The organism is Halobellus sp. MBLA0158 (assembly GCF_041477585.1).
In the GTDB taxonomy this organism is placed as follows: domain Archaea; phylum Halobacteriota; class Halobacteria; order Halobacteriales; family Haloferacaceae; genus Haloquadratum; species Haloquadratum rubicundus.
In genome coordinates, this window is sequence record NZ_JBGNYA010000001.1 from 946,639 (window position 1) to 1,054,567 (window position 107,929).

General features: G+C 70.2%; 123 protein-coding genes, 1 tRNA gene and 1 pseudogene (1 of these 125 cut by a window edge). 57 read left to right on the forward strand and 68 right to left on the reverse strand.

Features of this window, described 5'->3' with window-relative positions; translation table 11 throughout:
• A protein-coding gene (locus OS889_RS04845; RefSeq protein ID WP_372387793.1) for a DUF2070 family protein crosses the window boundary here: on the forward strand, positions 1 to 124 show its final stretch. 1,841 nt of this gene lie to the left of the window's left edge; the window shows 124 of its 1,965 coding nt (coding positions 1,842-1,965); its start codon lies beyond the left edge, outside the window; it ends in the stop codon at positions 122 to 124.
• A 46-nt stretch (positions 125 to 170) separates the two neighbouring features.
• On the opposite strand, the gene OS889_RS04850 is transcribed toward OS889_RS04845, so the two are convergent.
• From OS889_RS04850 to OS889_RS04910, 13 genes are all read right to left on the reverse strand, one after another.
• Positions 171 to 419, reverse strand: coding sequence for a DUF3194 domain-containing protein (locus OS889_RS04850; RefSeq protein ID WP_372387795.1), 249 nt, complete (start codon positions 417 to 419; stop codon positions 171 to 173).
• Positions 420 to 423: 4 nt separating this feature from the next.
• Positions 424 to 822: a prefoldin subunit beta gene (locus OS889_RS04855; RefSeq protein ID WP_372387798.1), complete on the reverse strand. Its 399-nt coding sequence runs from the start codon at positions 820 to 822 to the stop codon at positions 424 to 426.
• Positions 823 to 886: 64 nt separating this feature from the next.
• Complete coding sequence (locus tag OS889_RS04860; RefSeq protein WP_372387800.1) at positions 887 to 1,204, reverse strand: KEOPS complex subunit Pcc1; 318 nt, start codon at positions 1,202 to 1,204, stop codon at positions 887 to 889.
• A gap of 16 nt (positions 1,205 to 1,220) precedes the next feature.
• A complete protein-coding gene (locus tag OS889_RS04865) occupies positions 1,221 to 1,355 on the reverse strand; it encodes a DNA-directed RNA polymerase subunit P (protein WP_089764242.1) in 135 nt (44 codons plus the stop codon).
• Positions 1,356 to 1,407: 52 nt separating this feature from the next.
• A complete protein-coding gene (locus OS889_RS04870) occupies positions 1,408 to 1,680 on the reverse strand; it encodes an eL43 family ribosomal protein (RefSeq protein ID WP_372387802.1) in 273 nt (90 codons plus the stop codon).
• 129 nt (positions 1,681 to 1,809) lie between these two features.
• A complete protein-coding gene (locus OS889_RS04875; RefSeq protein ID WP_372391545.1) occupies positions 1,810 to 3,111 on the reverse strand; it encodes a cobyrinic acid a,c-diamide synthase CobB in 1,302 nt (433 codons plus the stop codon).
• 57 nt (positions 3,112 to 3,168) lie between these two features.
• Positions 3,169 to 3,951 carry an adenosylcobinamide amidohydrolase gene (locus tag OS889_RS04880; protein ID WP_372391547.1) on the reverse strand — a complete coding sequence of 261 codons (783 nt, stop codon included), beginning with the start codon at positions 3,949 to 3,951 and terminating at the stop codon, positions 3,169 to 3,171.
• Between the two features lie 41 nt (positions 3,952 to 3,992).
• Positions 3,993 to 5,003 (reverse strand): threonine-phosphate decarboxylase, encoded by a 1,011-nt coding sequence (locus tag OS889_RS04885; RefSeq protein WP_372387804.1) that lies wholly within the window; start codon positions 5,001 to 5,003, stop codon positions 3,993 to 3,995.
• Between the two features lie 5 nt (positions 5,004 to 5,008).
• Complete coding sequence (locus OS889_RS04890) at positions 5,009 to 6,037, reverse strand: nicotinate-nucleotide--dimethylbenzimidazole phosphoribosyltransferase (RefSeq protein ID WP_372387805.1); 1,029 nt, start codon at positions 6,035 to 6,037, stop codon at positions 5,009 to 5,011.
• On the reverse strand, positions 6,034 to 6,645 hold the full coding sequence (locus tag OS889_RS04895) for an NTP transferase domain-containing protein (protein WP_372387806.1): 612 nt from the start codon (positions 6,643 to 6,645) through the stop codon (positions 6,034 to 6,036). Before OS889_RS04895 ends, OS889_RS04890 begins: the two co-directional genes overlap by 4 nt.
• Positions 6,645 to 7,409 carry an adenosylcobinamide-GDP ribazoletransferase gene (gene cobS, locus OS889_RS04900; RefSeq protein ID WP_372387808.1) on the reverse strand — a complete coding sequence of 255 codons (765 nt, stop codon included), beginning with the start codon at positions 7,407 to 7,409 and terminating at the stop codon, positions 6,645 to 6,647. Before cobS ends, OS889_RS04895 begins: the two co-directional genes overlap by 1 nt.
• Positions 7,400 to 8,455 (reverse strand): adenosylcobinamide-phosphate synthase CbiB, encoded by a 1,056-nt coding sequence (gene cbiB, locus OS889_RS04905; protein ID WP_372387810.1) that lies wholly within the window; start codon positions 8,453 to 8,455, stop codon positions 7,400 to 7,402. The genes cobS and cbiB overlap by 10 nt, the downstream gene beginning before the upstream one ends.
• On the reverse strand, positions 8,446 to 9,138 hold the full coding sequence (locus tag OS889_RS04910; protein ID WP_372387812.1) for an HAD family hydrolase: 693 nt from the start codon (positions 9,136 to 9,138) through the stop codon (positions 8,446 to 8,448). Before OS889_RS04910 ends, cbiB begins: the two co-directional genes overlap by 10 nt.
• A 118-nt stretch (positions 9,139 to 9,256) precedes the next feature.
• On the opposite strand from OS889_RS04910, the gene OS889_RS04915 reads away from it, so the two are divergent.
• From OS889_RS04915 to ftsZ, 3 genes are all read left to right on the forward strand, one after another.
• Positions 9,257 to 9,814 carry a double zinc ribbon domain-containing protein gene (locus OS889_RS04915; RefSeq protein ID WP_372387813.1) on the forward strand — a complete coding sequence of 186 codons (558 nt, stop codon included), beginning with the start codon at positions 9,257 to 9,259 and terminating at the stop codon, positions 9,812 to 9,814.
• 210 nt (positions 9,815 to 10,024) lie between these two features.
• The gene (cdrS, locus tag OS889_RS04920) at positions 10,025 to 10,201 is read left to right on the forward strand and encodes a transcriptional regulator CdrS (RefSeq protein WP_372387814.1); all 177 of its coding nucleotides are present in this window, start codon (positions 10,025 to 10,027) and stop codon (positions 10,199 to 10,201) included.
• Between the two features lie 4 nt (positions 10,202 to 10,205).
• Positions 10,206 to 11,411 carry a cell division protein FtsZ gene (gene ftsZ / locus OS889_RS04925; protein WP_372387816.1) on the forward strand — a complete coding sequence of 402 codons (1,206 nt, stop codon included), beginning with the start codon at positions 10,206 to 10,208 and terminating at the stop codon, positions 11,409 to 11,411.
• 131 nt (positions 11,412 to 11,542) lie between these two features.
• Here ftsZ and ncsA read toward each other — a convergent pair whose 3' ends face one another.
• Positions 11,543 to 12,508 carry a tRNA 2-thiolation protein NcsA gene (ncsA, locus tag OS889_RS04930; protein WP_372387818.1) on the reverse strand — a complete coding sequence of 322 codons (966 nt, stop codon included), beginning with the start codon at positions 12,506 to 12,508 and terminating at the stop codon, positions 11,543 to 11,545.
• 385 nt (positions 12,509 to 12,893) lie between these two features.
• Here ncsA and OS889_RS04935 point away from each other — a divergent pair, with 385 nt between their 5' ends.
• Positions 12,894 to 13,538 carry a DUF7095 family protein gene (locus tag OS889_RS04935; protein WP_372387820.1) on the forward strand — a complete coding sequence of 215 codons (645 nt, stop codon included), beginning with the start codon at positions 12,894 to 12,896 and terminating at the stop codon, positions 13,536 to 13,538.
• Positions 13,539 to 13,542: 4 nt separating this feature from the next.
• Here OS889_RS04935 and OS889_RS04940 read toward each other — a convergent pair whose 3' ends face one another.
• Genes OS889_RS04940 through OS889_RS04955 form a run of 4 tightly spaced genes read right to left on the reverse strand, consistent with a single transcriptional unit; the run spans position 13,543 to position 17,610 of the window.
• Positions 13,543 to 14,355, reverse strand: a complete 813-nt coding sequence (locus tag OS889_RS04940; protein ID WP_372387822.1) for a class I SAM-dependent methyltransferase — start codon at positions 14,353 to 14,355, stop codon at positions 13,543 to 13,545.
• A gap of 51 nt (positions 14,356 to 14,406) precedes the next feature.
• Positions 14,407 to 15,861, reverse strand: a complete 1,455-nt coding sequence (locus OS889_RS04945; protein WP_372387824.1) for an endonuclease/exonuclease/phosphatase family protein — start codon at positions 15,859 to 15,861, stop codon at positions 14,407 to 14,409.
• 41 nt (positions 15,862 to 15,902) lie between these two features.
• Positions 15,903 to 16,733: a deoxyribonuclease IV gene (locus OS889_RS04950; RefSeq protein WP_372387826.1), complete on the reverse strand. Its 831-nt coding sequence runs from the start codon at positions 16,731 to 16,733 to the stop codon at positions 15,903 to 15,905.
• 55 nt (positions 16,734 to 16,788) lie between these two features.
• The gene (locus OS889_RS04955) at positions 16,789 to 17,610 is read right to left on the reverse strand and encodes a lipoate--protein ligase family protein (protein WP_372387828.1); all 822 of its coding nucleotides are present in this window, start codon (positions 17,608 to 17,610) and stop codon (positions 16,789 to 16,791) included.
• Between the two features lie 131 nt (positions 17,611 to 17,741).
• Here OS889_RS04955 and OS889_RS04960 point away from each other — a divergent pair, with 131 nt between their 5' ends.
• Positions 17,742 to 18,647, forward strand: coding sequence for a serine/threonine-protein kinase RIO2 (locus OS889_RS04960; RefSeq protein WP_372387830.1), 906 nt, complete (start codon positions 17,742 to 17,744; stop codon positions 18,645 to 18,647).
• 91 nt (positions 18,648 to 18,738) lie between these two features.
• Here the strand turns inward: OS889_RS04960 and OS889_RS04965 are convergent, their stop codons facing one another.
• The gene (locus tag OS889_RS04965) at positions 18,739 to 19,926 is read right to left on the reverse strand and encodes an NAD(P)/FAD-dependent oxidoreductase (protein ID WP_372387831.1); all 1,188 of its coding nucleotides are present in this window, start codon (positions 19,924 to 19,926) and stop codon (positions 18,739 to 18,741) included.
• 114 nt (positions 19,927 to 20,040) lie between these two features.
• Between OS889_RS04965 and OS889_RS04970 the strand changes: the two genes are divergently transcribed.
• Together OS889_RS04970 and OS889_RS04975 are read left to right on the forward strand one after the other, a co-directional pair.
• The gene (locus OS889_RS04970) at positions 20,041 to 20,517 is read left to right on the forward strand and encodes a DUF5793 family protein (RefSeq protein WP_372387833.1); all 477 of its coding nucleotides are present in this window, start codon (positions 20,041 to 20,043) and stop codon (positions 20,515 to 20,517) included.
• Between the two features lie 52 nt (positions 20,518 to 20,569).
• Positions 20,570 to 21,199, forward strand: a complete 630-nt coding sequence (locus OS889_RS04975) for a uracil-DNA glycosylase family protein (protein ID WP_372387835.1) — start codon at positions 20,570 to 20,572, stop codon at positions 21,197 to 21,199.
• Positions 21,200 to 21,529: 330 nt separating this feature from the next.
• Here the strand turns inward: OS889_RS04975 and OS889_RS04980 are convergent, their stop codons facing one another.
• A complete protein-coding gene (locus OS889_RS04980; protein WP_372387837.1) occupies positions 21,530 to 22,537 on the reverse strand; it encodes a J domain-containing protein in 1,008 nt (335 codons plus the stop codon).
• 102 nt (positions 22,538 to 22,639) lie between these two features.
• Between OS889_RS04980 and OS889_RS04985 the strand changes: the two genes are divergently transcribed.
• Positions 22,640 to 23,656, forward strand: coding sequence for an MBL fold metallo-hydrolase (locus tag OS889_RS04985; protein ID WP_372387839.1), 1,017 nt, complete (start codon positions 22,640 to 22,642; stop codon positions 23,654 to 23,656).
• 26 nt (positions 23,657 to 23,682) lie between these two features.
• Complete coding sequence (locus OS889_RS04990; RefSeq protein WP_372387841.1) at positions 23,683 to 23,967, forward strand: DNA-directed RNA polymerase subunit L; 285 nt, start codon at positions 23,683 to 23,685, stop codon at positions 23,965 to 23,967.
• A gap of 4 nt (positions 23,968 to 23,971) precedes the next feature.
• Here OS889_RS04990 and hisF read toward each other — a convergent pair whose 3' ends face one another.
• Positions 23,972 to 24,787 carry an imidazole glycerol phosphate synthase subunit HisF gene (gene hisF, locus OS889_RS04995; RefSeq protein ID WP_372387844.1) on the reverse strand — a complete coding sequence of 272 codons (816 nt, stop codon included), beginning with the start codon at positions 24,785 to 24,787 and terminating at the stop codon, positions 23,972 to 23,974.
• A gap of 96 nt (positions 24,788 to 24,883) precedes the next feature.
• Between hisF and OS889_RS05000 the strand changes: the two genes are divergently transcribed.
• On the forward strand, positions 24,884 to 25,252 hold the full coding sequence (locus tag OS889_RS05000; protein WP_372387847.1) for a hypothetical protein: 369 nt from the start codon (positions 24,884 to 24,886) through the stop codon (positions 25,250 to 25,252).
• A 179-nt stretch (positions 25,253 to 25,431) separates the two neighbouring features.
• Positions 25,432 to 25,581, forward strand: coding sequence for a DUF7550 family protein (locus tag OS889_RS05005; protein ID WP_372387849.1), 150 nt, complete (start codon positions 25,432 to 25,434; stop codon positions 25,579 to 25,581).
• Between the two features lie 62 nt (positions 25,582 to 25,643).
• On the opposite strand, the gene purL is transcribed toward OS889_RS05005, so the two are convergent.
• Complete coding sequence (gene purL, locus OS889_RS05010) at positions 25,644 to 27,773, reverse strand: phosphoribosylformylglycinamidine synthase subunit PurL (RefSeq protein WP_372387851.1); 2,130 nt, start codon at positions 27,771 to 27,773, stop codon at positions 25,644 to 25,646.
• A gap of 168 nt (positions 27,774 to 27,941) precedes the next feature.
• Here purL and OS889_RS05015 point away from each other — a divergent pair, with 168 nt between their 5' ends.
• Positions 27,942 to 28,625 carry a CehA/McbA family metallohydrolase gene (locus tag OS889_RS05015; RefSeq protein ID WP_372387852.1) on the forward strand — a complete coding sequence of 228 codons (684 nt, stop codon included), beginning with the start codon at positions 27,942 to 27,944 and terminating at the stop codon, positions 28,623 to 28,625.
• Positions 28,626 to 29,786 carry an asparagine synthase C-terminal domain-containing protein gene (locus OS889_RS05020; protein WP_372387855.1) on the forward strand — a complete coding sequence of 387 codons (1,161 nt, stop codon included), beginning with the start codon at positions 28,626 to 28,628 and terminating at the stop codon, positions 29,784 to 29,786. It begins immediately after the preceding gene.
• Positions 29,787 to 29,796: 10 nt separating this feature from the next.
• On the opposite strand, the gene OS889_RS05025 is transcribed toward OS889_RS05020, so the two are convergent.
• Positions 29,797 to 30,276, reverse strand: coding sequence for an NUDIX hydrolase (locus OS889_RS05025; protein ID WP_372387857.1), 480 nt, complete (start codon positions 30,274 to 30,276; stop codon positions 29,797 to 29,799).
• 101 nt (positions 30,277 to 30,377) lie between these two features.
• On the opposite strand from OS889_RS05025, the gene gatC reads away from it, so the two are divergent.
• The 4 genes from gatC to OS889_RS05045 all read left to right on the forward strand — a co-directional run bounded on the left by gatC (position 30,378) and on the right by OS889_RS05045 (position 34,427).
• Complete coding sequence (gatC, locus tag OS889_RS05030) at positions 30,378 to 30,656, forward strand: Asp-tRNA(Asn)/Glu-tRNA(Gln) amidotransferase subunit GatC (RefSeq protein ID WP_372387858.1); 279 nt, start codon at positions 30,378 to 30,380, stop codon at positions 30,654 to 30,656.
• Positions 30,657 to 31,979 (forward strand): Asp-tRNA(Asn)/Glu-tRNA(Gln) amidotransferase subunit GatA, encoded by a 1,323-nt coding sequence (gene gatA / locus OS889_RS05035; protein ID WP_372387860.1) that lies wholly within the window; start codon positions 30,657 to 30,659, stop codon positions 31,977 to 31,979.
• A 109-nt stretch (positions 31,980 to 32,088) separates the two neighbouring features.
• The gene (locus OS889_RS05040) at positions 32,089 to 32,769 is read left to right on the forward strand and encodes a potassium channel family protein (RefSeq protein ID WP_372387862.1); all 681 of its coding nucleotides are present in this window, start codon (positions 32,089 to 32,091) and stop codon (positions 32,767 to 32,769) included.
• Positions 32,769 to 34,427: a TrkH family potassium uptake protein gene (locus OS889_RS05045; protein WP_372387864.1), complete on the forward strand. Its 1,659-nt coding sequence runs from the start codon at positions 32,769 to 32,771 to the stop codon at positions 34,425 to 34,427. The genes OS889_RS05040 and OS889_RS05045 overlap by 1 nt, the downstream gene beginning before the upstream one ends.
• A 45-nt stretch (positions 34,428 to 34,472) precedes the next feature.
• On the opposite strand, the gene OS889_RS05050 is transcribed toward OS889_RS05045, so the two are convergent.
• The 3 genes from OS889_RS05050 to OS889_RS05060 are packed head-to-tail and all read right to left on the reverse strand — an operon-like array spanning position 34,473 to position 38,073.
• Complete coding sequence (locus tag OS889_RS05050) at positions 34,473 to 36,080, reverse strand: TrkH family potassium uptake protein (protein WP_372387866.1); 1,608 nt, start codon at positions 36,078 to 36,080, stop codon at positions 34,473 to 34,475.
• Positions 36,077 to 37,546, reverse strand: coding sequence for a Trk system potassium transporter TrkA (trkA, locus tag OS889_RS05055; RefSeq protein ID WP_372391548.1), 1,470 nt, complete (start codon positions 37,544 to 37,546; stop codon positions 36,077 to 36,079). Before trkA ends, OS889_RS05050 begins: the two co-directional genes overlap by 4 nt.
• Positions 37,540 to 38,073, reverse strand: a complete 534-nt coding sequence (locus OS889_RS05060; protein ID WP_372387868.1) for a type II toxin-antitoxin system RatA family toxin — start codon at positions 38,071 to 38,073, stop codon at positions 37,540 to 37,542. The genes trkA and OS889_RS05060 overlap by 7 nt, the downstream gene beginning before the upstream one ends.
• A 104-nt stretch (positions 38,074 to 38,177) precedes the next feature.
• On the opposite strand from OS889_RS05060, the gene OS889_RS05065 reads away from it, so the two are divergent.
• Both OS889_RS05065 and OS889_RS05070 read left to right on the forward strand, forming a co-directional pair.
• Positions 38,178 to 39,059: a DUF7551 domain-containing protein gene (locus OS889_RS05065; RefSeq protein WP_372387870.1), complete on the forward strand. Its 882-nt coding sequence runs from the start codon at positions 38,178 to 38,180 to the stop codon at positions 39,057 to 39,059.
• Positions 39,060 to 39,128: 69 nt separating this feature from the next.
• Entirely contained in the window at positions 39,129 to 39,971 is an 843-nt protein-coding gene (locus OS889_RS05070) for an FAD-binding protein (RefSeq protein WP_372387872.1), read from the forward strand.
• Between the two features lie 22 nt (positions 39,972 to 39,993).
• On the opposite strand, the gene OS889_RS05075 is transcribed toward OS889_RS05070, so the two are convergent.
• Together OS889_RS05075 and OS889_RS05080 are read right to left on the reverse strand one after the other, a co-directional pair.
• Positions 39,994 to 40,428: a hypothetical protein gene (locus tag OS889_RS05075; protein WP_372387873.1), complete on the reverse strand. Its 435-nt coding sequence runs from the start codon at positions 40,426 to 40,428 to the stop codon at positions 39,994 to 39,996.
• A 72-nt stretch (positions 40,429 to 40,500) separates the two neighbouring features.
• Complete coding sequence (locus tag OS889_RS05080) at positions 40,501 to 41,034, reverse strand: Rrf2 family transcriptional regulator (RefSeq protein ID WP_372387875.1); 534 nt, start codon at positions 41,032 to 41,034, stop codon at positions 40,501 to 40,503.
• Positions 41,035 to 41,430: 396 nt separating this feature from the next.
• Between OS889_RS05080 and OS889_RS05085 the strand changes: the two genes are divergently transcribed.
• Positions 41,431 to 42,285, forward strand: coding sequence for an NAD+ synthase (locus tag OS889_RS05085; RefSeq protein ID WP_372387877.1), 855 nt, complete (start codon positions 41,431 to 41,433; stop codon positions 42,283 to 42,285).
• A gap of 77 nt (positions 42,286 to 42,362) precedes the next feature.
• On the forward strand, positions 42,363 to 43,589 hold the full coding sequence (coaBC, locus tag OS889_RS05090) for a bifunctional phosphopantothenoylcysteine decarboxylase/phosphopantothenate--cysteine ligase CoaBC (protein WP_372387879.1): 1,227 nt from the start codon (positions 42,363 to 42,365) through the stop codon (positions 43,587 to 43,589).
• A gap of 1 nt (position 43,590) precedes the next feature.
• Here the strand turns inward: coaBC and OS889_RS05095 are convergent, their stop codons facing one another.
• From OS889_RS05095 to OS889_RS05140, 10 genes are all read right to left on the reverse strand, one after another.
• Positions 43,591 to 43,866: a hypothetical protein gene (locus OS889_RS05095; RefSeq protein ID WP_372387880.1), complete on the reverse strand. Its 276-nt coding sequence runs from the start codon at positions 43,864 to 43,866 to the stop codon at positions 43,591 to 43,593.
• Between the two features lie 39 nt (positions 43,867 to 43,905).
• A complete protein-coding gene (locus OS889_RS05100) occupies positions 43,906 to 45,588 on the reverse strand; it encodes a Na(+)/H(+) antiporter subunit D (RefSeq protein WP_372391550.1) in 1,683 nt (560 codons plus the stop codon).
• A 128-nt stretch (positions 45,589 to 45,716) separates the two neighbouring features.
• Positions 45,717 to 47,630: a cation:proton antiporter gene (locus OS889_RS05105; RefSeq protein ID WP_372387881.1), complete on the reverse strand. Its 1,914-nt coding sequence runs from the start codon at positions 47,628 to 47,630 to the stop codon at positions 45,717 to 45,719.
• Positions 47,630 to 49,198, reverse strand: coding sequence for a proton-conducting transporter transmembrane domain-containing protein (locus OS889_RS05110; RefSeq protein WP_372387883.1), 1,569 nt, complete (start codon positions 49,196 to 49,198; stop codon positions 47,630 to 47,632). Before OS889_RS05110 ends, OS889_RS05105 begins: the two co-directional genes overlap by 1 nt.
• Positions 49,191 to 49,553, reverse strand: coding sequence for a cation:proton antiporter subunit C (locus OS889_RS05115; RefSeq protein ID WP_372387884.1), 363 nt, complete (start codon positions 49,551 to 49,553; stop codon positions 49,191 to 49,193). Before OS889_RS05115 ends, OS889_RS05110 begins: the two co-directional genes overlap by 8 nt.
• Positions 49,550 to 50,044 carry an MnhB domain-containing protein gene (locus OS889_RS05120; protein WP_372387886.1) on the reverse strand — a complete coding sequence of 165 codons (495 nt, stop codon included), beginning with the start codon at positions 50,042 to 50,044 and terminating at the stop codon, positions 49,550 to 49,552. Before OS889_RS05120 ends, OS889_RS05115 begins: the two co-directional genes overlap by 4 nt.
• The gene (locus tag OS889_RS05125) at positions 50,041 to 50,583 is read right to left on the reverse strand and encodes a DUF4040 domain-containing protein (RefSeq protein WP_372387888.1); all 543 of its coding nucleotides are present in this window, start codon (positions 50,581 to 50,583) and stop codon (positions 50,041 to 50,043) included. The genes OS889_RS05120 and OS889_RS05125 overlap by 4 nt, the downstream gene beginning before the upstream one ends.
• Positions 50,580 to 50,897 (reverse strand): monovalent cation/H(+) antiporter subunit G, encoded by a 318-nt coding sequence (gene mnhG / locus OS889_RS05130; protein ID WP_372387890.1) that lies wholly within the window; start codon positions 50,895 to 50,897, stop codon positions 50,580 to 50,582. The genes OS889_RS05125 and mnhG overlap by 4 nt, the downstream gene beginning before the upstream one ends.
• Before the next feature lies 1 nt (position 50,898).
• Complete coding sequence (locus OS889_RS05135; RefSeq protein ID WP_372387892.1) at positions 50,899 to 51,183, reverse strand: cation:proton antiporter; 285 nt, start codon at positions 51,181 to 51,183, stop codon at positions 50,899 to 50,901.
• Entirely contained in the window at positions 51,183 to 52,343 is a 1,161-nt protein-coding gene (locus OS889_RS05140; RefSeq protein WP_372387894.1) for a monovalent cation/H+ antiporter subunit E, read from the reverse strand. Before OS889_RS05140 ends, OS889_RS05135 begins: the two co-directional genes overlap by 1 nt.
• 252 nt (positions 52,344 to 52,595) lie before the next feature.
• On the opposite strand from OS889_RS05140, the gene OS889_RS05145 reads away from it, so the two are divergent.
• From OS889_RS05145 to OS889_RS05175, 7 genes are all read left to right on the forward strand, one after another.
• Complete coding sequence (locus tag OS889_RS05145) at positions 52,596 to 53,024, forward strand: type IV pilin domain-containing protein (RefSeq protein WP_372387896.1); 429 nt, start codon at positions 52,596 to 52,598, stop codon at positions 53,022 to 53,024.
• Positions 53,025 to 53,156: 132 nt separating this feature from the next.
• A complete protein-coding gene (hpt, locus tag OS889_RS05150; protein ID WP_372387897.1) occupies positions 53,157 to 53,723 on the forward strand; it encodes a hypoxanthine/guanine phosphoribosyltransferase in 567 nt (188 codons plus the stop codon).
• Positions 53,724 to 53,827: 104 nt separating this feature from the next.
• Positions 53,828 to 55,654, forward strand: a complete 1,827-nt coding sequence (locus tag OS889_RS05155; RefSeq protein ID WP_372387899.1) for an ABC transporter substrate-binding protein — start codon at positions 53,828 to 53,830, stop codon at positions 55,652 to 55,654.
• Positions 55,655 to 55,753: 99 nt separating this feature from the next.
• Positions 55,754 to 56,737: an ABC transporter permease gene (locus tag OS889_RS05160; protein WP_372387901.1), complete on the forward strand. Its 984-nt coding sequence runs from the start codon at positions 55,754 to 55,756 to the stop codon at positions 56,735 to 56,737.
• Positions 56,737 to 57,960 (forward strand): ABC transporter permease, encoded by a 1,224-nt coding sequence (locus OS889_RS05165; RefSeq protein ID WP_372387903.1) that lies wholly within the window; start codon positions 56,737 to 56,739, stop codon positions 57,958 to 57,960. Before OS889_RS05160 ends, OS889_RS05165 begins: the two co-directional genes overlap by 1 nt.
• A gap of 86 nt (positions 57,961 to 58,046) precedes the next feature.
• Positions 58,047 to 59,156, forward strand: coding sequence for an ABC transporter ATP-binding protein (locus OS889_RS05170; RefSeq protein WP_372391552.1), 1,110 nt, complete (start codon positions 58,047 to 58,049; stop codon positions 59,154 to 59,156).
• A complete protein-coding gene (locus OS889_RS05175) occupies positions 59,153 to 60,523 on the forward strand; it encodes an ABC transporter ATP-binding protein (protein ID WP_372387905.1) in 1,371 nt (456 codons plus the stop codon). Before OS889_RS05170 ends, OS889_RS05175 begins: the two co-directional genes overlap by 4 nt.
• A 15-nt stretch (positions 60,524 to 60,538) precedes the next feature.
• Here the strand turns inward: OS889_RS05175 and OS889_RS05180 are convergent, their stop codons facing one another.
• On the reverse strand, positions 60,539 to 60,835 hold the full coding sequence (locus tag OS889_RS05180; protein ID WP_372387907.1) for a transcriptional regulator: 297 nt from the start codon (positions 60,833 to 60,835) through the stop codon (positions 60,539 to 60,541).
• A gap of 107 nt (positions 60,836 to 60,942) precedes the next feature.
• Between OS889_RS05180 and OS889_RS05185 the strand changes: the two genes are divergently transcribed.
• Positions 60,943 to 61,902 (forward strand): nucleotidyltransferase family protein, encoded by a 960-nt coding sequence (locus tag OS889_RS05185; protein WP_372387908.1) that lies wholly within the window; start codon positions 60,943 to 60,945, stop codon positions 61,900 to 61,902.
• Positions 61,903 to 61,961: 59 nt separating this feature from the next.
• Here OS889_RS05185 and OS889_RS05190 read toward each other — a convergent pair whose 3' ends face one another.
• The 9 genes from OS889_RS05190 to OS889_RS05230 all read right to left on the reverse strand — a co-directional run bounded on the left by OS889_RS05190 (position 61,962) and on the right by OS889_RS05230 (position 69,865).
• Positions 61,962 to 62,609, reverse strand: coding sequence for a metal-dependent hydrolase (locus tag OS889_RS05190; protein ID WP_372387910.1), 648 nt, complete (start codon positions 62,607 to 62,609; stop codon positions 61,962 to 61,964).
• Between the two features lie 44 nt (positions 62,610 to 62,653).
• Complete coding sequence (locus tag OS889_RS05195; protein WP_372387912.1) at positions 62,654 to 63,346, reverse strand: TVP38/TMEM64 family protein; 693 nt, start codon at positions 63,344 to 63,346, stop codon at positions 62,654 to 62,656.
• Positions 63,346 to 64,029 (reverse strand): CehA/McbA family metallohydrolase, encoded by a 684-nt coding sequence (locus tag OS889_RS05200; protein ID WP_372387914.1) that lies wholly within the window; start codon positions 64,027 to 64,029, stop codon positions 63,346 to 63,348. Before OS889_RS05200 ends, OS889_RS05195 begins: the two co-directional genes overlap by 1 nt.
• Positions 64,026 to 64,715 (reverse strand): CDP-alcohol phosphatidyltransferase family protein, encoded by a 690-nt coding sequence (locus OS889_RS05205; protein WP_372387916.1) that lies wholly within the window; start codon positions 64,713 to 64,715, stop codon positions 64,026 to 64,028. Before OS889_RS05205 ends, OS889_RS05200 begins: the two co-directional genes overlap by 4 nt.
• A 101-nt stretch (positions 64,716 to 64,816) precedes the next feature.
• Positions 64,817 to 65,377, reverse strand: coding sequence for a GNAT family N-acetyltransferase (locus tag OS889_RS05210; protein ID WP_372387918.1), 561 nt, complete (start codon positions 65,375 to 65,377; stop codon positions 64,817 to 64,819).
• Positions 65,378 to 65,467: 90 nt separating this feature from the next.
• The gene (locus OS889_RS05215; protein WP_372387920.1) at positions 65,468 to 66,193 is read right to left on the reverse strand and encodes a diphthine--ammonia ligase; all 726 of its coding nucleotides are present in this window, start codon (positions 66,191 to 66,193) and stop codon (positions 65,468 to 65,470) included.
• Between the two features lie 48 nt (positions 66,194 to 66,241).
• Positions 66,242 to 66,538 carry a DUF8066 domain-containing protein gene (locus OS889_RS05220; RefSeq protein ID WP_372387922.1) on the reverse strand — a complete coding sequence of 99 codons (297 nt, stop codon included), beginning with the start codon at positions 66,536 to 66,538 and terminating at the stop codon, positions 66,242 to 66,244.
• Positions 66,539 to 66,612: 74 nt separating this feature from the next.
• Positions 66,613 to 67,377 (reverse strand): HD domain-containing protein, encoded by a 765-nt coding sequence (locus tag OS889_RS05225; RefSeq protein WP_372387924.1) that lies wholly within the window; start codon positions 67,375 to 67,377, stop codon positions 66,613 to 66,615.
• A gap of 154 nt (positions 67,378 to 67,531) precedes the next feature.
• Positions 67,532 to 69,865, reverse strand: a complete 2,334-nt coding sequence (locus OS889_RS05230; RefSeq protein ID WP_372387926.1) for a BGTF surface domain-containing protein — start codon at positions 69,863 to 69,865, stop codon at positions 67,532 to 67,534.
• A gap of 535 nt (positions 69,866 to 70,400) precedes the next feature.
• Here OS889_RS05230 and OS889_RS05235 point away from each other — a divergent pair.
• Positions 70,401 to 70,805 (forward strand): hypothetical protein, encoded by a 405-nt coding sequence (locus OS889_RS05235; protein ID WP_372387927.1) that lies wholly within the window; start codon positions 70,401 to 70,403, stop codon positions 70,803 to 70,805.
• Between the two features lie 227 nt (positions 70,806 to 71,032).
• Here OS889_RS05235 and OS889_RS05240 read toward each other — a convergent pair.
• From OS889_RS05240 to OS889_RS05255, 4 genes are all read right to left on the reverse strand, one after another.
• Positions 71,033 to 71,105: transfer RNA gene (locus OS889_RS05240), tRNA-Gln, on the reverse strand.
• A 115-nt stretch (positions 71,106 to 71,220) separates the two neighbouring features.
• The gene (locus OS889_RS05245; RefSeq protein WP_372387929.1) at positions 71,221 to 71,409 is read right to left on the reverse strand and encodes a hypothetical protein; all 189 of its coding nucleotides are present in this window, start codon (positions 71,407 to 71,409) and stop codon (positions 71,221 to 71,223) included.
• A gap of 86 nt (positions 71,410 to 71,495) precedes the next feature.
• Entirely contained in the window at positions 71,496 to 71,948 is a 453-nt protein-coding gene (locus tag OS889_RS05250; RefSeq protein ID WP_372387931.1) for a metal-dependent transcriptional regulator, read from the reverse strand.
• Positions 71,949 to 71,979: 31 nt separating this feature from the next.
• The gene (locus OS889_RS05255; RefSeq protein ID WP_372387933.1) at positions 71,980 to 72,471 is read right to left on the reverse strand and encodes a ferritin-like domain-containing protein; all 492 of its coding nucleotides are present in this window, start codon (positions 72,469 to 72,471) and stop codon (positions 71,980 to 71,982) included.
• A 167-nt stretch (positions 72,472 to 72,638) separates the two neighbouring features.
• Here OS889_RS05255 and OS889_RS05260 point away from each other — a divergent pair, with 167 nt between their 5' ends.
• The 4 genes from OS889_RS05260 (at position 72,639) to OS889_RS05275 (ending at position 76,503) form a co-directional block, all read left to right on the forward strand.
• On the forward strand, positions 72,639 to 73,070 hold the full coding sequence (locus OS889_RS05260) for a DUF5791 family protein (protein ID WP_372387935.1): 432 nt from the start codon (positions 72,639 to 72,641) through the stop codon (positions 73,068 to 73,070).
• Positions 73,070 to 73,981, forward strand: a complete 912-nt coding sequence (locus OS889_RS05265; protein WP_372387937.1) for an SDR family oxidoreductase — start codon at positions 73,070 to 73,072, stop codon at positions 73,979 to 73,981. The genes OS889_RS05260 and OS889_RS05265 overlap by 1 nt, the downstream gene beginning before the upstream one ends.
• A gap of 242 nt (positions 73,982 to 74,223) precedes the next feature.
• Complete coding sequence (locus OS889_RS05270) at positions 74,224 to 75,345, forward strand: DHH family phosphoesterase (protein WP_372391554.1); 1,122 nt, start codon at positions 74,224 to 74,226, stop codon at positions 75,343 to 75,345.
• A gap of 63 nt (positions 75,346 to 75,408) precedes the next feature.
• On the forward strand, positions 75,409 to 76,503 hold the full coding sequence (locus tag OS889_RS05275) for an aldo/keto reductase (RefSeq protein WP_372387938.1): 1,095 nt from the start codon (positions 75,409 to 75,411) through the stop codon (positions 76,501 to 76,503).
• 5 nt (positions 76,504 to 76,508) lie between these two features.
• Here OS889_RS05275 and OS889_RS05280 read toward each other — a convergent pair whose 3' ends face one another.
• Entirely contained in the window at positions 76,509 to 76,679 is a 171-nt protein-coding gene (locus tag OS889_RS05280) for an HVO_0758 family zinc finger protein (RefSeq protein WP_372387940.1), read from the reverse strand.
• 164 nt (positions 76,680 to 76,843) lie between these two features.
• Between OS889_RS05280 and OS889_RS05285 the strand changes: the two genes are divergently transcribed.
• The 4 genes from OS889_RS05285 (at position 76,844) to OS889_RS05300 (ending at position 80,514) form a co-directional block, all read left to right on the forward strand.
• Positions 76,844 to 77,971 (forward strand): MFS transporter, encoded by a 1,128-nt coding sequence (locus OS889_RS05285; protein WP_372391556.1) that lies wholly within the window; start codon positions 76,844 to 76,846, stop codon positions 77,969 to 77,971.
• Between the two features lie 72 nt (positions 77,972 to 78,043).
• A complete protein-coding gene (locus OS889_RS05290; RefSeq protein WP_372387942.1) occupies positions 78,044 to 79,273 on the forward strand; it encodes a glycosyltransferase family protein in 1,230 nt (409 codons plus the stop codon).
• Positions 79,270 to 79,842, forward strand: a complete 573-nt coding sequence (locus OS889_RS05295) for a DUF7109 family protein (protein WP_372387943.1) — start codon at positions 79,270 to 79,272, stop codon at positions 79,840 to 79,842. Before OS889_RS05290 ends, OS889_RS05295 begins: the two co-directional genes overlap by 4 nt.
• A gap of 72 nt (positions 79,843 to 79,914) precedes the next feature.
• On the forward strand, positions 79,915 to 80,514 hold the full coding sequence (locus OS889_RS05300) for an NUDIX hydrolase (RefSeq protein WP_372387944.1): 600 nt from the start codon (positions 79,915 to 79,917) through the stop codon (positions 80,512 to 80,514).
• A gap of 6 nt (positions 80,515 to 80,520) precedes the next feature.
• Here OS889_RS05300 and OS889_RS05305 read toward each other — a convergent pair.
• From OS889_RS05305 to trpC, 6 genes and pseudogenes are all read right to left on the reverse strand, one after another.
• Positions 80,521 to 80,967 (reverse strand): annotated as a pseudogene (locus OS889_RS05305) (Hsp20 family protein); the annotation flags it as partial.
• On the reverse strand, positions 80,964 to 81,122 hold the full coding sequence (locus OS889_RS05310; protein ID WP_372387945.1) for a DUF7559 family protein: 159 nt from the start codon (positions 81,120 to 81,122) through the stop codon (positions 80,964 to 80,966). The gene OS889_RS05310 and the pseudogene OS889_RS05305, both read right to left, overlap by 4 nt.
• A gap of 98 nt (positions 81,123 to 81,220) precedes the next feature.
• A complete protein-coding gene (locus tag OS889_RS05315) occupies positions 81,221 to 82,015 on the reverse strand; it encodes a 2-amino-3,7-dideoxy-D-threo-hept-6-ulosonate synthase (RefSeq protein ID WP_372387946.1) in 795 nt (264 codons plus the stop codon).
• Positions 82,016 to 82,042: 27 nt separating this feature from the next.
• Positions 82,043 to 82,894: a tryptophan synthase subunit alpha gene (trpA, locus tag OS889_RS05320; protein ID WP_372387947.1), complete on the reverse strand. Its 852-nt coding sequence runs from the start codon at positions 82,892 to 82,894 to the stop codon at positions 82,043 to 82,045.
• 1 nt (position 82,895) lies between these two features.
• Positions 82,896 to 84,143, reverse strand: coding sequence for a tryptophan synthase subunit beta (gene trpB, locus OS889_RS05325; RefSeq protein WP_372387948.1), 1,248 nt, complete (start codon positions 84,141 to 84,143; stop codon positions 82,896 to 82,898).
• Positions 84,140 to 84,970: an indole-3-glycerol phosphate synthase gene (trpC, locus tag OS889_RS05330; RefSeq protein WP_372387949.1), complete on the reverse strand. Its 831-nt coding sequence runs from the start codon at positions 84,968 to 84,970 to the stop codon at positions 84,140 to 84,142. Before trpC ends, trpB begins: the two co-directional genes overlap by 4 nt.
• 79 nt (positions 84,971 to 85,049) lie before the next feature.
• Here trpC and OS889_RS05335 point away from each other — a divergent pair, with 79 nt between their 5' ends.
• From OS889_RS05335 to OS889_RS05350, 4 genes are all read left to right on the forward strand, one after another.
• On the forward strand, positions 85,050 to 85,559 hold the full coding sequence (locus OS889_RS05335) for a metal-dependent hydrolase (RefSeq protein ID WP_372387950.1): 510 nt from the start codon (positions 85,050 to 85,052) through the stop codon (positions 85,557 to 85,559).
• Positions 85,560 to 85,625: 66 nt separating this feature from the next.
• The gene (locus tag OS889_RS05340) at positions 85,626 to 85,910 is read left to right on the forward strand and encodes a DUF7967 family protein (RefSeq protein WP_372387952.1); all 285 of its coding nucleotides are present in this window, start codon (positions 85,626 to 85,628) and stop codon (positions 85,908 to 85,910) included.
• 124 nt (positions 85,911 to 86,034) lie between these two features.
• Positions 86,035 to 86,241: a cold-shock protein gene (locus OS889_RS05345; RefSeq protein WP_372387954.1), complete on the forward strand. Its 207-nt coding sequence runs from the start codon at positions 86,035 to 86,037 to the stop codon at positions 86,239 to 86,241.
• Between the two features lie 120 nt (positions 86,242 to 86,361).
• A complete protein-coding gene (locus OS889_RS05350) occupies positions 86,362 to 86,814 on the forward strand; it encodes an MGMT family protein (protein ID WP_372387955.1) in 453 nt (150 codons plus the stop codon).
• A gap of 15 nt (positions 86,815 to 86,829) precedes the next feature.
• Here the strand turns inward: OS889_RS05350 and OS889_RS05355 are convergent, their stop codons facing one another.
• The 3 genes from OS889_RS05355 to lonB form a co-directional block, all read right to left on the reverse strand.
• Positions 86,830 to 87,807: a LamG domain-containing protein gene (locus tag OS889_RS05355; RefSeq protein ID WP_372387957.1), complete on the reverse strand. Its 978-nt coding sequence runs from the start codon at positions 87,805 to 87,807 to the stop codon at positions 86,830 to 86,832.
• A gap of 86 nt (positions 87,808 to 87,893) precedes the next feature.
• A complete protein-coding gene (locus tag OS889_RS05360) occupies positions 87,894 to 88,784 on the reverse strand; it encodes a CPBP family intramembrane glutamic endopeptidase (protein WP_372387959.1) in 891 nt (296 codons plus the stop codon).
• A 5-nt stretch (positions 88,785 to 88,789) separates the two neighbouring features.
• A complete protein-coding gene (lonB, locus tag OS889_RS05365; protein WP_372387961.1) occupies positions 88,790 to 91,006 on the reverse strand; it encodes an ATP-dependent protease LonB in 2,217 nt (738 codons plus the stop codon).
• A gap of 166 nt (positions 91,007 to 91,172) precedes the next feature.
• Here lonB and OS889_RS05370 point away from each other — a divergent pair, with 166 nt between their 5' ends.
• On the forward strand, positions 91,173 to 91,736 hold the full coding sequence (locus OS889_RS05370; protein WP_372387963.1) for a nicotinamide-nucleotide adenylyltransferase: 564 nt from the start codon (positions 91,173 to 91,175) through the stop codon (positions 91,734 to 91,736).
• Between the two features lie 4 nt (positions 91,737 to 91,740).
• Complete coding sequence (locus tag OS889_RS05375; RefSeq protein ID WP_372387965.1) at positions 91,741 to 92,556, forward strand: SAM hydrolase/SAM-dependent halogenase family protein; 816 nt, start codon at positions 91,741 to 91,743, stop codon at positions 92,554 to 92,556.
• 235 nt (positions 92,557 to 92,791) lie between these two features.
• On the opposite strand, the gene thsA is transcribed toward OS889_RS05375, so the two are convergent.
• Positions 92,792 to 94,360 (reverse strand): thermosome subunit alpha, encoded by a 1,569-nt coding sequence (thsA, locus tag OS889_RS05380; protein ID WP_372387967.1) that lies wholly within the window; start codon positions 94,358 to 94,360, stop codon positions 92,792 to 92,794.
• Between the two features lie 230 nt (positions 94,361 to 94,590).
• On the opposite strand from thsA, the gene OS889_RS05385 reads away from it, so the two are divergent.
• A complete protein-coding gene (locus OS889_RS05385; protein ID WP_372387969.1) occupies positions 94,591 to 95,421 on the forward strand; it encodes an amidohydrolase family protein in 831 nt (276 codons plus the stop codon).
• 41 nt (positions 95,422 to 95,462) lie between these two features.
• On the opposite strand, the gene OS889_RS05390 is transcribed toward OS889_RS05385, so the two are convergent.
• Both OS889_RS05390 and OS889_RS05395 read right to left on the reverse strand, forming a co-directional pair.
• Positions 95,463 to 96,365, reverse strand: a complete 903-nt coding sequence (locus tag OS889_RS05390; protein ID WP_372387971.1) for a glycosyltransferase family 2 protein — start codon at positions 96,363 to 96,365, stop codon at positions 95,463 to 95,465.
• An 87-nt stretch (positions 96,366 to 96,452) separates the two neighbouring features.
• Entirely contained in the window at positions 96,453 to 97,181 is a 729-nt protein-coding gene (locus OS889_RS05395; RefSeq protein ID WP_372387973.1) for a class I SAM-dependent methyltransferase, read from the reverse strand.
• A gap of 213 nt (positions 97,182 to 97,394) precedes the next feature.
• Between OS889_RS05395 and OS889_RS05400 the strand changes: the two genes are divergently transcribed.
• From OS889_RS05400 to OS889_RS05420, 5 genes are all read left to right on the forward strand, one after another.
• Positions 97,395 to 97,667 (forward strand): winged helix-turn-helix domain-containing protein, encoded by a 273-nt coding sequence (locus OS889_RS05400; RefSeq protein WP_372387975.1) that lies wholly within the window; start codon positions 97,395 to 97,397, stop codon positions 97,665 to 97,667.
• A 48-nt stretch (positions 97,668 to 97,715) separates the two neighbouring features.
• Complete coding sequence (locus OS889_RS05405) at positions 97,716 to 98,507, forward strand: MBL fold metallo-hydrolase (protein WP_372387976.1); 792 nt, start codon at positions 97,716 to 97,718, stop codon at positions 98,505 to 98,507.
• A gap of 76 nt (positions 98,508 to 98,583) precedes the next feature.
• Complete coding sequence (locus tag OS889_RS05410; RefSeq protein ID WP_372387978.1) at positions 98,584 to 99,348, forward strand: YkgJ family cysteine cluster protein; 765 nt, start codon at positions 98,584 to 98,586, stop codon at positions 99,346 to 99,348.
• A gap of 58 nt (positions 99,349 to 99,406) precedes the next feature.
• Positions 99,407 to 99,802 (forward strand): hypothetical protein, encoded by a 396-nt coding sequence (locus tag OS889_RS05415; RefSeq protein ID WP_372387980.1) that lies wholly within the window; start codon positions 99,407 to 99,409, stop codon positions 99,800 to 99,802.
• Between the two features lie 65 nt (positions 99,803 to 99,867).
• Positions 99,868 to 100,317 carry a TIGR00725 family protein gene (locus OS889_RS05420; RefSeq protein WP_372387983.1) on the forward strand — a complete coding sequence of 150 codons (450 nt, stop codon included), beginning with the start codon at positions 99,868 to 99,870 and terminating at the stop codon, positions 100,315 to 100,317.
• 4 nt (positions 100,318 to 100,321) lie between these two features.
• Here OS889_RS05420 and dph2 read toward each other — a convergent pair whose 3' ends face one another.
• Complete coding sequence (dph2, locus tag OS889_RS05425) at positions 100,322 to 101,356, reverse strand: diphthamide biosynthesis enzyme Dph2 (RefSeq protein ID WP_372387984.1); 1,035 nt, start codon at positions 101,354 to 101,356, stop codon at positions 100,322 to 100,324.
• Positions 101,357 to 101,518: 162 nt separating this feature from the next.
• On the opposite strand from dph2, the gene OS889_RS05430 reads away from it, so the two are divergent.
• The 3 genes from OS889_RS05430 (at position 101,519) to OS889_RS05440 (ending at position 103,220) form a co-directional block, all read left to right on the forward strand.
• Positions 101,519 to 101,893, forward strand: a complete 375-nt coding sequence (locus OS889_RS05430; RefSeq protein WP_372387986.1) for a YlbF/YmcA family competence regulator — start codon at positions 101,519 to 101,521, stop codon at positions 101,891 to 101,893.
• Between the two features lie 79 nt (positions 101,894 to 101,972).
• A complete protein-coding gene (locus OS889_RS05435; RefSeq protein WP_372387988.1) occupies positions 101,973 to 102,569 on the forward strand; it encodes a MinD/ParA family ATP-binding protein in 597 nt (198 codons plus the stop codon).
• Positions 102,570 to 102,593: 24 nt separating this feature from the next.
• Entirely contained in the window at positions 102,594 to 103,220 is a 627-nt protein-coding gene (locus tag OS889_RS05440) for an RAD55 family ATPase (protein ID WP_372387990.1), read from the forward strand.
• 34 nt (positions 103,221 to 103,254) lie between these two features.
• On the opposite strand, the gene OS889_RS05445 is transcribed toward OS889_RS05440, so the two are convergent.
• Positions 103,255 to 103,560 (reverse strand): DUF8049 family protein, encoded by a 306-nt coding sequence (locus OS889_RS05445; RefSeq protein WP_372387992.1) that lies wholly within the window; start codon positions 103,558 to 103,560, stop codon positions 103,255 to 103,257.
• A 50-nt stretch (positions 103,561 to 103,610) separates the two neighbouring features.
• The gene (locus OS889_RS05450) at positions 103,611 to 104,630 is read right to left on the reverse strand and encodes an FKBP-type peptidyl-prolyl cis-trans isomerase (protein ID WP_372387994.1); all 1,020 of its coding nucleotides are present in this window, start codon (positions 104,628 to 104,630) and stop codon (positions 103,611 to 103,613) included.
• 134 nt (positions 104,631 to 104,764) lie between these two features.
• Here OS889_RS05450 and cyaB point away from each other — a divergent pair, with 134 nt between their 5' ends.
• The 3 genes from cyaB to OS889_RS05465 all read left to right on the forward strand — a co-directional run bounded on the left by cyaB (position 104,765) and on the right by OS889_RS05465 (position 107,850).
• Positions 104,765 to 105,340 (forward strand): class IV adenylate cyclase, encoded by a 576-nt coding sequence (gene cyaB / locus OS889_RS05455; protein ID WP_372387996.1) that lies wholly within the window; start codon positions 104,765 to 104,767, stop codon positions 105,338 to 105,340.
• Between the two features lie 92 nt (positions 105,341 to 105,432).
• Entirely contained in the window at positions 105,433 to 106,638 is a 1,206-nt protein-coding gene (locus OS889_RS05460) for a methionine adenosyltransferase (RefSeq protein ID WP_372387997.1), read from the forward strand.
• A gap of 51 nt (positions 106,639 to 106,689) precedes the next feature.
• On the forward strand, positions 106,690 to 107,850 hold the full coding sequence (locus OS889_RS05465) for a tRNA sulfurtransferase (protein WP_372387999.1): 1,161 nt from the start codon (positions 106,690 to 106,692) through the stop codon (positions 107,848 to 107,850).
• The last annotated feature ends 79 nt before the right edge of the window (positions 107,851 to 107,929 follow it).

A 107,929-nucleotide genomic window follows, 5' to 3' on the forward strand; every position in this document is an offset into this window, starting at 1 on the left:
CAACGACCGCACCGAGACGCTGGCCAGCCACGCCAACGCCGTCGTCGCGATGGGCGGCGCCTTCGCCCTGTCGGTGATCCTCGCGGCCGTGGCCGTCAGCGTGCTGATCTTCCTGTTCGCATAAGAGCCGCGTCGCCGTCGGGTCGCCGCGTTCGGCTACCCGCGAGCCGCTACGAGTCGCCCTCGCCGAACAGCTCGTCGACGGCCTCTCGGGCCGTCAACGCGGCCTCGTCGGCGACCGCCTCGGCGCTCTCGTCGGCGTCGTCGGGGGCGTTGACGTACACGTCGACGTCGAGGACGCCCTCCTCGAACGTCACGGTCACGTCGAAGTCGGTGAGCTCCGACTGCTTGTAGTGGGCGAGAATCACACCCTCGGCGGCCTCGGCCGCCGTCTGGACGACCTCCTCGTCGGTCGGCATCGGCTTACGCGCCGCCGGCGCCGCCCGGACCCATCGGGCCGCCGCCCGCGCCGCCTGCGCCGCCCTGGAGCATCTGCTGGAGCTCCTGCTGGAGGTCCTCGAACTGCTCTTGGACGCGCTCTTCCTGCTTCGTCAGCTGTTCGACGCGGATCTCGAGGCTGTCGACCTTGTCTTCGAGTTCGTCGTAGGCCTCGTCGTACTCGGTCTCGACGAGCAGCTCGCCGACCTCGCGGTACATCGTGGTGTCGTCGTCGATGTCTTCGAGCGCGTCGAGCGCCGTCTGGGACTCGTTGAGCGTCGACTCCGCCTGCTCCTTCTGGGCGGCCACCTTCTGGGCCGTCTCCTGTAGGTCCTGCAGTTCTTCGAGCTTCTCCTGTGCTTCCGGCGGCAGATTGCCCTGCATACCCGGGGCGACGGGACGCTGACTGAAAAAGGCCCGTATTCTCCGCTCGGCCGGTCTACGGCGGTTACGACCGCTCGCCCGCGGTCTCGTCTGTCGATCCGCTCGCCGCGTCGGCGTCCGCAGCGACGTCCTCGGCGACGTCGACGAGGCGGACCCAGGTGTTGAGTCCGGCGCGCAGCGCGACCAGGTCGGCGGCCGCGACGTCGACGCTGACGACGGCCCCGTCGCGGCTCACGTCGGCCCGCGAGCGCTCGTCGGCGATCTCGCCGACCTCGACGCCGACGCTCTCGGCCACGGTGCGAGCGCGCCGCTCGTCGTCGTAGACGAAATCGACCGTGGCCGCGTGTTCGGCCCCCCGTTCGGGAGCCTCACGGTTCGACATCGACGGGAGAGAAACCCTATTCGACCGGGACTTCCTTCACGTCCGGCGCGCGCTCCTTCAGGAGGACGCGGTGCCCGCAGTAGGGACAGCGGACGCCGCCGTACTCGTCCAGTTCGACGTCGCGCTTGCACCGGGAACACTTGTAGCTCATCGTTGGATGCGTGGGGATGTGGGGTGTTGTGCCTTTCGCGATTCCGGATCGGTCACTCTTCGTCGTCGCCGGAGAGGGCGGCGCGGATCGAGCGGCGGACCTGCTTGCCGCCGGGGGTCTGCGGGCGGTAGGTGCCGCCGGTGAAGACCTCGCCGGTCTCCTCGTTCTTCCAGATGCCGGGTTCGAGACGGGTGACGTCGTCGTCGTCGACCGTCGCGCTCCGCATCTCCGCTTCGATCTCCTTCACGCGCCGGCGGGCGACCCGCCCGTAGCGCGCGCCAAAGCGACCGGCGCTGCCGGTCTTTCGCGCCTTCTTTTCGGCCATAGTACCGCGTCCTACCTCCGGCGTCGGGATAAACCCTGCGAGACGTGGCCGCCGCGTCCCGCCGCTCCCGGGCACCGCTCATTACCCCCGTTCGTACTCGTGCTCGCGCGACCCGCTTCCGCCTCTTCGTCACACGGTTTCGAGCAGGTAGTCGAACGCGTCCGATCCCGGGTGGAAGTGGGCGAAGGTCCCGAGGGTCCGGTACTCGGTGAGCCCGTCGTTGGCGCCGTCGACGCCGGCTCCCCGGACCATCTCGAAGGCGAACCGCGCGTCCGACGCGGCCGTCGCAGAGGAGAAGTGGTACTCGTGGCCGCGGCGCGTCTCGCCCGCCGGCGCGATGAGCGTGTCCCGCGTGGCCCGCACGCCGACGTGATCCAGGCCCACGAGGCGGTCGCGCATCCGCGTCTCAACGGGGAGGACGCCCGCCATCTCGTACTCGCCGTCGTCGGTCGACAGCGACTCGCCGAGGATGATCGTCCCGCCGCACTCCCCGAAGACGGCCAGCCCCTCGGCGGCGCGCGCGCGGAGTTCGTCCAGCGTCGGCGACGCCGCCAGCGCCGCGGCGTGGCGCTCGGGGTACCCCCCGGGGAGGTAGACGGCGTCGCAGTCGGGGATCGGATCGCCCGCGAGCGGCGAGAACTGCTCGACGACGCCGCGTCCGCGGAGCCGATCGCGCGTGCTCGGGTAGACGAACCGGAACGCGTCGTCGGCCGCGACCGCGATCCGGGCGCCCGTCTCGTCGGCCGCGCGGAGCGAGGGCGTCGTATCGAGATTGGGCGGCCGGGCGACGTCGACGAGCCGGTCGGTTCGGATCCCCCGCGCCGCGGCGTCGAGGGTCTCCTCGCGGATCGGCGAGTCGTCGCCGAGGTCCGCTCCGAGGTGTCGGCTCGGGAGCTCCAGACCGTCCAGCGGCGGGGTCCGTCCCACGTACCGCAGGCCGGCGACCGCGTCGCGGATGCCGCGCTCGTGTCGGCCGCCGCGTGCCCGCGCCGCGAGCAGGCCGACGACGTCGACGTCGTAGTCCGCGCGGTCGGCGTACTGCTGGAAGCCCAGCGCCGTGGCGGCGACGCTCTCGATCCCCGCCGACGCGTCGACGACGAGGATCACCGGGAGGTCCAGCGCCGCGGCGACGGCGGCGGTGCTCACGTCGCTGTCGTAGAGCCCCATCGTCCCCTCGACGACGCAGACGTCGCCGTCGTCGGCGCCGCGGGCGTACGCCCGCCGGACGCCAGTCTCCCCGGCGAGCCAGGGGTCGAGCGTCCGCGAGGGGCGGCCGAGGACGGTGGCGTGGTGGCTGGGGTCGACGAAGTCCGGGCCGGCCTTGGCGGCGACCGGCGTCTTCCCCTCGCGTTCGAGCGCGCGACAGACCGCGAGCGTCGCGACGGTCTTTCCCACTCCGGAGGCCGTCCCCGCGAGGACCACCCCGGGCAGGTCGGAGGGGACCGCGTCGGTCGGCATTACCCGACCTCCGCCGCGCGGTCTGTTAAGTCAACCGCCCTCACTATCGACGTTGATACTCTCGACGGCCGCGCGCCGGTCGGTCACGGTGCCGTACTCGGCGGCCACGACCGACTTTGGGGGATCCTCGCTATCGTATCGCGACTCCAGCGCCGCGAGCAGCGCGTCCCGGACGCAGGCCCGCGCCGCCGACCCGACCGCGGTCGCGCTCCCGGAGAAGGCCGCCCGCTCGCCGGCGGGGTCGCAGGCGGCGAGCACGGCGTCCGAGGTCGTCCCCGGAACGCCCGTGCCCGGGAGCAGCGTCGCCGCCTTCGCCTCGGCCGCGACCGCGACGAGGTTCGCGAGCGCGCCGGGCGCGAGCGAGCGGGTCGTCCCGATCACGACGTTGACGGTGCCGATGTGGCGTTCGTCGTCGCGGTCGTCGCGGTCGTCGCCGTCGGCGTCGAGCGTTCCCCCTCGGGCGTCGTCGCCGTCACTCTCGTCGGGCACCGGCAGCGCGGCGGGGTTGCTCAGCCCGGCCGTGACGACCGCCTCCGCCGGTCCCAGCCGCGCCCGGTGCGCGTGGCGCATCGAGACGCCGGTGAGGAGCGCGGGCGCGGCGTCGAGGGGCGCGTCCGGCGCCCCCGCAAAGCCCGCCGCTCGCCGCCGCCGCGCGACGTAGCCCGCGACGTCGACGTCGTCCCAGCCCTCGGGGACCGAGACGAGATACGCGGCGTCCGCCCGCGACTCCCCGCCGTCGTGGCCGGTCGAGAGCCACCGCGTGCCGGGTCGTCGCAGGCGACAGACCTCCTCGCGGACCGTCGCCTCGAAGATTGGGTCGGATTCGTCGCGGTCGGCCGCGTCGTCGCTCCCGCTCATCGCTCATCGAGCAGCGCGTCGAGCAGCCGGTCGTTCTCGTGCGGTCGGCGGACCGCCACCCGAATGTGGGAGTCCAGCCGGGCGAACGTCCGCGCGTCCCGGACCGCGACGCCGCCCTCGCGCGCCCGTTCGAGTATCCGGTCCACGGACTCGTCGCCGACGTCGAGAAGCAGGAACGGCGCGTCCGAGGGATAGACGTCGTACTCGGTCGACAGCGCCGCTCGGAGCCGCGCCCGCTCGCTCGCGACCCGCTCGCGCGTGCGCTCGACGAACGCGGTCTGTCGGAGGCAGTGCGCGCCGACTTCGGCCGCCGGGGTCGAGAGCCCCCACGCCGGGCGCGCGGCGCGGAGCCGACTCCCCAGTTCGCCGGTCGCGACGGCGAAGCCAGCGCGGATCCCCGGCAGGCCGAACATCTTGGTGAGCGAGCGGGCGACGATCGCTCCGTCCCGGCCCGCGAGGCTCGCCGCGTCGGTGAAGTCGAGGAACGCCTCGTCGACGACGAGGGGCGTCCCCGCCGCGCGGCAGTCGGCCAGAAACGACCGGAGCGCGTCGGGATCGGGGAGTTCGCCGGTCGGATTGTTCGGTGCACAGACCACGGCCGCCTCGACGTCCCGGGGATCCGTTTCGAGCAGTTCGTCGTGGGCGACCCCGACCGGCTCGCCGCCCTGGAGCCTGATCTCGCGGGCGTACTCGCCGAAGCTCGGTTCGGGCACGGCGACGCGGTCGCCCGGACCGACGGTGACGCCGAACGCCAGCCGGAGCGCGGCGAGGCCGCCGGCCGTCGGGACGATCTGTTCGGCGTCGCAGTCGACGTAGTCGGCCGCGGCCGCGCGGTAGTCGGGGCGGTCGTCGGCGTACCGCGTCGCGTCCGCGAGCGCGGCCTCGTAGACGTCGCTGACGCCTTCGGGCCGGCTCGGATTCGTATTCGCGCTGAAGTCGAGGAGGTCCGCGTCGTCGCTCCCGCCGTGGGGCACGCGGTCGATGTCGGCGACGGCGTCGGGGTCCATCGCCGTCAGTCGCCCCGCTCGCGCTTCCGCTCCCGGTCTGTCACCCGGTCGAGCACGTCGAGGGTCGCGTCAGTCACCGCGTCGAGCCGTCCGGCCTCGTCGGCCAGCGCGAGCGCGCCGCCCATCGCGGCGCCCTCCTTGCCGACGCCGTCGGCGAAGGCCGACAGCGGCCCCGCCGCGGGGACGTCGAAGCCGGGGTCCGAGACGGTCAGGTCGAGATCGAGTGCCGCGGCGGCCGATTCGAGCCCGGGGACGTCGCCCGCGAGGTACGACGTCGTCGCGAGCGTCGCGGGCCGCGGGACGCCCGCGTGGCGGACCAGGGCGGCGACCGCGAGCAGCTGGGTCCCGCCGCCGAGCACGACCTCGGTCCCGGATTCGAGCGCGCCCGCGACGAGCCCGGACGCGACCGCGAGCACCGGATCGCCGACGAAGCGGACCGCGAGCTCGGGCGTGTGGGCGGCCTGACCGGGTTCGATCTCCGAGGAGGCGAAGGCTTCCTCGACGACCTCCCGTTTCAGGTCGAGCGGGTTCTCCGGCAGCGACGACGAGGTCTCGATGCCGTCCTCGCCGAGCGCGCGCAGGACGGCCATCGCCGTGGTCGTCCCGCCGGGGATGGTCTCGCCGACGACGACGCGCTCGTCGGGGAGCGCGCGGCCGAACTCCCGGCCCGCGGTGAAGGCGCCGGGCGCGGTATGGACGGGGTCGGCCTCGCGGATGTCGCGGCCGGGCTTTGCGCCGACCGAGACCGTCGGGGCGCCGGTCGGGCGCGCGAGGCCGCCGTCGACGACCGTGACGTCGAAGCCGAGGAGCTCGCGGACAGCCCGGGTCACGACCGCGGGCGTCGGACAGCCCGTCGGACTCACCGGGACGGCCGGCGCCCGGACGACGTCGCCGAAGGTCAGGAGTTCGGCGTCCGCGCCGGGGGTGTGCAAGAGCGCCTCCCGCGAGGCGCCGGCGGCGCTGATGCCGTCGATCCGTCCCGTCTCTGTCGTCCCCGCGACGAGGATCACGCGGGGAGCGTCGCTCCCGCTCATCCGCACAGCGCCTCCGCGAGGGCTCGGTCTCGGGGTCGGTTCACGTTGACCGCCAGGCGCGCGTCGTACGTCAACGCCACGGTGTCGCCGTCGCCGGCGACGACGTTCAGTCCCGTCGGGGTGACCTCTCTCCCCTCGTGCTCGAACGTCGTGTCCGCCGACGCGCCCAGTTGGCGCTTCAGTGCCGCCGGGACACAGACCGTGAGCGAGGTGGGCTCGGAGTCCGCGTTCGCCGCCCCGCCGTCTCCCGTTCCCGCTCTCGCGAGCGCGTCGTCGACGTGCTCGGCCGAGAGCAGCGGCAGGTCCGCGGGGACGGTGAGCGCCGGCCGTCCGACGGCGTCCAGTGCCGTCCCGAGGTCGGCCACGTACCCCTCGCCCGGCGTCTCGACGGTCGAAAGCGACAGGTCCGCGGCGCGGGCCGCGGTCTCGGGCGCCTGCGGCGAGACGACGGCGTGGACGGTCCCGTCGAGGCCGCTCTCCCGGAGCGCCTCGGCGACGCGTTCGAGCATCGATCGGCCGCAGACCTCGACGAGGGGCTTTTCGGTCTCGACGCCGCTGGCGTCCCGATCGCTTCCGTCGCGAAGGCGGGTGCCGCGGCCGCCGCACATCACAAGAGCGTCCACGCGATCACCCCCGCGTGGACGCCCGCGACCCGACCGAGCTCGTTCGCCGCGCCGAGGACGTCGCCGCTGATCCCGCCGAGCGCGCCGGCCGCCCAGGCGCCGACGAGCCACGCGGTCCCGATGGGCGCGAGGACCGCCGCGGCGGCGCTCGCGTGGCCGGCGCCCAGCCCGGACGCGACGACGATGGCCGGCGCGAGGACGAGCGCGACCGGAAGTAAGGCCGTCGGCGTCGCGTGCTCGGTGAGGGCCGAGCCGAGCCCCTCGTGCGAGGGCTCGCGGGCACAGACGAGGAGCGCCATCCCGGCCTTCGCACCGACCTCGACTGCGAGCGCCAGCGCGAACGCGACTCGCGGGCGCGTCCCCGCGAGGCCGAGCGCGCCGAGGCCGAGCGCGACCACCGCGAGCGAGACGGCGAGCGCGCCGCCGACCCCCGTCTGCGAGTCCTTCAGCACCTCGCGCCGGCGCGCGCGATCGGCCCCGCCGTGGACCGCGGCCGCGTCGCCCAGGTCCGCGAGGCCGTCGGCGTGGGTCACGCCCGTGAGGAGCACGAGCGTCACGAGGTACAGCGCCGCGGCGCTCGGCACCGGAATCGGAAGGAAAAGCGGGAGCGCCGCGAGCGCGCCGACGAGGTACCCGGCGAGCGGGATCGCCGCGGGCGTCCGCCGGAAGGCCTCCCAGGACGCCTCGTCGCCGCCGACGGGGAGGCGCGTCAGGAAGCCGACCGCCCCGCGGAGCGCGCTCAGCACCACGCGACCACCCCCGCGAGCGCCGCGGCGAGGAGGCCGGCCCGTCGCGTCACTCGCACGGCGCGCGTCGCCGTCGAGATGTCGGGAAGCCGAGCCGACACCTCGACGCAGTATCCCGTTTCCGTACTGTCTGACGCGTCTGACAGCGCGGCGTCCTCCGTTCCCGGCCCCGGGTCGAGGTCGTACGCCCCGGGCTTTTCGAGCCGCACCGAGAGCGCGGCCGCCATCGTCGCCATCGGCCAGCCCGAGTTCGGCGAGGCGGGCCGGCGGGCGAGGCGCCGGACCGGGGCGCGAAACGGGAGCGACGGCGCCCCGGCCGCGACGGCGATCAGCAGCGCCGACGTGCGGGCGGGGAGCCACATCACGAGGTCGTCCAGGCGCGCGGGAGCCCAGCCGACCGGCTTCGAGCGGTATCCCAGCATCGAATCCAGCGTGTTGACGGCCTTGACCCACGCGGCCGCGCCCGCGGCGAGCGGGAGTGCGAGCGCACGGAGGTCCGCGCCCGCGACGGGGCCAGCACCAGCGAGCGCGCTCGCGCCGGCCGCGACGACCGCGAACGCGGCGAGCGGCGCGACCAGCCCGTCGGCGAGGTTCTCGGCTAGGCTCTCGACGGCCGCCGAGCGGACGTGCGCCGCGTCCAGCGCGGCGGCGTCGCGGCCGGCCAGCGCCCGGAGGGCCGTCCGCGCCTCGCCGAGGTCGGCGTCGCTCGCGTCGATCACCTCGCGGGCGCTCGCGAGCAACAGGCGGAGGCTCGTCGTCGAGAAGAGCACGCCGCCGGCCAGCGCGGCGCCGAGCCACGGATCGACCGCGGCGCCGGCCGCGACGACGCCGACGGCGACGCCCGCGAATCCGAGCGGGAGCGCCAGCGCGGCCAGCGCGCCGACGAGTCGCGGGGAGAGCGCGGCATCTGCCGACGGCTCGGCCCCGCGATCGACCAGTCCGACGACGCGGCCGAGGAGCGCGACCGGGTGGATCCGGGCCGGCGGCTCGCCGACCGCGGCGTCGAGCCCCGCGGCCAGCGCGACCGCGACCGTCGCCGTCACCGGCACGAGCGCGCCCCCCGTGGGTCGTCGGTCCCGGCGCCGTCGACTGACGCGAGCGACGCGAGGGCATCCCCCGCTTTCAGCCGCGTCGCCAGCGTCTCCAGGTCGATGTCGCCCACGTCGACGAACGCCCCGCCGAGGGCTTCGATGCCGCCGTCGGTCGCGGGGTCGTCGCCGATGTGGATCACCTCCGCGGCGTCGACCTGGAGGCGCTCGGCGACCGTCTCGAACGCTCCCGCGTGCGGCTTGCGCCACCCGCAGCCGACGCTCGTCACCACGGCGTCGAACGCCGCTCGGTCGAAATCCGAGCGAATCAGCGTCCGCGAGACGAGTTCCGGCACCGAGCAGTTCGAGAGCAGGCCGACGGGACCGCGCTCGCTCGCCGCTCGCACCGCGTCGACGGCGGCCGGACGCGTGGTCACGGCCGGGTCGAACGCGGCGACGACGGCCCGTCTGACGGCGTTGGCGGGGGCGTCGACGTCGCAGGCGCGGAGGGCGGCGGCGACGTGTGCGGGAAGCGGGACTTCGGCCCCGTCGGGAGCGTCGACGTGCGGCTCGGCGTAGCGATCGCGCCAGCCCTCCGGGACGGACACCCCGCGGTCGCGGAGTTCGGTCGCCACCGCCGCGGCGGGGCCGTCGGGGCGGTCGACCGCGACGAGGGTGCCGAAGAGATCGAACGTGACTGCCACTACGCTTGGATCGGTGAAAGCAGACTTGAATTTGCCGGAGGCGCGGGCCCGAGTAGGGCGACAGACATCCGTCAGACACGAGGGAAGATTGAAATACTGGGTCGCGTATGTTGAACCGATGAGTAAGATCACGTTCCGCGCCGATGACGACCTCGTCGAGCGGCTGGAGGCCCTGGAGACCTCCAAGAGCGAGGCGATGCGCGAGGCCCTGCGCACGTACCTCGACGGCGCGGACCGTGACGAGAGCCCGGCCGCGTCCGACAGCGTCGACGACGTGATCCGCGAGCGCGTCGACGAACTCGTGACAGAGCGCCTCGACGATCTGGTCGGACGCACCCGGCCGCGGCCCGCGCGTGACCTCAACGTCAACGTGACCGTCGACGGCGTGCAAACGCCTGAAACGGACGAAAACGACGTCGTCGAGGTCGATGAGTCCGACGCGTCCGAACGTAAGACACGCGCCGATCCCGGCGTTGACGCGGGCGCGGCGCGCGACAAGACGTGCGACAAATGCGGCGAAAACGTCGACGCAGACCACGTTTACTGCCCGAACTGCGGCGAGAAGGCGTCCCACCGCGTGTTCTGCGAGTGCGGCGACGAGCTCCGGTCGGACTGGGCGTTCTGCCCCAGCTGCGGCCGCCGAACCTCCGCCGCCGACGTCCTCGAACGCACGTAAACGACGTGTACCTCCCGTATACGCCACTCTCGGCGTGTTGTCTTACGACCGGCGTTACTTTTATATTGCATCAGTCTGTGGTATCTGTCGCGTAAGACGGTCGTCTTACAGATCCGGCGTGTGGGCGGGAGATGACTCCTGCCGGCCGTTTTCGGTGATGTAAGACGTTTGCACAGGGTGTGCGCGCCGTCTTACCGGGGGAATGCAACAATGGAGCGTGTGACACTACGAATTCCGAAGCAGCAGATCGAGGAGGTCGAACAGATGGTCGAAACCGGCGAGTTCCCGAACCGGTCGGAGGCCATCCGTTCAGCCGTCCGCGAGATGCTCAACGAACAGCAGCCGGAGAACCGCGAGTCGCCGACGAAACACTGGGCCAAGGTGTAAGACGATGCAGGATATTGTCAGAGAGGCGATGGAGCGGGACGAAGAAGAGCGCGACGCGGCCGCGGCGGCCGACGACGAAGAGGAGTTCGGGAGTCCCCGAATCGTCATCGTCGGCTGCGGCGGCGCCGGCAACAACACGGTCAACCGCCTCTACAACATCGGCGTCGAGGGCGCTGACACGGTGGCGATCAACACCGACAAGCAGCACCTCAAGATGATCGAGGCCGACACGAAGATCCTCGTCGGCAAGTCTCTCACGCAGGGGCTCGGCGCCGGCGGCGACCCCTCGATGGGCGAGCGGGCGACCGAGATGGCCCAGGGGACCATCAAGGAGGTCCTCGGCGAGGCCGATCTCGTCTTCGTCACCGCGGGGATGGGCGGCGGCACCGGCACCGGTGCGGCCCCCGTCGTCTCGAAGATCGCCAAAGAGCAGGGCGCGATCGTCGTCGGGATGGTCTCGACGCCGTTCAACGTCGAGCGCGCGCGGACGGTGAAGGCCGAAGAGGGGCTCGAAAAGCTCCGCAACGAGGCCGACTCGATCATCGTCCTCGACAACAACCGCCTGCTCGATTACGTCCCGAACCTCCCGATCGGGAAGGCCTTCTCGGTGATGGACCAGATCATCGCCGAGACCGTCAAGGGCATCTCCGAGACCATCACCCAGCCCTCGCTCATCAATCTGGACTACGCGGACATGTCCACGATTATGGACCAGGGCGGCGTCGCGGTGATGCTCGTCGGCCAGACCCAGGACAAGAACAAGACCCAGGAGGTCGTCAACGACGCGATGAACCACCCGCTGTTGGACGTCGACTACCGCGGCGCCTCCGGCGGCCTGGTCCACATCACCGGCGGCCCCGACCTGACTCTGAAGGAGGCCGAGGGAATCGCGAACAACATCACAGAGCGCCTCGAAGCGCGCGCGAACGTGATCTGGGGCGCCCGCATCCGCGACGAGTACAAGGGGAAAGTCCGCGTGATGGCGATCATGACGGGCGTCCAGTCCGCCCAGGTGCTCGGCCCCTCGACGCAGAAACAGGCCAACAAGTCCAGAGAGAGCATCGAGTCTTCGGAGTTCGACGCCAGCGAAAACGCCGACTTCGCACAGGGGGGAACCTCTTCGGGGTCGACCGCGACCGGCGGGTCCTGGCAGTCCGACGGCGGCAAGGACAAGCGCGAACAGCAGCACGGCGTCGACGTCATCCGCTGACGGACGCCGACGATTCGTCGATCCGACCCGTCCGGTGACCACCCGGACACGCGCCGTTCCGGCGCACTCGACCGTCTCCAGTCGGTCGCCCGTGCGATTCGCTTTTCGGCTTCGATTTCGATTTTCGGATCTCAGACGGGTTCCAGCGACTCCAACAGCCGACACTTCCGACAGACGTCCCGCGTCGTCTGCGAGCCGCAGCGCTCGCACTCGCGCATCGCCGCCGCCGACTCGCCGCGGTACTTCTCCGCAGCCATCGACGCCAACTCCTCGTAGCCCGAAATGATCGAGTGTCTGGTCCCCGGGTGATCGTCCTCCAAGGAGAGCAACAGCTCCTGGATCTCACCGCGGAACGCCTCGGAGGCGTGGGGGCACTCGGTGATATGTGCTGGAAGGTCCTTCAGGTGCGCGTAGAGCGCGACCTCCTTTTCCGGCACGTCCCGAAGCGGTTTCGCCCGGGGGACGAAGTGCTCGGACTCGTGGCGCTCGTCGAAGGGGCCGAGGCTCGCGTCGAAGTGCTTGGCCATCTGCTCGACGTCGCCCTCCAGGATGTTCATCAGCGCGGTCTGGGCCTCGTCGTCGAGGTTGTGGCCCGTGAGCATGATGTCGGCGTCGAACTCGTCGGCATATGTTTCGAGGAGATCGCGCCGGAAGACGCCGCAGTACGCGCAGGCGGCCATCCCCTCGGGGTCGTCCTCGACGACGTCGTCCATCCGGACGCCGAACTCCTCCTCGTAGGAGACGAGCTCGTGGCGGATCTCCAGGTCAGAAGCGAGCTCGACGCAGGCGTCGACGCTCTCGTCGCGGTAGCCCTCGATCCCCTCGTGGATCGTCAGCGCGAGGATCTCGATGCGGGGGTCGCGGCCGAACGTCTCGTCGAGGATGTGGGTGAGCACGACGCTGTCCTTGCCGCCCGAGAGGCCGACGACCCAGCGCTCGGGGTCGTCGGGCGAGGCGTCTCTCGGGACGAGACTGTCCCGGCGGATCCGGCGTCGGACGCGCTTTTCCACGGAGGCGCAGAAGTGCTCCTCGCAGAGGTGCGCCCCGGAGTAGCCCGCGTGCATCACGGCGTCGCGTCCGCACTTGTCGCACTCCATCGCCCGGGCGTTGGCCGTCGGGGAGGATACGGGTTTCGTCTCGCGGGGACGGCGCCGGCGCTCGGCCCTCTCGAAATAGGTGGGGCACGCCGGATCGAAGGGAGAGGGGGGGATGGGGGGGAAAGGCACCCCAGGGTAGCGTTGCCCCGAGTGGTCACCGTCGCGATGACCGGTCGATCGACACCCCAGAGGTGCCAGTCGATCATTGGACGACCGTACTCAAAATTCCTCCGGAAGCGCGGTGGGCGTTGTCACACCGTCGGACTCCTGTCGAATCGTCTCTCGTCAGGGCCTACGCCGGACGGTCGCGACCGGCCGATGGCCGGTCCCCGGTCGTGATCCGGCCGTCGAAACACATTCGGCGGTCCCCCTCGGACACGGGTGTATGGAACGCGAGCGCGCCCTGGCCCGGATCGAAGCCGTCCTCGACGCCGTCGAGTCCGAGCCGATGCCGGTCCCCGTCCGGGAGGTCTGGGTCTACGGCGACGTCGCGCTCGGCCTCGACCCGGTCGAGCGCCTCGACGTCTACGTGACGAAGGACCTCCTCCTGCGCGGCGACAGCGAGGCCGCCGAACGGTTCGAGGCCGAACACGGCGTCAAGGGCGTCGGCCGGAGCGTCTCCGCGGAGTGGGCCGAGGCCCACCCCGACCTCCTTCGAACGAACGCCAGCGGCCACGCGGCCCCCGAGAAGTGCCTCGCGGCGCACCTGCTGTCCGACGACGAGCCCGTCCACCTGGAGGTGTGCAACGCCTCCTTCGAGGACAACGTCCAGCAGCGCCTCAAGAGCGCCGTCGACCGCGACGCCTACGAGCAGATCCTCGACCCGCGGGGCGTCTGTCTGTACGCCGACGGCCGACGCTCGGAGTCGGCGCTGGAGAAGCTCCGCGAGGGCGAACTGGTCTTTCCCACTCTCGGGGAGGCGCTGTCGATGCTCGGCCTGGACGAGGACCAGGCGGCCGCCGCCGCCGACGCGGTCCGGGAGTACCGCGCCTCGCAGTCGGGGGCGACCGTCCGCGGCGACGTCGTCTGAACGCTCACTCGCCGCCAGACCGAACGCGACCGACGACGACGTCGAACGGGACGACCTCGGCGCGTCGGTAGGTCCCGTCCTGCATCGCCTCGACGACCGCCCGCCCCATCTCGCGCCACTCCCGCCTGAGGGCGTCGTACTCGTCGGCCGAGAGCGCCCTCCGCAACTCGGTCTCGTGGTCGGCCAGCCCCGCGCCGCTGGCCTTCCGGGCGGCCGCCGACAGCGCCGCCTCGTCGTAGGGGGGCTCGACCAGCTTCCGGTGGTAGTACCGACGCGTCTCGACCTCCGCGAGGCCCGCCTCCCGGAACGACGACACCAGCCGCTCGCCCAGGGCGACGTCCGTCTCGACGCCCTCGATATACGCCTCGCGGACCTGGCGTTCGAGGGCGACCTCCCGCTCGACGGTCGAGTCGACGCCGACGTCGGCGTTGTCGGGCTCGATCGCCGCCACGAGGTCCGTCGAGAGGTCGGCGAACGTCCGGAGCGCGGCCGTCGGATCGGGGAGATTCACGAGCAGGGCCTGACAGACGACGAGGTCGAAGGCGCCGTCGGCGACGGGCGGCCGGAGCGCGTCCCCCGCGACGGCGTCGAGTCCCGTCTCCGCGCGCGCGACCGCCAGGAGATCGGGGTCGGCGTCGAGGCAGACCACCTCCGCGGGGGACTCCTCGTCCAGCACGCGGGCGAGTTCGCCCGTGCCCGCGCCCGCGTCGAGGATCCGCGCCCGGTCCGAGAGCGACAGCGGCGCGAGCGCCGCTCGGGAGTCCTCCCACATCCCCTCGCGCGTCCGCCGCAGGTACTCGGGCGAGAACTTCCGCACGCGAGGTGGTAGCGTCGGCGCGGTAGAAAAGCGGGGCGGTTCGCCGGACGGTCAGGAGTCGTCGCGTCGCCGCCGAGCGCCCGCCAGCGCGCCGACCCCGGCTCCGAGCAGCGCGACGGCGGCGGACGCGACGCCGAACCCGGGCGTCGAAGCCGAAGTCGCGGTCCCGGTCGGCGATCCATCGCCCGAGTCCGTCGCGTTCCCGGTTCGGGCACCCTGCTCTCCCGCCGCCGCGGAGCCGGCGTCCGTCGGCGACTCGGTCGTCGTCGCGCTCGCGCTCTCCGACGTCGCCCTGTCGTCCGTCGCCGCGGTCAATTCGACGGCGACGCCGGCGTGGTCCGACACCCACCGCCGCTCGCCATCGATGCGGACCGGATCGGCGCCGACGCGCCGGACCGACTCCGCGGCGAGGCCGTCGGCGAGCACGTGGTCGATCCGCTGCGGGAGCCCGTCCTCGTCGGGCGGCCGGAGCGACGCCGGCCGGCAGCAGGTCCCGCCCGCGCCCGAGAGCCCGTCGCCGACGACGTCCGAGAGCGACGCGGTCAGGATGCCGTAGGCGTCGGGATCGTCGCTTTCTGCGTCTGCTTCGCCCGTCGTCGTTTCGGTCCCGCCGTCGGTCGCGGTCGGCGCGTCCCGCTCGGGGCCGTCGTTGAGGTCGCCGGCGACGACGAGCGGCGACGGGAAGGCGTCGAGGTCGGCCGCGAGCTCCTCGGCCTGCGCCGTCCGGATGCCTTCCAGCCCGGATTCGAGGTGCGTGCTCACGACGCCGACCGACTCGTCGCCGACGCCGAGGGTCGCGCCGGCGTATCCCCGATCGATCTCGACCGTCCGGCCGCCGCCGATCGGGAGCGTCAGCGACTCCCCGTACGTGTGGGCGGCCGTCGATTCGACGGCGACGTCGCCGTCCGCGCGGACCAAGAGCGCGTCCCGATCGGTGAGCCGCACGTCGATCGCGCCGCCGTCGAGGCGGGCCGGGAACTCCAGATCCGCGTTAGTGTTGATCGCGACGGGCCGGTACGGGACGCCGCGCTCCGAGAGCGCCTCGCGGAGCGTCGCGAGGAAGTCGAAGACGACGGTGCCGGCGTCGGGGTCTTCGGGATCGTTGCCGGAGCGCGGCCCGCGACGCACGAGCGCGACCTCTTGGAGGGCGAGGACGTCCGGGGGCTCGCGGGCCAGCAGATCTGCGAGCGCGCGCATCCGCGCCCGCGGCTCGCTCGCGCGGACGCCGGCGTAAAGGTCGCCCACCCGCTCGGGGATCGACGCGTCGTCTCCGGGGCGGGCGATCGAGAGGAAATCCGCGCCCAGTCCGAGGTTCTGAGTCGCCAGCGAGAGGTCGGGGGCGTCGGCGCCGTCGCCCGCGTCGCCCCCGCCGCTCGCGGACGTCGCGGTCGGCGTCGCCGCCACGGTACCGAGACCGTCACGGCCGAGCGTCGAGCCGGCGAGGAGGGCGGTCGCCTGCGCGCCGGCGCGGAGGACGCGTCGGCGCGAGCGGTCGATGTCGTCCACGGTCGGTGGCCCTTCCGGCTACGGGGCCAAGAACGGACCGCTTACGACTCGCGGAGCTCGCGGGTCCGCTCGATGTTCCACGCGAAGCCCTTCCCGTCTTCGGTGGGGGTCTCCAGCACCAGCGGCACGTCGCGGATCGCCTCGTGGTTGACGAACGCGGTCATTCCCGCTTCGCCGATCAGGCCCTCGCCGATGTGGGCGTGTTCGTCCTTGTTGGTCCCGCACTCGTGTTTGGAATCGTTGAGGTGGACGCACGCGAGGTTGTCGAGGCCGACCTCGGCGTGGAGTTCCTCGATCGTCTCGTCGACGCCCGCGGGCGTCGAGAGGTCGTAGCCCGCGGCGAACGCGTGGGCCGTGTCGAGACAGACTTCGAGGTCCTGAGCGCTCTCGTCGAGCACGTAGCCCAGGTGGGCGAAGTCGTCGCCCATCTTCGTCCCCGAGCCGGCGTCGGACTCGACGAGGACGGTGACGCCGTCGGGGACGTCGAGCTCGTCGAGCGCCGAGACCGCGTTGTCGAGGCCCTGCTCCTCGCCCGCGCCCGTGTGCGCGCCGAGGTGGACGTTCACGTAGGGGATGCCGAGCGTGGCCGCGGCGTCGACCTCGCGCTGCATCGAGTCGATCGACTTCTCGCGGAGGTCGTCCTTCGGCGTGCAGAGGTTCACGAGGTACGACGAGTGGATCACCCACGGCCCGACGTCGTGCTCCGCCGACCGCTCGCGGAAGGCCGCGGCGTCGTCGTCGTCCAGGTCGGGGTCCTGCCAGACCTGCGGGGAGTGGGTGAAGATCTGTCCGCAGTTACCGCCGTCGTCGAGTTGCCGATCGACGGCGTTCGCGACGCCGCCGGCGATCGATTCGTGTGCTCCGACTCGCATCGTACAGCGGTCGGACCGCGGGGAGTAAAGCGGCTTCGGAAGCCCTATCGCTTCGCTACCGGTCGTCGGGGCGTCGCCGCACCCAGTCGTCGCTCTCGTACTTCTCCGTCGCGCGCTCGCGCGCTCGCGAGAGTTCGTCGTCGGTCCACGAGCCCTCGGCGGCCTCGGCCCACGTCGCGAGCGACGATTCGACGGCGTCGACGAACTCCGCGCGGGTGACGTCCGCCAGCTCGTCGACGCCGACGACGCGCTCGCGGAACCGTTCGGGGCTGACGTCGTGTCCGGCGAAGGCCGAGAGGTGGTCGTCGGCGCGCACCGAGTAGGTGAGCGACCCGTGCTGGATGACGGCGTCGCGCCGCCGGTACTGGGCGTTGCCGCTGATCTTCCGCTCCGCGGCGACGACGTCGTGTGCGGGGTGGAGCTCCCGGAGGTAGCACGCCGGCGACCAGATCTCCGGGACTGACTCCGGAACGTAGTCGGCGTCGATCCCGACGCGGTCGAAGGCGTCCAGGATCGGCTCGCACAGGAGGTGGTAGGCGTCGAGTAGATCTCCCGGCAGTTCCGCCTTGGGGGCGACGATCGAGTAGGAGACGTCGCCGTCGACGTCGTGGTAGATTCCGCCACCGCCGGTCTGTCGCCGAGTGACGGAGACCCCGCGCTCCGCACAGCCCTCCCAGTCGACCGTCTCGGGGTCCTGCCCGTACCCGAGCGAGAGCGTACTCGGGTCCCACTGATAGACGCGGACCGTCCGCGGCCCGCCGTCGGCGGCGGTCTCGGCGGCGATCTCGTCCAGCGCCATCTGCATCGGCCCGTCGCGCGCCTCCTCGCGGATGAGCCGCCACTCCTTGTCGGCGAGGGGGCCGCTGTCGTCGGTCATACCTCAGGCTACGCTCGGCGGGTGAAAGCGGTTTCGTCGTCCGGCAGCGCGATTTCATATCGCGATATGTGATATACCGACTCGCTTCGCCGACTCGCGACCCTTTTACCCGTCGCTGTCCAGGATTCGGTATGGTGCGGAACGTCGCCGGCGTGATGGCCGAACTCGAACCCGAGGACTTCTATCTCCTCTCCGGCGTCGAGCAGGGAATGCGCTTTTCCGAGTGGGTCAACCGCGGGAAGCTCCCCGAACTCTCGAATCTCACCTCCGAGGAGGTCGAATATCGCCTCGATCGGTGTGCGACCCGCGGACTGATCGAACGGAAGACGATTCAGTACGAGGGCTACACCCTGACCGCCGAGGGGTACGACGCGCTCGCGCTCCGGACGTTCTCGAAGCGGGACACGATCGAGGGCGTCGGCGCGCCGCTGGGCGTGGGCAAGGAAAGCGACGTGCTCGAAGTGCAGTCCTACCGGCCGCTGGCGCTGAAGTTCCACCGCGAGGGGTACACGAACTTCCGGGAAGTGATGCGCGAGCGCGACTACGCCTCCGACAAGCAACACGTCTCGTGGCTCTACACCGCGCGCAAGGCGGCCGAACGGGAGTACGAGGCGCTCGAAGCGCTCTACCCCGAGGTGTCGGTCCCGCGGCCGATCGATCAGAACCGCCACGCGATCGTGATGGCGAAACTGGAGGGCGTCGAACTCGACCGCGCCAAGCTCCCCGACGAGCAGGTCGTCGGCGTCCTCGACCTGATCCTCCGGGAGCTCGCGAGCGCGTACCAGGTCGGATACGTCCACGCGGATATGAGCGAGTACAACGTCGCCGTCAGCGAGTCCGGCGTCACCGTCTTCGACTGGCCGCAGGCGGTGTCGACCGACCACGACAACGCGCGCGAACTGCTGTCGCGGGACGTCTCGAACCTCGTGTCGTACTTCGAGCGGAAGTACCCGCGAAACCTCCCCGATCTCGACGTCGACAGCGTCAGCGAGAGTCTCGCGGCCGACGACTTCGAGACCGTGCGAAACCACGCCTGAGTCGGCTTCTCACCGTTTCAGCCGCTTTTTGATGAGTCTCTCACCGGGGCGTATCGACAAAGAGTAAATCGTATACTGCGATATCGAATCGCTATGCGTGCGGTTGGTCGTACTCCCAGGTGTCGGTGTAGGCGTCGACGACGCGCCGCAGCATCCCCGCGTCGGCCAGCAGTCGGTACGCGATGCCGGGGTGGCGCGCGACCCGTGCGACCACGCGACGCGGCGAGCGCGTGATGTCGTCGACGCTCAGGCCGTCGAGCGCCTCGGCGACGTCCGCCAGCAGGCGCGCGTCCCCGTGTTCGACCCAGACGCCGCGCATCAGGTGGGCCAGTCGGTACTCGGACCGCATCAGGTCATAGAGCCGTTCGGGGTACGTCTCGGGGCGACCCTCGGCGATCGTCTCGGCGGCCAGGTGCGACGAGCGAATCGCCTGGCAGATCCCCTCGCCCTGGTAGCGGTTGGCGATCCCCGCGGCGTCCCCGACGAGGAAGACGTTCTCGCCCGCGCGGTAGGTCGCCGCCGGATCGAGACTCGGGCCCCGAGGGATGGTGTAGATGTTCGTCTCCGAGCGGTCGGGCACCGGGAGGTCGTTCCGGCGGCAGGCCCCCGTCAGGGCCTCGTAGTAGTCGTCCGGGCGCTCGTCGCCGGCCCAGCCGATCCCGAGGTTCGCGCGCGAGTCGGACTTGGGAAAGAGCCACGCGTAGCCGACGTATCCCTCGAAGAAGATCTGCGGGTACGCTTCGATCGCGGCGAAGTCGCCTTTCACGTCGGCGTTGACGGCGACGATCTCGCCGGTGTAGGCGTCGAGGTCGCCGAAGGCGCGCATCGAGAGCGCCGGCTGTCCGGTCGCGTCGATCACGTAGTCGTGGGTCCGACAGAGTTCGCGGAACTCGTCCGGTCCGATCGCCGCGTTCTCCCTGACGTCGACGCCCTTCTCGGCCAGCCGTTCGGCCCACCGGCGCTCGACGACGTTCCGGTCGGTGATGTAGCCCGGCGCACAGCGGATCCGGGCGTCCCCGAGCGGTTCGTCCGCCGGGCCGTGATCGCGGCCGCGAAAGATCCGCAGCTCGAAGCCGTCGACCTCGTTCAGGAACCCGTTTTCGGGCGTCTTCGCTAAGGGGACCAGCGGGGCGTCGTTGATCGCTTCGCCGCAGTTGACGCGCTTTTCGTCGTACGACTGGCGTTCGAAGAGGGTCACCGCCGCGTCGGCCGCCAGCCGGTCCGCGGCGGCGAGGCCGGCGACGGCCCCGCCGACGACTGCGATCGACCTCTCGTCCATATCAGTCGAACGCGACGCCGTGCAAATATTTTGTCGGAGGCGGCGGGATCGGCGGGCGCCGTCTGACGCGGGCGTTACGTTCATACGCGATGACGTCTAACCCCGAGGTACGGAATGAGGCGGGACTACTTCGAGTTGGACGTCGAAAACATCTCCTGGGTCGACGACGACGGCGACCCGCGCAAGCCCCTGGTCCGGATCGCCTTCCACGGCCCCCGAGAGGAACTGGAGCGCCGGCTCTCCGATCCGTCCGGCGAGTACCTCGACGCCGGCGAGACGGACGTCGCGTTCCGGCTGCAGGAGTCGCTGGACGACCCGGAGGCGACGGGCGTGGTCAGCGTCACGAACCGAATCACCGGCGACTTCGTCCTCGAACTCAACGAGGACGCCGACGACGTACTCACGTTTATCCGCGCGGCCCGGGAGTACGGCCGCGACGCAGCGGACGCCGACGACGGCCGCTACCGCGTCGAGGTGCTGCTCGACGGCGAGGAGGCCGTCGCCTACGAGAAACAGACGTTCCTCGTCTACGACGCCGACGGACACCTCCTCCGCTCTCACAGTCTGATCCCCTCGGGCGTCGAACTGTAACTCGGTTCGAACCGCGTCGGTTTTCAATTCGCGTCCTCCAAGGGACCTCATCGTGGAGAACGTCACCGACCGAACGAGCAATCCCTTCGGTATGCGACCGCCCTGTGACCGGTTCGTCCCCGGATACGGCGACGCCAACGCCGACTTCCACGTCGTCGGCGACAGGCCGGAGGTCCACGGCGGCCTCGATACCGCGGTTCCGTTCACCAACGACGCGGGCCGCAGGCTCCAGGACGCGCTGGTCGCGGCCGGTCTCCTCCGCTCGGCCGGCGACGACCCCGACGTGCGGAAGACCTTCCTCTCGTACCTCCATATGTGCGCCCTCGGGCCCGACGAGCCCCCGCAGTCGTCCTACGACGACCTCGAACGCTTCTTCGACGCCGAACTCCGGGCGATCGCCGCGCACGTCCTCCTCCCGGTCGGCGAGCGGGCGACGCGGCACGTCCTCGAAACCTACACGGCCCAGGCGTGGAAGACCGACGTGGAGATGGAGACCCTCCACGCCACCGAGATCCGCGGGAGCGGCTTCCTCGTCGTTCCGATCCGAGAGCCCGCCGACTGGGACGACACGCACCACGACCGCCTCGTCGACGGCCTCCGGACGCTGCGGTCGACGGACTACCGGCGCGAGGCCGACCTCGGACGGTTCAACCCCGGCGACGATCCGTACCTCGTCCGATGACCCCTCGACCTCACCGAATTTTCAGTAATCGATCAGGATCTATCCGGAACGTACACTGACCTCCTCTGGAGATTTACATATTTATTTTCTGGAAGCGAAATCCGCGCAGTATTATTTAATATTCACCTCTCGTCGCAGAGGACGGTTGATATTGGTACTATCACAGAACTTTTGAGCACAAACGTCGAAATCCATTCTGACGCGCGTGGTCGATACCGGGCGCGTCAGGTAAGGACCTGCGAGACTGGTGCTCTTCGCAGTGGCTTGGTCAGTCAGGGGGACCGCCCTGCGGTCCCCGTTTCCTTTCGTGACACGCTTCGAGAGTACTCACTATCTGGCCGCGTAGCGTCCGACGTCGACCGCGAACAGGAGCGTCGCACCGATCGGCACCGCGGCGACGAGCGCCAACACGACCCCATCGGAGAGGGCGACGACCGGCCCCACGGCGAGGGCGGCGACGGGAGCGAGCCCGCCCACCAGATAGAGGTACGCCGAACCGCGCCCGAACGAACTGACGACAGCCAGGAACGCGACGGCGAGCGCGACGGCCCCGACGGGAAACAGCAGTTCGGGGCCGGGGGCGGCAGCGCCGGATATCGTCCGGAGCGCGAACGTCCCGGGCGCGAGCAGCCGCGTCGCGGTCAGGGCGCCGATCGGGTCGGCGGCGACCGCCTCGCGGAACGACCCGACGGCGGCCGCGTTCGCGCCGAGGTACTGCCAGAGCCCGGCCAGATAGACGGTCCCCGCCAGCAACACGCCGAGCCACCCGTACTGGAGCCGTGTGAGCCCGCGGCGGGCCGTCGAGTCCCGATTTGCGGTACGGCCGGCCGTTGTCGACCGTCCGCTGCCGCCGGCGGACTGTGACTGCCCGCTCGCCGTCGACGTCCGCGACGTCCCTCCCGGGTGTCCCGTCTGCGACCCGCCGCCCGATCCCGTTCGATCCGACCTCGCGCCGCCTGATCGGGTTCCGCTCGCTCCCGCGTTTCCGGTCGCGTCTGTACTCCGTTTCGACTCCCTCTTGGGGCCTTCCGTCGCGTCGTCGCTTTCGTCGCCTTCGTCGTCTTCGTCGATCGCGTCCGGGCCGGGCTGGCCGGCTGTCGGGAGGCCGCCGAGTCGCTCTCGGACGTACGTCTCGTGGCCCAGTCTGTCGTAGGCGGCGCGTTTCTCCTCCGATGAGAGCACCTCGTGGGCCGCCTTGAGCGTCTTGAACTGCGCGTTCGCCCTGGCGTCGTCGTTGACGTCCGGGTGGTAGGTTCGGACCCGGTCGCGCCACGCGCGGTCGATCTCCTCGGCCGGGGCGTTCTCCGACACCCCGAGCAGGTCGTAGAAGTCCTCCATCCCCTCCCGCCGGCTTCGCCGTCGACGGAATTGAATGTACCGACGGCCCCGCTTCCCCCCGGTATGACAACTCTCATAGTCGTTCGCCCGGTTCCTCGGCGTATGGATCTCACCCGCATCCCGCTCGGCAACACGGTCTTCGAGGGGGAGAACAACGCCTACCTCGTCGAGGGCGAGGTGACGACGCTCGTCGACGTCGGCGCGTCGACCGAGACCGTCCGCGCCGATCTCGAAGACGGCCTCGACGAGGCCGGCGTCGCCCTCTCGGAGATCGATCGCATCCTCCTGACGCACTGGCACTCGGACCACTGCGGCCTCGCGGGCGAACTCCAGGCCGAATCGGACGCGACGGTGTACGCCCACGAGGACGACGCCGCGGTCATCGCCGGCGACGACGACGCCATCGCGGACCTCCACGACCTCCGCGACCGGCGCTTCCGGGAGTGGGGTATTCCCGAGGACAAACTCGACGAGCTCCGGGCCGTGCAGTCGGACTTCGAGGCGGTCGCGGGCGACCCCGCCGACGTCGAGACGCTCGCGGACGGCGACCGCATCACCGCGGGCGACGAAGAGTTAGAGACGATCCACCTACCGGGCCACGCCGCCGGCCACGTCGCTTTCGCCTTCGACCGAGAGTCCGAGGATCCGTCGGAGATCGGCGCCGCTCCCCGTTCGGAGATCTTCGTCGGCGACGTGATCCTTCCCGAGTACACCCCGAACGTCGGCGGCGCGGACCTCCGCCTCGACGAGCCCTTGGAGCGGTACGTCGAGAGCCTCGACCGCCTGGCCGCCCGCGACTTCGACCTCGCGTGGCCGGGGCACCGCGATCCGATCGACGACCCGAGCGGGCGGGCGCGCGTCATCCGCGAGCACCACCTCGACCGCACCCGGCGCGTGATCGAGGCGCTCCGCGAGTACGGCCCGGCGGACGCCTGGACGGTCAGCGCACATCTCTTCGGCGAGCTGGAGCACATCCACATCCTCCACGGGCCGGGCGAGGCGTACGCCCATCTGGACCACCTCGAACGCGTCGGCGCGGTCGAGCGCGAGGACTTCGAGTACCGCCTCGTCGACTCCGATCCGGACGTCGAGGCCCTGTTCCCGAATACGAAATACTGAAACGCCGTCGCCGGGAAAGAGCGGGTATGGAACTGCGGGTCATCGACAAGACAGACGAGGAACTCCGCATCGAGGTCGCCGGGGAGGACCACACCTTTATGAACGTGATCAAGGGCGCACTCTTGGAGACCGAGGGCGTCGCCGCCGCGACCTACGACGTGAACCCCGAACAGTCCGGCGGCCAGACCGAACCGATCCTCTCGATCAAGACCGAAGACGGCGTCGACCCCCTCGACGCGCTGGGCGACGCCTCCCGGCACGTCCAGTCGACCGTCGACGAGTTCTCCGCGGCGTTCGAGGCCGCGACGTAACCCCTCAGAGTCTTACGGGCACGCCGCGCTCGTCGAGGTACTCCTTCGTCTCCTGGATGCTGTACTCGTCGAAGTGGAAGATCGAGGCCGCCAGTCCCGCGTCCGCGCCGGCCTCGGTGAACACCTCGTACATATCCTCGGGGCCGCCGCAGCCCGAGGAGGCGATCACGGGCGTCGAGACGGTGTCGCAGACGGCCTTCGTCAGCGGGATGTCGTAGCCGTCTTTCGTGCCGTCGGCGTCGATGGAGTTGACGAACAGCTCGCCCGCGCCGCGGGACTCGGCCTCGCTCGCCCACTCGACCACGTCGACGCCGGTGCCCTCGCGGCCGCCCTTGATGGTGCATTCGAACCAACAGGACTCGCCGTCGACCTCGACGTAGTGTTCGCCCTCCTCGTCGAAGCGACGGCGCGCGTCCACCGAGATGACGATGCACTGCGAGCCGAACGCGCGGGCGCCCTCGTCGATCAGGTCCGGATTCTCCAGCGCGGCGGTGTTGATCGAGACCTTGTCCGCCCCGGCCCGGAGCGTCTCCTTGACGTCCTCGCGGGTACGGATCCCGCCGCCGACTGTCAGGGGAATAAACACCTCGTCGGCGACTCGCGAGACGGTGTCGAGCATCGTCTCGCGGCCCGCCGCGGAGGCGGTGATGTCGAGGAAGACGAACTCGTCGGCGCCGGCCTCATTGTACCGCTTTGCCATCTCGACCGGGTCGCCGGTGTACTTCAGGTCCTCGAAGTTGACGCCGGTGTAGACCGCCGGATTCCCGTCGTCGTCGAGGTCGACGTCGATACAGGGAATGATCCGCTTCGTGAGGGTCATCGATGGATCGGGGTAGGCCCCCCGCCCCCAAAAGCGGTCCGAACGGGCGCCCAGCCGGCCGAACGATTCAATCCGATCCGCTCCCGTGCTTCGAATATGTCGGCCGACGCTGACGGGGGCGACCGCGACGGCGGCGCCGAGGCGACCGCCCCGTGCGACCGCTGTGAGATGTCGATCCCGGTCGACGCGGCCCAGTGTCCGGTCTGCGGTTACCGCCCCGGCGGATACAGCCCCCGCCTGCTGCGGGCCGGAGAGGTCGCCTTCGCGGTCGCGATCTTCGGTTCGATCCTGATCTTCGTCGGCGGCGTGATGCGACTCTCTCTCGGAGTTCCGACCGACATCCTCGCCCAGGTCGCGGTCGTCACGCCCTACACGGCGGGCATCTCGGGGTTCTTCCTGTACTACCTCCGAAAGAAGCGTCGGGCGACGCCGACTGACAGCCGGATCTTCGGGCGGGACTCGTGACCGCCCGAGGCGATCGTTTTTATGCGAACACGGGGCCAGACGCGCCGTGCGCTGAGGACTGCCGCGATGCGCCCGCGGGTGTGCGACACGCCGCGTCGCGGAGCGGCGGCCGTGTCGCCTGTTCGCCCTCTCCACTCGGATCGGGAGCGTTTTAGTAGCCGGCGCTCGATCGCTCGGGTATGAGCGACCACGACGACCACGGACACGACGAAGACGAGGGACGGGTCACCGCGCCGATGCAGGACTTCGGGATGAGCCAGGTCACGACGGGACTCGTCGTCCTCGTCGTCGGGCTCGTCGTCGTCTTCGGCGTCCCGCTTTTGGTTTGACCGTCTGAACGGCGATCGAACCGCCCGTCGCCGACCGACACGAAAAACGTCCGTTTTCGGTCTCAGTCGAGTTCCGCTTCGATGACGTCCCGGAGCGCCGCGACCTCTTCGCTCGCGACCGCGAGCCGCTCGTCGCCGACCGACAGCGACAGCGTTCCGTCCCGGGTCGCCTCGCCCAGCTCCGCCACCGGCGCGACGCCGTCGAACGCGTCGCGGACCGCCTCGGGGGCTTCGGTCTCGACGACCGCGCGCCCCGGCGTCTCCGCGAACAGCGACGCGACGTCCTCGACGGCGACGTCGGCGCCCGCGTCCGCGGTGATCATCTCGGCGAGCGTCACCGCGAGGCCGCCGTTGCTGACGTCGTGGGTCGCGAGCGTCGCATCCGCGTTCGCGACCTCGGCGAGCGTCGCGACGACCTCGCTCGCGTTCTCGGGGAGCGTCGGGAACCGGTCCACGCCGCCGACCTGCGCGAGCAGTTCGGAGCCGCCGAGCGCGTCGCTTCCGGCGCCGACGAGCAGGAGCGTCCCGCGCCCGTCGAGCGCCGCCGGCGGCGCCTCGTAGCCCGGCTTCGTGCCGACCATCGCGAGCGTCGGCGTCGGCGGGATCGGCCCCGCCGCGGAGTCGTTGTACAGCGAGACGTTGCCGCCGACCACCGGGACCGAGAGGTCCCGACACATATCGGCGAGCCCGTCGACGATCGCGGTAAAGCGGCCGTAGACGTCCGACTTCTCGGGGTTACCGCCGTTCAGGCAGTCGACCGCCGCCAGCGGCGTCGCGCCCTTCGCGGCGAGGTTGGTGGCGTTCTCCAGGGCGACCGCCCGCGCGCCGTCGTAGGGCGCGCAGTCGGTCCACGCGGGCACCGCGCCGGCCGACAGCGCCAGTCCGGTGCCGGCCTCGCGGATCGCCATCACGGCGGCGTCGTCGCCGGGCTTCAGCGCCGTCCGCGCGCCGACCTCGTGGTCGTACTGGCGGAAGACCCAGCGCTTCGATGCCGTGTTGGGCGCGCCCACCACGGCCTCGAACGCGGACTGGAGGTCGACGTCCGGTCGGTCGGGCTCCGGCTGTGCCGGCTCGACGGCGTCGAGGTCGTTCATCGGCGCGCCGTCGGCGAGGAACTCCGCGGGCACGTCGACGACGGTCTCGCCCTCGAAGGTGCAGACGTAGTTGCCCTCGCTGACCTCGCCGATGACCGAACAGCCGAGGTCGTACTTCTCGGCGATCTCCTCCACGCTCTCGACGTCCTCCGGCCGGACCTCGTAGCACATCCGCTCTTGGGACTCGGCGAGGACGATCTCCAGGGCGTTCATGTTCGGCTCGCGCTGGTGGACCCGCTCCAGTTCGATCCGCGCGCCGAGGCCGCCCTTCGCGACCATCTCCGAGGAGGCGCCGCCGAGGCCGGCCGCGCCGAGGTCGCGGGCGGACTGGACCAGCCCGCCGTCGATGAGCTCCTCGTTCGCCTCGATCAGGAGCTTCTCCGAGTAGGGGTCGCCCACCTGGACGGCGGGGCGGTCCTCGGTCTCGGCGTCCTCAGCGAGGTCTTCGCTCGCGAACGACGCGCCGCCGAGGCCGTCCCGACCGGTCGCGTTGCCGACGAGGACGAGCTTGTTCCCTGGCTCCTGGGCCTCGGCGGTCACGAGCCGCTCCTCGTCGACGAGGCCGACGCAGGCGACGTTGACGAGCGGATTCCCCTCGTAGTCGTCGTGGAACTCCACGCTCCCGCCGACGGTCGGCACGCCGATCGCGTTGCCGTAGTCGGAGATCCCCTCGACGACGCCCTCGAACAGGTAGCGGGTGTGCTCGCGGTCGAAGCCGCCGAAGTAGAGGCTGTCCGCGAGCGCGATGGGGTAGGCGCCCATCGAGAGGGTATCGCGGACGATTCCGCCGACGCCCGTCGCCGCGCCGTCGTAGGGGTCGACGTACGACGGGTGATTGTGGCTCTCGATGCCCATCGTCACGTACGTCTCCGCGTCGCTCTCGCCGCCGTTGTCTGGGACGCGGACGACGGCCGCGTCGTCGCCGGGGCCGACGACGACCTGGTCGCCCTCGGAGGAGAACGCCGAAAGAAGCGGTCGGGACGAGCGGTACGCGCAGTGTTCGCTCCAGAGATTCTCGAAGAGCGCGGCCTCGGTCGGGGTGGGATCGCGCCCGAGTTCGGCCGTCACGAGTTCGCGGTCGGAGTCCGCCAGGCTCATTCACCTACCTGTTCAAGAAGGCCGAATTAATGCTTTTCTGTATGCACGGACGTGTATCTCAGCCGGACGAGCGGCGCCCTGCGGGGCGGAGCGATCGGCGTCGCGGAGGCGACGTGGGCCGCGGCACGGATCGGGTCGCTTTTTTAATCCGGGTCACTACGGGCACTCGTGCTATCGGTCGAGCTGCACGCGCACTCGTCGCTCTCGTACGACGGCCGCGACCCGGTCGACCTGCTCTTAGCGCAGGCCCGGGCGGTCGGCCTCGACGCGCTGGCGGTCACCGACCACGACGAGATCGACGCGAGCCTCGAAGCCGCCGCGAAGGCCGAGGAGTACGGCCTCGTCGGCATCCCGGGAATGGAGGTCACCTCCGAGGTCGGCCACATCCTCGCGTTCGGCATCGACGAGCTCGTGCCCGCCGGGCTCTCCTACGACGAGACGCTCGACCGGATCCACGAGCAGGGCGGCCTCGCGGTCGTGCCGCACCCCTTCCAGTCCTCGCGCCACGGCGTCGCCGCCCACATCTCCCGCGACCAGCTCGCCCGCGCGGACGCCATCGAGGTGTACAACTCCCGGCTGTTCACCGGCTGGGCCAACCGCCGCGCCGAGCGCTTCGCGACGGCCCGCGAACTCCCGAAGACCGCCGGCAGCGACGCGCACATCGGCGAGATGGTCGGTCAGGCCGTCACCGAGGTCGCGACCGACGACCGCTCGGTCGAGGGCATCCTCGAAGCCATCCGCGAGGGGAAGACGAGCGTCGTCGGGAACCGGACCCCCTGGCGGATCTCCTTCCGGCAGTTCGGCGGCGGCGTCAAGCGCCGGATCAAACGCACCGTCTCGGACCTCGTGTAGATGCCCGCCGCTTCTGACGCCGGGGCGGCGTCCGACCTCGACGGCGCCTCTGCCGCGACGGTTCGGGCCGCGCTCCGCTCGGCTGACCCGCTCCCCGGAACCGCGGGCTTCGCCGGGCGCGTCGACGACCGACTCGTCCGCGACGTCCTCGGGCGACGGCCCCTGTTCGTCGACGCCGACGATCCGTCGGCGTGGGCGTTCGACCCGGCCCGCCTCTCGGACCCGACGTCGGTCCCCCCCGGAGTCGCCCGTCAGGTGGGCGACCGTCCGACGGACGGCGACCGCGTGTGGACGCTCCCCGACCCCGCTCCCGACGACCGCGAGCCCGCGCTCGCGGCCGTGCGCGAGGCGGTGCGGGCGCAGACGCGGGCCGTCGACGCCGACGAGGGTTCCGCGTCGGCCGGCGGCGACCTCGCGGTCGCGTTCTCCGGGGGCGTCGACTCCGCGGTCGTCGCCGCGGGCGTGCCCGACGCCCCCTGCTACGTCGCGGGCTTCGAGGGCTGTCACGACGTCGCCGCCGCCCGTGAGGCCGCGGACGCGATGGATCGAGACCTCCGCGTCGTCGAACTCACCCACGACGACCTCCGCGAGGCAGTCCCCCGACTGGCGAGCGTGCTCGGCCGCACGAACCCGATGGACCTCTCGATCGCGCTTCCCCTCCATCTCGTCGCTCGGCGCGCCGCCGCCGACGGCTTCGACCGGCTGGCACTCGGCCAGGGCGCCGACGAGCTGTTCGGCGGCTACGCCAAGGTCGCGAAGGCGCCCGAGGACCCGCGGGTCGACGCCGACACCGTCCGCGGCGCTCGCCGCGAGGTGCTCGCGACGATCCCCGCCCAGGCCGAGCGCGACGTCCTCGCGATCCGCGCGGCCGGCGTCGAGCCCGTGACGCCGCTCCTCCACGACGACGTCGTCGCCGCGGCGCTCCGGCTTCCCGGGGAGTCGCTCGTTGATGACGGAGTCCGGAAGGTCGCGCTTCGGGAGGCGGCCCGCGGGCTCGTCCCCGATTCGGTCCGGACCGCCGACAAAAAGGCCGTCCAGTACGGCACCTACGTCTCCCGCGAACTCGACCGGCTCGCCCGGCAGGCGGGCTTCAAGCGCCGGATGGACAATCACGTCGAGCGGTACGTCCGGTCGCTGTGCGACGGGGCGGCGACGGAATAGACCGAGGGCGTCAGCCGTCCGCGCGCTCGGCCGCTTCGATGGCCTCCAGCGAGAACTGGACGGTGTCGGGGTCGATGTCGCTCCCTTTCAGTTCCTGCTCGTCGTACCATCCCCAGACCTCGGTATCGGCCTCGTCGTCGCCGGCGGGGTCGATCTCGCGGGAGTCGACGCGGGCGTAGTAGACGTGGTCGATGTGCTGGTGGCCGACGCTGCCGTCGTCGTGGACGTTGATGTCGTAGAGCATCTGGTGGCGGGGCTGGGGGAGCCGCTCGCCGGCCGGCGCGCCCACGGGCTCCGTGCGGTCGAGCAACTCCGCGTCGAGCCCCGTCTCCTCGTACACCTCGCGGAGGCCCGCCTCGTGGGGGACCTCGTCGCGGTCGACGTGGCCGCCCGGCGGGATCCGGATCCCGAGTCGCTCGTGGTGGTGTAGCGCGACCGCGCCGCTCTCGACGATGTAGACCGTCGCAGTGAAATGCCGCGTCGTCTCCATACCCTCCCGTTCGTCGGGGACGCCGAGTCTCTTACTATCCGCTCCGCACGCGCCCGGAGCGCACCGAAACCCTTACTCCCGGGCCACGGCTCTCCTCGGATATGAGCGAAACGCCCGTCGACGCCGAGGAGGTCGAACACGTCGCCGAACTGGCGCGCGTCGACCTCGCCGACGACGAAGTCGACGCGTTCACGACGCAGTTCGCGGAGATCCTCGAGTACTTCGAGGCCCTCGACGAGGTGCCCGAAGTCGACAGCGAGCCGGAGCTCGTGAACGTGATGCGCGAAGACGAGGTCGCAGAGGGCCTCGACCAGGAGGAGGCGCTCCGGAACGCCGAAGAGACCGAAGACGGCTTCTTCAAGGGTCCGCGGGTGTCGTAGATGAGCCTGAACGCGTTCATCACCGACGCCGAGATCGAGGGCGACGCCGACGGCCCGCTCTCGGGGATGCGAGTCGCAGTCAAGGACAACATCAGCACCGAGGGCGTCCGCACGACCTGCGGCTCTGCGATGTTAGACGACTACGTGCCGCCGTACGACGCGACGGTCGTCGAGCGGCTCAAGGACGCCGGCGCGACCATCGTCGGCAAGGCCAACATGGACGAGTTCGGGATGGGCGGCACGACCGAGACCTCCGCGTTCGGCCCCGCGAAGAACCCCGTCGACGAGGCTCACGTCCCCGGGGGCTCTTCGGGCGGCTCGGCGGCCGCCGTCGCGGGCGGCGAGGCCGACCTCGCGCTCGGGTCGGATACTGGAGGATCGGTCCGCAACCCCGCGGCGTTCTGCGGCGTCGTCGGCATCAAGCCCACCTACGGCCTCGTCTCCCGCTACGGCCTCGTCGCCTACGCCAACTCCCTCGAACAGATCGGCCCGATCGCGAACACCGTCGAGGACGCCGCCGCGCTCTTGGACGTCATCTCCGGCCCGGACCCGCGCGACGCGACGACGCAGTACGGCTCGGCGGCCGGCCCCGACGGGGCGGACGAGGGGGTCGACGAGGCGCACCCCGCGGCCGACTCGAACTACGCCGCGGCCGCCGACGGCGACGTCGACGGGACCACGATCGGCGTCATCACGAACCTCTTGGAGGGCGCCGACGAGCGCGTCGTCGAGACCTTCGAGGCCGCGCTCTCTGACCTCCGCGCGCAGGGCGCCGAGACCGTCGAGGTCTCGCTGGACTCGGTCGAGCACGCGGTCCAGGCGTACTACGTCATCGCGATGTCGGAGGCCTCCTCGAACCTCGCGCGCTTCGACGGCGTGAGGTACGGGACGTCGGGCGGCTACGAGGGCAACTGGAACGACGCCTTCGCCCGTGCCCGCGAGGACGGCTTCGGCGAGGAGGTAAAGCGCCGGATCCTCCTCGGCACGTACGCGCTGTCGGCGGGCTACCACGACAAGTACTACAAGAAGGCCCAGGACGCCCGCGCGTGGGTGAAGCGCGACTTCGACGAGGCGCTCGACGAGGCGGACGTGCTGGCGACGCCGACGATGCCCGTCCTGCCGCCGGAACTGGGCGAGAGCCTCGACGACCCGCTCCAGCTGTATCTGATGGACGCCAACACCGTCCCGGTGAACCTCGCGAACCTCCCCGCGATCTCGGTGCCGGCGGGCGCGGCCGACGGCCTCCCCGTGGGGCTGCAGCTGATCGGCCCGAAGTTCGGCGAGGAAGCGATCGTCCGGGCGGCCTCGGCCGTCGAGGACTGACCCGGCTCGCCGCGCGGCGATTTCCGCGGGAGGCGGTCGACGGCGGCATCGACGCCGACGCGAGTAGCGATATGTTTTCAACGCTGGCCCGAAGAGCGCCAACACCGAGATGTACATCATCGTCGTCGGCGCCGGCAACATCGGGACGCCGCTCATCGAGATCGCCACCGAGGGCGGGAACGAGGTCGTCGTCATCGAGCGCGACGAGGCGAAGGCCGAGGCCGCCGCGACGGCGTTCGACTGCCTCGTCTTGAACGACGACGCCACCGAGAAGGAGACGCTGCGCGACGCCGGCGCCGAGCGCGCCGACGCGCTCATCTCCACCACCGACCAGGACGCGACGAACATCATGGTCTGTCTGCTCTCGAATGAACTGGAGATCCCCGATATCGTCTCTGTCGTCCACAATCCCGAGCATATGACGCTCTACCGCCAGATCGGCGTGAACACGATGGAGAACCCCCAGCGGCTGATCGCGGAGTACCTGTACCGCGCCGTCAAGCGGCCCTCCATCGTCGACTACATGCGGATCGGCGAGCAGGCCGAGGTCTTCGAGATCGAGGTCGACACCGACGCGCCCATCGCCGGGCTGTCGATCCGCGAGGCGGCCGACCAGGGGCACCTCCGGAGCGATATGCTCATCGTGGCCGTCGAGCGCGACGGTGAGGGCGATCCGATCACGCCGAACGGCGGCACGGTCCTCCAGGCCGGCGACCTCCTGACGGTCTACTCCGCCCAGGGGGCGACGCCGGAGGTGACCGACGTGTTCGGCCACTTCGAGGACCACTGATGCCGCGCCGGCGCGACAGGGACGTCGCGGGCTGGCCGCGCGACCTGGCGACCATCGCCCGCGACGTCGGCTCGCTGCTGACGATGGAGGCCGTCCTGATGACCGTCTCCGTCCTGGTCGCGGCCGTCTTCCGGGAGTGGTACGTCGCCCTCGCGTTCGCGCTCGCGGGCGGCGTGACGGCCGCGATCGGACTCGGCGCCCGCCGCGCGTTCGCCGACGCGCCCGACCCGCGGATGAAACACGGGATGATAATCGCCGCGTCGGGCTGGCTGCTCGTCGCCGTCTTCGGGGCGCTGCCGTTCTTCCTCGCGGCCCACTTCGTCCCCCCGGCGGTCGCGGTCGGCTACGTGCCCGCGGGCGTCGCATACGGTCAGTCGAGCCTCGTGTACTTCGCGGATCCGCTCCACGCCCTCTTCGAGAGTATGAGCGGCTGGACCGGCAGCGGGCTCACGATGGCCGTCCACGAGCCGTCGCTGCCGCGGTCGATCCAGTGGTGGCGCTCGCTCATCCAGTGGGTCGGCGGCGTCGGCGTGATCGTCCTCACCGTCTCGATCCTGGCGCGACCGGGCAGCGGGAGCTACGCGCTCTACCGCTCTGAGACCCGCGAGGAGAAGATCCACCCGAGCGTGGTCTCGACGGTCCGGACCGTCTGGAAGATCTTCGTCGGCTACACCCTCGCGTCGGTGCTCGTCCTCTTCGCCGCCATCCTCACCTCGGACTACGGCTCGCAGCTCCCGCTGTGGGAGGTGGCCTGGCAGGCGCTCAACCACGCGATGACGGGGCTGTCGACCGGGGGATTCTCCGTCACCGACAACTCGATCGCGACCTACGACTCCCCGTTCATCGAGTCGGTGCTGCTGCCCGTGATGGCGCTCGGCGCGATCGCCTTTCCCGTCCACTACGCGGTGCTGGCCGACCGCGACATCCGGGCGGTCGCGTCGGACCTCCAGACGCGGTGGCTCTTCCTGCTGTTCCTCGTCGGCGTCGTCGCGCTCGCGGTCCAGAACGTCGTCTCCATCCCGGCGGCCGAGGGCGCGTTCACCCCGGCGACGTGGCTCGGCGTCGACGCGCTCTTGGGACCGCTCGCCGCCGACGCCGCCCGCGACTCCGCGTTCCAGTGGATCAGCGCGCTCACCTGTACGGGCTTTCAGTCCGCGCCGATCGGCCGCTGGGCCGCGGGGGGGAAGCTCCTCCTGTCGGGCGCGATGGTGCTCGGCGGCGCGGCCGGCTCGACCGTCGGCGGCATCAAGATCATCCGCGGGTACGTGATCGGCCGCGGCATCGCCTGGCAGTTCCGCCGGGTGTTCCTCCCGGCCAGCGCGGTCGTCGGGACGCGCCTGAACGGCCGCCGGCTGAACCGCGAGGAGATGGAGCGGGAGTTCTCCGAGGCCGCCATCGTCACACTGCTGTGGCTCTTCGTCCTCGCGGCCTCGAGCGTCGTCCTCGTCAACCTCGTCGGGCCGGAGTTCACCTACGCCGACGCGCTCTTCGAGGTCGCCTCCGCGCAGGGGAACGTCGGGCTCTCGACTGGCATCACCGGGCCGACGATGCACCCCGTCGCCGAGGCGCTGTTCCTCCTGAATATGTGGGTCGGGCGCCTGGAGATCATCCCGATCCTCGTCTTCGCGCGGTCGGTGCTGTACGGCCTCGAACCGTGATCGAGTCCGGGAGCGATCCGGTGACGCGGGGCGCTCCGCGGTCGCTCACCGCGTCCAGTACTCCGGCGTCAACAGCACCAGGACGGGGATGATCTCCAGGCGGCCGATCCACATCAGCACGAACATAAAGAGCTTGCTCGCGTTCGAGAACGCCAGGTAGCTCCCCATCGGGCCGACCACGCCGAACCCGGGACCGACGTTGCCGAGCGTCGCGGCCGTCGCCGACAGCACCTCCAGGATCGAGAGCGACACCCCGATCCGCATCGCGTCGAGGAAGAGGATCCCCGCCCCGACGAAGAAGATGACCAGGTACAGGAGCGTGAAGCCGTAGATCCCGCGGATCGCCCGCTCGTCGATCGTCCGACCGCCGAGCCGGACCGGCCGGACCGCCTCTGGGTGGGCGGTGGTGAAGAGCTCCCGGCGGATCGACTTGAGGATCACGTACCACCGGACGATCTTCACCGCACCGCCCGTCGACCCGGCCGAGCCGCCGATGAACATCGCGAACAGGAGGAGGTACTGCGCGACCGGTCCCCAGGCGTTGAAGTCCATATTCGCGTACCCCGTCGTCGTGACGATCGAGGCCGCCTGGAAGGCGGCGTACCGCAGCGAGGGCTCGAGCTGGCCGACGATCTCCGCCCGGAACGTCTCCAGGTACGCCGCGTCGAACGTCTCGCCGGCCGGGGCAGCGCTGACGAGCCCGTCGGCGAAGAGGACTGCCGTGATGATCGCCGTCAGCGTCGCCAGCACGCCGACGTAGAACTTGAACTCCGCGTCGCGGACGAGCCGCTTCGGCTCGCCCTTGAGCACGTGCCAGAACAGCGCGAAGTTCGTCCCCGCGGCGATCATAAACGGGATGATGATCCACTGCGCCGCCGAACTGAACGCCTCGATGCTCCGTGCCTCCGGCGAGAATCCGCCGGTCGGCATCGTCGTCAGCCCGTGGGCGACGGCGTTGTAGAACGTCATCGCCTGGTCGATCCCCGCGACGTTGAGCGAGTACAGCAGAATGATCTCCAGGACGGTCAGCCCGAGGTAGGCGCCCCACAGCGCCCGCGCGGTCTCGGCGATCCGGGGCGTGAGCTTCTCGATGCCCGGCCCGGGCGCCTCGGCGTCCATCAGCTGTGCGCCGCCGACCGAAAGCTCCGGGAGGATCGCGACCGCGAGGACGACGATCCCCATCCCGCCGAGCCACTGGGTGAGCTGGCGCCACAGCATGATCGCGCGGGTGTGCGACTCGAAGGAGATGTCGCCGAGCACGGTCGCACCGGTCGTCGTGAAGCCGCTCATCGTCTCGAAGAGCGCGTTCGCGGGGTTCCGGAGCGTCGACTCCGGGTGGACGGGCTCGACGACCATCGGGATCCCGTGGGCCTCGATCAGGTAGGGGAGCGCGCCGACGACGGCGACCGCGAGCCACGTCGCCGCCACCATCAGAAAGCCCTCGCGCGCCCGGAGGTCGGGGTCGGGATCGAGCCGTTCGAGGCCGACGCCGACCGCGACGGTGACGAGGATCGTCCCGACGAAGGGGACGACGGTCTCGCCGTAGTACAGCGCCACGACGAGCGGGAGACACAGCGGCACCGCGAGGTACTTCAGGACGGACCCGACGAGGCTGAGGCTGGCCCGGGTGTCGACGCGGAGGTTCGGCGTCATAGTAGCGGCGCGACGTCCTCGACGACGTCGATTCCGGCGAAGACGACGACGTGATCGCCCACCTCGACGACGGTGTCGCCGCGCGGGGTGACGAACTCACGATCGCGGGTGATCGCGCCGATCACGACGCTCTCGGGGAGCTCCTGGACCGACTCGCGGATCGGTCGGCCGGCCAGCAGGCTCTCGCCGTCGACTTCCACCTCCAGCACTTCGGCCTTGTCCGATTCGATGAGCGCGACGTTCTCGGCCTCGCCCTCGCGGGTGAACCGCGTGATCTCCTCGGCGACGACGCTCCGCGGGCTCACCCCGACGTCGACGCCGACGGTCTCGAAGAGGTCGACGTACTCGTCGGCGTCGATGATCGCGACCGTGCGCTCGACGCCCATCCGGCGGGCCAGAAGCGACACGAGCAGATTCTTCTCGTCGGAGTCCAGCGCCGAGACGACGATGTCGGCCTCGCCGACGTGTTCGCGCTCCAAGAACTCGATGTCGGTCGCGTCCGACTCCATCACGACCGTCTTGGGAAGGCGCTCGGCGAGTTCGCGCGCCCGCTCCGTGTCCTGTTCGATGAGCCGCGGGCTGAAGTCCCGCGATTCGAGCAGGCGCGCGACGTGGTAGCCGATCTCAGAGCCGCCGACGATGACGACCTCCTCGGCGTTCCCGGGCGACTCCTCGGGGTCGACAGAGCGCGCGAACTCCTGGACGCTCTCGGGCGAGCCGATGACGATGGCGCGGTCGCCCGGCTTGATCACCGTCTCGCCGCGGGCGATCTCGACGCAGCCGTTCCGGAGGATGGCGACGAACGTCAGCGAGTCGAAGCGGTCGGCCTCGGCGACCGTCTGGTCGGCGATCGGGCTGTCGTCGTCGACCTCGAACTCGGCCATCTGGACCTTCCCGCCGGCGAAGGGGTCGACGTCGCGGGCGGCGGGAAGGCCGATCATCCGGACGATCGACTCCGCGGCGAGCAGGTTCGTACAGACCATGAAGTCGACGCCGAAGGCGCGCTCGGAGCGCTGCCACGTCCGGAGGTACTCGGTGTTTTTCACCCGGGCGATGGTGAACGCGTCCGAGATCGCCTTCACCGTCGAGCAGACGACGATGTTGGTCTCGTCGTCGTCGGTCGAGGCGATCACCATATCGGTCTCCTCGATGCCCGCCTCTTCGAGCGTCGCCATCGACGTCCCGTCGCCGGTCACGCCGAGGACGTCCAGCGAGTAGTTCAGTTCCTCGACGCGGTCGGCGTCGCAGTCGACGACGACCACCTCGTGCGTGTCCGCGAGGTCGGCCGCGATACTGGATCCGACCTGGCCCGCGCCGACGATGACTACGCGCACTGACGACCACCCCGATGCATTCGTATCGACTGTGCCGGGCGAGGCGGTATCCCTCTTTCGGCATCGCTCCGGCGCCGGCGGGGCGACCGAGACGCCCTCGGACGCCGGAAATCGCGCGGTTCGGCCTACGATCGGCGCTCGACGGAGAGGTCGACCGCCCGCCGGCGCCCTTCGAGGTCCTCGACGACGCGCTCGACGACGCGCTCTGCCTCGTTCGTGATCGCGGGCTTGAGCCGGTCGATCACCCACCCGAACGAGACGAACCGCGGGAGGTCGATCCCGCCCTCGTTGGCCGAGTCGGGGTCGTACGCGACCTCGAAGGAGACGCGGGTCGCCGCGTCGGTCCCGGCGGGGGCGCCCTCGGGCACCTCGTCGAGCGCCTCGATCCGCCAGCGCCCGCCGGCGTCGAGGTTCCGGACCGTCCGCCACTCGATCCGCTCCGGCCGCTCGACCTCTGTCACCTCCGACTCGACGGTGTAGGTGAGCTTCCACCACGCGAAGCGCATCGCATAGCGGGTCCCGGCGCCGCCGTCGCCGCGGCGCCGCGTGACGTCCCGCAGGTGCTCGGAGTAGCGGGCGTATCTGGGAAAGTCGATCAGGAACTCGTAGACCTCCTCGGCCGGGAGGTAGACGACGGTGCTGACGACGAGTTCGTCCACGCCAGGACCTCGGACCGCGACACGGAAAGCGTTGCGGGCGGCGGCGCGACCGCACCGCGCACCGATCGGAACGTACTTGTCTTTCAGCATTCATATTCGAGTCGATGGTCGGGTCGACGCTCCGGGACATCCGCCGGCACGTGGACGCGCTCGCCGCGCCCGAGGGACCCTACGCCGTCGTCTGCGGCCGGACCGGCTGTGAGCCCTCGCCGGTCGCCGGCCTGCGGTTCGACGACCGCGACACCGCGGCCGAGGCGGCCGACGTGACCGCCGAGTACCGCGCGACGCTCCGGCAGTACGACCCGCAGGTGCCCTTCTACGAGCCGCTCGTCCACGACGTCGAGGAGTCCCCGCCGGGCGTCGCGACGGCCGGCCGCGCCGACGAGCGCCTGCGGTATCTCTCGTTCTGCCACGACGTCGCGGGCGCGGTGCTCGAAGCCTTCTCGGACGCGGGCCTCCGCGAGGTCGAATCGGCGGCGATGGAGACCTACCTGACGCTCGCGGAGGTCGTCGAGGACCGCGACGACTTCTGTCTCACGATGCTGTGGAGTATGACGAGCGAACTGGCCCACCGGACCGGTCGGCGGGACCAGACCGCGGTCGTCGCCTCGGCGGCGTCCTCGCTCCGCGTGCCCGACGCGGCCGCCACGCTGCGACCCGACGAGGGCGTCGAGGCGACGATGACCCACCTCGACCGGGTCGGCTTCGTCGACGGCTACCGCGTCGCCCGCGCCGACGGGACGGGCTGGCGGGTCACGATCGACGACTACGCGCTCGCCGAGCGCACCGGCCGGCTCCCGACGCTCCCGATCGCGATCGCCCTCGCCCAGCGGCTCCCCGAGACGCCGTTCCGGCTGGCGGAGGCGACCCCGCTGGGCGACCGCTCCTGGCGGCTCCGCGTCGAGCCGGGTCGGGTGCCCGCGGGGCTCGCCTCCGTCGACGCCCGCGACGACGAGCAGCTCTACGACACCGACTCCGAGTACTGACTCTCCCTCCCGACGCCCGAGCGCCGCCGGACCGTGACACTCACGGCCCCCGGCGGCGTCTCGGCGCGTATGTCCTCTCACGACACCGACTCCGACGCAGCGCCGACGGACGCCCCCGACGCCGCGGACGTCCTCGTCGTCGGCGGGGGCGTCGCCGGGCTGACGGCGGCCACCTTCACCGCCCGCGCGGGCCTCGACACGCTCGTCGTCGACGCGCCCGAGAGCATCCTCGCGCGCAACGCACACCTCGAAAACGTCCCGGGCTTCCCCGGCGGCGTCGACCCGCGACGCTTCCTCGATCTCCTGCGCGAGCAGGCCGACGAGAGCGGCGCCCGCCGGCGCTCGGGCCGTGTCGCCGACGTCGTCGCGAGCGGCGACGGCTTCGAGGTCCGCGTCGAGGCCGGCGACGCCCCCGCCGGCGATGGAGACGCAGACGCCGACGCGCCCGCGGAGTGGTCGACCCGCGCGGATGCCGTGATCGCCGCGTCGTGGTCGGACGTCTCCTACCTCGACGGCCTCGGCGTCGAGATCCGCGACGCGGGCTCGAAGCGCTACGTCGACGTCGACGACCTGGGCCGGACGGCCGTCGAGGGCGTCTACGCGGCGGGGCGCATCACCGAGAAGTACCACCAGGCCGTCGTCGCGGCCGGTCACGGCGCCGAGGTCGGGCTGACGGTCGTCCACGACTCCGAGACGCCGTACTACAACGACTGGGTGACGCCGGAGGGCTACTTCACCGACCGGGGTCGGGAGGTCCCGCCGGGCTGTGAGGAGATCGACGCCGACGAGCGCGAGCGGCGCCGGGCGGCCGCCCGCGACGGGATGCGCCGGGCCTTCGAGGACCCGCACCCCGAGCCACAGCGGACGCACCCGAGCCTCGTCGAGGACGACCTGGGCCGACTGGACGAGTAGCGGGCTCGGCGGAGAGACGACGCTATCCGTCCAGGCCGTCGAGTTCGATCCCGTCGCGGTACTCCTCGAAGGCGTCGTCCAGTTCGGCCTTGATCGCCTGACGCTCCGCCTCGGTCAGTTCGCGTTTCTCCTGGGCCGCGAGGACCGCCCGCGCGAGCAGTTCGTTGTTCATCCGCATCGAGGGGTTCGCGAAGTTGCTCGACAGGTCCTGACGGTCCCGCGACATCTGGTTCCAGACGCCCCCCTCGGTGTAGAAGTACGTGAAGAGCAGCGTCCCGCCGAGGGTGACGCCGATCAGCGGCCAGGCGTACTCGCCGTGGCCGTACTGTCGGAGGGTGATCGTCGCGGTCGAGAGCCCGGTCATCCCGAGCATCGCCAGGCGAACCATTCCGGAGACGCCGTCGACGCGGGCCAGCCACCGGGCGGCCAGTCTGACCCACCAGCGTTCTGCTGTCATTGCCGCGCCGTAGGCGGTCGACGGACAAAACGAGCGTGCCTCGCGGTCGGAGCGGTCGCCGGCGAAGCGGCCTCAGCCGGCCGACTGCCCCGCGGGCGTGTTCATCTGCCGCACAGTGAGGATGAGCGTGTTCTCGTCGGCGTTCACGGCGTCGACCGTGCCCGACAGCCGCAGGCCGGTCGACGGGGTCGGTCCCACGGTCACGTGGTCGCTCTCCGAGAACGTCCGGACGGACCCGCGGAACCGCACCTCCGCGCGGCACAGGTCCGGATGGTGGACCGTGGCGAGGTCGATCTCCTCGACGTTGACGCCCTCGACGGTCCCGCCGTTCTGCTCGACCGGCACCTGTGCGGGCTCGTCCATCCGCTCGATGTCGAGCGCCTCGTAGGCGTCCGCGGTCGGTTTGTACCCGCCCTTCGGGCCGGGGATGCCTTCGACCAACTGGAGCGCGCGGAGGCTCTGCATCTGGTTCCGGATCGTCCCGGGGTTGCGGTCGATCTCGTCGGCGATCCGCTCGCCCCGCACCACCTGGTCGGAGCCGCCGGCGAGGTCGACGAGCGATCTGAGGATCCGCTTCTGACTCGAACTCAACTCTGGGGTCGGCATAGTATACGAGTGGGCCTGATTTTTGATAAATGTTCGTATATAATGGGATTATATTCCTTGGACAGGATATCAAAACCGAAAATAAGAGAACGAATATCCAAATAAAGACCAGAACAGTTCAACATTGCTGATCCGGTATTGGGTAGGGGAAGTAGAGGGAGTCGACGAAAACGTCCACAAATATGCGTAATTATTTTCCGATAACACGCAGTCTGAGAGAATATCTGGAAAGTATCTTCTTTCCTCCGAGATCCTTAAACAGATAGTACATAGGGACTTTATGTCAGTGTCGGCGACCGCGAGACGATGACAGAAAGACGAGCGACCGGGCGGGAGACGCGGCGCGTGTGCGAGGCGGAGCGACGGACGGACCCACTCGCCGGGGGTCGGTGAGCGGTGACAGATCCCACCGTTCGCCCCGCATCGGACACGGGTCGGACCGACGGAGATCCGACCGAGGGCGCGATCGACCCCGACGCCCAACACGAGCGGATCTGTGAGTTCCTCCGGGACTACGTCGCCGACGCGTCGGCCGATGGCGTCGTCGTCAATCTGAGCGGCGGGCTCGACTCGACGGTCACCGCGGCGCTCGCGGCGGACGCGCTGGGGCCCGAGCGCGTCTACGGGCTGATCCTCCCGTGTAACAAGCTCGGCGCGCCCTCGGCCAGGGACGCGGAGGCGCTCGCCGAGGCGCTGGGCATCGACCACGACACGGTCCACCTCCAGCCGCTTTTCACCCAGTTCGGCGCGGTCGCCCCCGACCGCTTCGACGCCCACGACGACCCCGTCTCGGCCGGCAACGCCGTCGCCCGGCTCCGGATGGCGCTGGCGTACCTCGCGGCCAACGCGACGGGCCGGCTGGTCTGCGGGACGACGAACCGGAGCGAGCGGCTCCTCGGCTACTTCACGAAGCACGGCGACGGCGCGGCCGACCTCCTCCCGATCGGCCACCTCTACAAGACCGACGTGCGGGCGCTGGCCGAGATCCTCGACGTGCCCGAGTTCGTCGTCGACAAAGCGCCAAGCGCGGGCTTTCTCGCCGGCCAGGTCGACGCCGACGACCTCGGGGCGCCGTACGACGTCGTCGATCCGGTCCTGCGACTCGGCGTCGACGAGGGGTGCGACGCCGACACCGTCGCGCGACGGCTCGACGTCGACGAGGCGACCGTGACCGACCTGCTCGACCGACACGCCGCCACCGCACACAAGCGAGGCGCGCCCCCGACGCCGATCGATCCGCGCGGTGCCTGAGGCGGACCGACACGCCGGTCCGGCGACGGCCGCCGAAGAGCGGGGAGTTTTATTCGCCGCCCCCGAATCGGGGAGCGATGCTGGAGGGTGTCAACGTCGCGCTCGGCGTCTCGGGGAGCATCGCCGCCGTGAAGGTGGTCGAACTCGCCCACGAACTGCGGCGGCAGGGGGCGTCGGTCCGCGGCGTGATGACCGAGAGCGCGCGGGGCATCGTCCACCCCTGGGCGGTCGAGTTCGCGACCGACAACGACGTCGTGACCGAGATCACGGGCCGGGTCGAACACGTCGAGCTCTGCGGCCGCGACGGCTGGGCCGACGTGTTGCTGATCGCGCCCGCGACGGCCAACACCGTCGGCAAGATCGCCGGCGCCGTCGACGACACGCCGGTGACGACCTGTGCGACCACCGCGCTGGGCGCGGACGTGCCCGTCGTGATCGCGCCCGCGATGCACGAGCCGATGTACGACCACCCCGGCGTGCTCGACGCGATCGACCGCGTGGCGTCCTGGGACGTCGACTTCGTCGACCCGCGGATCGAAGAGGGGAAGGCGAAGATCGCGACCGAGGCGGCGATCGTCACCGCGACCGCCCGCGCGACCGCCGAGCAGTCCCTCGCCGGCCGCCACGTCGTCGTGACCTCGGGCGCGACCGCCGAGGCGATCGACCCCGTGCGGATTCTCACGAACCGCGCGTCGGGCAAGACGGGCCGCGCGGTCGCGCGCGCCTGTCACGTCCGCGGCGCCGACGTCACGCTCGTCCACCCCGACGGCGACGTCCACTACGCCGACGCCGTGACGGTCGAGTCCGCCGCTGAGATGCGCGACGCCGTCCTCGACTCCGTCGACGCCGACACCGACGCCGTCGTCTCCGCGGCCGCGATCTCGGATTACACCGTCGACCGGGCCGACGAGAAGCTCCGCTCGGGCGAAGAGCGGACGCTGGAACTCCGCCCGACGCCGAAGCTTCTGGACGACGTCCGCGAGGCCCACCCGGACCTGCCGATCGTCGGGTTCAAGGCCGAGACGTCGGGCGACGACGCGGAGATGACCGAGGCGGCGCGGGGGATCCTCGACCGCGTCGGCCTCGCCTTTGTCGTCGCCAACGACGCCTCCGTGATGGGCGACGACGAGACGCGGACGCTGTTCGTCGACGGCGACGACGCGGTCGAGTTCTCGGGGACGAAGACCGAACTCGGCGGCGCGATCGCCGATCGAATTGCCACGGTCGTCTCCGAATCCGATCCGGACTCCGCGTCCGCGTCCGATTCCGACGCCGATTCCGATTCTGCGCCGGCTCCCGAGTGACTCACGCCGACCGGCGCGCGGCGGCGGTGGCGTCGGCGACGACCTTGTAGACGAGGCCGACGACGCCGCCGAGGACGGTCACGAAGCCCGCGAGCAGGAGCCCCACCGCGACCACCCGTCCGAGGACGCCGGCGCCCCCGCCGCGGACCGCCCAGTTCGCGCCCGCCCAGCCGCCGGCGAGGAGGGCGAGATACCCGACTCCCACGACGAGATACAGCAGTATCATCTCCCGGCCGAGCGCGTACCCGAGCGCCTCGCGTGGACTGACAGTCGCCATACGTCCCCGACGGCGGCCCGGATCAAAAAGCCGGGCCGACTACAGCAGGCCGACGAGCGTCGCGGTCAGCACCGCGGCCACGAGCAGCACGCTCGTCGCGATCGTCGCCCGGAGGCTCCCCTCGTGGAGCGACTCGCTGTCGCGGCCGATCACGGCGACGGCCGGCCCGCGGATCGTCCCGTAGGGGTCGGACGCGGCGGCGAGCGCGGCGTTCGTGGCCGCGACGACCGCGCGGTCGACGGCGGCGAACAGGCCCGTGGTCCCGCGGACGAGGCCGCGCATCCCGTAGAAGGTCGCGGGCTCGATCACGACGTCGACGTCGACGCCGTTGCCGATCTTCGAGAGCGGCTTCTTCAGGAGCGCGAAGCCGACGACGCCCAGGGCGGCGAGCAGGAAGCCCTCGCCGAGGTGGCTCAGCGTGAACGGGTGGGCGTCGGCGGTGCTGCCGGGCAGCAGCAGGAACAGCGCGTCGGGGTAGAGCCCCAGGATCACACAGAGCGCGGCGACGCCGAGCATCGCGACGCGCTGGCCCGTCGCCGATTTCCTGAGCGTCCAGTTGCCCGTCCCCGACCGGAGGAAGGCGTAGTAGCCGAACTTGATGAAGGACATAAACGTCCCGACGCCCGCCGCGAGCAGGATGTAGAAGATCCCGTCGAGGTGCTCCTTGTGGGCGGCGGCGGTGATCATCCCCTTGCTCACGAAGCCGTTGAAGCCGGGGAAGCCGCTGATCGACAGCGCCGCGACGGTGAAGGCCAGCGCCGTCACAGGCAGCGCCCGGCCCAGACCGCCGAGGTACTTCAGGCTCTGCTCGTCGGTCCGCGCGATGACGACGCCCGCGGTCATAAAGAGCAGCGCCTTGTAGAGGATGTGATTGAACACGTGGGCGAACGCGCCCGCGGTCGCCAGGGCCGTCCCGACGCCGACGCCGGCGACCATGTAGCCGACCTGCGACTGGATGTGGTACGACAGCAGGCGGCGCATATCGTTCTGGAGCAGGGCGTACATCACGCCCACGAGCGCCATCGCCGCGCCCATGTACGCGATCGCGAGGTTGCCGTCGGGGAACGCCCGCGCGAGGCCGTAGACGCCCGTCTTGGTCGTGTACACCGACAGGAAGACGCTGGCGGCGACGTGCGGGCGCGGGTAGGTGTCCGGCAGCCAGGTGTGCAGGCCGACGAAGCCGACGTTGACGCCGATGCCGACCGCCGCCAGGACGGCCGGGATCCCGGCGCTCATCCCCGCGCTGGCGCTGAACAGGAACGAGCCGACCTCGACGTAGTGCCAGACGATCGCCGCCATCAGGAGGCTGCCGCCGAGGCCGTGGTAGACCGCGTACCGGAAGCCCGCGCGGACGGCCTCGCCGCCGTAGTCCCACACGAGCAGGGTGCTCGTGACGGCCATCAGCTCCCAGAAGAAGATCATCGTCAGCCAGTCGCCGGCGAAGACCGCGCCGACGCTGGTGCCGACGTAGCCCAGCGCGAACGCCGTCTGGCGGTTCGTCGCCTCCGACGAGTAGGAGTACAGCACCGCGGCCGCGCCGATCAGCCCGAAGATGACGCCCATCAGCCGCGAGAGCGTGTCGACGTTGAGCAGCACCGCGTCGAACCCGAGGAACGAGACAGGGAGGTAGACTCCCGCCGGCACGAGCAGCGACCACAGCGAGACCCCTCCGGTCGCGATGACGCCGAGCGCGTGGCCGAGCCGCCGCGAGAGGAACGGCATCACGACCGCGACCGCGAGGATCACGAGCGCCGGCGGCAGGACTGTCGGCAGGTCGACCGTCGGGAGCGAGCCCGCCGGCTCCGACGCCAGGAGCGTCGCCGTCGCGGGCGCGGTGGCGAGTCCGCTCATCAGAACGCCACCCCCGTTGCGTCCGCGACGACGCGCTGGATCAGCGCGAGGAACACCATCGCCTTCGGCGCGATGCCGAGCGCGATGGCGCCGGCCGCGACGACGGTGATCGGCCCGAGCATAAACCACGTGCTCTCCTCGCCGAAGCCGCGGCGCTCCCAGCCGGAGGCCGGCGGGCCGCCGTGGTCGACATGGTGGTCGTCGGCGCCGGCCTCCGTGATCGACATCTCCCCGCCCGCGGAGTCGTCGGCGCCGTCGCCGGCGCCGTCGCTCCCGTCGTCGCGGAGGTGATCGCTCGGGTACCGGTCGACGGCGTACTCGCCGTCTTCGACCCGCGCGTCGACCTCGACTCGGCCCTCGCTCTCGGAGGGCTCTACGTCGGGGTCGACCTCGGGCTCGATCCGCTCGGCGGTGTTGATCGGCACCTCGTCCTGCTCTGCTTCCGGATCGGTGAGGTCGCGTCCGTCGGCGGCCTCAACGTCGCCGTCGTCGACCTGTTCGTCCTCCTCGGGCCGTTCGCCGCCGTCCGTGCGGACGCGGCGCCCGCCCATCGGGAACTCCACGAGCGGCTTCGCGTCGCTGTCCTCCGGCGTCTGGAAGAACGCCTGGTAGACGATCGGCCAGAAGTAGCCGATGTTGAGCAGCCCCGAGGTGAGAAGCACCACGGCGAAGATCGCCGTCCCGTTGTCGAGGCTCCCGATCAGGAGGTACCACTTGCTCACGAAGCCCGCGACGAGCGGCAGGCCCGCCATCCCGACGCTCGCGACCGCGAAGGCCGCCATCGTCACGGGCATCCGCTTTCCGATCCCGGCCATCTCGCTGATGTCGTCGGTGTGGGTCTCGACGTGGATCGCGCCCGCACAGAAGAACAGCGTGAGCTTCATGAAGGCGTGCGCGGGGATGTGGAGTAGCCCGCCGACGAGCGCCGCGGGCGACAGCAGGCCCAGCCCCAGGACGATATACGACAGTTGGCTGATCGTCGAGTACGCCAGCCGGCGCTTGAGGTTGTCCTGCCGGAGCGCGATCACGCTCGCGACGACGATCGTGATCGCCGCGACCGTCGCCAGCGGCAGGCCGACGCCGAGGTCCGAGACCGTCTGCGGGCCGAAGACGTCCAGCACCACCCGCGCGATGCCGAACACGCCGCTCTTGACGACCGCGACGGCGTGCAAGAGCCCGGAGACGGGCGTCGGCGCCACCATCGCGTCCGGGAGCCACGAGTGGACGGGGATGAGCGCCGCCTTCACGCCGAAGCCGCCGGCCAAGAGTGCGAACGCCGCCCGCGCGAGGACGGGATCGGCGCTCGCGAGCTCGGCGATGCCGCCGGGCGTGAACGCCACCGTGCCGGTCGTCCAGAAGACCAACACGGTCCCGGCCAGCACCGCGACGCCGCCGCCGAAGGTGTAGGTGAGGTACTTCCGGCCCGCCTTCCGCGCCGTGTCGCTCTCGTCGTGGGCGACGAGCGGGTAGGTCGCGACCGTCAGGAGCTCGTAGAAGATGTACAGCGCGACGAGGTTCGACGCGAACGCGACGCCGAGCGCCGAGCCGACGCTCCCCGCGAACGCCGCGAAGTACCGCGTCTGGGAGTGCTCGTCGAGGCCGCGCATGTAGCCGATGCTGTAGAAGCTCGTGACGAGCCACAGCCCGCTCGCCAGGAGTCCGAAGACCATCCCGAGCGGGTCCGCGCTCAGCGCGAGGTCGATCCCGGGCACGAACGTCCCCAGCCGGGTGACGTGGGTCGTCCCCGCGAGCGTCGGCGGGATGAGGCTGGCGACGGTGCCGAACGTCGCGAGCGCGGTGAGGATGGTGAAGCCCTCGCGGACGTCGGGTCTGCGGTGCGATGCGACGATAGCCAACACGCCGATCGCGGGGAGCAACACCGCCGCGAGCGGCCTGAGAGATTCGATCTCCATCAGAAGTACACCTCCAGCACGGGCTCGAAGACGTCGATCAGTTCGACCGCGAACAGGCCGAGGACCACGGCGGCGACCGCGGCGCCGACGACGATGGCGCGCGCCGCCGGCGAGACCGAGCCGGCCGCCGCCTCCGCCTCTGCGTCGACCGTCTCATCGGCTGCCGACTCGCTCGTCTCTCCGCCGTCTGCGGCCAGCGTGTCGTCGCCGCCGTCCGGGCTCGCGGCGTCGCCCGCGACCTCCTCGGCCGGCGCGGGCGCGTCGCGGAAGTACATCCGTTCGACGACCCGCGCGAAGTACGCGAGCGTCAGGAGCGTGCTCACCACGGCGACGAGCGCGACGCCCCAGCGGCCGCCCTCGACCGCGCCGAGGACGATGTGCCACTTCCCGGCGAAGCCGATCGCCGGCGGCACGCCGACCAGCGCGAACGCCAGGACCGCGAACGCGGCGCTGGTCAGCGGCGCGCGGTCGGCGACGCCGGCGAGGTCGTCGACGGTGCGGCCGCCCGCGACGCTCGCGAGCGCGCCCACGCCGACGAACAGCCCGGCCTTCATCACCGCGTGGCCGACGAGGTGGACGAGCCCGCCGGTCACCGCGGTGGAATTGGCGATCGCGAAGCCGGCGATCACGAGGCCGAACTGCGCGACAGAGGAGTAAGCCAGCATCCGCTTGAGGTCGGACTGGAGGACCGCCAGCACGGAGCCGACGACGACGCTCACCGACGCCAGGACGACGAGCGCGTCGAGCGCGAACGGCACCGCGGCGTCGAACGCTGGCGTGAACACGGCGTAGACGATCCGGAACAGCGCGTAGGCGGCCGCCGTCGACACGAGCGCCGAGATGTACGCGGTGACGCTGTCGGGCGACTCCGCGTAGGCGCCGGGCTGCCAGGTGTGGAGCGGGAAGAGCGCGGCCTTGACCGCGAGGCCGACGACGAGCAGGGCGAAGCCCGTGAGGACGAGCGGCGAGCCGTAGCCGACCTCGGGGAGGAGCGTCGACAGGTCGGCCATGTTCAGCGTCCCCGTCGCGATGTAGAGGTAGCCGACGCCCAGGAGGTACAGCGACGCGCCGATGGTTCCCACGAGCAGGTACTTCAGGCTCGCGAGCGCCGCGGCGGGGTCGTCGCCGGTCGCGACCAGCGCGTACGTCGCCAGCCCCGTGATCTCGATGAACACGTAGAGGTTGAACACGTCGCCGGTGACGAAGACGCCCGAGATTCCCGCGGTCAGGAGGAGCAGTTCGCTGTAGAAGCTGTTCGAGTGCGGCCCGGCCGTCCGGGCGTAGGCGACGACCGCGACGGTCACGACGGAGGTCAGGACCACGAGCGTCGCGCTGACGCCGTCGGCGACGAGTTCGATCCCGAACGGGGGCGTGTAGTTCCCGACCGCGTAGGTGAACGACCCGCTGGAGAACACTTTCGCGGCGACAGAAAGCGACAGCCCGAGGTGGACGAGCGCCGCGACCGCGGCCGTCGCCCAGCCGGCGCGGTCCCAGACGCCGCCGACGGTGACCGGCAGCAGGGCGAAGAGGATCGGCACGGCCACGAGCAGGGCGACGGCGTCAGTCATTGAGCTGCACCTCCCGGATGGCCTCCTCGTCGAGCGTCCCGTAGGCGTTGTAGATCCGCACGACGAGCGCCAGCGCCACGGCGGTCAGGCTGACGCCGACGACGATGGCGGTCAGGATGAGGACGTGCGGCAGCGGGCTCACGAACGTCTCGGCGCCGTGGCCGTGGACGACGGGCGGCGAGCCGCCCTGGATGTAGCCGCTCGTGACGAAAAACAGGAAGATCCCGACCTGGAAGACGTTGAGGCCGATGATCTTCGTCACGAGGTTCGAGCTGGCGGTGACGCCGTACAGGCCGATGCCGACAAGCGCCACGTACACCAGGTAGTTGTAGTGGGTCGCGAGCAGGTCGATCACGCGCGCTCACCCCCCTCGCCGTCGGCCTCGCTCTCGACGGCCTCGCCGGCGACGACGAAGTCGCCCCGCGCCAGGCTGAAAAAGAGACTGACGAGGACGCCCGAGACGATGGCGCCGATCCCGAGTTCGACGAGTTCGATGCCGTACTTGACGCCGTCGGTCCCGAGCCCGTACGCCTCGTACTCCAGGAAGGCGCCGCCGCCGACCACCGCGCCGAGGCCGATGAGCGCGAACGTCGCGCCCCCGAGGGCGATCGCGATCCGGGAGAGGGGGCCCTCAAGCCAGATCCGCGTGGGCTCGATCCCGAACGCGAACGCGAGCAGGAGCACGGCCGAGGCGACGATGACGCCGCCCTGGAAGCCGCCGCCCGCGGACTCGGCCCCGTGGAACATCACGTAGAGTCCGAAGGTGAACACGAACGGGACCACCATACGGACGGTCGTCATGATGATCGTACTCTCGACGTAGGTTCTGTCAGGATCTCCGCTCATACGTAGGCCTCCTGTCGCAGGACGAGAAGCACCGCGAGCCCGGCGGCGATGACCACCGTCGCCTCGCCGAGGGTGTCGAACCCGCGGTAGGCCGCGAGCACGGCGGTCACGACGTTCTCGACGCCGGTTTCGGGGTAGGCGTTCTCTAGGTAGTACTCGGTGATCCGCGAGGTCGCGACCGGCGAGGTCGGCGAGCCGACCGCCGGCAGCGACCGCACGGTCGTCAGGAGCGTCCCCGCCAGGACGACGACCACCGCGACCGAGCGCCACTCGATCGGCTCGAAGAGGCGCTCGCCGCTCGGGCGGACCGTCTTCGCGATCGTCACCAGGAAGAGGACGGTCGTGATCCCGGCGCCCACGGCGGCCTCGGTCAGCGCGACGTCGGGGGCGGCCAAGAGAAGCCACGCGACGGCGATGCCGAAGCTGAACGCCGCGAAGGCGATGATCGCGTTGAGGACGTCCCGGAGGAAGATTGCCGCCAGCGCGGTCAGCACCGAGAAGGTGAGGACGACCGCGAGCTCGGCCGTGACTGCGCTCACTCGTCTCCCTCCGTTTCCGTGGTCCAGGGCGCGATCCCCTGGTCGTACGCGGCGCGGGTGATCGCGTGTGCGGCGGTCGGGTTCGTCACGAACAGGAACAGCCCCAGGAGGACCGTCTTCGCCACCGCGAGGTCGGCGCCGAAGACCAGCGCGACCCCGCTCAGCGTGAGCAGGATCCCCAGGGTGTCGCTCTTGGACGTCGCGTGCGCACGGGTGTACAGGTCCGGCAGGCGGACGATCCCGACGACCGCGACGAACGCGAAGAACGTCCCGGCCGCGACGAGCGCGACGACCAGTATCTCGGTCGGCGTCATCTCAGATCACCCCGCCCCGCTCGACGGTGAACTTCGAGATGGCGATGCTCATGAGGAAGTTCAACATCCCGTAGACGAGCGCCACGTCGAGGTAGCCCGGCCGGTCGAGCGCCGCGGCCAAGAGTGCGAGGACGACGACCGCGTTCGTCCCGATCCCGTTGACCGCGATGACCCGATCCTGCATCGTCGGGCCCGCGACGATCCGGTAGACGAGCACGACGGCGAAGACGACGAACGCGGCCGCGGCGGCCAAAAGCACCGTCTGGAGCAGTCCCGAGACGGCCATCAGTCGTCCTCCTCCGGCGCGGCGTCTGTCGCGTCGGCGGCCGGCGCCGGGTCGATCGGTCCGTCGGTCGCGACGGAGTCAGACGTGCCGTCGTCCGCACTCGATTCGACGACCGAGATGCTCCCGCGTTCGGTCGGCGTCGGGATGCGGGCGCCCGAGCGGCCGTAGAAGACGAACCGGACCGCCCGTTCGAGCCCGCCGGCGGCGAGGTCGTCGCGGGCCGAGCCGGTCAGCGTGTGGATGTCGAGCCCCTCGCGGCCGACGTCGACCGTGAGCGTCCCGGGCGTCAGCGTGATGCTGTTCGCGAGCGTCGTCACGGGGAGCCCGCCCCACACGCCCGCCCGGAACCGTCGCATCTCGGGGTCGATCGGCAGGTCCGGGTGGAGGATGATGTACGCGATCGAGAGGTTCGCCTTCGTGATCTCCCAGACGAGGTAGGGAACGAAAAGCGCCATCCGGGCGATCCGGACGCCCGTGCGCCTCGGCGACGGGGAGAGCACGAAAGTGACGTTGGAGAACGCGATCGTCGCGAGCAGCGCCGTCAGCCCGCCGGTCGCGAGATCGAACGGCGACAGCGACCCGGCGACGACGAGATAGAAGGCGAACGTGGCGCCGAAGGTCGCGACGCCCTTCGCGAGCGTCGTCCGCGAGACGAGCCGGCTCCGGGTGGTCGGCCGACCGCCGGGCGCCTCCTCGACAGAGAGCGGCGACCGCGCGAGTTCGACCTCGAAGGGCCGGAGCATCGGGGCGCTCCCGCCGGGCCGGAACTCCGGATCGACGACGACCCGATCGAGGTCGTGCCGGCGCCCGTACTCGGCGACGATCGCCGCGAAGTCGCCGGGGCTGAACAGGTAGCGGTCGGCGCCGATGACCGCGGTCTCGATCTCCAGGGGGAACTCGCCTTCGCCGTCCCCGTCGTAGTCGAGGTCCTCTTCGGCCCAGACGGTCACGCGGTCCAAGAGGCCGGTCGCGCTCTGGGTGTCGTCGGCGGAGCCGCCGTCGACGAGGCGCCACCGCGCGGGGTACACGAAGTGGACGACCGCCGATTCGCCGCTCTCCTCGGCCGCCTCCCGGGCCTCTCGGACGGCGTATGCGACCGTGTTCCGAAAGGTCGAGGACTCGCCGACGGGCACGAGGATCCGCGGGCTACTGGCCGCCATCAGCCACCACCTGCCTGTGATACCGGCCGCCGCCTCCGGTCGGTCACGCGACTCATACGTTACCGTACCGTTACTAAGGGGGTCAAATACGTCTTCCGCTCCGCCGTCACGCCGTCGTAGGCACAATTTCTGGACGAACGTTCGAGCTTCGCCAAAACGCGATCTCTTTGTCCACTTCCCCGCGATCGGCATATGGGAATTGTTATCTCACATCCGAGTACCTTTATATTGCTATCGATCATATAATGTAGTATGAATATTCAGAAATTATTCACAGAGGATCGAGCCGTCTCGCCGGTCATCGGGGTTATCCTGATGGTCGCGATCACAGTCATCCTCGCGGCCGTCATCGGGACGTTCGTCCTGAACCTCGGCCAGGGGCTCCAGCAGACGGCGCCCCAGGCGAGCTTCAGCTTCGACTACACCGACGACACGAACGTGACGATCACCCACGAGAGCGGTGACTCCATCGACGCTGCCCAACTGAACACGACCGGACTGGAGGTCGGCCCCGTCGAGTGGGAGGGCCACAACGGCCTGACCGGGACAGTCTCCGCTGGGACGAGCGCGGAGTTCAACAACACCGTCCCCTGGAGCGGCGAGACCGTCCGCGTCGTCTGGAAATCCGCCGACGGATCGGCCTCGGCGACTCTGAGCCAGTCGACCGCCCCGACGGTCTGATCGCCGACTGACGTTTTTATCGGCCCCTGAGTTCTTGTCGGCCTGAGACAGTCGTTGGCGTAGCCCGTGGGTCGCCCTCGCCACGAGCGCGCGAACCGCCAGTTTTTATCTCCGACCCGCAGAACCGTCGATATGGATCAACTGCGGCAGTCGCTCCTCGAAGCCCCGATCATCGAGAAGGGAGACTACGAGTACTTCGTCCACCCCATCAGCGACGGCGTCCCGATGCTCCGCCCGGAGCTCCTGCGGGAGATCGTGATCAAGATCATCCGGAAGGCCGAGATCGACAACGTCGACAAGATCGTCACCCCGGCCGCGATGGGCATCCACATCTCCACGGCGGTCTCTTTGATGACCGACATCCCGCTCGTCGTCATCCGCAAGCGCCAGTACGGCCTCGACGGCGAAGAGCCGCTGAGCCAGCAGACGGGCTACTCCGAGAACGAGATGTACATCAACGACGTCGACCCGGGCGACCGCGTGCTCGTCCTCGACGACGTGCTCTCGACGGGCGGGACGATGCGGGCGGTGCTCGATGCCCTGGACACCATCGGCGCCGAGGTCGTCGACACCGTCGCCGTGATCAAGAAGGCGGGCCCGAACGAACTCGACGACAGCGACCACCACGTCAAGACGCTGATCAACGTCCGCGTCGAGGACGGCGAGGTCGTCATCGTCGACGCGCACGGCGACGACTGAGCCCGACACCGGGCGGCGCCGACATAAGTCAGTAGATCTACAGAATACGGGCGTCTGTGGGGGTGATCGATGGCTATTTCCGCAGATAGGCGCACGTTCGTCGTATGTCATCCGGTAGCGATTCGGACCGCCGCGGACCGACCGCGCTCGCGTCGCGGTCCCGGCGATCCTTTCTCCATCTACTCGGTCTCGGGGGCGCGGCGTCGCTCGCGGGCTGTAGCGCGCCGCAGGGGACCGGAGCGAGCGACGGGGCCGACTACGTCGACGGCACCTCGACCAGCGCCCAGACACTGAACTTCCTCAGCGTCGACGACGTCCCCTCCGCGAATCGGATCCAGCTGGCGCTCGACGGCGCCTACGCCGTCACGCCCGACCAGGAGATCTTCCCGCTGTGGGCCGACATCTCGACGGACGACGGCCGCGTGTACACCGTGGAGCTCCGCGACAATCTCCGCTGGGGTGGAGACTACGGGTCGATGACGGCCGAGGACTGGGTGTATATGATCACCGAGGTCTTCCAGGCGGAGCCGAACTGGGCGGGGTTCCCGAACCCCGGCGACTGGCGACGCGGGGGCGAGCCGATCCCCGTCGAGAAGACGGGCACGCGCTCGTTCGAGATCCGACTGCCGGAGCCCGACCCAGCCTTTCCGCTCCGGCCGATTATGTGGGGCGCCTACTGTATGCCCAAGGAGCTCATCCAGCGGTACCGGCCCGACGGCGACCAGGAGGGCCTCGCCCAGGACGAGGCGGTCCAGACGCTCGCGTACGCCGGCAACCTCGGCCCCTACACCTTCGAGCGCTGGGACCGTGGCGCGGCGTTCGTCGCCACGCGGAACGACGACTACTACCTCCGCGAGGCCGACGACGTCCCCGAGGCGTGGCAAGAGGCACCGTACTTCGACTCCTACACCTACGAGGTCGTCCCCGAGGAGAGCACGCGTCTTTCGGCGCTCCGCTCCGGCGAGCTGACAGCCACCGAGGTCCCCGAGTCCCGCGTCGAGCAGTTCGAGGGCCTGGAGGACGTCGACGTCAAGGTGTTCCCGCAGGCGTTTATGACCTCGCTGATCTACAATCAGCGCGCCAACGGCTCCTTCTTCGAGGCGCTCCGGAAGCCGGCGGTCAGGCGGGCGCTCGCGTACGCCGTCGACAAGGAACAGATCGTCGAGGACGTCCTCCGCGGGTACGCGACGGTCGCCCACACCTTCCAGCCGACGTTCTCGAAGTGGTACTCCGACGAGCGGGTCCGCGAACTCGGCGTCGGCGACGCGTACAGCCACGAGCGCGCCCGCGAGTTGCTCCGCGAGAACCTCGGCTCGACGCCGTACCGCTACGAGGGCGACCGCGTCGTCGACGCCGAGGGCGAGCCGGTGTCGCTGGACCTGGTCTTCGCGCAGGGTTCGCAGGCCGTCGAGACGACCGCCGAGCTCGTCGCCCAGGAGTACGACGCCGTCGGGATCGACGTCGAACTCTCCGCGAAGGAGTACGGGGCGATCGTCGAACAGCACCTCTACAACGACTGGCAGGGCGACGGCGAGGCGCCGTGGGACGCCGGCCCCTACAACGGCGGCCCGCGCGACGGCTCGCTGAGCGCCCGCCCCTGGGACATGCTCCTCGGCATCACGTTCAACACCTACCCGCGGACGCCGTCGGCCATCCGGAGCTTCGTGGTTGAGCGCGGCGGCACCAACTTCTACGGCTACCACCCCGAGACGGACTTCGCGTCGCTTTTCGACACCGCATCGAGCACCGTCGACGACGCGGAGCGCCGCGCGGCGCTGTCGGAGATCTTCGGCGCGCTCTCGGTCGAACAGCCGTTCAATTTCCTGAATATGGGCGTCGAGATCGTCGGCTTCGACGCCGACGTCCGCGGCCCCGAGGAGGTCTTCGGCTACACCTGGAACCGGAACACGTGGCGGCTTGACGCGGCCTGAGCGGCTGCGGGTCCGCGGGCGCCTCCGATCGAACCGGACGACACAGTTAACTGCGGACGACGGGACCGATTCTCAAAGACGGCGATCGCGAATCTCACGATGAGTCTGCACTGGTACACGGCGCGGCGGGTCGCGTGGGCGGGCGTCGTCGCCTTCGTCATCCTCACGGTCACGTTCGTCCTCCTGGAGTACGCGCCCGACCCGCAGTTGGCCCGGATCCAGTTTCGGGCGGCCGCGAGCGGCGGGAGCGCGGAGGCCGCCGCGGAGGCGTACGTCCGCCGGCGCGGGCTCCAGGGCCCGCTCTGGGCGCGCTATCTGGACTACCTCGCGAACCTCGCGACCGGCGACTGGGGCTGGTCGGACACCCGTTCACAGCCCGTCGTGACGGCCATCCTGACCGCGCTCCCGTACTCGCTGATGTACACCGTTCCGGCGGTCCTCCTCTCCACGTTCTTCGGCATCGCCATCGGGCTCTACTCGGCGTTCAATCAGTACACCAAGGCCGACTACGCGGCGACGTTCGTCGCGTTCTTCGGGATCAGCATCCCGAACTTCTGGTTCGGGATCGTGCTCATCCTCGTGTTCGCGGTCCACCTCGGCTGGGTGCCCGTCCTCTTCGACGCCCAGCTGGCCCGGACGCGGCCGTTCTCCCTCGCGAACGCCCGGCAGCTCGCGCTCCCCGTCTTCGTCCTCGGGACGGGCGCCATCGCGAGCACGATGCGCTACGCCCGGGCCGAGGCGCTGGAGTACGTCCGCGCGGCGTTCGTGAAGACCGCGCGGGCGAAGGGCGCCAGCGAGTGGCGGATCCTCACCCGACACGTCCTCCGGCCGACACTCGTTCCCCTCTCGACGATCCTCGTCGGCGACTTGCTGGGCGTGATCCTCTCGGCGTCGTACCTCGTGGAGGTCGTCTTCGGCATTCCGGGGATCGGCCGTCTCAGCCTGGAGGCGATCCGCCGCCAGGACACCGCCCTCGTCCTCGGAACGACGCTCGTGCCCGTTTTCGTCGCCGTGATCGGCAATTTGCTTCAGGACCTCGCGTACGCCGCGCTGGACCCGCGGATCGACTACGGTGATCGGTGATGGCGGGGGACGGACGCGAGGACGGCCACGACGCCGGGGATCCACTAGCCGAGTCGGAGCGCGAGCGCTTCGAAGACGTCGACTGGGAGGCGATCGACGCCGACGACGGCGGCCGCTCGCGGACGCGACTCGCCGCTCTCGCGGCCGTGGTCGCCTACGCGCTCGCGCTGGCCTACGACCTGTCCCTGCCGCCTGATCGGCCGACCGTCGAGGTCGGATCCCTCGATTTCGTCTGGGACGTCACCGCGGTCGACTGGCTGTTCGTCGCGACGCTTCTGGCCCTCGGCTTCGCGCTCGTCCCGCTCGCGCGGAACCGCCGGCTGACCGCCTACTACTGGCGTCGATTCCGACGCCACACCCCCGCGGTCGTCAGCCTCGCGTACCTCGCTTTCGTCTTCCTGCTCGGCTCGGTCGGCACGCTCTTCCTCCAGCCGCCGGACCTGAACGTCGCGGCCGCGTACCAGCCGCCGGTGTTCCTGAGCGTCGACGCCGCGGTCCCGACCGAGTGCGTCGGGCCGGTCATCGACGGCCGGTGCCGGGGCACGTGGCGGTATCCGCTGGGGACCACGGCCGAGGGCAAGGGACTGCTCGCGCTCGCGATCTTCGGGATGCGCGTCAGTATGCAGGTGGGGCTGATCGCGACGCTCATCTCGATCGCGATCGCGACCGCCGTGGGCGCGACGGCCGCCTACGCGGGCGGGTGGGTCGACGAGGCGCTGATGCGCTACGTCGATATCCAGCAGACCTTCCCGACGTTCTTCCTCTTTCTCTTTCTTGCATACCTCTTCGGCGGCAGCCTCTTCGTCCTCATCGTGATCTTCGGCGTGACGGGGTGGGGCGGGATCGCCCGGATCGTCCGGAGCGAGGCGCTCCAGCGTAGCGAGGAGCCCTACGTCGACGCCGCAAGCGCGGCCGGCGCGTCCGGCCCCTGGATCGTCTGGCGGCACGTCGTCCCGAACGTCTCGAACTCCATCGTCACGGCCGCGACGCTCAACATCCCGATCCTGATCCTCTCGGAGGCGGCGCTCTCGTTCATCGGCCTCGGGAACGCGACGCTGCCCTCGTGGGGACAGACGATCGCGGCCGGGCGGGGCGACCTCGCGACCGCCTGGTGGGTCTCGACCGTCCCCGGTGTGTTCCTCTTCGCGACCATCCTGGCGTTCAACTTCGTGGGCGACGCGCTCCGGGACGCGCTCGATCCGCGGCAGGAGGTGGGCCGGTGAGCGACCGCACGGACGGCCGCGGCGGCGGAGGCGGTGACGACCGCGGCGAGGACGCCGGCGGCGACGCCCGCGATCCGCTCCTCCGCGTGTCGGACCTCCGCGCGCGCTTCCGGACCGACGCCGGACCCGTGCGCGCGCTCGACGGCGTCTCCTTCGACGTCGCCCGCGGCGAGACGGTCTGTCTCGTCGGCGAGTCCGGCAGCGGCAAGACCGTCGCGAGCGAGTCGATCACCGGCCTGGTCGACGCCGACGGCGGCGACGTCGTCGCCGGCGAGCTCCGCTTCGACGGGCGCGACCTCCGCGCGCTCCCCGAGTCGGAACTCCGCGCGCTCCGCGGCGATCGGATCGCCCACGTGTTCCAGAACCCCCAGAGCGCGCTGAATCCGGTGTACTCGATCGGCTGGCAGGTCGCCGAGGCGGTCCGGCTCCACGCGGACGTCTCCAAGCGCGAGGCCCGGACGCGCGCGATCGACCTCCTCGACCGCGTCGGCCTCCCCGACCCGGCCGGTCGGATCGACGACTACCCCCACGAGCTCTCCGGCGGGATGAAACAGCGCGTCGCGATCGCGATGGCGCTGGCGGGCGAGCCGGATCTCCTGATCGCCGACGAGCCGACGACCGCGCTCGACGTGACGATCCAGTCGCAGGTGCTCCGACTGCTCGACGAGCTCCAGTCTGAGAGGGAGATGGCGCTGCTGCTCGTGACCCACGACCTCGGCGTCGTCGCCGAGATGGCGGACCGCGTCGTCGTGCTGTACGACGGGCTCGTGATGGAGCGCGGGAGCGTCTACGACGTCTTCGAGCGGCCGTCGCACCCGTACACGCGAGCCCTGCTCGACGCGCTTCCGGGGCGGCGCGGATTCGGGCGCTCGGGGACCTCAGCGAACGCAGGTACGGACGGCCAGCACTCAACGTCGTCTTCCGGTCGTAGTTCGGCGACAGACGGCGACCCGCCGCCTGGCTGTCGGTTCCGCGCACGGTGCCCCCACGCCGTCGACGCCTGCCGGGAGGGCGAGCACCCGCCGCTGTATCCGACGCCGGGCTCGGAATCGGCCCCCGACGGCGACGCCGCGGCCGCCGAACACGTCGCGTCCTGCGTTCACTTCCGACCTGACGGTGATCCCGGCGTCGTCTACGGATCCGATCCGACCGAGGGCGAGGCCAACGCCGACGCCGACGCGGGTGAGACGCGATGACCGCTGATCGATCCTCCGCCGACGCGCCGCTCTTGGCCGTCCGCGGCCTCGAAAAGCACTACCGGCTCACGGAGGGCTTCTGGAACCGCGAGGCGGGGCGCGTCCGCGCCGTCGACGGCGTTGACCTGACGGTCGAGCGCGGCGAGGCGGTCGGGCTCGTCGGCGAGTCCGGCTGCGGGAAGTCGACGGCGGCGCGGGCGATCCTCCGGATCGACGAGCCCACGGGCGGCACCGTCCGCTTTCGCGGCGAGGACGTCACCGAGTACGATCGGCCGGCGCTCAAGCGGTTCCGCCGCCGCGCGCAGTTGCTCTTCCAGGATCCGACGTCGAGCTTCGACCCCCGGCGGTCGATCGGGGAGTCGGTCGCCGAGCCGCTGGCCGTCCAGGGGATGGCGGACCGTGCGCGCAGGCGCCGGCTCGCCGAATCGACGCTGGAGCGCGTCGGCCTCGATCGACGCGACGCCGACCGCTACCCGCACGAGCTCTCCGGCGGCGAGAAGCAGCGGGCGGCGCTGGCCCGCGCGCTCGTCGTCGATCCCGACCTCCTGGTCGCGGACGAGCCCGTCTCGGCGCTCGACGCGTCCGTGCAGGCCGACGTCCTCGGACTGCTGGACCGCCTCCGGCGGGAACTCGACCTCGCCGTCCTCCTGATCAGCCACGACCTCGCCGTCGTCCGCGAGGTCTGCGACCGCGTGGCCGTGATGTACCTCGGCGAGGTCGTCGAGTCCGGGCCGGTCGAGTCCGTGTTCGGCGATCCGCAGCACCCCTACACCCGAGCCCTGCTCGCGTCGATGCCGATCCCCGACCCGCGAGTCGAGCGGCCCGACGTCCGACTCCGGGGCGAGGTCCCGAGCGCGGCCGACCCGCCCGACGGCTGTCGGTTCCACACGCGGTGTCCCGAGGTGATCCCGCCGGAGGGCTACGACCTCGACGGCGAGGACTGGCGACGGCTCCACCGCTTCCGGATCCGGCTCGGCCGAGAGTCGAGCATCGACGTCGGCGCGGTTCGCGAGTACGTCGCGGCCGAGCGGGGCGTCGACCCCGACGACGTCGCCAGCGAGGCGGTACAGACTGCACTCAGACGCGAGTTCGACCTCCCCGAGCCGCTGTCGGACCCCGACGCGGAGGCGGTCCTCGACCGCGCGCTCGGCCGACTCGTCGCGGGCGACGACGCGGCCGCGGCGGAGGTCCTGGCGCGGGTGTTCCGCTCGCCCTGCGAGGCGTCGTCGCCGCGGATGCGCGACCTCGACGGGGAGAGCGCCGGCCGCGACGCACACACCGCCGCCTGTCACCTCCTCGACGAGGCGTCCGCGGCCGACGCCGATGACGTCGATCGCGATGCCGGCGCCCGCGACTCGGCGGACTGACGGCCTTCGCGCCGCTCACTCGATCACGAACCGCGGCTCGGCGATCCGCTCCGAGCGGCACTCCGGACACCGCGAGGGGTCGTTCAGCGGGTCGTCGAAGCCGTCGAAGCCGCACTCGCGGCACTCCGGCGGGGCGACGAGGAACTGCTCGTCCTCGCCGTCGACGCTCTGGGCGACGTGTTCGACGTGTCGGTAGACCGACGATCGGGGCACGCCGACCGCGGTCGAGAGGGCGGTCGCGTCGTGGGGCTCGGCGCGGAGCGCGTCGGCGATCCGCTGTCTCGTCGTGGCGTCCTCGCCCGGTTCGGACATATCCCTACTCCGGCGGCGGACCGCAATAGATCCTTCTCTCCGACCGGCGGACGGCGAGAGAGGCCGCTGGGGAAACAATCTTGAGACTCCGGGCGGAGAGCATACGTATGAAGGCTGTTGTCCTCGCGGGCGGGTACGCGACGCGGATGTGGCCGATCACGAAAGACCGGCCGAAGATGCTCTTGCCGATCGGCGACGGCACGGTCATCGACATCATCTTCGAGGAACTCGAAGCCGACGACCGGATCGACGAGGTGTTCGTGAGCACCAACGAGGCCTTCGCCGGCGACTTCGAGGCGTTCCTCGCCGACTCGCCCTACGACAAGCCGACCGTCTCCGTCGAGGAGACCGTCGAGGAGGACGAGAAGTTCGGCGTCGTCGGCGCGCTCGAACAGCTCATCGACCGCGAGGGCGTCGACGACGACCTGGTCGTCATCGCGGGCGACAACCTCCTCTCCTTCCAGGTCTCGGAGTTCGTCGACTTCTTCGAGTCGAAGGGGACGCCGTGTCTCGCCGCCTACGACGTCGGCTCGAAGGAGCGCGCGAAGTCCTACGGCCTCGTCCAGCTGGACGGCGACCGCGTCGTCGACTTCCAGGAGAAGCCCGACGATCCACAGAGCACGCTCGTCTCGATCGCCTGTTACGCCTTCCCCGCGGAGACGCTCCCGGACTTCGAGACCTACCTCGCGAACGGCAACAACCCCGACGAGCCGGGATGGTTTATGAAGTGGCTCCAGGACCGGGGCGTCGTCAACGCGTTCACGTTCGACGGCGCGTGGTTCGACATCGGCACGCCCGAGAGCTACCTGGAGGCGGTGTCGTGGCACCTCGGCGGCGACACCTACATCCACGGGGACGCGACGCTCGACAACGTCGAACTGGGTGAGAACGTCCACGTGATGGCCGGCGCCGAAATCACCGACTCGACGCTCGATCGGAGCGTCGTCTTCGGCGACGCGGTGATCCGCGACTCGGAGCTCCGGAGCACGATCGTCGACGAGCACGCCCACGTGGAGAGTCTGGACCTCTCCGCGGCGCTGGTCGGCGCACACTCCCGGCTCGGATAGCCCGCGTCGCCGCCGACTCGTACCGGATTCGCGGTTCGTTCCTCTCGCCGCCGATTCGGCTACCGGTACCGGAGCGACACCGTGGTGGCGCCGCTTTCGGTCTCCTCGACGCTGATCGCGGGGAGCCGCGCCCACGCGGCGGGGAATCGCTCGGCGATCGCGTCCAGCCGGACGCTCGGATGGCGGAGCACCGCGTAGAGGCCGGACAGCGCGCCGACCGCGATCAGGCCGGCGTCCGCCGTCGGGCCGGTGACCGGTGCGGCGACGGCGACGCCCGCGCACGCGAGCCCCAGGAGGACGTCCTCGACCGCGCCCGAGTACCGGACCAGCCGCCGCGGGCGGTGCCAGGCGCCGAGCGCGTGGTTGTACACCGCCCGCTCGGTCGTCGGGTTCCACGGCTCGGCCTCGACGCTGCCAGCGAGGACGTCCGCCCACGAGTGGGCCGCCGCCGCGGCGACGGCCACCCAGACGAGCCACAGCGTCGGATCGGCGGCGACCGCGTGGACCCCGAGGAGGCCCGCCGCGAGTGCGGTGTATCCGACCGGGAAGTGGAGCGTCTTCCGGTGGTCGGCGACCACGTCCAGGTCGGGCGCGATCCCGCCGAGGAGCGCCGCTGCGAGCACCGGCGGCGCGGCGTACTCGGGTCCGAAGGGCAGCAACGCGGTCGCGACGGCGACGCTCGCGAGCCCGTGGGTGAACGCCATCATACGGCTATCTACGGCTACCGAGGGCTCGGTAGTATAAATACTCGTCACCCCTCGCCGCCGAGGGCGAGTACCAGCCGCCGCCTGTACAGATAGACGACAACGGAGACGACGCCGAGCGCGACGACGAGCACCCCGGCCCGGACGAGCGCGCCGTCGGCGACCCGCGTGCCGACGTAGGCGACGAGGAGGAACGAGGGGGTCCGACCGACGATGACGAGTGCCAGGAACCTTCGAGCGCGGAGGTCCGAGAGCCCGGCGACGAAGCAGAGCAGGTCGTCGGGGAACGTCGGCAAAAGGAAGAGCACGAACAGTCCGGCGGCGCCGTTCCGGTCGAAGAACGCGTCCCACCGCTCCAGCGTCGCGGGCTCGATCACGCGTTCGACGTACGGCCGTCCGAACCGTCGACTCGCGGAGAACACGATGGCGCTCCCCGCGGTGACGCCGAGCATACTGTAGGCGACCCCGGGGAGGCTCCCGAAGAGGTACCCGCCGACGCCGCCGAGGACCTGTCCGGGGATGGGCGCGACGACGACTTGGACGGTCTGCAGGGCGACGAACGCGAGCGGCGCGTACCAGCCGAGGCCCGCCAGCTGGCTCCGGATCCACTCGGGGTCCGTCGCCGACGGGACGAACCGCTCGACGGCCACGGCGGCGACGACGAACGACCCCACGAGCAGCAGGACGCGGGCGGCGGCGCTCCGGCGGGCGGCCGGGGAGGCGAAGACGTCGTCGCGCATCACACCAGCGACAGCGTTCGGTACCGCGCGTTGGCGAACAGCTTGCTGACGTACTGCCAAGTCGAGGTGCGGCGTCCGACCGCGGTGGTGTCGCCGTCACGCATCGCGCCGACGAGCGACTCGGAGGTGAGGTCGGTCTCGGGCGGGAGCGTCACCGCCGTCGTCGCCAGCCCGACGGTGCCCGCTCGGTGGGCGTCGCTCCCGCCGAACATCGCGTACCCGCGCCGTGCGGCGAAGCTCCGGGCCTGTCCGTTGCGGATGTTCAAGAGCGCGTGCGCGTTGTGGACCTCGATGCCGTCGACGGCCTCGATGGCGTCGGCTCGCGCCCCGTGTCGCGATCGCTGAAACGGGTGCGGAACGACCGCGAGCCCGCCCCGATCGCGGACCGCGCGCGCCGTGGTCGGGAGCGGTCGACCGGGCTCGGGAGCGTCGTGGACGCCGATCGCCAGCAGATGCCCGTCGGCGGTCGAGACCTCGCAGCCGACGACGACCACCACGTCGCGGTCCGCCGCGAGCGTCTTTGCGACGCGGGCGCCCTCGACGGTGTCGTGGTCGGTGACGACGACCGCGTCCAGGCCGGCCCGCTCGGCCGCGTCGAGCAGCCGCTCGGGGGTGGCGTGGCCGTCGTACGAGGCGACGGTGTGGAGGTGCGGGTCGACGGTGACGGTCCGCCCCTCCGTCATAGGTAACCCAGCTCAAGGCAGAGCGCGATCCCGCCCGCGACCAGCGCGCCGATGCCGGCGAGGACGTGGCTCGCGTCGGTCTTGTACGCCTTGTAGTTCGAGATCATGAGCGGGCAGGCGGCCGCGATGAGGACGCCGGCGAGCCACCCCGACCAGCCGAACAGCGCCGCGAGGAGGTAGTTCCCGACGACGACGAGGTTCGTGTGGACCACCGTCGTCCCGTGGTAGTAGCTGCGGCCGTCGTCCTCGCCGAACCCCTCCTCGTTGTGGCGGATGAGGCGCAGGCCGCCGAAGGCGAGGATCAGGAAGCCGACGATCCACGTCGCGGCCATATGCGGGGAGAACACCCGGTAGAGGAGAGCCGCCGGCACGAGGTACGCGAAGACGTCGATGAAGGAGTCGACCCGGCGCCCGAACGGCGAGGACTCGCCCGTCCGACGCGCGTACCAGCCGTCCGCCTTGTCCAGGAGGAACGCGCCGAACATCGCCAGCAGCGCGAGGTTCGGCTCGCCCCGGAGGAACAGCAGCGCACAGCCCCACGCGACGAACAGGGCCCCGAGGCTGATGTAGTCGGCCCCCGTCAACTGCGCCGCGACGTTCGTTCGGTCGATCGGATCGAGCACCCGGTCCGTGCTCTCGACCCGGGCCCTGACCTCCCGGAGCGCCTCTCTGACTTCCTGACTCATCCTTGTCGGACCGGTGGCACGCACGCGTGTTAAAAATACTCCGAGAACTATTTACTTAGTAGATATTTATATATCTATGTATTCGAGGGGAGAGAAACGGGTCAGTACGTGCGATAGTACGAAAACCGGCCGAGTCGAATATAGCCGTGGGTGCGGGCCGGCTCGAACCCCTCGCGCTCGAACAGCCGTCGGGACGGGACGTTGTCCCGGGCGACGAGCGCGGTCGCCCGCGCCGCGCCCCGGTCGCTCGCCCACCGGCACGCGTGCGCGACCAGCGCCGTCGCGACGCCCCGGTTCCGGCGGTCGGGATCGACGAACACGCGTCTGATGTACGCGCCCTCGAAGCTCCGCTCCCGTTCGAGCGGGTCGATCGTGTGCGTGGCGTCCAGCGAACAGAACAGGTATCCGGCCGGTTCGTCCCCGTCGAAGGCGGCGATGACGACCTCGCCGGGCTGGAGTTCCGACCGCGGCGCGCCGAGCGACGCGACTCGCTCGGGATCGACGACGCCCACCGTATGATTCGCCCCCCGGTCAGTCGCCCCGTCGGTCGGAAGCGCCGCCACGTACTCCGTCATCAGCGTCGCCGTCACCCCGAGCGCCTGCAACCGATCGTAGACGGCGCGTCCGTAGCGGTTTCGGGACAGCTTCCACGCCTTCGTCACGCGAGGATATATATTGAAGAGAGAAATAAATATGCTGGTCCGATTCGGTGCCGATGGGGCCGTTGGGTGGTCCGGCGTTTTGCCGCCCGCTCACTCGCCGAGCCAGGCGTCCGTCACGCGGATGTGGCCGCGCGTCCCCTCCCAGACCGTTTCGTACTCCAGTTCGATCGGCCGGTCCATATGCGGGCCGTCGGTCACGAGCGTCTCGAACTCCCCGCCCTCGCCGAGGACGTGGACGCCGTAGGCGTCGTTGAGTTCGGCCAGTTCGTCGAGGGCGTCGGCGTCGAGCGCGCGGCCGAGCCACGACTCGTCGAGGCCGCCGGCGGCGACCTGAACGATGGTGATCTCGAAGCCCACCGCGAGCATCTCCTCGCCGAGCTCGCGCGGATCGCGCTGCCACAGCGGCGCGAAGAGGTCGATCCCGAGCCGGTCGCACATCGCCTCGATGCGGGAGGTCTGGTACTCGCTCTCGACGGCGCCCGCCGTGACGCCGGCGAGGCCGCCGTCCAGTTCCGATCGGAGGTCCTCGAGCGCGGCCTCCAGGGGCTCGACCTCGCGGTCGCCCTGCGCGCCCGCGTCGTCGGCGTCGGCGGCGCCGAGGTCGTCGGGTTCGACCTCCACGAGTTCGATACCGATGCTCTCGGCCGCGAGGCCGGCCAGCCGGGTCTCCGGCACGTGGTACATATACGAGTCGTCGCCGGGGTGGACGGTGAGGAGCCGCGCGACGTCCAGTCCCTCTTCGAGCGCGCGGTAGAGCGCCCACGAGGAGTCTTTGCCGCCGGAGAAGAGGCTCACCCACTTGCCGGAATCGGTCATCGGCCGATGTTGGCCGCCGGCGTACAAACGAGCACCGGTTCGGCGGCTTCAGGCGTCGTCGACGCGCTCGTCCTCGGTGTCGATTCGGGAGGCGTCCTCTGTTCCAGCCTCGCGGCGGTTCCGCGCCTCCATCGCGTCGGCGAGGCGCTCGACGGCCTCGACCATCCGGTAGACGGCGACGACGAGCGCCCAGGCGACGTAGATCCCGGCGGCGATCCCCACGATCACGAACCAGATGAGGATCTGGCCGGCGATGACGAAACTGTACGCGAGCGTGACGAGGAGGACCGCGCCGAGCGCGATCTTCGCGTTCCTCGACAGCCGCGGCGGAAACTCGGAGGGCACGCTACGCACGTCTCCCGACGGACAAGTAAGCGTGTCGCCGTCGGCGGTCCGGCGCTGTACGGCCTCGGTCGGAGTTAGCGCTTGTCGGAATCGACCGGGGACTCGGCGCCGGAGTCGGTGCCCGCACTGGCGTCTTCGGCGCCCGACTCGTCGTCGGGTTCGGTCTCGTGGTCCATCTGCGGGACCTCGCCTTCGAGCCACTCGCGGAACCACTTGACGCGCTTGAGCCGCTCGTGGGCGATGCTCTCGGCGGCGTCGGAGTTGATCCGGTCCGTGGCGTCGCGGCCGCGTTCGAGGACGCGCTCGACCATCTCGGCGGCGTCCATGTGCGTCCGCGCCTCGTAGCCCATCCGCAGGAGCATCAGGGCGGCCCCGTTGGCGCCGACCTTGTCGAGGATGTCGGCCTCGATGAGGCTCTGGGTCTCCAGGGAGACGTCGTCGAGCGGGCCCTGGTAGGAGTGGTCGGCGACGACCTGACACACCTGCTCGACGAACGACTGCGGGAAGTCCCCGTGGGTCGTCAGGTACTCGCGGGCGACGCGGGCGCCCTCCTCGGCGTGGACCTCCTGTTCGGCTTCGAGCTTCGAGATGTCGTGGAACAGCGCCGCCACGCGGACGACGTCGACGTCCGCGCCCTCCCGCTCGGCGATGCGCGTCGCGAGCTTGACGACGTTCAGGATGTGGTTGAAGCGGTACTCGGCGCTGTGCCAGGGGTACCACCGCATCCGGCCGCCGTCCTCTTCGCTCTCGACGCTCGCGGTGAGGTAATCGCGGACGAACCGCTTCATCTCCTCGAACTCCGCGTCGCTGACCGCCGACTCCTTGATCTCAACGCCCACGGAACCACCTCGGTTCCGTCCCCGTCGGGGGGTCGACGAGATCGACGTTCGCGTTTGGGTTCATTACCGGATAGAACGGTTCTTCGGTTCTTAGGCGTTACGACGACCCGAAGGTCGTGGTTCGCGCGGGATTCTCCGATTTTGTGCCGTGTGCTCATACGTACCGCACGAAGAAGAAGCACCCGACGAGCGAGAGGAACGACACCACGACGACGACGTCGAAGCCCGACAGCCGGTCGCCGAGGGGCTCCCCGCGGTCGTTCGTGACCTCCGCGACGACCTCCTCACCGAACTCCCGGATCGAGTCCGCTATCGAGCCGTCGCTCTCGGTCGGTGCCGCGGTCGGCCGCGCCGTCGCCGTCGCGGTGGCATCGACTCGGATGCTATCGCCTCCAGATCGTCCGGCGGCGCCGGGCGCACCACCGCCGCCCGCACCGCTCGCGGTCGTGCCGTTCGGCGTCGTCGCGTTCGTCACGTTCGTCGCGTTCGCGCGGACCACTCCCGCGACCGCCAGTTCGGCGTCGTCGGCCACGACGCCGACCCTCGACGTCAGGGTGAAGTTCTCGCCGACGCTCCGGTTGCCGAAGTCGAAGACGGCGCGCCAGTCGCCTTCGGGATCGACCACGGCCGATCCGGTCTTCAGGAACGCGCCGCTCCCGTTCGCGGAGCGGATCCGGAGGTCCAGCACCGTCCCCGGCGCGGCGGTCGTTCGGCCGCCGATCGATTGATTCGCCGCGGCGGCGACGACCACCGGCTCGCGGTCGGTCGCGATCCGCCCCTCCACGAGCGCGTACTCGCCGCCCATCGACCGCTCGGTGTCGTCGAGGCCGTCGAAGGGGCCGCTCTCGTTGACGGCGAACTCGACCGTGAGCGCGTCGCCCGGGCCGGGAGCGCCGGTCGATTCGCGGGTCCCGACCGCGTCGTCGTCGGCAGCGCCGGGCCCGTCGAGTCGGTACGCGACGACGTACGTGTCGTTCGCGGGGTCGGCGACGACGTCGGCGTTGCTGTGGTTCAGTTCCAGCTGGTAGGCTTCCGCGTTCGCGCCCGGATCCGCCTGGGTGACGTTCAGCGCGTGGCGATGGCCCGGAGCCGTGCCGGCCAGCGCGAAGAACGCCTCGGCGGTCGAGCCGGACTGCGACGCGAGCGCTCCCGCGAGTCCGGGCGCGACGATCCGGTGGACGACGACGTCGCCGACCGCGATCTCCGTCGACGGCACGAGACGCGCCGCGTCCGCCGCTGCTTCGACGTCCTCGAACGCCCCGAAATCCGTTCCGGCGGGCGCGACCCACGTGGCGAGCGACTCGGGCGCCGGCGCGTCGAGGACGAGCGTCCCGACCGACTCGGCGGCCGCACTCGCGTCCGTTCCGGGCCGCACGCCGAGTTCGTACTCGCCGGCCGCCAGCGATCCCTGGATCGCGTAGCGGTCGTCGACGTCGGCCGCGACGACCGCGTCGGTCACATTCGCGGTCGCGTTCGCCCCGCGCGGCGGAGCGGTCGCGAAGACGTCGCCGCCGTCGGCCGGCAGGGCAGTCTCTCCGACGACCGCGTCCGTGTTGAAGCGCAGCCGGACCCTCCCGTCGCCGTTCCGGTCATCGACCGTGACGTTGGCGCCGAAGCCGTCCGCGTCGCTTCCGATCGTGACCGTGACGGCGTCGGCGTACGCCAGTTCGACGCCGATCTCGACGACGTCGCCGGCGTCCTCGCCGACGACGGACGAGCGGAACGCCGCGGTCCGGAGCGCCGCGTCGACGACGGTGATCGCCTCCGAAGCGCTCGCCGTCTCGGTCGCGACGTCGGTCACCGTCACCGTGTAGTTCCCCGGGCCCGCGGCCGCCAGCGCGTCGCCGCCGATCTCGATCGGCGTCTCGCCGTTCCCGGCGAGCGTCTCGTTCGCCCGCGCGACCACGGCCCCGCTCTCGTCCGCGAGCGCGACCTCGACCGTCCGACCGCCCGCGTTCGCCAGAACCGTCCCCTCGACGGCGTCGTCGGTGGTGAGGTTCCGGTCGTCGACCGCGACGTCCAGCTCCAGCGCTCGGACGGCGAGGTCCGTTCGCTCGTCCGCGCGCCCGTCGTCGAGCCGCGTTTCGATCTCGTACCCGCCGCTCCAGTTCCGCGCGTCGGTGTCGAAGACGAACGCCTGACTTCCGCTGCCGGTCCGGCCGGCGAAGACGAGCGCGTCGGTCTCGTCTACCACCTCGAAGGACTGATCGACGTCGTCGCTGCCGCCGTTCGCGACGAACGCGATCGTCGCGTTCTCGTAGACGTCGGCGTCGCTGCCCTCCGTCACGGTTGCGTCTGTCACCGCGACGTCGACGATGCCGGGCCTGATCGTCTCGGTGTCGATCGAGTCGTTGACGGCGTCGATCCGGACCGACGCGTTCGCCCGCGGGCCGAGCGCCGTCCCGGAACTGAGCACGACCTGGCCGCCGCTCGACCCGTCGGCGTCGAGGACGTACCGCGACGTGACGTCGTCGCCGTCGACGCTCACGGTGATGTTGTCCCCGAGCGCGAGCGCGCCCGCTGCGCCGCCCGCCTTCGAGACGTCCTCGCTGAACGGGATTTCGATGACGCTCGCCGTGTGTGCGGGCGTCGTGGCACCGAGGTCTCCGACTGAAAATTCGGCGACTGGGCCGAGGGATAGAGGAATTGATTTAGTCTCTGTTTCTGCTTCGATAGTAGCTATCGCTTCCCGTGTTGTGCTCGCGCTTTGATCATAATATGTTGAATTAATGTTGTCATCAGTAGTTACCTGAAGCGTTCCTGGACTGTCTGTGCTATCTACGGATTTTGTGCCTGAGAATTTACTTCCAGTACTGTGAGATAGTACAATAGTCTCAGATGATTTATAAGAGATTGTGTCATCCGAATCTGACGATGTGATTAAATCGATTTCGACTGTTCCGTCTGAGTTCCGCGTAACACTTGATATACCTCCAGAATTGTCTCTTTGATTAGTGTATACCAGATCTTTCGCATCTATTTTGTTGTTATCGTTTAAATCTGCGACAGGATGATCTGAAACGATGGTTTTGGAACCATCGGCGATATCTTCATCCAGTATATCGATTTTCGATTCCGTCTCGGACTCAATATTAACAACGTACGTCTCACTCGTCGAGAGATCGGCGTCGTCGACGGTCACCGTGACGGTGTCGCCGTCGGCGTACGTCGACGAATCGAACGAGATCGTTCCCGGATCAGCGGCGGCGACGTCGACCGTGACCACGGCGCTGCCGAACAGACTGAACAGGAGTAGCAATACGAGAGAGATCGACCGTATGAGAAGTCGTTTCATTAAATTTTACTCGGGCCGTCGACGGCGCATACGCTATCGGATGGTCGTTCTGTCGGCTCGACTGTCGACGGACTCTGTCATCGACAAGCTGGGTCGAAAGAACGGGCTCCCGGGAGTGACGACTCGGCTGTGAAACGGTCACCGACCGAGTCCCTCCTGCGCACGCATTTCGTCTGTTGTCAGCCCGTGAGCAGACGAGTCAAACATCGTATAAGTAGCCTTCTATTTGATATCAGAATAGAGATTTAGGTTGAGAAAACGCATACTGAATGGAGTTAGTTCGAATTTCCAGTTCTCATAGACGATATCTCAGATTTTATGAGCCGGTGCTGTGCCTCATCATTTCAAACCACTGAAAAGTAGTCCCGGGCGGATTCGAACCGCCGTCATGGGCTCCAAAGGCCCATATGATTGGCCGCTACACCACGGGACTCCACCCGTAACTCACGTCGGAGTCTTTGAAAAGCCATCGGGTTGCGACCGCCGCGGCGCTGTGACCGCCGGGCGCACAGACGGCCGCGCGCGATCGGTCGCAGTCCGGTCGGTCCCTACTCGGGGTGCGTGTACGGCTCGACGCTGTATCCGCCGCACTCCGGGCAGACGTGATACTGGACGTCGAACGCCGTCCCGCACCCCTTACACACGTAGGGCGTCGGTCGGTCTGCCGCCTCTGCGGATTCGCGGGGTCCCACGCCCGCGAGCGCGAGGAGGCGATCGATCGCCGCTGTCCCATCCATACACGCCGCCACTCCCGGCACCGTCTTGAAGATGTGGGCTTTCGGTTCTCGCCCGTCGCTCCCGGTCGGCCCGCCCGTCACGGGGGTCAGTCCGCCCGCTGCTCTTCGGTCTCGACGCTTTCGGCGGCCACTTCGAGGTGACAGCACGCGTCGGTCTCCGGATCGAAGCAGTCCGGACACTTCTCGTTGCGGTCGATGATCGTGTCCAGCCGCTCGGCGACGAGGTCGTCGATGACGGGTTCGAGCTCGCGCGCCTCCGCGCGGAACTCGTCGACCGAGAGGACGTTCGCGAGGAAGCGCTCGATGATGCAGTAGGTCTGGAGCGCGTCGCGAGCGCGGACTATCCCATCGTCGGTCAGGGTCACGCCCTTGTACTTCTCGTGTTCGGCGAGCCCGCGGGATTCGAGCTTGCCGATCATCTCGTTGGCGCTCGCGGGGCTGACGCCGAGCCGTTCGGCGAGCGCGCCGGTCGAGGCCGGCCCGTTTTCCATCTCCTGGAGGAGATAGATCGCTTTGACGTACTGGTCGGCCGTGTTCATCGCTTCCTCCCGTCGTGCGTCGTGTTCCGTCTCATTGGCGGTCGTTCATCACTTTCGTGACCTCCTCGACGCCGTCGGCCTCCTCCTCGCGGATCTCGACGAGGACGTCGATGAGGCGGTCGCGATCGATGCCGAACGTGGCCTCCGAGGCTCGCAGCGCCCCGATGAGGTCGTCGTAGAATTTGTATGCGGTCTCCTCGTTCGCCAGCTGGTCGTAGAGGATGTCGTCGAAGTCCTCCGGGTCGGTGCCGCCGTACTGAGCCTCGACGAGCGTTTCGATCTCCTCGAACGGGATGCTCTCGGCGTCCAGTTCGTCGACGAGCGATTCCAGGCGCTCGCGGTGGTCGGCGGATTCCTCGGCGGCGTGCTCCAGGAGCGACTCGATCTCGGGATCGAGCGACCCCTCGTCGAGCGACTGGTAGTGGTGGTACGATCGGGCCTCGACGACCTCCTCGAGGACGATCCCGATCTGGAGGAGCCGCGCGAGCTGGTGGTCGGAGTTCACCCGGTGGCCGACGCTCACGGGGCCACCTCCGTGTCCCTGGGCGACGCACAGTTCATACGCAAGCGGTTGGTACAGACGAACTTAAGCCGTTCCCCTTCGCTGAGGCGTCTCCGGTGGCTCCCGCCGGCCGCGGTGGAGGGAATCCCCTCGGAAACCGTTTTGCGGCCGGAGCGGTGAGTGGTGGTATGCTCTACGACGCAGTCTCGGACCCGGCGGCGCGCTCTCCGCCGGCCCTCCGCGAGGCGTACGAAGAACAGCTCAGGGCCGTCGTCGACGACGTCGGGGTCGAGGCCGCCGCGGCCGAGTCCGGCGTCGACCGCGAGGCCGTCGAGTCCGTCGCCGACGGTCCCGCGCCGGACCTGCGGGTCGAAGACGCCGCGGCGCTGCTCGCGCTCGACGACGGGCGCCCGGACGCCGAAACGATCGTCCTCGAACTCCAGGACCACCTGCTGATGGCGATGACGACCGGTGTCGTCGACGTCGACACGATCGCCTCGAACGTCGACCTCGACCTCTCGGGCCAGGAGGTCCAGCAGGCCATCGAGGGCCGGACGTCGATGACGCTCGCCCAGCTCGCGGCGATCCAGCAGTACCTCGCCGAGCGGAACGACCGCTGATGGCCCGGACCGTCATCGTCGGCTGCGGCTACGTCGGGCTCGAACTCGGCCGACAGCTCCGCGACGCGGGCCACGAGGTCGCGGGCGTGCGACGCTCCGAATCGGGACTGGACACCGTCGCCGACGCAGGGCTCGATCCCGTGCGCGCCGACGCCACCGACCCCGACTCCCTGGACGCGCTCCCGGACGCCAACTGGGTCGTCTTCGCCGCCAGCTCCGGCGGCCGCGGCGCCGACGCCGCGCGCGAGGTCTACGTCGACGGCCTGCGGAACGTCATCGACGAGTACGGCGATCGAGCCGCTCCTCCGGACCGCCTCGTCTACACCTCCTCGACGGGGGTCTACGGCGACCACGACGGCGACTTCGTCGACGAGTCGACGCCGATCGAGCCCACGACCGAGAAGACCGAGGTCCTCGCGGAGGCCGAGCGGATCGCCCGCGAGGAGGCGGGCGCCGTCGGCGTCGACGGGACCGTCGCGCGCTTCGCCGGGCTGTACGGCCCCGACCGCTACCGCCTCGACCGCTACATCGAGGGGCCGGTCACGGAGGGGTACCTGAATATGGTCCACCGCGACGACGCCGCGGGCGCGGTCGGCTTCCTCCTCGACGCGGACCGCGCGCGCGACGATGTCGTCCTCGTCGCCGACGACGAGCCCGCCGACAAGTGGGCCTTCGCGGACTGGCTGGCCGAGCAGTGCGGCGTCGCCGAACCGCCGAAGCGGACGATCGAAGAGCGCCTCGCAGAGTCCGACCTCTCAGACGCCGCGCGCCGCCGCCTTCAGACGAGCAAGCGCTGCGACAACGGCCGCCTCCGCGAACTGGGCTACGAGTTCGCGTACCCGACGTTCCGCGAGGGCTACCGCGACGCGATCGAGGCGTTCCGCGCCGGCGCGGACGCGTCGGAGATCTGATAGTGATTGCTCTCACTGTTCACCGCGAACGCCACCCCCGGTGACGGCGTTCGGCGGTAAGCGACGGGAGTACTCACTACGGGGCAACGAGGGGTCGATTTCCGCCGATCCGGCCGCAGTATGTCGATTGAAACGAAGGAATCTTCTTACGGGTGCATCCGCATCGGAGTCGTATGGCCAGTCCGCTCTCCGAACTGCTCGCCCTCGGTTCGGAGCTACTCGACCGCGCGGGCGCGTTCGCGATGGACCACCCGGCGGTCGCCGCCGCGGTCGTCGTCGGCCTGCTGGCGCTCGTGGCCGGCCTCGCTCTCCTCCGGCGGTTCACGCGCCCCGAGGGGGCGCAGTTCCGCGACGAACTCGCCGCGCTCGACGAGGTGGCGGTCCTCCTCCATCCCAATCCGGACCCCGACGCGATGGCGACCGGCATCGCCGTCGCGAGCCTCGCCGAGCAGGCCGGCGCCGACGCGCGGGTGCAGTACCCCGGTCAGATCCGCCACCAGGAGAACCGCGCGTTCCAGACCGTCCTCGAACTCGACATCGACCGGATCGACCACGTCAGCGACGTCGCCGCCGAGCACGTGATCCTCGTCGACCACAACCGCCCGCGGGGGTTCGCCGGCGCCGACAGCGTCCTCCCCTTCGCGGTCATCGACCACCACCCCGGCGACGGCACCGGCGAGGCCTTCACCGACGTCCGCACTGACTACGGCGCGGCCTCCAGCATCGTCGCGGAGTACTTCGAGGACCTGGGGGCGACGCCCGTGCCGCCGGCCAAACACGAGAGCGAGGTCGACTCGACCTACACGGTGCCGTCGACGGTCGCCACGGGCCTCCTCTACGGCATCCTCACCGACACGAAGCGGCTGACCGCGGGCTGTTCGGCCGCGGACTTCGGCGCCGCGGGCTTCCTGTATCCGGGCGTCGACGAGGACCGCCTCGACCGCATCGCCAACCCCGAGGTCTCGACGGAGGTCTTAGACCTGAAGGCGCGCGCCATCGCCGGCCGCGACGTCCGCGGGCCCTTCGCGGTCAGCGACGTCGGCCGCATCTCCAACGCCGACGCCATCCCGCAAGCCGCCGACGAACTGGTCCTGCTCGAGGGCGTCACCGCCGTGGTCGTCCTCGGCGAGCGGCAGGGCACGATCCACCTCTCGGGGCGCTCCCGCGACGACCGGGTCCACATGGGCCGGACGCTCGACGAGGCGGTGTCGGCCTTCGCGGACGGCTCCGCGGGCGGACACGCCAGGATGGGCGGCGGCCAGATCGGCCTCCGCGACGGCGAGATCCGGACGGACGACGGCGAGACGGTCGACCGCGACGCCTTCCGCGAACGGCTCTTCGCGTGCCTGTCGGGGGACACCTGAGCTGGACCGCTCGCCTCGGCGCCGGAGCGACGCCCGTTTACCGCTGCCCCCCGTACCGCCGGTATGGCGACGAGTCAGGGCACCTGGGGCTACCGCGACCGCTTCGGCGACGCCTTCGCGCGGACGTACTTCCGCCGCTTCGGGCCGGGCGTCGCCTCCAGCGTCGGGCTCGGGACGTACCTCGGCGATCCGACCGATGACGTCGACGCGGGCTACCGGGAGTCGATCGCGGCGGCGCTCTCGGCCGGCATCAACCACGTCGACACCGCGATCAACTACCGCTGTCAGCGCAGCGAGCGGGTCGTCGGCGAGGCGCTCCGCGAGGCCGACGTCGACCGCGAGGAGGTCGTCGTCGCGACGAAGGGCGGCTTCCTCCCGTTCGACGGCTCCCGCCCCGCGGACCCGGCCGCGTACGTCCGCGAGACGTTCGTCGAGCCCGGCGTGGTCGCGCCCGAGGACCTCGCCGGCGGGGGCCACGCCATCGCCCCCGGCTTCCTCGATGCGATGCTGGACCGCTCGCTCTCGAACCTCGGGGTCGACACGATCGACTGCTACTACGTCCACAACCCCGAGACGCAGCTCCGGGTCCGGAGCCGCGAGGCCGTCTACGACCGGCTCCAGGCCGCCTTCGAGACGCTGGAGCGCCGCCGCGCCGCCGGCGACATCGGGATGTACGGCGTCGCCACCTGGGAGGCGTTCCGCGTGCCCCGCGGCGACGACGCGTACCTCTCGCTCCCCGAGGTCGTCGCCCGCGCGGAGCGAGCCGCCGAGGCGGTCGGCGTCGACGACGTCGGACTCGGGGCGATCCAACTGCCGTTCAACGTCGCGATGGCGGACGCCGTCACCGTCGCGGCGCACTCGCACCCGGACGGGGAGGGCGACCTCAGCGCGCTGGAGTACGCCCAGGAAATCGGTCTCGACGCCGTCGCCAGCGCGACGCTGGCCCAGGGCGACCTCGCGTCGTCGCTCCCGCCCGAGGTCGACGCGGAGTTGGCGGGGGACACCCCGGCCCAGCGGGCGATCAACTTCGCGCGGAGCGCGCCGGGGGTCACGACGGCGCTCGTCGGCACGAGTTCGCCCGCGCACGTCCCAGAGAACGTCGCGGCCGGGACCTTCGAACCGCTCGGGGCGCGGGCCTTCGATGCGGTCTTCGAGTAGCTCGCCTACCGGAGTTCCTTCCACTCGCTCCCGCAGTCGGGGCAGTGCCGGACCGTGTAGACCTCGTCGGGGTCGTTCTGGGTCTTCAGCGACTCCCCGCACTCCGAACACGTGAGCCGGCCGTAGGTGTCCTTCTCCAACTCCCCGTCTCGGAGCCCCTTCCGTGTCGACTTCATACGTGGTACGTCGTAGGCCCGCAGTAAAAAGATCCGTATGCCGGACCGGGCCCCGGGCGGACTCGCGGGATGGCGACCGAGCGCGCGCGGACCGCAAGGGTTGACAGCCCCGCCCGCGAAGCCCGACTGTGTCTCGGGGCCGACTCTTCGGTACGCTCTGTTCGATGATCTTCCTGGCCAACCTCGCGCGGGTCGTCTTCGCGCCGCTCCTCGGGGAGTTCATCGCCGTCTTCGCGATCGGCGAGGGGACCGCGGGCCTGATCGCGACGCTCGCGTGGCTCGGGAGCGCCCTGCTCCGGATCCCGACGGGCTGGCTCCTCACCCGCGTCCCGCGCCACCGCGTGATCCTCGCGACCGGCGCGGTGCTCACCGGCGCGGCGGCGCTCACCGCGAGCGCGACGTCGATCCCGATGCTCGGCGTCGGCGCGCTCTGTATGGGCCTGTCCTCGGGCGCGTACTTCGTCGCGGCCAATCCGCTCGTCAGCGAGCTGTACCCCGACCGCGTGGGCTGGGCGCTCGGCGTCCACGGGATGGCCAGCCAGGTCGCCGCCGTCGCGGCCGCGCCGCTCGTCACGCTCGTGCTGACGCTCTTCGTCGACTGGCGGGTCGTGTTCGTCTGCATCGCCGTCGCCGCCGCGGTCGTCACGCTCGTGCTGTCCGTCGCCGCGCGGACCACAGAGCTCCCCGACGCGGGCGCCGCGGACCGCGACATCATCGGCGCGGTCCGGGCGGAGTGGCGGATCGTCCTCCTGACCGTCGTCGTCGTCGGCGCGACCGGCTTCGTCTGGCAGGGGCTGTTCAACTTCTACGAGCTGTATATGGGGACGAAAGGCGTCGGCGACGCGACCGCGAAGAACCTCCTCACGGTGATCTTCGCGGCGGGCGTGCCCGCGTTCTTCGTCTCCGGCCGGCTCGCCGACCGGCTGCCGCGCGTGCCGTACATCCTGGCGATCATCAGCGCGTTCACCGTCTCCGTCCTGCTCCTGACGGTCACGCGCGGGCTCGTCCCCGTCGTCGCGCTCACGGCCGTCATCGGCTACGTCGTCCACAGCCTCTTTCCCGCGATCGACACCTACCTCCTCGACTCGCTTCCCGGCGAGACCCGCGCCAGCGCGTACTCGTGGTACTCCGGCGGGATGATGCTCGTCCAGGCGACGGGCTCGTCGGTCGTCGGCGCGCTCCGGGAGAGCGGCCTCGCCTACGACGTCATCTTCACGCGGCTCGCGCTCGCGCTCGGCGTCGTGGTGGCGTGTCTGCTCGCCCTCTATCGGACCGATCGGCTGCCGTCGTGAGTCGGCGGCGACGCCGAATCCGCGCCTCCGGAACCCCCGCGCTTTTGCACGTTCCGTCCTGAGGGAGCGTCGATGGAGTACGTGCAAGCGCGGGTGACGACGCTCCACGACCTCGCGGACCCGATCCCGACCGCTCCCACGGACCGGGCCGCCGTCGTCGTCCCGATGACCGAGCGCGACTGCGAGAGCGCCGCCGCCGACCGGGTCTTCGCGACGCTCGAACGGGTGGCGCCCGGCCGGGTCGTCGTCCCGCTCCGCGCCGAGGCCGAGCGCGTCGGCGCGGTCCGCGAGTGGCTCTCGACGTACGATCTCGACACGGAACTGCTGTGGTGCGACGGGCCGCGGATCGCCGATCTGCTCGCCGACGCCGGCCTCGACGGCGCCCGCGGCAAGGGCCGCGACGTGTGGCTGGGGCTCGGCCGCGCGACGACCGAGGAGTTCGTCGCCGTCCACGACGCCGACACGACGACCTACGACGAGTCGTTCGTGCCCCGCCTGCTCTTCCCGCTCGCTCGGGGCTACGACTTCTCGAAGGGGTACTACGCCCGCGTCGAGGACGGACGGCTCTACGGCCGGCTCTTCCGGCTGTTCTACGTCCCGCTCGTCCGCGCGCTCTGCGATGCGAACCCCGAGCCGTTCCTCCGGTATCTGGACTCCTTCCGGTACGCGCTGGCCGGCGAGTTCGCCGCCACCGCGAGCGCGGCGAAGCGGATGCGGACGCCGCGGCAGTGGGGACTCGAAGTCGGCACCCTCGCGGACGCCTTCGACGTCGCGGGCTTCGACCGGACGGCGCAGGTCGACCTCGGCCGGTACGAACACGACCACCGCTCTGTCGACGGCGCGGCCGGACTCTCCGAGATGAGCGGCTCCGTGGGCGAGACGCTCCTGCGGAGCGTCCGCGAGCACGGGATCGACGTCGACTTCGGGACGCTCCGGGAGCGCTACCGCGAGGCCGCCCTGCGGCTCGTCGACCAGTACGCCGAGGACGCGGCGTTCAACGGCTTCGACTTCGACCGCGAGGGCGAGCGGACGCAGGTCGACCGCTACGCCGACGCGGTCCGCGAACCCACCGGCGGCGACGACCGCCTGCCGCCCTGGACCGAGGCCCCGCTCGACCCCGATGCGGTGGCCGCGGCCGCCGCGGCCGACGCGGAGGACGCGGCGTTCGGCGACGCGGGACGTCGCGGCCGGCACGCCCGCTCGGAGGCGGATTCGGACCTCCGATCCCGAACGCGCACCGACGGCGATTCCGAGACCGATGCCGAGCCTCCCGAGACGCCCCACCAGGAGGTCGGCGAATGACTGACAGGGCGGGACCGGGAACCGACGCGGAGGGCGCGACGACGGCCGAGGTCCCCTTCGACGGCGACGACCTCGCGGGGGTCGTCGACCTCTTCGGGGCGCTCGCGCCGGCCGAACTCGAACGCGCCCTCGACGAACTGGCGTTCAAGCGCGGCGACGACCTCGACGCCGACGCGGTCGCCGCGGCCGTCGACGCCGCCGTCGCGTCGTACGCGCTGGTCCGATACGATCCCGGCGCGGACGGTGCGGCCGGGGAGGGGACCACCGACGGGAACCGCGACGCGGACGCCCTCCTCGCGCCCGGTCCCGCCGCGTTCCCGACACTCCCGCCGAACGCGGAGGACCTCCCCCACATCCTGGACGTCTCGACCCGGGACGTCGACCGCGAGGCCGCGGCGACGGCCCTCGCCGAGCGGCTCCGCCGCGACGCGAGCCGCGCGGTCGACGAGGGCGACGCGGCGCGGATGCGTCGGCTCCTCGACGTCACCTACGACGTCGCGGTGTGGTCCGACGCGGTCGCCGTCGACGACGTCCGCGAGCGACTGGACGCCGCGCTCGACGAGGGCTGACCTCTCTGCCCCGATCTTTCACGATCCTTCAGCGGACAGTATAAGCCCCCGCGGGCCGTATCGGTCGGTACGATGGATCTCTCGCGGGTGTCGAACCACGCGCCGTCGGCGGTCACCGACGCGGGCCAGCAGGCGGCGGTCCTCGCGCCCATCCTCGTCCGCGACGGGACCGAGCACGTCCTCTTCACGAAGCGGGCGGACCACCTCGGCGAGCACCCGGGCCAGATGAGCTTCCCCGGCGGCTCCAGGGAGCCCGAAGACAGGGGGCTGGAGTCGACCGCGCTCCGCGAGGCCAACGAGGAGATCGGGCTCTACTCGGAGGAAGCGGCCGTCTTCGGCCGGCTCGACGACATCCGGACCGTGACCGACTACTCGGTCCGCCCGTACGTCGCGGGCGTCCCCGACCGCGACTACGACCCCGACGAGCGGGAGGTCGCCGAGGTCGTCGCGCTCCCGGTGCCCGCGCTGATCGACCTCGACAACTACGAGTCCGAGCGGCGCGAACACCCGGTGTACGGCGAACACCGGGTCCACTACTTCCACGTCGGCGACTACACCGTCTGGGGCGCGACCGGCCGGATGCTCGTCCAGCTCCTGGAGCTGACGACCGAGTGGACGGCGCCGGAAGACGTCGATCGGGTGGTCGACGCCGACGCGGAACTGCCCGTTTAAATCCTATTCTTCGACCGCGACGTCGTCGCCGTCCGACTCGCGCTTCGGCAGCCGCACGCGGAGCGTGCCCGCGTCGGTCACCGTCGCGGTCGCGTCCGCGGCGTCGACGTCGGCCTCCGGCGGGAGCGCCGCCGACCCGTCGAGGGAGAGACCGCGGCCGGGGAACCGCATCTCGAAGCCCTCGTGGAAGTCGCGGAAGCGGTCGATCCGCACCTCGACGACGCCGTCCTCGAAGCGGACCTGCACGTCCTTCTCGCGGACGCCTGGCGCGTCGAAGACGACGAGGTAGGCCTCGTCGCTCTCCAGGACGTCGTGCGGGAGCGGCTTGCGCTCCTGGACGCGGGCGACGCTCCGCCCGACGCGTTCGAGGACGTTCCCCGCCAGCGACTCGCCGATCTCGCGGAGGCGGTCTGCGCCCTCGAACGGTCCCCCCGAGTCCCGGAAGCCGCTCATAGCTCGATCGCCTCCAGCGGCTCGCTCTCCCGGCAGTACGGGCAGACGAAGTCGCCCACGCCGACGTCCTCGGGCATGTCGTAGGTGTAGTGGAGCTCGAACATATCCATCTCGCACGCGTCGTCGGTGCAGCGAACTTCGAGCGTCGTAGGCATAGGCGTGAGTTGGCCCGCCACGGTCATAAACGCGCGGGCTCCGGCTCGACTGTCCGTCCGCGGCCGCGGCCGCGGCGTTCGGTCTCGCGCGTTACGCGTTACGCTTCGAGGCCCAGGCCGCCGGCCTCGACGGCCTCGTCGACGTCGGCGTCGTCGTGGATGATCGCGCTGACGGTCCGGGTGATCGCCTCGGGGTCGTCGTGCTGGAAGATCGACCGGCCCATCGAGACGCCCGCGGCGCCCGCGTCCATCGCGCCGCGGACCATCTCGGCGGTCTCGCGGTCGGTGCCGCGGCTCCCGCCGGCGATGACGACCGGGAGCCGGGTGGCCTCACAGACTCGCTCGAAGGAGTCGGCGCCGCCGGAGTAGGCGGTCTTGACGACGTCGGCGCCGAGCTCCTCGGCGATGCGGACGGCGTGGGCGAGGCTCTCGGCGTCGTGTTCGTCGACGCCGGGACCGCGCGCGTAGCTCATCGCGAGGACGGGGACGCCGAGCCGGTGGGCTGTCTCCGTCACCTCGCTGAGCTGCGTGAGCTGGTCGGGCTCGTGGTCGCTGCCGACGTTGATGTGGAACGAGACGGCGTCGGCGCCGGCCCGGAGCGCCTCCTCTACGGTGCCGGTCTGGCGCTTGTCGTTCGAGTCCGGGCCGATCGCGGTCGAGCCGTTGAGGTGGACGATGTAGCCCTTGCCGTTCTTGTTCGGGTGGACGCGCGGGGCGACGCCCTTCTGGGTGAGGACGGCGTCGGCGCCGCCGCGGGTGATCGCGCCGACGGTCGATTCGAGGTCGACGAGGCCCTTTACGGGGCCGAGTGTGATGCCGTGGTCCATCGGGACGACGAGGTATCGCCCCCCTGTCGAGATGCGTTCGAGTCGCGCGGAGACTCCTGTGCTCATCGTGTGTGAGGCTGTGGCAACCGTCGGTTATGTGCGTTCCGCTTGGGGCACACGTTGTTCGTATCCGCGCAGGGCGCCTTCTTTCAGCTCCCGCGCCTTCGCCTCCAGTCGGTCGGCGATCTCGTCGACCGGGTCGTCGTGTTCGGTCCCCTCGGCGACGATGTCTACGAGCGCGCTCCCGACGATGATCCCGTCGGCGCCAGCCGAGACGATCCGCTCGGCGTGGTCGCCGATCTTGATCCCGAAGCCGACCGCCTTGGGGACGTCGTACTCCGAGAGGCGCGCGAGGCTCGCTTCGGTCTGTCCGGAGACGTCGTCCTTCGCGCCCGTGACGCCGAGCCGCGCCTGGACGTAGACGTAGCCCGACACCTGCGACATGATCCGGTCGAGGCGCTCGCCGCGGGTCGTCGGCGCGACGATGAACACCAGATCGAGCCCGAACTCGTCGCAGGCCTCGCGCAGGGGGTCCGCCTCCTCGGCGGGGAGGTCCGGGACGACGAAGCCCGAGAGGCCGACCTCGGCGGCGCGCTCGACGAACGGGCGCGGGCCCTGTTCGGAGCCGTACTGGTAGATCAGATTGTAGTAGGTCATACAGACCAGCGGCACGTCCACGTCGAGGTCCTCGACGAACTGGAAGAAGCGGTCGGGCGTCATCCCGCCTTCGAGCGCCCGCACGACCGCGCTCTGGATCGTCGGCCCCTCCGCGATCGGCTCGGAGAACGGGAGCCCGAGTTCGATCACGTCGGCGCCGCCGCGCGCCAGCGCCTCGACGTATTCGAGCGAGGCGTCGTAGTCGGGGTCGCCCGCGGCCAGGTAGGGGACGAAGGCGGGGCCGTCGGCGAAGGCCTCGTAGAGGTCGGAGTTGGCGTGATCGGCCATCTCAGATCCCCCCCGAGAACTCCGCCATCGACGGCGCGCCCTCGATGTCGCGCTTTTCGGTCTCCTCGATCACGGTCTCTAGGTCCTTGTCGCCGCGCCCGGAGACGTTCACGACGACGGTCTCGCCGAGTTCCTCGTAGTGCTCTTCGAGGTAGCCGAACGCGTGGGCGGTCTCCAGCGCGGGGATGATCCCCTCGGTCTGGGAGAGCCGGTGGAAGCCCTCCAGGGCGCTGTCGTCGTCGACGTTGACCGCCTGGACGCGGCCGTCGTCGACGAGCCGCGCGAGCTCGGGCCCGACGCCCGCGTAGTCGAGGCCGGCCGAGACGGAGTGGCTCTCTATGATCTGGCCGTCCGAGTCCTGGAGGACCTTCGTACGGGCGCCGTGGAGGACGCCCTCCTCGCCCGTCGACAGCGACGCGGAGTTGGGCGCGACGCCCGCCTCCTCGTCGACGTCGAGGCTGGAGCCGCCGGCCTCGACGGCGTAGAGGGCGACGCCCTCGTCGTCGACGAAGTTCGCGAACGCGCCCATCGTGTTCGAGCCGCCGCCGGCGCAGGCGAGCACGGCGTCGGGGAGGCCGCCGGTCTGCTCTCTGATCTGGCGGCGCGCCTCCTCGGAGATGACGGCCTGGAAGTCCCGCACCATCGCCGGGAACGGGTGGGGGCCGACGACCGAGCCGATGACGTAGTGGGTGTCCTCGACGTTCGTCGCCCAGTCGCGCATCGTCTCGGAGATCGCCTCCTTGAGCGTGCCGCGCCCCGTCGTGACGGGGTTCACTTCCGAGCCGTTGAGCCGCATCCGGAAGACGTTCGGCCGCTGGCGGTTGATGTCGCGTTCGCCCATGTAGATCTCGCAGGGCATATCCAGGTGCGCGGCCGCCATCGCCGTCGCGGTGCCGTGCTGGCCCGCGCCCGTCTCGGCGATGATCCGGTCTTTGCCCATGTACTTCGCCAGCAGGACCTGTCCGAGGGCGTTGTTGAGCTTGTGCGCGCCGCCGTGGAGCAGGTCCTCGCGCTTGAGGTACACCTCGCGGTCGTAGCGCTCCGAGAGCCGCTCGGCGTACTGCGTCGGCGTCGGTCGTCCGCCGAAGTCCCGCAGCCGCCGCCGGAATTCGTCCATAAAGCCGTCCTCGTTCTCCAGCACGTAGCGCTCGTAGGCGTCCGTGAGCTCCTCGATCGCCGGCATCAGCGCCTCCGGCACGTACTGGCCGCCGTACTCCCCGAACTTCCCGTCCGCGTACTGTTGTGTCATCGTGTATCGGATCCCGTGTGTGTCACTGTCGCGTCGCCTCTACGTCCCTTCTCGGCCTCGACGCCCGTCAGCCGTTCGGTGTTGGCCCGGACGTCGCCGTCCATGATCGCCGTCCCGATCAGGAGCGCGTCCGCGCCAGCGCGGCGCATCCGCCGGACGTCGTCGACGCTCGTGACGCCGCTTTCGGCCAGGAGCGTCACGTCGTCGGGCACGTCGGGCGCGAGCCGCTCGAACGTCCCGAGGTCGACCTCCAGCTCCCCGAGGTCGCGGTTGTTGACGCCGACGATCTCCGCGCCCACGTCGAGGGCGCGCTCCAGTTCCTCGCGGGTGTGGACCTCCACGAGCGGCTGGGACCCCCGCGCTTCGGCCGTCTCGTACAGCGCCGCGAGCGAATCGGTCCCCGGCTCGTCGAGGAAGCGCGCGATGAGCAGGACGAGGTCGGACGCGACGGCGTCCAGTTGGGCCTCGCGGACGACGAAATCCTTGCGGAGCACCGGGACGTCGACTGCCTCCCGAATCCGCCGGAGGTTCTCGGTCGACCCGCCGAAGTGCTCGGGTTCCGTGAGCACCGACAGCGCGGTCGCGCCGCCCGCGACCATCTCCTCGGCGAGCGCGACCGGGTCGTCGGTCCGCTCGCCCTCGGTCGTCGGGCTCGTCGGCTTCACCTCGGCGACGACGGGCACGCGTCCGTCCGCCTCCGCGGCCCGCACGGCCACGGGAAACGACCGCGCGTCTACGTCGACGGTCGCCCCGCCGCCGGACCGCTCCCGGGCGGCCGCGAGGATCGAGCGGACCTCCGGGGCAAGCTTGTCCTCATTAGCGTTCATCTATGTTCATTAACGGACTCTTTTGCACATAAGGTTTGCGTGTCGGTGTCGTTTAGTCGCCGCGAGCACACGTCCGAGTGTGCTTCCGTCCGAGCACTTCATCGTCGCCCTGGTCCCCGCGCTGGCGTACGTCCTCGCGCGCGATCGGCGGTTGCCGACGCCGCGGTTCGCGGCGGTCGTGTTCCTGGGCAGCCAGTTCCCTGACCTTGTCGACAAGCCCCTGGCCCACCAGTTCGGCGTGCTCCCCTCCGGGCGGGTGTTCATGCACTCGCTTCCGATCGCGCTTCCGTTCCTCGCCCTCGTCGGCCTCTACGGGTGGCGGACCGACCGCCCGCGGCTGAGCGGCGCCTTCGCGTTCGCCCACCTCTCGCACCTCCTCGCCGACAACTACAGGCCGCTCTTGGGACCGGACCCGACGGTCGCGCCCGACCTGCTCTGGCCGCTCACCGCCCCGACCGCGCGGCCGATCACGCCGTACTGGGCCGGGCCGAACGGGATCAACGTCCTACTCTGGACGGTCTTCTCGGCGATCGTCCTCTCGATTGCGGCGTATCTCCTCGTCGTGGACGTCCGCGAGCAGTTCGGCTGACCAGGCGAGGTTCGGGCAGACCGGTCGTCCCCCATATTGAATGTGCCTGGGCCGCAACTCCGTCCCGTGTCCCGGGACTCCGACGACGGCGTCCGCGTGTGGCTAGTGGAACGAACGTATTCGGATGACGAGCAGAACCTCATCATCCTCACGTACGCGACGCCGGACGGCGAGCGCTACTTCCGCAAGGAGCGGGCGCTGACCTCGTTCAGCGACGTCCGCGACACGACCGCGGCCGTCGAGGCCGACCCGGACAACCTCGGCGCCGTCGACGACGCCGCCCAGCGCGAGCAGTACGCCGCCGAAGCGCGGCGGATGCGGGAGCTCCACGATCCGGACGACGTCATCTGACGACGGCTGCCGCACCTGTGACGGCGCCCGACCGGCTCCGAACTGCGGCGAACGGCCACCGAAGGGTCGTGGTAACTCGACCCTCGGAAGGATTATCCCCCGCTCTCCCATCCGTTCGGTTGCAATGGCACACGGTAAGGTTGAATTCTTCAACGACACAGGCGGTTACGGTTTCATCTCGACTGACGACGGCGACCTCGACGACGACGAAGACGTGTTCTTCCATATGGAAGACGTCGGCGGCGAAGACCTCACGGAAGGTACCGAAGTCGAATTCGACATCGAGTCCTCGCCCAAGGGCCCCCGCGCGGCGAACGTCGTCCGACAGTAACACCGGGACAGACTGTCGCTGACGGCGACAGACTCCGTTCTCGATTTTCCGGACGCTACCCTCCCAGTCACGACGCTCCAGTTCTCAAGGTTCAAGCCCGCCGCCGCCGAACGACGGCGTATGGACGTCGGCGTCTTCGCTCGGACCTCCGAGCGGTTGGATCGAGCCGTCGAGATCGGCGTCGCGAGCGGTCGGGTCATCAGCGTCTCCTTCCCCGAGACGCCCCCGGGCGACGCGGACTCCGACCACCCGCTCTTGGACCGCGTGTTCGCGTACCTCGACGGCGAGGCGGATCATTTCGACGACGTTGCGGTCGCGCTGACGGTGCCGACCGACCAGCGGCAGGTGCTGGAGGCGATCCGGAACGTCCCCCACGGCGAGACCGTCTCGCTCGACCGCGTGATCCGGATGGCCGGCCTCAACCCCGACGAGCGGGAGGACGTCGAGACCGCGCGGACGGCGCTCGCGGAGAACCCGGTGCCGCTTTTCGTGCCCGATCACCGCGTCCGCGACGCCCCGGGAGCCGCGCCGTCGGCGGTGGCCGAGCGACTGCGGGCGATCGAGGGGGCGTAAGCCGGACTGTGGGGACTATCGCCCGGCGATGTCGCTGATCTCCGAGGCGCTCAGCGCGCGGCGGTAGAATCGGTAGTCGTCGAGTCCGCCGTTGTAGTCCTTCCAGCCGTCGGCGCCGTTGTTGCCGAACATCAGCGCCGTGTCCGTGCCCCGAATGTTGTCAGTGTAGTCGATGGCGTAGTCCTCGCTCCCGTCGACGTACAGTTTCATCCGATCGTTCGGCTGGTCGTAGACGAACGCGACATGGTGCCACTCGCCGTCGAGGACGTTCGCGGAACTCTCGCCCACCGTGTTGGCTCCCGAAGTGAAGAGGAACGGGTCGCCGCTCGTGTCACAGAACGACCCGACGCTGTTTCCGTTCTCCGTCGTTACCTTCCAGAGGAGGTCGTCGTCCCACCTGGAGTTCGTCTCGTCGTCCTTCAGCCAGTGGCAGAACGTGTAGGGCTGGTCCGTTTCGATCTCGATGAAATCGACCGACGCAAAGCCGGGAAACGACGCCGACTGGGACCCTTCGGGCCCCGATGCGTATTCGACTCCCGACCCCGAGAGGTCGTAGGTGCCGGTCTCGTCGGCGAGGCCTCCCTCGAACCGATATCGCGTGACGAGTGCGCTGTCGTCGTCGGGCGTCGCGGTTGCGGTCGGTGTCGCCGTGGGCGTCGCAGTCGGCGTCGATGTCTCGGTTTCCGTGGACGTCGCTGTCGACGCCTCGGTCGCCGTACTCGTGGCCGTGGTCGTCACCGTCTCCATCTCCGAGGGACGCGGCGATGCCGTCTCGGGGGGCGTCTCGGTCGATTCGCCGGACGCGCCCTCGGAGTCGGTCGCCGGATCCGCCTGTTCGGTCGGTTCGTCCTCGTCGCTCCCGTCGCCCCCGTCGCCCACCTGGACTTCCACGGACGGAATCTCTACGGTGCATCCCGCCAGTCCGGAGAGCGATCCGACGAGAGCCGTCGCACTCAGCTTCTTCAGCGCCAGCCGCCGACTTCTGTCCACCATCTACCCCGTGGCTCAGATTCGGCTCACTTCATTGTTGTGATCTGACAATGCAGCTCACCGGACCAGTCGTCCGATTTCGGTCCGACCTATCCGCCTACGCTAGGCGGCCACTCCACGCCGAACCCCTCGTGGACGACGAACTCTAAGGCGTTGATCAGGTAGTGGGCGACGATCACGACGAGCAGGCTCCCGGTGACGACGAACGTCGCCGCGAGGACGAAGCCGAGCGCGCCGGTCACGACGACGCCAAGTCGCCCCTGCGCGCCGTGTCCGAGCGCGAACGCGACCGACGAGACGACGGCCAGCGCCCACGGGGAGATCCCGTAGCCCGCGCTGACGACGCCGACGAGCGCGCCGCGGAAGAGCAGTTCCTCGAAGCCGGCGATGACCGGCAGGACGACCAGGAGCAAGAGCGCCCACCCGCCCGCCGTCTCGGGCGCGAGCGCGCTCCGCAGGCGCTCGCCGTCGCCGACGCCGAGGCCGAACTGCGTTCCCGCGGCCGCCCCGGCCTCGTTCGCCGCATAGAGTACGAGGCCGACGCCGACGCCGAGCGCTGCGGCGCCGAGGCCGACCCCCTCGGGCGCGAGTCCGAAGGCCCGAGCGGGGATCTCCGCGTACCACGCGCCCGCGAGGAGCACCACGCCGAAGACGCCCTGGGAGACGGCCACGTTCGCCAGGAGCGACGCCGTCGAGACGTCGGCCAGTCGCGACCGCGGCTCGCTCACGCCTTCGGGCGAGCGCCCCTGGCGGACCCGGAACTCGACGCCGGACTTCGGGAGCGTGATCGACTCCTCGTTACGAGGAGAGGTCGCATCGCCGACGGTGTCGCTCGTCGGCTCGCCGAGACGGTGATTCGCCGGCGGCTCGCCGGCGTCGTCGGGACGCTCCTGGAGGATACTCTTGGACGCGTGTGAAAGAAGAAGCAGGCCCGCGGTGACGACGAACGCGAACCCCGCGAACGTCGCCCACTCGGGCATCTACCCTACTGCGGGCTCGGGCTCGACGGGCTGGAGACGTTCTCGCCCTGCGAGAGCGCCGAGCCGGTGATGCTCTTGAGGCGGTCGACGAGCGAGTCCTTCTCGGGCTCGCCTTCCAGCGCGATGTCGAGGACCTCGCTGATGTGGGAGACCGGAATGATCTCGACCATCTGCTCGTACTCCTCTTCGATCATCACGTCCTGGGTGTTCGCGGCCGGGATGATGACCCGGTCGCACCCGGACTTCGCGGCGGCCTCGATCTTGTGGGTGACGCCGCCGACGGGCAGGACGTCGCCCCGGACCGAGAGGCTCCCGGTCATCGCGAGCGACTGGTCGACGCCGACGCCCTCAAGCGCGGAGATCACGGCCGTCGCGACCGTGATGGAGGCGGAGTCGCCGTCGACGCCCTGCTGGCCGGTCTGGACGAACTGGATGTGGATGTCCTTCTCGGAGATGTTCTCGTCGGAGAACTTCTTGATGATCGCCGAGACGTTCGAGACGGCCTCCTGGGCCATCTCCTTCAATTGTCCAGTAGCGATGACCTCGCCGGGCCCCTGCGAGGGCGTGACCTCGGCCATCACGGGGAGCATGATCCCCGAGTCCTCACCCATCACGGCGAGACCGTTGACGCGGCCGACCTGGTAGCCCTCCGAGACCTGGAGCTCGTAGTCTTTCCTCCGTTCGATGTAGTCGTCGGCGAGCTGCTGCTCGATCGAGCGGCTCCGGCCCTTCGCCTGTAACACGTGGTCGCGGGTGACGAAGTCGGCGTCCTCCGAGCGGGCGATGTCGCCGGCGACGCGGACCAGGCCTCCGAGGTTCCGGAGCTTGAGCGTGAGGTGGCCCTTGCGGCCGGCGCGGCGCCGCGCTTCGAGGATGACCTCCTCGATGGCCTCCGCGGAGTACTCCGGCAGGCGCCCGTCCTTCGCGACCTCCTGGGCCACGAAGCGGGCGTACTTCCGGCGCATCTCGGGGGTGTCCTCGATGGTGTCGTCCATGTACACCTCGTACCCGTAGCCCTTGATCCGCGAGCGCAGGGCGGGGTGCATGTTCTCCATCGCGTCGAGATTCCCCGCGGCGATCATAATGAAGTCCGTCGGGACGGGCTCGGTCTGGACCATCGCGCCCGAGGAGCGCTCGGACTGGCCGGTGATGTGGAACTCGCCCTCCTGGATCGCCGTCATCAGGTGCTGCTGGCTGCGGATGTCGAGCGTGTTGATCTCGTCGATGAACAGCACGCCCTTGTTGGCCTTGTGGATGGCGCCGGGCTCGACGCGGTCGTGGCTCGGCGTCTCCATTCCGCCGGACTGGAACGGGTCGTGGCGGACGTCGCCGAGCAGCGCGCCGGCGTGGGCGCCCGTCGCGTCCTCGAACGGCGCCGTCGTCGTGTCCGCGTTGTTGACGATGAGGTTCGGCACCATCGCGTCGCCGCCGCGGGAGCCGTAGCGGAACGCGAGGTAGATGACCCCGGCCGCGAGGATCCCCAGCAGGATCTGGCCCGCGATGATGAAGGAGTAGCCGATGACGATCGCGATGATGATCCACATCAGGAACGACCGCATCTGGTTGCGCTTGCGCGCCTCCTCCTTGTGGGCCTCGACGATCTGTTCGCCCTTGCCGGCCGGGACGGTCCGGACCTTCGGGTTGTTGCCGTCGTCGGGGTTGTGATAGACCAGGACGTCCTGGAGTTCCTCCGGCGGGAGGAGCTCCGACATCGCCTTCGCCAGCATCGACTTGCCCGTCCCGGGCGAGCCGATCATCATCACGTGCCGCCGCTGCTTGGCGGCCTTCATCACGACGTCGCGGGCGTGCTCCTGGCCGATGACCTGGTCGACGAGCCGGTCGGGGACGTCGATCTCGTCGGTCGAGTCGATCCGCAGACCGCCGAGGAGGTCGTCCTCGTCGACGTCTTCGGCGACCTCGGCGTCGACCTCGACGTCGCTCCCGAGGTCGTCGATCGTCCCCGTCCCCTCGTCGACGTCGGACCCGGGGCCCGAATCCGGATCGGGATTCGGATTCGGATCTGGGTCGACCTGACCGTTCCGGTGCTCGGAGCGGCCGCCGCGCTCGTCGGACCCGCCGGGCCCGTCGGCCGGTTCGTCGGCGACACCGTCGCGGAACCCCTCGCCCGCGTCCTCCTCGGACGGCGGCGAGTCGGGCGCCCCGTCGGTGACGCCGCCCCCCTCTTCGGGGGAGTTCTTGTCGGCATCCGTGTCGTTACTCATAGAATACTTCGCTACGTGGAACCAAGGCCGGGCGACTGATATACTTTCTCCTCGAATTCTCATTCCGTAAAATCCGGAAATCGTGAGGCTGAGTCGGTTTATAAGTGATATACGCCCGTCGCCACATCCCGGGGTATTTATAAACGATGCGGCCGACTCCCGACGTATGCGGGGGTTCTACATCGGCCGGTTTCAGCCCTACCACGACGGTCACCATCGGATGGTCACAGAGATCGCGAGCGAGGTCGACGAGCTCGTCCTCGGGATCGGCTCGGCGGGCGACTCCCACACGCCGCGGAATCCCTTCACCGCCGGCGAGCGCCTGATGATGGTCACGAAGTCGGTCGCCGAACTCGACATCACCACCTACGCGGTGCCGATCGAGGACCTCGAACGCAACTCCGTGTGGGTGAGCCACGTCCAGAGTATGTCGCCGGCGTTCGACGTCGCCTACTCGAACAATCCGCTCGTGATCCAACTGTTCTCGGAGGCGGGCGTCGAGGTCCGGCAGTCGCCGATGTTCAACCGCGACGTCCTCGAAGGGGCCGAACTGCGCTCGCGGATGATCCACGGCGACGACTGGGAGAGCCTCGTCCCCGCACCCGTCGTCGACGTGATCGAGGAGATCGACGGCATCGAGCGCATCCAGCGCGTCAGCGACACCGACACGAACGGCGAGGTGGTCGACGAGGCCCACGCGGGCAGCGACGGCGCCAGCGACCCCGAGTGAGACGATGATCACCCTCGCCTCCGACTTCGGTACCCCGTATCCGGCCGCGATGAAGGGCGTCATCCTTCAGGAATCGGACGCGCGCCTCGTCGACGTCGCCCACGACTTCCCCCGCCAGGACGTCCGCGCGGCGGCCTTCTGGTGCCGCGAGACGCTCCCGTACTTCCCGCCGGCGGTCCACCTGGTCGTCGTCGACCCCGGCGTCGGGACCGACCGCGACGCCGTCGTCGTCCGCGCGGGCGACCACGCGCTCGTCGGCCCCGACAACGGCGTGTTGTTGCCGGCGGCGCGCCGGATCGCCGAGCGCGCGGCTGAGTCGGATTCTGAGAAGGAGCCGACCGTCGACTGTTTCGTCTACGAGTACGCCGACCCCGCCTCGTCGACGTTCCACGGCCGCGACGTGTTCGCGCCGGCCGCGGCCGAGGTCCACGAGGCCGGCGTCGACGCCCTGGCGTCGCTCCCGGCGGTCTCCCGCGTGGAGACGGTTTCCGTCACCGAGGCGCCCAACGCGCTCGTCGACTGCCGATTCCCCGAGGCGTCCGTCGAGGGAAGCGAGGCCCGCGGCGAGGTGCTCGTCGTCGACGACTTCGGCAACGCGATCACCAACGTCCCGGGGTCGTTCCTCGACGGCAAGACGGGGACCGAAATCGCGGTGAACGGCACTCCCGCGCCGGCCGTCACGGCCTTCGCCGAGGTCGGCGAGGGCGAGCGGCTGGTGACGGTCGGGAGCCACGGCTACGTCGAGTGCGACGTCAATCGGGGACGGGGCGACGAGGCGTTCGGCCTTGCGCCCGGCGACGAGGTCGTCCTCTCGGAGTGAGGCGAGTCGGGACGAACGCCGCCCACGTCGCCGCGCCGGTGATTCGCGTCACGACGCCGAGGACGGCGTAGATGCCGCCGCCGATCATCCCGCCGAGCGCGATCGAGACGGCTTCGGTGAGTCCGAGATTCTCGCCCATCGCCGGGCGCTGGACGACTGACAAGGAAAAGGGTTGATCACGGCGGTCCGAACACGTTCGACTCGGCCGCCCGATCGGAGGTCGGTTCGGCGCGCGTCAGTTCGCGGCGATGACGTCGTCGATCCGGACGACCATCGTCGCCGCCTCGGTCGCGGCGGTGACCGCCTCGCGCTTTACGGCCGCGGGGTCGAAGATCTCGGCCGCGACGGGATCGCCGACCTCGCCGGTCCGGCCGACGGCGATGACGCCCGCGACGCCCTCGCGGTCGAACGTCGCCCGGAGCTCGACCACGGCGTCGATCGGGTCCATTCCGGCGTTCGTCGCGAGCGTCCGCGGGAGCGCCTCGATCGCGTCGGCGAAGGCCTCGACGGCGAGCTGCTGGCGCCCGTGGACGCCGCTGGCGGCCGCGCGGACGTGCTCTGCGATCGCGATCTCCGTCGCGCCGGCGCCGGGGACGACGCCCCCGGACTCGATGGCGGCGACGGTCACGCCGACGGCGTCGGAGATGGCGCGCTCCAGCTCGTCGACGACGTGCTCGGTCCCGCCGCGGACGAGGAGCGTGACGGTCTCGGCGGCGTCGCCGCCCTCGACGAAGGTGAGGTCGTCGGCGCCGAAGTCGGCCACCGACACGCGGTCGGCGTGGCCGAAGTCGGCCGCGTCGAGCTCGCGGACGTCGCCGAGCTGCTTCGCGCCGGTCGCGCGGGCGATGGCCCGCGCGTCACCGGTCTTGAGGCTCTCGAAGGCGACGATGCCGCGCCGTTCGAGGTGGGCCGCCACGCGGTCGGCGATCGATTTCGTGGAGAACACGACGTCGACGCCGGCCTCGTCGAGGGCCTCCGCGTAGCCCGCCAGCTCGGCGTCCTCGGCGTCGATGACGGCTTCGAGCTGATCGACCGACGTGATGCGGTACTCGGCGTCCCCCTCGCCCTCGCGGACGTCGAGCTTCGTCGTCAGAACGGCGACCGTCGCGTCCTCGACCGTCCGGGCCATCCCGTCGCGGACCGGCTCCTCGTCGACGACGACGCCCTCGACGAGCTCCGTCGCCGACGACGACGCGCCGACGTGGGTGAGGATCCGCACGTCGTCGGGATCGAACCGCCCCTCGCCGTTGTAGACCGCGCGGACCGCGTTCACGACGTGGCGCGCGAGCACGTCCGCTGTGACGTCGCCGGTACCCTTCCCGGTCATCGAAGATTCCGCGACCGCCGCGAGCACGTCGTCGTCGAGCCGCACGTCGAGGGTCTGTTCGTCGATGGCCTCCTGGGCCAGCCGCGCGGCCTCGTTGTAGCCCTCGACGATCACCGTCGGGTGGAGGTCGTCGTCAAGCAGGTGCTCGGCCTGGGCCAGCAGTTCGCCCGCCAGCACGGACGCCGTGGTCGTGCCGTCGCTGACGCCCTCCTCTTGGGTCTGGGCCACCTCGACGATCATCTGCGCCGCCGGGTGCTCGATGTCCATCTCCGCCAGGATGGTCGCGCCGTCGTTCGTGATCACGACCTCGCCGCTCGAATCGACGAGCATCTTGTCCATCCCGCGCGGCCCGAGCGTCGTCCGTACCGCGTTCGCGACCGCCTTGCCGGCACGAATGTTCGACCGCTGAGCGTCGGCACCGTGCGTTCGGTCGCTGTTCCCGGAAAGGACGTACAGGGGTTGCATTCGTGTAGACATAGTTATGTAAACCTCACAGAGAGGGACGCCAGCGGTTCTATATATAGATGCCGGAAATTTCGGGATAGAGCGTGTCAGAGTCTCATTTGGGATTCGTCCCGCTCTGTGTGATCGCAAAAGTGGGACAATTTTTCGGCCTAAATATCACATATCGTACCTCATTTTAGTTGTCTCGGCTCCGGACCGTCGGTCGCCAAGGTATATTTGGGTCGCCGCATCAGTGTTCGACGATGCTGGAGCTGAACCACGGGTTCCGGGTCGTCGACCTCCACGCCCGCCTCGACCCCGGTGACGAGGAGGAGGTCGCCACCCGCGGCCGCGAGACGACTCCCGAGGCGCTCGAACGCGAACTGCACCAGGCGGGAGTCGTCCGCGCGGTCGTCTCGCCCGGGCACCGCCCCCCCGACGAGGGGTACCTCCGCGCCAACAACGCCGTCGCTCGTCTCAGCGTCGATCGGCCCTTCCTGGCGTTCGCGCGGATCGGCGGCCCGCGCGACCCGAGCGACCGCGCCACGGCGCGCCTGCGCAACCTCACCGCCTCCCGGGAGCCCCACCACGCCGGCCCCGACGACATCGAGCAGTACGCCTACGACGACCGCTTCCACGGCTTCACGCTCGCGCCCTCGACGGACGGGCTCCCGGACGACGAGACGCTGGCGGAGCTAGAGGCGGTCTCCCTCCCGGTCGTGGTCCACGGCGGCCGCGACTTCCCGCCGGGGGCCGTCGCCGAGACCCTCCTCGATCGGGAGTTCCCCGTCGTCCTCTCGGGGTTCGGCGGCTATCCGCTCGACCGGGACCTGATGCGCGAGGCGATCGACCTGCTCGGCGAGCACGACCACCTGTACCTGGACACCCACCAGGTCCGCTTTCGGAGCGTGCTCGAACGGGCGCTCCTGGAACACCCCGACCGCGTGATGTTCGGCAGCGGCGCGCCCGAGATCCACCCGAGCGTCGGCGTGATGGAGATCCTGACGCTCGACGTCTCCGAGGACGTGATGCGGCGGGCCTTCTCGGCGAACGCCTCCCGCGTGGTCGAGGGGCTCGCGCCCGGCGAGTCGTAAAGGTGTAAAACAGTCCGAAATTGGGCCGGGACTCTCCGCTCTCAGCGCCAGTCGTACTTCGCGACCGCCCGGTCCGCGCGCTTCGAGCAGCCGTGGGGGTTCCGCGTGTCCGAGCGGTCCCGCGCCCGCGCCACGAGGCCGTCCGACCAGCCGGTCGCGACGCCGACGATCACGTCGCGGCCGTTGCCGACCCACCCGGTGGGCGTGGCCTCGCCGCGAACGACGTCCCGCGCGGCCGCGAGGGCGTCCGCCCCGGCGTGGGAGGCGATCCGCCGGAGGATCGTCGGGCGGACCCCGTAGTTCTTGACGAGGCGATAGGCGAGCGCGCGGTACTTCCAGCCGATGTTCCGCTCGTCCGTCCCGCCGTCGGCCTCGTACTCGGTGCGGACGCACATGTCCGCGGCCCAGGTGACGTCGCGGCCGAGCCCCGCGAGCCGGTGGGCGGCGTCGCGGGCGCCGCCGGTCTCCAGGTACTCGTCGAAGCCGTCGATCTCCGCCAGGACGTCCGCACGGAAGGCGACGTTGTCGCCGTTGAAGTACGTCACGTCGCGGCCGCGGATCCGCCGGGCCTCCGGCTGGGTTGTCGTCATCCCCGCGGGCAGGGTCTCGTGGACGGGCCCCGTCACGACCGGCGCTCGCTCAAGGCCGGCCTCGATGGCGTCGACCCACGTCTCCTCGATCGCGAGGTCGCTGCGGAGGAAGGCGACGATGTCGCCCGAGGCGGCCTGGATGCCCGCGTTCCGGGAGACGTTCAGCGTCCGGTCGGAGACCTCCACGAGGACGTCGACGTCGTCTCGGTCGCGGACCATCCCGGTGGTCCCGTCTGCCGACGGGCCGTTGACCACCACGACCTCGGCGTCGGCGGCGTTCGCGGCCAGGACGTCGAGGGTGGCCGCGAGGCGGTCCCGGTCGTTGAGGGTCGGGACCACTACCGAGAGCTCCATACCGGTCGGTTGCGACACGAGAACTTAAATGTCGCACCTCGGAGCGCCCGGTGCGGTCCCGAGGCGGGCCGTTCCGGCCGCGGTGCGCTACTCGTCGTCGACCGTCGCCGTCCAGTACGACACCGACGCCAGGGCGTCGCCGACCGACCACGGGCCGATCGTCGCCTCGCCCAGCGAGGTGTCGAGGTCGCGGAACTCCTGGGCGACGCCGTTCGGGATCTTCCGGTAGAAGCCGTACGGGAGCAGGAAGTCGTGCTGGTCGTCGACCAGCCGCAGGCCGGCGCCGTCCAGGAGGCGGTTCACCTGCGACGCCGAGTAGAGGTGCGAGCCCATCGGGAGCAGCCAGTTGTAGACCACGCGCGTGCTCCGGTCGTTGAAGGTGTCGAAGAAGACGACGTCCTTCGAGACGCGGGCCATCTCGGCCATGAACTTCGCCGGGGTCTCGGCCAGGTGGAAAAACCGCATCGCGAAGACCGCATCGAAGTGGTCGTCGGGGAACGGGAGCCGGGCGGCGTCGCCGCGGAGGAACTCGATGCGGTCGGCGACGCCGGCGCTCCGGGCCTTCTCGCGGCCCTGGGCCAGCATCGCCTCGGAGATGTCGAGACCGACGATGTTCGCGCCCCGCTCGGCCAGCATCGCCGTGAACCGTCCCGTGCCGCAGGCGATCTCCAGGACGTCCTCGCCCTCGACGGGGGCCAGCGCGTCGAGTACGGCCTTCTTCTCGCGGTCGTCGATGAGTCTGCCGCCGCGCGAGAACCGCTTCGAGTCGTACTCTTCGGCGACGTCGTCGGCCTGGTACCACTCCTTTCCTTTCACGCTACCTACCCGTCCACGCTCGCGGACTAAAACCGTACTGGATGCGCGCCGTCCTTCCCGCCGACGGACGGCGCGTGGGCCGATCGGGCCGGACGCGGGGCCCCGCCCGTCAAACTATGCCGGCGTCGAAACCTTATATGTGTATAATCTATACCGAGTGTATTCACACACTTGTAGCCAACCTTTACCACGAATAGATGTCTCCGGGTGTATATGAGCACCAGTACCGCAGACCTCGACGGTGACGACCTTCTCTCGGAGTCGGAGTACCGCGATCGCCTCCGCGAGCTTCCCCCGAGCGCGAAGCTCGTAGCGAAAGTCCTCGAAAGCGACGCGCCGCTCTCGCAGGGCCAGCTGGCCGAGGAGTCGCTCCTCCCCGACCGCACGGTCCGCTACGCCCTCAACCGCCTCGAAGAGGCGGAGATCGTCGGCTCGCGTTACAGCTTCAAGGACGCCCGCAAGCAGGTCTACTACCTCAACACGTAGACCCCGGCGCTCCCGCAAATCTCCGCTCTGCTCTCTCTTCACTCACCCGTGACGCCCTCGTCTCGCGACCGTCCCTCCGTCCGCCGCATCGCCGTCCCCGTCGAGGATCCGGTCCCGACGGGCTCGACGAACGCGTACCTCGTCGACGACGCCCTCCTCGTCGATCCGCCGGCGCGCAGCGACGACCTCGACGCCGCCGTCGCCGACGCCTCGATCGAACACCTCGCGGTCACGCACGCGCATCCCGATCACGTCGGCGCCGTCGCCCACTACGCCGCCGAGACGGACGCGACGGTCTGGTGCCGCCGGGGTCGCGAGGGCCGCTTCGTCGAGGCGACGGGCACAGGGCCCGACCGGACCTTCGTCGAGGGCACCGACCTCCCGACGGGCGCCTCCGTGCTCGACGTCCCCGGCCACGCCCCGGACCACGTCGCCTTCGAGACCGATCGGGGAGTCCTCTGCGGCGACGTCGCGACCGCCGAGGGCAGCGTCGCCGTCGCGGCGCCCGAGGGCGACGTCCGCGCGTACCTGGTCGCGCTCCGCCGCCTCATCGCCCGCGACCCGCCGCGGCTGTTCCCCGGTCACGGGCCCGTGATCGAGGAGCCCCGCACCGCGTGCGAGCGGCTCTACCGCCACCGCCTCGACCGGGAGCGACGGGTCCTCGATGCGGTCCGCGCGGGCGCCGGCGACGTCGACGCGGTGCTCGATGCGGCCTACGACGCGGACCTAGCCGGCGTCCGCGACCTCGCGCGCCGGACCGTCGTCGCCCACCTGGAGAAGCTCGCGACGGAGCGCCGCGTCGACTTCGACCGCGACGCCGAGACGGTCGCGCCGCGGTGACGTCGACTCGCGGCTTCCCTCTATTTCCCCGCCCCCGACCGGGAGCGTTTTGTTCGCGTCGCCGGGACACAGAGACGTGAGCGAGGCCCCCTCCCTGGAAGCGGAGCTCGACCGCGCCCGCGAGCTGTCGGTGTCGGACCTCGCGGACGCCATCGAGTCCATCGGCTTCGAGTGTACGCGCTGCGGCGCGTGCTGCAAGGGCCACGCGGACGAAGACGACGAAACCGAGCCGCACACGGCGACCGTGTTCCCCGACGAGATCCGGCGGATTCAGGAGGCGGCGGCCGAAGCCGATGACGGCGGCGACGAGACCGACGACGTCGACGACGAGACCGACGATGTCGACGACGAGACCGACGATGTCGACGCATACGACTGGCGCGACGTCGCCCGACCGATGCCGTACGGGCTCCCCGAGGGCGACGGGAGCGCCGACGGTGAGACGTTCGAGTGGGCGCTCCAGACGGACGCCTGCGGCGACTGCGCGTTCTACGAGGAGGGAGAGACCGAGGGCGCCTGCCGGATCCACTCCGACCGACCGCTCATCTGCCGGACCTACCCCTTCAGCGTCGCGCTCGGCGGTACGAGCCAGCCGATGGGCGAGGCCGTCGACGAGGAGGGGATGGTCCGCGCCCACGAGTGCGAGGGGCTCGGCCGCGACATCTCCCGCGCGGACGCCGAAGAGCTGGCCGCGGCGCTGAAGGAGCGCGCGGTCCGCGAACTCGAAGAGGCGATCGGCGTCCGCGACAACTACGCGCCGGTCGACGCCGACGGCGTCGTCGTGTACGACTCCGAGGGGCCGAAGCGGGCGGACGGCACGGCGATCGACGGCGGGGAGTGACCACAACGCCCACCCGCGCGTGCGAGCCTTCTTGACGGCCCCGTCCTAAGCCCCGCTGATGACGGCCGATTCAGCGGTCTTCGATCGGGTCGCCGAGGCGACCGAGGGCGACGAAGTACGGCTCACGCTGGCGACCGAGGACGCGACGGTCGGCGGCGTCGACTTCGCGTCGCCGGTCGTCACCCGCGTGGCCGCGGTCCGCGAGGAGACGGTCGACGCGCGGCAGAAGGACGTCGACATCGACGGGATCGTCGACCGGCGGATCCTCCACCTCGTCCCGCTCGGCGACGACGACGCCCACAGCGCCTACGTCCTGGAGACGCGGAGCCCGGTCGTGGGCGCAGACGCGGTCGAGCCACTGCGCGCACAGCCCCGCGACGGCTGCGGGCCGAGCGACGACGTGACGACCCTCCCGGTCGTCGCCGAGGTCGAGTCGATCGAGGTCCGATCGTAGACCGGTCTGCGGCGCTCTGCGATCGGAGCCGAAACCACTACCGCCGACGCCGCACACCACCGGGTATGCGAGTCAGCGTCATCGGCGGAAGCAGCATCGACGCGAGCGAGGCGGAAACGGCGGAGAGCCTCGGCCGGGTCCTCGCCCAGCGCGGCCACACGATCGTCTGCGGCGGCCTCGGCGGCGTGATGGAGGCCGTTTGCCGCGGCGCCGCCGACGCGGGCGGCCACACGATCGGCATCCTCCCCACGGACCGTCGCGCGGACGCGAACGAGTACGTCGACGAGGCGATCGCGACCGGGCTGGGCCACGCGCGGAACCCCCTCGTGGTGATGAACGGCGACGCGGTCGTCGCGGTCGACGGCGGGGGCGGCACGCTCTCGGAACTGGGCTTCGCGTCGGTCTACGACCGGCCGACCGCCGGCATCGGCACTCACGAGGCCGCACACGTCGAGGCCGTCGAGACGGCCGAAGAAGCGGTGGAGTACGTCGAGCGCGAGGCGCGCGCGGAGTAACGACCTACCAGGTGCCGTGGAAGGTGTCGAACGAGAGCGAATCGAGCGGCTCGTCGCCGACGGCGATCCGGTACTCCCCGGGCGTCAGCATCGGCTTGTGGAACTGCGGGCCGTCGTCGGTCGTGATCCGCGGACAGCCCGTGTTGACGAACGCGTCCATGTCGAAGTTTCGCAGTCGATCGGGCGTCACCTCGTCCATCGTGATGAGGTAGGCGTCGTCGTTGTCCTCGATGATCTCCTCGGCGATCTCCATCCGGCCCTGACCGATCTTCGTGCAGAAGATGACGCCCCACTTCTCGGCGTCCATCGCGCGGTGGACGGCCCCGTAGCGCTGCTTCATGAACTTCTCCGTGTCGGCGACGGTCACGACGTTGTTGACGGGGTCGGCGATCAGCACCTTCTTTTCGGGGTGCTCCATCGCGAGGCCGAGCGGGTGGAACTTCCCGCCGCCGACGTAGAGCACCTGGTCGGCGTCGATGTCGGCCGACGCGTAGTTGCAGCCGAGCACCTGGCCCTCGTAGGTCAGGCGATCGTCGCCGCGACGGGTGTGGACGTCGTAGCCGCGCTCTTCGAGCCACGCGACCATCTCGTCGAAGCGGTTCATGTGCTGGGCGGTCGTGACGAGGCCGACCTCCTCGTCGGGGAGTTCGTCGACGGCCTCTTCGAGGATCGGGAACGGGTCGACGTTCGAGAAGAGAGGGACGTAGATGATCTTGTCCGACTCCTTCATCGGGGAGTGACCGAAGTGGACGAAGACGTCGGTGCGGCGCATCAGGTAGGTGTCGAGGTCGCAGGCGCCGTAGCAGGGCTGGCCCGACAGCATAAACGTCACGTCGTCGTCGCACAGTTCCCGGAGGTCGTCGGCGACGGCCGGGCCGCGGCGCTTCAGCCCCTCGGGGAACTGCAATCCGACGCGGCTAGCGTCGCGCTCTTCGATCTCCTCGACGATGCGGTCGAGTTCGTAGTCCCACTCCCGGTCGTGCTTCAGCGACATCCCGGTGTTTCGGAGGTCTCCCTCGGTGGCGGCGTCCTGGCTCATTGCACCGCCGTAGCCCGCCGACGCCAATAACCTCGGCGGTTCCGCAATCGGAGGAAAACGACCGTGAACGTCCGGTTCGGTCGCCTCCTCGACCCGGGGCGAGCCCCGGCCGCGGCCGCGCCGTCCGGTAGCTTGAAACGCGCCGCGCCCTCAGGTGCGAGTATGAGCGTCCAGACGGACAAGCTCGAAGAGCTCGGTCGGGAACTCGGCGACGCCATCGCCGAGACGCCGGAGTACCAGGCGTTCGAGGAGGCGAAGGCGGCCGTCGAGGCCGACGACGAGGTCCAGGCGCAGATCTCGGAGTTCCGCGAGCTCCGCGATCAGTATATGCAGGCCCGACAGATGGGTCAGGCGAGCGAGGAGTCCCTGCAGAAGGTCCAGGAGGCCCAGGAGGAGCTCCACGCGATGCCGAAGATGGCGGAGTACGTCGACGCCCAGGAGGAACTCCAGGACCGCCTGGAGGCCGTCAACGAGGCCATCTCCGCGCCCCTCGACGTCGACTTCGGCGGCGAGGCCGGCGGCTGCTGTCACGACTGACCGGCCGTCGCCCGCTCGTCCGTCCGTTTCTCGCGGCGCCCGCCGAGGATTTATATACGAGACCGGGGCCAGGAGCGGTATGCTCGCGATCGCCGGCGGCAAGGGAGGAAGCGGGAAGACGACCACGACGCTCGGGCTGGCCCGCGCCCTCGACGGCCCCGCCCTCGCCGTCGACGCCGACTGCGACCTCCCGAACCTCCACTCGCTCGCCGGCGTCCCGCGGGACCCGCCCGGCGGAAGCCCCGGCCATCCAGACCCCGACGGCCGGGAGACGCTGATCCGACCGGCGCCGCGGAACGCGCCCGACGGTATCGGGAACCGGCTCCGACGCCTGGCCGACTTCGGCGGCCGCGTGCTCGTCGACTGCCCCGCGGGCGCCGGCCCCGACGCCGCCGTACCGCTCCGGGTCGCGGACGCGGTCCTCCTCGTCGCCACGCCCTGCGTGCCGGCGCTGCGCGACGCCGCGAAGACGGCGGCGATGGCCCGCGCGCTCGGCACTCGCGTCGTCGGCGCGGTGCTTGTCCGCGCCCGCATCGAGCCGCCCGGCGTCGCCGACCTGCTCGGCTGTCCCGTGCTCGCGACGGTGCCGCCCGCGGCGACGCCGCTCGAATCCCCGGCCGTCAGCCGCGCGTACGACGGTCTCGCCCGCTCCCTCCCGGATCGACAGAAAGCCTAAGCCCGTCGCCTTCGTACCCCCGCTGTGGCATCACGGCTCTCGACCGGCGTCAGCGTCCTCGATCGCCAACTCGACGGGGGGATCCCGCCGGGGAGCATCGTGCTCCTCGCGGCGGACCCCGCCAGCCAGTCGGAGCTGTTCCTCTACGAACTGACCGCGGTCCGCGCGACGCTGTACCTCACGACGATCCGCTCGGACCAGGCCGTCCGCGACGCCCTCGATCGGATGCCGGGCCACGTCGGCGACCCGACGATCCGTGACGTCGGCGGCAACGCGCCGCTGGACACGGCGAACCGCTTCGTCCGCGACCTCCCGGAGGGTGCGAACCTCGTCATCGACGTCGTCGACGCGCTCGAAGAGCCCGAGCCCGCGCGCTACCGGCAGTTCCTCAACGAACTCCAGACGCATATGGTCAACACCGGCGGGCTGGCCGTCCTCCACGGGATGAAGCGCGACGAGGAGTCGGCGAACCGCGGCTACACGGAGCACATGGCCGACGTCGTGTTCGACCTCCGCACCGACGTCAAGGGCTCGGAGATCGAGAACCGCCTCGCGATCCCGAAGTTCCGCGGCGGCACTCCGCCGACCGAGACGATCAAGCTCCAGCTCAGCGAGCGCGTCGCGGTCGACACGAGCCGGGACATCGCCTGAGCTTCCTTTTCCTTCCCCTCGGCGACGTACTCCGTCACCCGACGAAGCCGAAGTACGCGAACGCGGCGAGCGTGACGGCGACCGTCAGCGCAGACCAGGTCCGCGGGGTGTCGAGGCCGCCGAGGTCGAGCCGGCTCGTGAAGAGCGAGAGGAAGTAGGGGCCGAGCGGGACCAGCCGCCAGACGAAGGGGATCTCCCGACCCAGGCCGTACCGGAGCCCGAGCGTCAGCGCGATCGTACAGGCCGCGGCGACGGCCGCGACCCGCAGGTCCTGCGTGCCGGCGAGCGCCTCCTCGGGGAGGTCGGCGGTGTCGTCCGCGTCGGCGGTGTCGTCGGCCATCTAGATCCTCGCTCTGTCTGTCAAAACTCGAAAAAAGCGTCTGCGACGCGTTACTCGTCGATGTCGACGTCTTCGAGCTCTTCGGCGAGTTCGTCGGCGTCGACGTCGACGTCCTCGATCGCCTCTTCGATGTCCTCGGGAGCCGCGCCGCCGGGGCCGCCGGCGCCGCCCATCATCCCGCCGAGGCCGCCCATCATTCCGCCCATCCCGTCGATGGTCTCCTGGACGATGACCCGATCGAGGTCGAGCCGGTCCATCACGTCCTGGGCGATCTGCTGCTTGGAGAACATCCACTGCTGATTCATCGTCATCTGCGGCGTGGCCTCGATGTACAGCGTCTCCTTTTCGACCTCGACGGTCTCGGTTTCGAGTTCGCCGTCGTCGTCTTCGGCGTCCGCCTCGTCCTCGTCGGGCTCGACGACCTGCTCTTCTTCGACCGTGTCGGTCTCGATCCAGACCTCGGGGGCCTGCTGGAGGTACATCTCCAGCATGCTCGCGGCCTGCTCCTCGCGGTCGTCGACGATCTCGAGGATCTCGTACTCGTATTCGAGGTCCTCGCCCGCGAGCGGGTGATTGAAGTCGACGCGGGCGCGGCCGCCGACCATCGTGATGACCTGGCCCTGGTCGCCGTCGATCTGGACCTGGGCGCCGGGGTAGCGGTCGTCCTCGTCGATCTTGTTGGCGCTGACGGTGCGGACCTGCTCGTCGTCGTACTCGCCGAACGCCTCGGCGGCGGGGATGTCGACGGTGCCGGTGTCGCCCACTTCGCCGCCGACGAGCGCGTCGTCGACGCTCTCGAAGACGTGGCCGGCGCCGACCACGATCACGCGGGGCTCGAAGTCGTACTCCTCGGTGTCGATGTCGGCCTCCTCGGCGGTCTCCTCGTCGGTGGTGTCGACGACGGTGCCGTCGTCCTTCGTTCGGAGCGTGTAGGCCAGACGGACGAAGTCGTCCTCCTGGATGGCATCCTCGGGGACGTCCGCGACGTCCTCCTCGACGTCTCCCCCTTCGGCGGGAGCGTCGGCGTCTGCCTGCGATTCGGCGGCGTCCGCCTGCTGTTCGTCACTCATACGCTGATCATCTCCCGTGTGACCCTTAAGAATCACGTTTCGGCCCCGAGACGTCCAGAATTCGCCGTCCGTCGATATCGACCATCTCGGCCCCGAAGCGGACGGCTTTTGGCGGTTCCGTTCGACCCGCCGGTATGTACGAGGTCGAGGTCAAACTGCGGGCCGCCCACGACGCCGTCCGCCCGGCGCTCGACGACGCGGGCGCCGAGCGCGTCGGCGGCGTGACCCAGGTGGACACCTACTACGACGCGCCGCACCGAGACTTCGCCGAGACGGACGAGGCGCTGCGGGTCCGGGAGGAACGCCCCGCCGACTCCGCGGCGGACGGGGAAGCGGACGCAGACGCGAGCGCGACGACGAAAGTCACGTACAAGGGCCCGCTCGTCGACGCCGACTCGAAGACCCGCGAGGAACGCGAGACTGGCGTCGACGACGCCGACGCCGCACGAGGTGTCTTCGAGGGCCTCGGCTTCGAGCCCGCCGCGGTCGTCGAGAAGCACCGGACGTTCTTCGAGGTGGACGGCTACACCGTCACGCTCGACCGCGTCGCGGACCTCGGCGAGTTCGTCGAGGTGGAGGCCGAAGCCGAGCGCGAGGCCGACGTCGACGCGGTCAGGGAGGGCGCGTTCGACGTCCTCCGACGGCTCGGTCTCGACCCCGACGACCAGATCCGGACCTCCTATCTGGGGCTGCTGCTCAACGAGGAATAAGTCCTGCGCGCCAACGACATTCTCCGAGGTAATATTCCGACCAGCGAAGGTTTCCGCAAGTTATAGATCCGGGCGGGTCGAAGCCCGTGGCAATGACCGAGCGGAACATCTCTATCGAGGCGGCGGACCGAACGGCCGTCGAGGACCAGACGGTCGAGATCGTCGAGCGGAAGGGCATCGGCCATCCCGACTCCATCTGCGACGGCATCGCCGAGAGCGTCTCGCGGGCGCTCTCGAACCTCTACCTGGATCGCGTCGGCAAGGTGCTCCACTACAACACCGACGAGACGCAGCTGGTCGCCGGCGAGTCCGCCCCCCAGTACGGCGGCGGCGAGATCGTCGAGCCGATCTACATCCTGATCGTCGGGCGCGCGACGAAGTCCTACGACGGCAAGCGACTCCCCGTCGATTCGACCGCGCTCGCGGCCGCCCGCGACTACCTGAACGAGCACATCCCCGAACTGGAGGTCGGCACCGACGTGATCGTCGACGTGCGCCTCGGCGAGGGCTCGGGCGACCTCCAGGAGGTCTTCGGCGAGGAGGGCGCCGAGGTCCCGATGTCGAACGACACCTCCTTCGGCGTCGGCCACGCGCCGCTCACCGAGACCGAGGAGATCGTCCGCTCCGTCGAACGGGAGCTCAACGGGCCCTACGCCGCGGACCACCCCGAACTCGGCCCCGACGTGAAGGTGATGGGCAAACGCGAGGGCGACCACGTCGACATCACCGTCGCCGCGGCGATGGTCGACGCGTACCTCGACGATCTCGACGAGTACGACGACGCCGTAGAGAGCGTCCGCGAGCACGCCGCCGCGGTCGCCCGCGACCTGACAGACCGCGAGGTCGCCGTCGACGTCAACACCGCCGACGACTACGAGGAGGGCTCGGTCTACCTGACCGTCACGGGCACCAGCGCCGAGATGGGCGACGACGGCTCCGTCGGCCGCGGCAACCGCGCCAACGGCCTGATCACGCCGAACCGCCCGATGAGTATGGAGGCGACCTCCGGGAAGAACCCCGTCAACCACATCGGCAAGATCTACAACCTCCTCTCGACCGACATCGCCGAGACCGTCGTCGACGAGGTCGACGGCATCCGCGACCTCCAGGTCCGCCTGCTCTCCCAGATCGGCCGCCCGATCGACCAGCCCCACGTCGCCGACGCGAAGGTCGTCACCGAGCCCGGCGCCGACCTCGACGCGCTCGAACCCGAGATCCGCGCCATCGTCGACGACCGCCTGGCGAACGTCTCGGACATCACCCGCCGCGTGATCGACGGCGAGCTGTCGACGTTCTGAGCCGCGCTGCCGCACCGAGACCCTGATACCTCCCCGCGACGAACGCCGACCGTGAGCGCGACGAACGCGGTGCTCGTGGGGTACGGCGACTTCGGGACCAAGAGCAGCGCGGTCCGCGCGAAGATGGCAGAGCGCGTCGCCCGCGACGTCGAGGCGGCGCTCGCCGACGCCGGAATCGACGCGGTCGTCGAGCGCCCGTGGTCCCGGCTCGTCGTCCGCACGGATCGCCCGGCGGACGCCGCCCGCACCGCCGCGAGGCTGCCGGGCGTCGCCTTCGCGCGCCCCTCGGTCGCGGTCGACGCCGACCTGGAGGCGATCTGCGACGCCGCGCGCCGCCTCGCCGCGGACCACTCCCCCGACCGGACATACGCGATCGACAGCGACCGGATCGGTCCCGACGACGCCCACGACTTCTCCTCCCGGGAGATCAAGGTCGCCGCCGGCGACGCGGTCGGCGAGGCGTCGGGCGCGCGCGTCGACCTCGACGATCCCGACCGGACCTACCGGATCGAGGTCCGCGAGGCGGAGGCGTTCGTCTCTGTCGAGCGGGTCGACGGCCCCGGCGGCCTCCCGGTCGGCTCGCAGGGCCGCGTCGCGGTCCTCGTCAGCGGCGGCCTCGACTCCCCGGTGGCGATGTGGCGCCTGCTCCGCCGCGGCTGCGAGACGATCCCCGTCTACGTCGACCTCGGCGACTACGGCGGCTCCGACCACCGGGCGCGAGCCCTGGAGGTGGTCCGGACGGTTTCCGAGCGCGCGCCCCGCGCGGACCTCCGGCCGCGCATCGTCGACGGCGAGCCGTTCGTCGAGCGCGTCGTCGAGGATACCACATCCACGCGGATGCTCTCGCTCCGGCGCGCGATGCTCGCCGCCGCCGAGGCCGTCGCCGACCGCGCGGACGCCCACAGCGTCGCGACCGGCGAGGCCCTCGGCCAGAAGTCGAGCCAGACGGGCGCGAACCTCGCGGTCACCGACGCCGCCGTCTCGCTCCCCGTCCACCGCCCGCTTCTCACGGCCGACAAGCCGGACATCGTCGCCGAAGCGCGCGACCTCGGCACGTACACGGACGCGACGCTTCCCGTGGGCTGCGACCGGGTCGCGCCCTCCCACCCGGAGACGAACGCGACGCTCGACGCCGTCGTCGCCGCCGAGCCCGACGGGCTCCTCGATATCGCCCGCGAGGCGGGGCGCGACGCGGACGTTGGATCCCTGTGAACGCGCGGCACGCCATATTGTGTGAATGTATGACGATAGCCGTATGAAAATTAATCACATACACCATTTGTATGAATAA

What these genes read in the sequence shown, in the direction of transcription:
- OS889_RS05145 (WP_372387896.1), top strand. Translation starts at nt 52,596, where the DNA reads ATGAATATTCAGAAATTATTCACAGAGGATCGAGCCGTCTCGCCGGTC.
- OS889_RS04965 (WP_372387831.1), bottom strand. Translation starts at nt 19,926, where the DNA reads ATGGACGAGAGGTCGATCGCAGTCGTCGGCGGGGCCGTCGCCGGCCTC.
- OS889_RS05370 (WP_372387963.1), top strand. Translation starts at nt 91,173, where the DNA reads ATGCGGGGGTTCTACATCGGCCGGTTTCAGCCCTACCACGACGGTCAC.
- trpB (WP_372387948.1), bottom strand. Translation starts at nt 84,143, where the DNA reads ATGACACAACAGTACGCGGACGGGAAGTTCGGGGAGTACGGCGGCCAG.
- OS889_RS04895 (WP_372387806.1), bottom strand. Translation starts at nt 6,645, where the DNA reads ATGTGCGGCGGCCGCGGCACCCGCCTTCGCGACGGAAGCGATCGGGAC.
- OS889_RS05195 (WP_372387912.1), bottom strand. Translation starts at nt 63,346, where the DNA reads ATGCGCGACGACGTCTTCGCCTCCCCGGCCGCCCGCCGGAGCGCCGCC.
- OS889_RS04955 (WP_372387828.1), bottom strand. Translation starts at nt 17,610, where the DNA reads ATGACCGACGACAGCGGCCCCCTCGCCGACAAGGAGTGGCGGCTCATC.
- OS889_RS05300 (WP_372387944.1), top strand. Translation starts at nt 79,915, where the DNA reads ATGGATCTCTCGCGGGTGTCGAACCACGCGCCGTCGGCGGTCACCGAC.
- OS889_RS05065 (WP_372387870.1), top strand. Translation starts at nt 38,178, where the DNA reads ATGGTCGGGTCGACGCTCCGGGACATCCGCCGGCACGTGGACGCGCTC.
- OS889_RS05105 (WP_372387881.1), bottom strand. Translation starts at nt 47,630, where the DNA reads ATGGAGATCGAATCTCTCAGGCCGCTCGCGGCGGTGTTGCTCCCCGCG.
- OS889_RS04865 (WP_089764242.1), bottom strand. Translation starts at nt 1,355, where the DNA reads ATGAGCTACAAGTGTTCCCGGTGCAAGCGCGACGTCGAACTGGACGAG.
- OS889_RS04850 (WP_372387795.1), bottom strand. Translation starts at nt 419, where the DNA reads ATGCCGACCGACGAGGAGGTCGTCCAGACGGCGGCCGAGGCCGCCGAG.
- OS889_RS05160 (WP_372387901.1), top strand. Translation starts at nt 55,754, where the DNA reads ATGAGTCTGCACTGGTACACGGCGCGGCGGGTCGCGTGGGCGGGCGTC.
- OS889_RS05140 (WP_372387894.1), bottom strand. Translation starts at nt 52,343, where the DNA reads ATGGCGGCCAGTAGCCCGCGGATCCTCGTGCCCGTCGGCGAGTCCTCG.
- OS889_RS05205 (WP_372387916.1), bottom strand. Translation starts at nt 64,715, where the DNA reads ATGAGTCAGGAAGTCAGAGAGGCGCTCCGGGAGGTCAGGGCCCGGGTC.
- OS889_RS05430 (WP_372387986.1), top strand. Translation starts at nt 101,519, where the DNA reads ATGAGCGTCCAGACGGACAAGCTCGAAGAGCTCGGTCGGGAACTCGGC.
- OS889_RS05185 (WP_372387908.1), top strand. Translation starts at nt 60,943, where the DNA reads ATGAAGGCTGTTGTCCTCGCGGGCGGGTACGCGACGCGGATGTGGCCG.
- trpA (WP_372387947.1), bottom strand. Translation starts at nt 82,894, where the DNA reads ATGGCCGATCACGCCAACTCCGACCTCTACGAGGCCTTCGCCGACGGC.
- OS889_RS05435 (WP_372387988.1), top strand. Translation starts at nt 101,973, where the DNA reads ATGCTCGCGATCGCCGGCGGCAAGGGAGGAAGCGGGAAGACGACCACG.
- OS889_RS05040 (WP_372387862.1), top strand. Translation starts at nt 32,089, where the DNA reads ATGTACATCATCGTCGTCGGCGCCGGCAACATCGGGACGCCGCTCATC.
- purL (WP_372387851.1), bottom strand. Translation starts at nt 27,773, where the DNA reads ATGAGCCTGGCGGACTCCGACCGCGAACTCGTGACGGCCGAACTCGGG.
- OS889_RS05235 (WP_372387927.1), top strand. Translation starts at nt 70,401, where the DNA reads ATGGTTTTGGAACCATCGGCGATATCTTCATCCAGTATATCGATTTTC.
- OS889_RS05100 (WP_372391550.1), bottom strand. Translation starts at nt 45,588, where the DNA reads ATGCCGTTCCTCTCGCGGCGGCTCGGCCACGCGCTCGGCGTCATCGCG.
- OS889_RS05045 (WP_372387864.1), top strand. Translation starts at nt 32,769, where the DNA reads ATGCCGCGCCGGCGCGACAGGGACGTCGCGGGCTGGCCGCGCGACCTG.
- hisF (WP_372387844.1), bottom strand. Translation starts at nt 24,787, where the DNA reads ATGACCCTCACGAAGCGGATCATTCCCTGTATCGACGTCGACCTCGAC.
- OS889_RS05315 (WP_372387946.1), bottom strand. Translation starts at nt 82,015, where the DNA reads ATGAGCACAGGAGTCTCCGCGCGACTCGAACGCATCTCGACAGGGGGG.
- mnhG (WP_372387890.1), bottom strand. Translation starts at nt 50,897, where the DNA reads ATGACGCCGACCGAGATACTGGTCGTCGCGCTCGTCGCGGCCGGGACG.
- OS889_RS05400 (WP_372387975.1), top strand. Translation starts at nt 97,395, where the DNA reads ATGAGCACCAGTACCGCAGACCTCGACGGTGACGACCTTCTCTCGGAG.
- thsA (WP_372387967.1), bottom strand. Translation starts at nt 94,360, where the DNA reads ATGTCTACACGAATGCAACCCCTGTACGTCCTTTCCGGGAACAGCGAC.
- OS889_RS05375 (WP_372387965.1), top strand. Translation starts at nt 91,741, where the DNA reads ATGATCACCCTCGCCTCCGACTTCGGTACCCCGTATCCGGCCGCGATG.
- OS889_RS05350 (WP_372387955.1), top strand. Translation starts at nt 86,362, where the DNA reads ATGGACGTCGGCGTCTTCGCTCGGACCTCCGAGCGGTTGGATCGAGCC.
- OS889_RS05175 (WP_372387905.1), top strand. Translation starts at nt 59,153, where the DNA reads ATGACCGCTGATCGATCCTCCGCCGACGCGCCGCTCTTGGCCGTCCGC.
- ncsA (WP_372387818.1), bottom strand. Translation starts at nt 12,508, where the DNA reads ATGGAGTGCGACAAGTGCGGACGCGACGCCGTGATGCACGCGGGCTAC.
- OS889_RS05355 (WP_372387957.1), bottom strand. Translation starts at nt 87,807, where the DNA reads ATGGTGGACAGAAGTCGGCGGCTGGCGCTGAAGAAGCTGAGTGCGACG.
- OS889_RS05215 (WP_372387920.1), bottom strand. Translation starts at nt 66,193, where the DNA reads ATGACCGATTCCGGCAAGTGGGTGAGCCTCTTCTCCGGCGGCAAAGAC.
- OS889_RS05265 (WP_372387937.1), top strand. Translation starts at nt 73,070, where the DNA reads ATGGCCCGGACCGTCATCGTCGGCTGCGGCTACGTCGGGCTCGAACTC.
- OS889_RS04890 (WP_372387805.1), bottom strand. Translation starts at nt 6,037, where the DNA reads ATGAGCGGGAGCGACGCTCCCCGCGTGATCCTCGTCGCGGGGACGACA.
- OS889_RS05360 (WP_372387959.1), bottom strand. Translation starts at nt 88,784, where the DNA reads ATGCCCGAGTGGGCGACGTTCGCGGGGTTCGCGTTCGTCGTCACCGCG.
- gatA (WP_372387860.1), top strand. Translation starts at nt 30,657, where the DNA reads ATGAGCCTGAACGCGTTCATCACCGACGCCGAGATCGAGGGCGACGCC.
- OS889_RS05000 (WP_372387847.1), top strand. Translation starts at nt 24,884, where the DNA reads ATGTCGGCCGACGCTGACGGGGGCGACCGCGACGGCGGCGCCGAGGCG.
- OS889_RS05420 (WP_372387983.1), top strand. Translation starts at nt 99,868, where the DNA reads ATGCGAGTCAGCGTCATCGGCGGAAGCAGCATCGACGCGAGCGAGGCG.
- dph2 (WP_372387984.1), bottom strand. Translation starts at nt 101,356, where the DNA reads ATGAGCCAGGACGCCGCCACCGAGGGAGACCTCCGAAACACCGGGATG.
- OS889_RS05250 (WP_372387931.1), bottom strand. Translation starts at nt 71,948, where the DNA reads ATGAACACGGCCGACCAGTACGTCAAAGCGATCTATCTCCTCCAGGAG.
- OS889_RS05445 (WP_372387992.1), bottom strand. Translation starts at nt 103,560, where the DNA reads ATGGCCGACGACACCGCCGACGCGGACGACACCGCCGACCTCCCCGAG.
- OS889_RS04855 (WP_372387798.1), bottom strand. Translation starts at nt 822, where the DNA reads ATGCAGGGCAATCTGCCGCCGGAAGCACAGGAGAAGCTCGAAGAACTG.
- ftsZ (WP_372387816.1), top strand. Translation starts at nt 10,206, where the DNA reads ATGCAGGATATTGTCAGAGAGGCGATGGAGCGGGACGAAGAAGAGCGC.
- OS889_RS05270 (WP_372391554.1), top strand. Translation starts at nt 74,224, where the DNA reads ATGGACCACCCGGCGGTCGCCGCCGCGGTCGTCGTCGGCCTGCTGGCG.
- OS889_RS05080 (WP_372387875.1), bottom strand. Translation starts at nt 41,034, where the DNA reads ATGCCGACCCCAGAGTTGAGTTCGAGTCAGAAGCGGATCCTCAGATCG.
- OS889_RS05295 (WP_372387943.1), top strand. Translation starts at nt 79,270, where the DNA reads ATGACTGACAGGGCGGGACCGGGAACCGACGCGGAGGGCGCGACGACG.
- OS889_RS04990 (WP_372387841.1), top strand. Translation starts at nt 23,683, where the DNA reads ATGGAACTGCGGGTCATCGACAAGACAGACGAGGAACTCCGCATCGAG.
- OS889_RS04980 (WP_372387837.1), bottom strand. Translation starts at nt 22,537, where the DNA reads ATGGAGGACTTCTACGACCTGCTCGGGGTGTCGGAGAACGCCCCGGCC.
- OS889_RS05025 (WP_372387857.1), bottom strand. Translation starts at nt 30,276, where the DNA reads ATGGAGACGACGCGGCATTTCACTGCGACGGTCTACATCGTCGAGAGC.
- trpC (WP_372387949.1), bottom strand. Translation starts at nt 84,970, where the DNA reads ATGAACGCTAATGAGGACAAGCTTGCCCCGGAGGTCCGCTCGATCCTC.
- OS889_RS04970 (WP_372387833.1), top strand. Translation starts at nt 20,041, where the DNA reads ATGAGGCGGGACTACTTCGAGTTGGACGTCGAAAACATCTCCTGGGTC.
- OS889_RS04935 (WP_372387820.1), top strand. Translation starts at nt 12,894, where the DNA reads ATGGAACGCGAGCGCGCCCTGGCCCGGATCGAAGCCGTCCTCGACGCC.
- coaBC (WP_372387879.1), top strand. Translation starts at nt 42,363, where the DNA reads ATGCTGGAGGGTGTCAACGTCGCGCTCGGCGTCTCGGGGAGCATCGCC.
- OS889_RS05415 (WP_372387980.1), top strand. Translation starts at nt 99,407, where the DNA reads ATGACGGCCGATTCAGCGGTCTTCGATCGGGTCGCCGAGGCGACCGAG.
- OS889_RS04860 (WP_372387800.1), bottom strand. Translation starts at nt 1,204, where the DNA reads ATGTCGAACCGTGAGGCTCCCGAACGGGGGGCCGAACACGCGGCCACG.
- hpt (WP_372387897.1), top strand. Translation starts at nt 53,157, where the DNA reads ATGGATCAACTGCGGCAGTCGCTCCTCGAAGCCCCGATCATCGAGAAG.
- gatC (WP_372387858.1), top strand. Translation starts at nt 30,378, where the DNA reads ATGAGCGAAACGCCCGTCGACGCCGAGGAGGTCGAACACGTCGCCGAA.
- OS889_RS04915 (WP_372387813.1), top strand. Translation starts at nt 9,257, where the DNA reads ATGAGTAAGATCACGTTCCGCGCCGATGACGACCTCGTCGAGCGGCTG.
- lonB (WP_372387961.1), bottom strand. Translation starts at nt 91,006, where the DNA reads ATGAGTAACGACACGGATGCCGACAAGAACTCCCCCGAAGAGGGGGGC.
- OS889_RS05155 (WP_372387899.1), top strand. Translation starts at nt 53,828, where the DNA reads ATGTCATCCGGTAGCGATTCGGACCGCCGCGGACCGACCGCGCTCGCG.
- OS889_RS05095 (WP_372387880.1), bottom strand. Translation starts at nt 43,866, where the DNA reads ATGGCGACTGTCAGTCCACGCGAGGCGCTCGGGTACGCGCTCGGCCGG.
- OS889_RS05050 (WP_372387866.1), bottom strand. Translation starts at nt 36,080, where the DNA reads ATGACGCCGAACCTCCGCGTCGACACCCGGGCCAGCCTCAGCCTCGTC.
- OS889_RS05190 (WP_372387910.1), bottom strand. Translation starts at nt 62,609, where the DNA reads ATGATGGCGTTCACCCACGGGCTCGCGAGCGTCGCCGTCGCGACCGCG.
- OS889_RS05385 (WP_372387969.1), top strand. Translation starts at nt 94,591, where the DNA reads ATGCTGGAGCTGAACCACGGGTTCCGGGTCGTCGACCTCCACGCCCGC.
- OS889_RS04870 (WP_372387802.1), bottom strand. Translation starts at nt 1,680, where the DNA reads ATGGCCGAAAAGAAGGCGCGAAAGACCGGCAGCGCCGGTCGCTTTGGC.
- OS889_RS05110 (WP_372387883.1), bottom strand. Translation starts at nt 49,198, where the DNA reads ATGACTGACGCCGTCGCCCTGCTCGTGGCCGTGCCGATCCTCTTCGCC.
- OS889_RS05390 (WP_372387971.1), bottom strand. Translation starts at nt 96,365, where the DNA reads ATGGAGCTCTCGGTAGTGGTCCCGACCCTCAACGACCGGGACCGCCTC.
- OS889_RS04985 (WP_372387839.1), top strand. Translation starts at nt 22,640, where the DNA reads ATGGATCTCACCCGCATCCCGCTCGGCAACACGGTCTTCGAGGGGGAG.
- OS889_RS05310 (WP_372387945.1), bottom strand. Translation starts at nt 81,122, where the DNA reads ATGCCTACGACGCTCGAAGTTCGCTGCACCGACGACGCGTGCGAGATG.
- cdrS (WP_372387814.1), top strand. Translation starts at nt 10,025, where the DNA reads ATGGAGCGTGTGACACTACGAATTCCGAAGCAGCAGATCGAGGAGGTC.
- OS889_RS05200 (WP_372387914.1), bottom strand. Translation starts at nt 64,029, where the DNA reads ATGACGGAGGGGCGGACCGTCACCGTCGACCCGCACCTCCACACCGTC.
- OS889_RS05165 (WP_372387903.1), top strand. Translation starts at nt 56,737, where the DNA reads ATGGCGGGGGACGGACGCGAGGACGGCCACGACGCCGGGGATCCACTA.
- OS889_RS05290 (WP_372387942.1), top strand. Translation starts at nt 78,044, where the DNA reads ATGGAGTACGTGCAAGCGCGGGTGACGACGCTCCACGACCTCGCGGAC.
- OS889_RS05120 (WP_372387886.1), bottom strand. Translation starts at nt 50,044, where the DNA reads ATGAGCGGAGATCCTGACAGAACCTACGTCGAGAGTACGATCATCATG.
- cyaB (WP_372387996.1), top strand. Translation starts at nt 104,765, where the DNA reads ATGTACGAGGTCGAGGTCAAACTGCGGGCCGCCCACGACGCCGTCCGC.
- OS889_RS05005 (WP_372387849.1), top strand. Translation starts at nt 25,432, where the DNA reads ATGAGCGACCACGACGACCACGGACACGACGAAGACGAGGGACGGGTC.
- OS889_RS05070 (WP_372387872.1), top strand. Translation starts at nt 39,129, where the DNA reads ATGTCCTCTCACGACACCGACTCCGACGCAGCGCCGACGGACGCCCCC.
- OS889_RS05450 (WP_372387994.1), bottom strand. Translation starts at nt 104,630, where the DNA reads ATGAGTGACGAACAGCAGGCGGACGCCGCCGAATCGCAGGCAGACGCC.
- OS889_RS05020 (WP_372387855.1), top strand. Translation starts at nt 28,626, where the DNA reads ATGCCCGCCGCTTCTGACGCCGGGGCGGCGTCCGACCTCGACGGCGCC.
- OS889_RS05285 (WP_372391556.1), top strand. Translation starts at nt 76,844, where the DNA reads ATGATCTTCCTGGCCAACCTCGCGCGGGTCGTCTTCGCGCCGCTCCTC.
- OS889_RS05460 (WP_372387997.1), top strand. Translation starts at nt 105,433, where the DNA reads ATGACCGAGCGGAACATCTCTATCGAGGCGGCGGACCGAACGGCCGTC.
- OS889_RS04960 (WP_372387830.1), top strand. Translation starts at nt 17,742, where the DNA reads ATGGTGCGGAACGTCGCCGGCGTGATGGCCGAACTCGAACCCGAGGAC.
- OS889_RS05135 (WP_372387892.1), bottom strand. Translation starts at nt 51,183, where the DNA reads ATGGCCGTCTCGGGACTGCTCCAGACGGTGCTTTTGGCCGCCGCGGCC.
- OS889_RS05260 (WP_372387935.1), top strand. Translation starts at nt 72,639, where the DNA reads ATGCTCTACGACGCAGTCTCGGACCCGGCGGCGCGCTCTCCGCCGGCC.
- OS889_RS05345 (WP_372387954.1), top strand. Translation starts at nt 86,035, where the DNA reads ATGGCACACGGTAAGGTTGAATTCTTCAACGACACAGGCGGTTACGGT.
- OS889_RS05280 (WP_372387940.1), bottom strand. Translation starts at nt 76,679, where the DNA reads ATGAAGTCGACACGGAAGGGGCTCCGAGACGGGGAGTTGGAGAAGGAC.
- OS889_RS05275 (WP_372387938.1), top strand. Translation starts at nt 75,409, where the DNA reads ATGGCGACGAGTCAGGGCACCTGGGGCTACCGCGACCGCTTCGGCGAC.
- OS889_RS05245 (WP_372387929.1), bottom strand. Translation starts at nt 71,409, where the DNA reads ATGGATGGGACAGCGGCGATCGATCGCCTCCTCGCGCTCGCGGGCGTG.
- OS889_RS05180 (WP_372387907.1), bottom strand. Translation starts at nt 60,835, where the DNA reads ATGTCCGAACCGGGCGAGGACGCCACGACGAGACAGCGGATCGCCGAC.
- OS889_RS04885 (WP_372387804.1), bottom strand. Translation starts at nt 5,003, where the DNA reads ATGGACCCCGACGCCGTCGCCGACATCGACCGCGTGCCCCACGGCGGG.
- OS889_RS04950 (WP_372387826.1), bottom strand. Translation starts at nt 16,733, where the DNA reads ATGCGAGTCGGAGCACACGAATCGATCGCCGGCGGCGTCGCGAACGCC.
- OS889_RS05075 (WP_372387873.1), bottom strand. Translation starts at nt 40,428, where the DNA reads ATGACAGCAGAACGCTGGTGGGTCAGACTGGCCGCCCGGTGGCTGGCC.